The sequence below is a fragment of the Phreatobacter sp. AB_2022a genome (assembly GCF_026847585.1).
In the GTDB taxonomy this organism is placed as follows: Bacteria; Pseudomonadota; Alphaproteobacteria; order Rhizobiales; family Phreatobacteraceae; genus Phreatobacter.
The window spans coordinates 1-112,272 of sequence record NZ_JAPSET010000013.1; the positions used below are offsets into that span (position 1 = coordinate 1).

The following is a 112,272-nucleotide window of genomic DNA, read 5'->3' on the forward strand; positions in this document are numbered from 1 at the left end:
CGCGCAGGGCCGCCTGCTCGGCACGTTCGCGTTCGCGGGCCCGGCGGTCGTCGGCGACGCGTGCGCGTTCGCTCGCCTGGCTGCTTTCCCGGGCGCGGCGCTCCATGTCCTGCTGCATGGCGGCGAGCTGCTGCTGCAACTGCTCGAGACGGGCGTTCTGCGCCGCGAGCGCCGCCCGCGCGGCGGCTTCGGCCTCGCCCCGCGCCTGCCGTTCGGCCGGGTCCGCAGGAGGTCGATCCATCATGTCGAGACGAAGCCTGGCGTCCGCCGCATGGACGCTGAGCGGATGGTCGCGCAGGAAGGCGGTGATCTGCTCGCGCGAGCCGTCGCGCACACGCTGCCAGATCTGGCTGTCGGTCTCACGCTGGTTGAGCACGAACTGGCCGCCGCCGGAAGCGGTGAATTCCGGCACCTGGCGCCCGGATGTCGCGCGCGAAACGGAATCCGCGACCCGGGTCAGCATGTCCGCGACCTTCAGTCCGGGCTCGCGGGCCTGGCTGATGAAGGCCTCGGTGAACGGGCTGTTCCGGCCTGCGCCGTCGGCCGCGACATTGTTCGGCTGCGTTGCGTAGACGACGACCATGCCGCGGATCTGCTCGTTGGCGAGGCCGAGATTGAACATGGCGCCGCGTGTCGCCGCGCGGCTCTGCAGCCGCTCGGCGACCGGATTGTTGCGGCAGGCATCGAGGATCATGATCTTCAAGCCGGAAACACCGGCGAGCGCATCCCGCGCGACGTCGAGCCCGACCATCTCGAAACGGATCGAGATGTCGTCCTCGACCTTGGCATCGACGGGCATGAGGAAATTGCGGCCCTCGCGCTGGATGCCATGGCCGGCATAGTAGAACAGCGCGGCGTCGGCATCCTGTGCCGCCCGGGCAAAGCGCGCGAAAGCCATGTCCATGCCGCGCTTGTCGATGTCGAGCTCGAGCTGCACCTCGAAGCCGAGCTCGCGCAGGAGACCGGCAATGTCCTCGGCGTCGTTGCGCGGATTGGCGAGGGCCGGCGTGCTCGCATAGTTGGCATTGCCGATGACGAGCGCGACGCGCCGCTCGGCCAGGGCCGGGCTTGCCGTCCAGCCGATCGCCGCGGCCAGAACGAAAAGGCGAAGGGCAAAGCCAACGATCCGCAACATCTCTCGACCACTCCCGCACGCGGACGATGAGCGAGGCTAGATAACGGCAAAGAATAGCCTAGCATTATCGCCAAGGCAACGTAAGGGAAGCTCGAACATCGCGCTGCGCGCCGGCGCACAGCGCGTTCAGCGCGCGCGTGCGGGGGCTTGGGCCGGCGATCGGACAGGTGGCGCGCCGGCTGGCCCCCCGGTCCCGCCGTGCAGCCAATTCGTCTCAGTGCAGGAATGGGCCATTCAGGAACGGCTCGTCATCGTCGACGAGATCGCCCAGGATTTCCAGGAGGACCGGGGCAATGCGCGCCTCGCGCTCGCGGTGGCTGAACGATGCCGCGTCGAGCAGCAGGCAACCCGCATAGAAGGTGATGGCCCGTGTCAGCTCTTCCGGAATGCCGTCGACGCCAGTCCCGGTCCGTGGCCAGCTATGGGCCTGCCGCGGGTCCTGCTTGCGGCCGCGGAAGCGGAAGGTCCGGTCAATGAAGGCGGTTGCGAGCCGCAATGCATCGTCCTGTTGCCGACGCGTTGCTCGCGCGAATGCTGAGGCAACATTCGTGTGGAAGTCGGACGAAGAAGGATGATCGAAAGACATGCGCGAATCCCGTAGGTAAGGGCAGTGGTACCGTTAGGGAATGCGGGTGTCCAGACACCACAGGCTGCGGAGTTTACCTGATACGGAAGGTAGGACTAATGCGGGTGACCTTTCAGGGCAGGCAGCAGGTGCAGCGCGTCCCGCGACAATTTTGCGCGGCACGTCCGGGGCGCGCACCACAGCGCTTTGGTCATCCGCGCGCCGTTCCTAGCCGGTCGTCGACCGGCGGCCTCCGATGCACCTGTTCGAGCAGGAGCGTCGTGCTCGCAGCGCTCGCCGCCGCGGTCAGGAGATCCACGTCCCGCTCGCCGCCGTCAAAGGCGAAGAAGACCGCCTTGGCGACGATTCCGCGGCCCTCCGCATCGTCGGCGGCGACGGCGAGCGTGTCGCATATCGTGCGATAGATCGCCTCGAGCGAGGCGAGGTCCTCGGGATCGTATACGCCGCGGACGACGAGGCTTCGAAGGGAATTGGGCATAGAAAAGCCCTTTGCGCGCTGATCCTGGTGCTGCTCGGTTCTCAGCGCGCAGTCGTTTTCGCTCGTGCCGGTGCGCCATCGCGCAGCAGCCTGTGCGCACGCGCGGGGGAGCCCGCGCGGTCGACGACAACTGGGCCGTTCCTTGTGGAAGGGGGCGGTAGCAGTGCAGCTGGGAAGACAGGCGCGAAAAGCAATCGAAGCAAGGACTGCGCCTGGGATGAAGACTGAACGCTATGCCGATGTTGCGGTCGGCGCAAGGTCGGAATGCGCCTGTTCAGCCGGTCCGGCTTTTGTCCGCGGCCGAGCCTTGCGGCCCGGCCTCGTTGCGCTCGACAGACAGCTGGAGCGCCCGTTCCTGCAGCGGCGTCTTGCTTGCAATGATCGCTTCCGCCTTGATCTGATCGACATCGCGGATGCCGCGATCGAACACGAACAGGACGGCTTTCGCGACGATCTGCCGGGCTCCGGTATCGTCGGCCGCGACATCGAGCATGTCGCAGACCGTCAGGTAGATGCTCTCCAGAGAGACGAGATCGCGTTGTTCATAAACGCCACGCTCTACCAGATTTCGCAGTATTTCCGGCATGGCCCCCTCGCACACCGTCTGTCGTTCCGCCCGCGCAAATCTCCCGGCATGTCGCGCGCAGAGGCGTCGGCGGGGCGAGCGCACGGCATGGCGCGGCCGGCACCTGCTCGTCCGGTCCCTTCGGAAAAGTGCCGCAACAGTGCGATTGCCACGACAGTCGCCACCCCAACCGTATGCATGAAAACGGTATGCCGCCCCGCCGCGCCGCGCAAGCCGAGGAAGCGCGTTCGGCGTAAAGGCCTGCGGCCCGGCCAGGCCTGCCACGGGCATGCCCGCAAAGATCCGGCATCGGTCGCGATGGGAAATGATATCAATAGCTTGGCGTGAAATCGAATGGTGCCGGCAGCGGGACTCGAACTCGCGACCTACCGCTTACAAGGCGGTTGCTCTACCAACTGAGCTATGCCGGCCCATGACCCGCATGGCCCTAGCAATGCGCGGCCTCGGACGCAAGGGAGCCGCTGCGTCTTTCTGCCGGGCGAAGGCGGGAATGGCCCGGAAAAAACGCATGAAAAAACGCCGGGGTGGAGGCGCCCCGGCGTTCTTTCCGGTCGGGCTGGCGGCGGCGCCGGCCCATCCGGTTGCATGCGATAAGACGACGATCAGTTCGTCGGGAAAGCCGACGACGGAACAGCTTCGCGCTGGATCAGGCTACGCTCGGCATTGCTGACGCCGACCGGCTGCGTGCCGGCGCGATGCGCGCTGAACTCGCGCAGCTGGTTCGGCGCATAGGTGGTGACGGCCGGGGTCTCGATGAAACCGGCGGCGTCCTGCTGGGCCAGGGCCGGGGCAGCGACGGCGAACGGGGCGACGAGGGTCGCGGCGAGGATGAGCTTCTTCATGACGGGAATTCTCCAAAAAAACAGCCGGCCGCCGCATTGCGCGGGCGCGATACGTCGAGGCAGGCCAAGAGGCGGCGGAAGGGCGCCGCGGGATCAGTTGCTGGTCGAGAAGGCCGACGAGGGGACCGCGTCGCGGTTGATCAGAACCTGGCCGGCCACCGGGGCGCGCTCGGCGCGTGCGGTGAACTCGCGGGCCTGGTTCGGCGCGTAGGTCGTGACGGCGGGGGTCTCGATGAAACCGGCGGCGTCCTGCTGGGCAAGGGCCGGGGCAGCGACGGCGAGAGGGGCGACGAGGGTCGCAGCGAGGATCAGCTTCTTCATGACAGTCTCCATTAGAAAACCCGGTGGTGGGAGGGACACGCCAGATCCGGGATGTTTGGCCTGCTGCCGACGGGAGGTGTCCGCCGCCGACAGCGGTGAGATAGGTGCTGCACTGCAAAATTGCCAATCACGAAATTGGGAAAATGCATGTTACAAAACATTGCAGCCATTGTTGGATTGCATTGTCGCAATTTTGACAATTGCATGAAACGCGAGCCAAATCGCGCACTTACCGGAAATCGGCGGTCGGCGAGAGGCGATCGCCAGCGATCTGCGATGCGAAAAGAGACCATTTTATGCGCGAATTTGCCGCAGTTGAGCAAATCGCTCCCGATCGAATGTCCCGCGCCGCTGCGGGAGCGGGCGTCTCGCTGTGCGTCCGCGCAACAGATTCGCGCCATGTTGCGCCGCAGCATGCGCGTTCTTGCGCGAGGCCAAAAAGAAACGCCGGGGTGGAGGCATCCCCGGCGTCGCCAGAACCGGCCGGCGGCGGCTGGCCATCATGTTCTGGGCGGAGTGATCAGGCCGTTGCGGCCGCAGGTTCAATTGTTGGTCGGGAAGGCCGACGACGGCACCGCCTCGCGCAGGATCTGGTTGCGCTCGTCGCGGGTCACGCTGACCCCGTCCTGAACCGGTGCGCGACGGAGCGTGAACTCGCGCAGCTGCAGCTGGTTCGGCGCATAGGTGGTCACGGCCGGGGTCTCGATGAAGCCGGCCGCATCACCAGCGCCCTGGGCCAGGGCGGGAGCGGCGGCGAGGGGAGCCATAAGGGCGGCGGCGAGGATGAGCTTCTTCACTGTCAATCTCCATGGTTGGCCGCGGCAAAGGCCGGCGGCGTTGAGTCGAGGCGGTCGGGAGTCGTGCGGCCGCCGTCAGTTGCTGGTCGAGAACGCCGAGGACGGCACCGCGTCGCGGCTGATCAGGACCTGGCCGGAGGCCGGCACATGGTTCGCGCGAGCGCTGAATTCACGCAGCTGGTTCGGCGCGTAGGTCGTCACCGCCGGCGTTTCGACGAAACCCGCGGCATCCTGTTGGGCGAAGGCCGGGGCGGCGCTCAGCGGGGCCACCAGGGCGACGGCAAAAAACAGCTTCTTCATGGTGGTCTCCTTTCCAGGTCCGCCATCGGCAACTGGTCCCGAGGGGGCAGCGCCAGCGTCGAAACCTTGGTTTCGCGCCGCCGGGGAAGATCCCCGCCGGCCACTGACAGATAGGCGGCGGCCCGAGGAATTGCCAATCACAAAACTGAGAAAATGCATGTAACAGAATGTTGCAGGACTTTGATAATTGCATTTATGCATTTTTCCGCATTGAGCGGATCAAGCGAGGATCGACAGCCAGGCAGCGCCGCGTGAACGCTTCCGAGCGCCCGGCGGATGGGTGTGCGGTCACTCGAAGAGCGCTGGAAACGACAGAAAGCCGTCCCGGCACAAACGCTTGGCAGGAAGGCGCGGGATCGGGTCAGGACGCGCCGAGGACAATGCCACCGGCGGGCCGGTCACGCGCCGATCACGGAAATGAGAATTTGCAATCGGTTACAGGAAACGAACTATTTATGAATGCGCCGATGCAGCGTCCCGTTCAGAGCCGGCTTCTTGCCCGGCTGCAAACAAAAAAATGCCGGGGCAGGGCCCCGGCATCGTCTGGGTTGGGTCCGGCGGGCGAGCCGCCGGCGGTGCCGCGTTTCGGCGCGCTCACTTCTCCTCGTAGGTGAAGATGTCGCGGTCCTTGGTTTCCGGCACGAAGAAGAGGCCGATCACGAAGGTCATCATGGCGAAGATGATCGGGTACCAGAGGCCGGAATAGATGTCGCCGGTGGCCGCCACGATGGCGAAGGCGGTGGGCGGCAGGAAGCCGCCGAACCAGCCGTTGCCGATGTGATAGGGCAGCGACATGCCGGTGTAGCGGATGCGGGTCGGGAACAGCTCGACAAGCATGGCGGCGATCGGGCCGTAGACCATGGTCACATAGAGGACCAGGATGAACAGCAGGCCGGTCAGCGCCCACATCTGGCCGTTCATGCCGGTGCGGGCGATGTTGGCGACATTGGCGTCGTCGGCCTTGGGATAGCCGGCCGCCTGAGCCGCCGCGATGATGCCGCGCGTGAAGTTTGCATCGACCGGAACCTCGGTGCCGCCGATCGTCACCTTGACGGGCGACCCGGCCGGAGCCGTTACCAGATCATATTTGATGGTGGCGCGGGCGAGGGCCTGGCGGGCGACGTCGCAGGGCTGGGTGAAGGTGCGCACGTTCACCGGATCGAACAGCGAGCCGCAGGAGGCGGGATCGGCCGAGACGGTGGCATGGACGTTCTGCACGGCGGCGGCGAGAGTCGGATTGCCGACCTTGGCGATCTGCCCGAACAGCGGGAAGTAGGTCACCGCGGCAATCAGGCAGCCCGCGAGGATGATCGGCTTGCGGCCGATCTTGTCCGATAGCGAGCCGAAGAAGATGAAGAACGGCGTGCCGATGAGCAGCGCCAGGGCGATCAGCACATTGGCGGTGGTGCCGTCGATCTTCAGCGTCTGGGTGAGGAAGAACAGGGCGTAGAACTGGCCGCAATACCAGACGACGGCCTGGCCGGCAGTGCCGCCGAGCAGCGCGAAGATGGCGATCTTGGCGTTCTTCCAGTTGCCGAAGGCTTCCGACAGCGGCGCCTTCGAGCCCGTACCCTCTTCCTTCATCTTCTTGAAGGCCGGCGATTCGTTGAGCTGCAGCCGGATCCAGATCGACACGCCGAGGAGCAGGATCGAGACCAGGAACGGAATGCGCCAGCCCCAGGCGTTGAACGCTTCCGTCGTCATCGACAGGCGCAGGCCGAGAATGACGAGGAGCGACAGGAACAGGCCGACCGTGGCCGTCGTCTGGATCCAGCTCGTATAATAACCGCGCCGGCCCTGCGGCGCGTGCTCGGCGACATAGGTCGCGGCGCCGCCATATTCACCGCCGAGCGCAAGACCCTGCAGCAGGCGGCAGATGATGAAGCCGATCGGGGCGAGAATGCCGATCGAGGCATAGCCGGGCAGGATGCCGACCACGAAGGTCGCGATGCCCATGATCGTCATGGTGACGAGGAAAGTATATTTGCGGCCGATGAGGTCGCCGAGGCGGCCGAAGAACAGGGCGCCGAACGGCCGGACCGCGAAGCCGGCGGCAAAGGCCAGAAGCGTGAAGATGAAGCCGGCGGTCGGGTTCACGCCGGAGAAGAAATTGGCGTTGATGTTGGCGGCCAGCGATCCGGCGAGGTAGAAATCATACCATTCGAAGATCGTGCCGGTCGACGACGCGAGGATGACCTTCTTTTCCTCTTTCGTCATGGGGCGTGGCGCGGTCTGCGCGCCCGCGGCGGAGCTCATCGTCATTGTGGTTTTCATCCCCTGGGCTGGGCCGCCGGGCAAAACCCGGCCGTTGCCGCAAGCGATGCGCTTGCGGAGCCGGGGATGCGCCCTGACGGCAGATGTGAACTTATGGGCGAGCCTCTGGGCGCCGGGTCGCTTCGGCGAGACGTCGGGGGGCGCCTGTCCCATTTCCTCCACGACCCGTCCGCCCCGCGAGGACGGGTTCGAGCGTGCCGGGTTTGCCGGCCTCGTCCGGCCGTCCCGATCCTATTGATCGCTCGCATTCACCCTGTCGGTCGAAGGTTTGGGAATGGTGGCCCGATTCCCTTCACCCACCCCGAGAGTCACGCTAAGACTAACGCCGTTGCGGCATTCAAGTCACGGGGATGGGCCATGAGACCTTGGTCTATAATCCTTTCGGCGATTGCTGTGTCGGCCGGCGCAGCCTGGTTCGCACGGCCGGCCAATGCTGAATTCTACCGGCGCGTGACGATCACCGATGGGCGAACGGGCGACACCGCCGTGGTCCGCCATCGCTACGAATGCAGCCATTGCCGGGGCGTGCGCAGCTACCGGGCCGGCACCTTCCGCTATGCCGTGCCGGTGCCGGTCGTCGTCGACTACGGCATGGTGCTGCCGATCTATCAGCCGCCGCTCTACACGGTGCCGCGCACGGCCTATCCCGTCTATCCCGTCTATCCGCGGTCCGGGCCCTACATCGTCAGCTCGCCGCGCCAGCAGCAGGCGCTGCTGCCGGTCCGGCCCTGGTATCCGACCGGCGGGGAAGCGCGGGTCATCGGTCTCGACGAGATGCCATCGGCAACGCCGCCGCGCGAGCAGCGGCCACGCCGTCGGCGCTGAGCTCAGCCGCGCAGTCCGAGCCGCGTGGTGGCCGCATAGAGCGCGAGCGCCGCGGCATTGGAGACGTTGAGGCTCTTGATCGCGCCGGGCATGTCGATGCGGGCGAGCGCGTCGCAGGTCTCGCGCGTCAGCTGGCGCAGGCCCTTGCCTTCGGCGCCCAGCACCAGCGCGAGCGGCGTGCGCAGCCCGATCTTGTCGAGGTCGGCTTCGCCCTCGCTGTCGAGCCCGACGATCAGGAAGCCGCTCTCACGCAGTTCCAGCATCGCCCGCGCGAGGTTCTGCACGGTCACGAAGGGCACGTGCTCGAGCCCGCCGGACGCGCTTTTCGCCAGCACGCCGGTCGCCTCGGGCGAGTGGCGGTTGGTGGTGACGATCGCCTTGACGCCGAAGGCCGCGGCCGAGCGCACGATGGCGCCGACATTGTGCGGGTCGGTGATCTGGTCGAGCAGCAGCAGAACACCATCGGCCGGCATGCGCTTGAGATCGGGCGCATCCAGCGGTTCGGCTTCCGCGAACAATCCCTGATGCACGGCGTCGGGCGTCGCCGCCAGCCGCTTGTCGATCTCCCGCACCGGCACGATCTGAGCCTTGTGCGGAATGCCTTCCTCATCGAGTCGCTTGGCGGCGTTTTCGGTCGCCAGCAGCAGGCGGATGCGACGCTTGCCGTTGCGCAGCGCCTCCGAGACCGTATGCCAGCCGTAGAGCAGCACAGTGCCGGTCTCGAATTCCGGGGCGGCCTCGCGCAGCACGCGGCCGCCGCGGCCCTTGAACGGCCGGCCGGGTTTCGAAAACGGGCGGAAGGGCTTCTTGTCGCCCCGTGGCGGTGTCGTCGTCATCGCGTCCTCTTCCCACGGCGCGCGGCGCGGCGCAATCGCCGCGACGACTGCGCAGCCGCGCTCTCGGCATGCCGGGCCGCGGCCCGTCAACAGGTCATGTCGGGCGCATGACGTTTCCAGGTTGACAGGGCAGGGAGGCGTCCCTATCAAGCGCGCCACGCCCGGCGGCCATGGCCCTCGGGACCTGGGACGGGGGAATGTCCCGAGCGGCAAAGGGGGCGGACTGTAAATCCGCTGGCTACGCCTTCGTAGGTTCGAGTCCTACTTCCCCCACCACCCACCTTTCCTTTTCAGATCAGCGCTTCGCCGTATCGGCCCGATGGCCGGGCGCGTTCAGGCGCGCCGCGTGAGCGTCGCACGGCGAAGGTTTTCAGCCGCGCGCGGAACCAAGGGAACCGCGTGCGGCACCGGAACGTTCTGGATAGCGCAAGATCATTGAAGGAGAGCCCCATGAACGAAGTTCAAATCGGCTGGCTTGCGGCCATCGTGATTGGCGGATTGGCCGGTTGGATCGCGTCGAGCGTCATGCGCAGCGATACCGGAATCTTCGCCAATATCATTCTCGGCATCATCGGCGCGGCCGTTGCAAGCTTCCTGCTGGGCCTCGTCGGCGTCAGCTTCGGCGGTTGGATCGGCTATCTCGTCGCCGGTGTCGTCGGCGCCTGCATCCTGATCGGCGGCGCACGGGCGATCAGGACGTAACGCGCCGCATTGCGAAAGGGGCGCCGCGCCTGCGGCGTCCCCGGCGAGGTGGCGTTCAGGCGAGGACATTGCCGCGCTCGCGCGGCATCCGCCACAAATACCAGGACGCGACCGTGCGATGCGGCGCCCAGGCCTTGCCGATCTCGCGCAGCAGCCGCGGACTTGGCTGGTGCGGCAGCGACTTCAGGGCGCGGTAGCCTTCGCGGACGCCGAAATCGTCGACCGGCAGCACATCCATCCGTTCCAGCGAATACATCAGCAGCATCTCGACGGTCCATCGGCCGATGCCCTTGATGGTGATCAGGCGATCGACCAGCGCCTCATCGCCGAGACCGTCGGCGGTCTCGCGCGAGGGAACCAGCCCCGAGAGCGCCCCGTCCGCGATGGCCTTGATCGTCGCGATCTTGGCAGCCGAGAAGCCGCACGCCCTCAACGTCTCGACATCGGCGGCAAGCAACGCCTCCGGCCGCGGAAAGCCGTCGTCGGTCGCGATGGCCTTCAGCCGGCCGATGATCGCGTCGCCCGCCTTGGCGGTCAGCTGCTGATAGGCGATGGCGCGCACCAGCGCCTCATAGGGTTCGCGGGCGGCCTTGGGATCGTGCCGGCATGGCCCGACATGATCGATGAGGCGCGCCCAGTCGGCATCGACGGCGCGCAGGAAGGCGGTGGAGGCTTCATAGCGGCTGGTGGTGTTCATGACCGGGAGCGCTTGCCGGCGACACGGGCGAATCGCACTCCATATCTTGCGCTCAAATCGGCGGACCTCGCCATCGCGCCTTCCGGGCCGCGCGGCGGCCCGGCCCGGAAGGTTTCGGCGTCAGGCGGCCTTCAGGAGGCCGAGCTGGGTGAGGGCGGTGACGCCGTCATCGAGGCCGATCTCCTCGGCTATGCGTCCGTCCTGCAGGCGCAGCACGGTCATGCCCGTGAAATGCATCGTCCGGCCGCTGGCGGCCGGTAGCGCACCGGCCAGGAAATCGCTGAAAGCCGGCCCCGAATGGGTCCCGCCGCCCTCCCATTGGCCGACCACGTAATCGCCTTCGGCGATCAGCTCGGCCGTGCCCCGGAAATGGAGATCCGGAAAGGCCGCGCGGAAGTCGGTCATGAACGCCTTGATGTCGTCGCGGCCGCGACGCGGTTCATGCAGCGAATAGCGCAGCAGCATGTCCGGCGCGGCCAGGGCGTCGACCACGGCAAGGTCGACCTTCTCGCCCCAGAATTCCGTGAACCAGCGACCGACGACCGCCTTGTTGTCCTCTTCGAGCTTTCCCATCGTCTTGTTCCTCATCGGCTGAAACGTCTCGGACGGCGCTCATGGCGATCGAATGGCGATCCATGAGCGCCGATGCGAGGGATAGGCCGACGAGGCCGCGGGCGAACTCCGCTTCTTGCCGCGCAATCGCGGCGGTCGATCAGCCGTGAGCGTCGCGCAGTTCGCGCTTCAACACCTTGCCGGCGGTGTTGCGCGGCAGGTCGGCGCGGAAGATGACCCGCTTCGGCACCTTGAACGGGGCGAGCCGCTCGCGGCAATGCGCGATCAAGGCTTCGGCCTCCGCGCTTTCGCCCTGGCGCAGCACGACGACGGCCGTCACCGCCTCGATCCATTTCGGATCCGGCGTCGCGATCACCGCGACCTCCGAAACCGCCGGATGGGTGAACAGCGCTTCCTCCACTTCGCGGCTCGCGACGATCACCCCGCCGGTCTTGATCACGTCCTTCACCCGGTCGACGACATAGAGGTAACCCTCCTCGTCGAGCACGCCGACATCGCCGGAATGGAACCAGCCCCCGGCGAAAGCCTCGGCGGTTTCGTCAGGCTTGTCCCAATAGCCGACCATGAGCTGGGGCGAGCGATGGACGATCTCGCCTTGGGTACCCGGCGGTACGTCGCGCATGTCCGCATCGACGACGCGCGTTTCGACCTGCAGCACCGGCCGGCCGGCGGAGGCGGGCCGCGCATCGTGTTCCTCCGGCCGCAGGACGGTGGCGAGCGGTGCGATTTCGCTCTGGCCGTAGCAGTTGAACGGCGCAGCCGCGGGCAGGCGCCGGCGCAGTTCCTCCAGCACCGGCACCGGCATGATCGAGGCGCCGTAGAAGACGTGACGCAGCGAGGCGAGATTGCGGCGGTCGAAATCGGCATGGCGCAGCAGGCTGATCCAGACCGTCGGCGGCGCGAAGAACGAGGTGATGCCATGCTCCTCGATCAACTTCAGGCAGAGGTCGGGGGCAGGCGCTTCGATCAGCACGGTGGAGGCGCCGACCAGCAGTTGCGGCATGGTGAAGACATGCATCTGGGCGGAATGATAGAGCGGCAGCGCGGCCAGCGCCTTGTCGGCGCCGCTGAGTCCGAGCTCGACCATGCAGCTGACATATTCGGCCATCAGCGCGCGATGCGTCATCATCGCGCCCTTGGGCGCGGCCGTGGTGCCCGACGTGTAGAGAAGCTGGGCGAGATCGGTATCGGCGACCGAGGCGTCGGCGACGGCATCGGTGCCGTTCAGGGCAATATCGAGGACGTCGAACGCGCCGCCGCCGACGAAAGTGCCGGTCAGCATGACGGCATCCGTCGCAGCCGCCACCTTGTCGGCCGTCGCGGCCAGGCCGCCGTCGCGGATCAGCGCGCGGGCGCCCGACTGGCCGATAATGTAGCCGAGCTCGGCTTCGGTCAGCGCATAGTTGATCGGGACATGGACGAGACCCGCCCGTGCGCAGGCGAGCCACAGGATCAGATAGCCGTCGGAATTGCGTCCATAGGCGCCGACGCGGTCGCCCACCGCAAGGCCTGACGCTGCAAGACCGGCAGCGACCCGGTCGACCGCGCGATCGAGATCGCCATAGCTCCAGCTGCGATCGCCGAAGACGAGGGCCGTCTTGGCACCGTGACGTTGGGCCGAGCGCCGGAACGCATCCGATATGGTGTTGCGGCGGGCACGTTCGCCGAGCGGCTGCGCGTCGGTGGCTGAAGCGACCATGGGGGCCTCCGGTTTTCCTTGCCAATTACTGGTCAGTAGCTCTATTACTCATGAGTAACATGGCCCGGACCTAACGGGCGCTCGAAACGCCGTCAAGGCAGGCTGGATGACCGAGCCTCTGGTTTCGCCGTGGAAGGCGCAAGGCGCGCGCGAGGCCGAAAGGCAGGACAAGCGGCGCGCCGTCCTGATGACGGCGGCGCGGATCTTCTGCGAGAAGGGGGTCCGCAACACCTCGCTCGACGAGATCGCCGAACAGCTCAATGTCACCAAGCCGACCCTCTACTATTATGTGCGCAGCAAGGACGAGATCCTGGCCGAATGCGTGCGCATCGGCCTCGACCTGATCGAAGAGGCGATCGCCGCGGCCGACCGCGCCCATCTCAACGCGCTCGAGCGGCTGGAAGCGGCGCTGCGGCGCTATGCCGAGATCATGACCATGGATTTCGCCATGTGTGTGACCCGCATCGGCGAAACCGAACTGCCGCCGGAGAGCCGCAGGGCCTTGCGCAGCCACAAGCGGAAGATCGACGCGCGCATTCGCGCCTTGATCGCCGAAGGGGTCGGCGAAGGCTCTATCCACGCACGCGATCCGAAGATCGCAGCGTTCATCGTCGCCGGTGCGCTCAACTGGATCGCCCATTGGTACGATCCACGCGGGCCGCTGACGGCAGCGCAGATCGCCGATCGTGCCGTCGAGGCGCTCATCTCGGGCCTCGCCCCGCGTGCCGACATGTGAGGAGACCGCCATGCTGCATGTTCCGCCCGACCGCCTGCCGGAACCGGGGCCCGCCTATCGCGAACCGACCCGCTTCTTCGACAGTGACGATCCGGCCGTGCTGCGCGTCGCCGAGGAGGCGGTGGCCGGCGCCAGCGACGAGATCGAACGCGGGGTCAGGCTGTTCTACCGCGTGCGCGACGGCTGGCGTTACGACCCGTTCGACCTGCGCCTGACGCCGCACGATCACACGGCGAGCACCGTCTTGGCGGCAAGCTCCGGCTATTGCGTCACCAAGGCCGTGCTGCTCGCGGCCCTCGCGCGATCGGTCGGGATCGCGTCGGCCATCGGGCTCTCGGACGTCACCAACCACCTGTCGTCGGAACGGCTGACGCGCGAAATGGGCGGCAGCACGCTGTTCGTCAACCACGGCTATACGCTGCTTCATCTGGGCGGCCGCTGGGTGAAGGCGGCGCCGGCCTTCAATATCGAGCTCTGCGAGCGCTTCGGCGTCCGGCCGACCGAGTTCGACGGCCGCTCCGACGCGATCCTCCAGGAATTCGACGCGGCCGGCCGCAAGCACATGGACTATGTCAGGCACCACGGTTCGTGGTCGGACCTGCCTTACGAGCGGATCGAGCGGGACATGATCGCCGCCTATCCGGACAGCCCGCTGATCCGCAACGCCACCGGCAAGGCGCGGCGGCCGGCAAGCACGGAACGCGACGCGTTCAGCGCCTGAGGCCCCGGGCCATCCGGCGAAGGGCCGTATTGCGGCAACTAAAGCGCCGTATTAGTTGCGATGGATCGAAGCGACAGGGAGGATCTCATGGGTGAAGCCTATATCGTGGCCGCGGCGCGCACCGCCGGCGGCCGCCGCAACGGCCGGGTGGCCGGCTGGCATCCGGCGGATCTTGCCGGCGTCGTGCTCGACGCGCTGATCGAACGTTCCGGCGCCGATCCGGCGCTGGTCGAGGACGTCATCATGGGCTGCGTCTCGCAGGCCGGCGAGCAATCGACCAACATCGCGCGGGGCGCTGTCCTGGCCTCGAAGCTGCCGGAGAGCGTGCCCGGTGTTTCGGTCGATCGGCAGTGCGGCTCCTCGCAGCAGGCGCTGCATTTCGCCGCCTCCACCGTCATGTCCGGCGTGATGGATGTGGTCATCGCCGCCGGCGTCGAAAGCATGAGCCGCGTGCCGATGGGTCTGCCTTCGGCGGTGCTGAGCAAGGCAGGCTACGGCGACTACAAGAGCCCGCGCCAGGAAGAGCGCTATCCCGGCATCGTGTTCAGCCAGTTCCCGGGCGCCGAGATGCTGGCGGTCAAGCACGGCTTCTCCAAGGACGATCTCGACCGCTTCGGCTTCGACAGCCAGAGGAAGGCGATCGCCGCGACCAGGGCGGGCAAGTTCGAGCGCGAGATCGTGCCGATCGAGGTGACCCAGGCCGACGGCAGCAAGGCGCTGCATGCGATCGACGAGGGCATCCGCTTCGACGTGACGCTGGAGGGCATCCAGGGCGTCAGGCTGATCCAGGAGGGCGGCCGCGTGACCGCGGCCACCGCGAGCCAGATCTGCGACGGCGCCTCCGGCGTCATGCTGGTCAACGAACGCGGCCTCAAGGCGCTCGGCGCGACGCCGCTTGCCCGCATCCACTCCATGACGGTGAGCGCCGGCGATCCGGTGATCATGCTGGAGGAGCCGCTCTTCGCCACCGACAAGGCGCTGAAGCGCGCGGGACTGTCGATCGGCGACATCGATCTCTACGAGGTCAATGAAGCCTTCGCTCCCGTGCCGATGGCCTGGCTGAAGCATACCGGCGCCGATCCGGAGCGCCTCAACGTCCATGGCGGCGCGATCGCGCTCGGCCATCCGCTCGGCGGCTCCGGCACCAAGCTGATGACGACCCTCGTCCATGCCCTGCACGATCGCGGCAAGCGCTATGGCCTGCAGACCATGTGCGAGGGTGGCGGCCTTGCCAATGTGACGATCGTCGAGCGGCTCTGATCCGCCTTCGGCCTCGGCGGGAGAGGGCGGCCAGGGCCGCCGCCCGATCACGGCGGCGCGCGCCGGACGCCGGCATTACAGAGCGACATGGCCGGTAATGCAGGTCGTCACGGCGCCGCCGACCCACACCGTGTCGCCGACCTTCTCGACATGGACGCGTCCGGCCCTGCCGAGCACCGTGCCCTGGCTCGCGACATAGGCCGGCGGCGCCATGCCGCTGCCGATCAGCCATTGGGCGATACCGGCGTTCAGGCTGCCGGTCACCGGATCCTCGAAACCCGCGGCGGTAAAGCCACGCACCTCGAAATCCGCGTCCCGGGCGGTCTTCGACCGATCAGCGGGCGCGACGACCCCGACGCGCAGTCCCGACAGGACCGCAAAATCCGGGCGCAGCGTCAGGACATCGTCCGCCGACCGCAGCAGGACGGCGAGCCAGCCCGGGCCGTTGTCGACCCAATGGGCATCGACAATGTCGGCCGCGGACAGCTGCAGGCCCGCAAGGACCCTCGCCATGGTCTCCGCCTCCACCGGCCCCGTGCGCCGGAGCGGCGGCGCCGCGAAGGACAGCCGGTCGTTGTCGCGGCGGATCTGGATCAGTCCCGCCGCGCATTGCTGGATGATTTCGCCCGCCTTTGGCTGGCCGCCGGCAGCCAGCCAGACGTGGCAGCTCCCCAAAGTGGGATGACCGGCGAAGGGCAGTTCGCCCTTGGGAGTGAAGATCCGGACGCGATAATCGGCCTCCGGCGCGGTCGGCCGCAGCAGAAATGTCGTCTCGCTGAGGTTGGTCCAATGGGCGAAAGCCGCCATCTGCGCATCCGGCAAGGTGTCGGCGCCGATGACGACGGCGAGCGGATTGCCGCGCAGCGGCGTCGCCGTGAAAACATCGACCTGCTGGAACGAAAACATCATGTGCTCCGCGCGTCGCCTCCTGCCCTGGACGTTATCCGCGCCGCGCCGGTTTCAGCCCTTGCCGCGGCGGGGCCGGGCTGCCGCTTTCTGCAGTTTTGGGGCGGACGAGGCAAGCGCCGCGAGCGTCGCTGGCGAGGGCGGCGCGCCCAGCAGTCCCTCCATCGCGTCGAGCAGGTTCTCGTGGGCCGCCGGATGGCCCCACAGGTTGCGCCAGGCGTCCGGCTGTTCGCGCGCCGCCTCGCGCGAGGAGCCGACCGCGAAGAGATAGAGCATGGCGAGCATCAGGCGCTGCTGCACCAGCGGCGCGGGATAGTCGGGCAGGAGCTGCCGCAAATGCTCGAAACAGCGGCGGATGCCGCGGTCGACGCCGCCCTGGACGACCTCGAACAGCAGGTCGCGGTGGTTGATCATCACCATGGCGAGGAACCGCAGGGCATGGTCGTCGCCGCCGTCCTCGGCCATGCTGTCGGGCGGTGCCGTCAGGATGGCGAGGATCCCACGCACGGTGATCGGATCGCCGCTTGCCTCCAGCGCGTTCAGCCGCCGCTGGTGGTGCGCGTCGAGAAGGCGCGCGACATCTTCGATCAGCTCGCGGATCAGCGCGTCCTTGGAGCGGAAATAGTAGTTGATCGAGCCGGCATTCTTCTGCCCCGCAGCCGTGACGATGGCGCGGATCGACACCGCCTCGAGGCTCTGGGTGGCGAAGAGGCGGAGTGCGACGAGCTTGATGTGCCGGCGCGTTGCCTCGCCGCGCGAAAGATCGGCGGTCGGAGCCGAGGCCGGCACCATGGCCGCCCGGTCAGGCACCGGTGAACCGGGCCGGCCGCTTGTCGCGGAAGGCGGCCACCCCCTCGCGGAAGTCCGCAGTGCGGCCGGCCGCGGCCTGGCCCGTCCGCTCGGCCTGCAGGACCGCTTCGAAATCGCCGCTGGTCGCGAGCCAGGCGTTCTTCCGGATCAGCGCAAGGGCGCGGGTCGGGCCATCGGCAAGCTCGGCCGCCAGCGCCTGTGCGGCGTCCTCGACCGCCTCGTCGGCCACGAGCCGGTTGATCATGCCCCATTCGAGCGCCTTGGCGGCAGGGATCTTTTCGCCGAGCAGCATCATTTCCATGGCGCGGACGCGGCCGACCGCCTTGGTGAGCAGATAGGTCGAGCCGCCGTCCGGCACGAGGCCGATGCGGCGGAAGGCCTGCAGGAAATAGGCGCTGTCGCCGGCAACGATGAGATCGGCGGCGAGCGCCAGCGAACAGCCGACACCGGCGGCCGCGCCGCGCACCGCCGAGACCCAGGGAATGGTGAGGTCGCGCAAGGCCACCATCAACGGATTGATGTGGCTTTCCAGGACCGTGCCCGCGTCGCGGTCGGCCGACGGCTGGTCGAGGCCCATGCCGGTGCCGAGATTGGCGCCCGAGGAAAAGGCGCGCGGCGAACCGGCGAGCACCAGGGCGCGGGCGTTTTTCTGCGCCACGCCGAGCGCGTTCTGGAGGCCGACGATCATGTCGAGCGAAAGGGCGTTCATCGACGCCGGATCGTTCAGCCGGATCGTGGCGACGGGGCCGGCCTGGGTGAACTGGATGGTCGGCGGCAGGTCGAGCGACTGGGACATGGAAAGCTCCGGTTCAGAGGGCGTTGTCGGCGCGGTCATTGCGCCCGGCCACGGGATTGGACGGCTGCCCGGCGCGCGCCGAGCTCCTCGGTCGAAATGGCCTGGTTGTAGCGGCGGTAGCGCTCCTGCTCGAGCGCCATGGCCGGGCCGAAGGGCAGGGCGAAGCCGTCGTCGATCAGCCGCTTGTATTCGGCAAGATAGCCGGCCGAGACCTGGGCCATGTCGGCGGCAAGCTTCAGCGCAGTGGGCATCAGCTCGGCGGGAGCGACGACATGATTGACCAGCCCCCAGTCGCATGCGGTACGGGCATCGATGAAGTTGCCGGTGAACGACATTTCCTTGGCGCGGTAGACGCCGACGAGACGCGGCAGTTTCTGCGACAGGCCCCAGCCGGGAATGACGCCGACCCGGCCGTGGGTATCGGCAAAGCGTGCCGCCGTCGAGGCCACGAGCACGTCGCAGGCGAGCGCCAGCTCGAAGCCGCCGGTGATGGCAACGCCGTTGATCGCCGCGATCACCGGTTTCGGGCAGAGCTCGATCGCCTTGACCGGATTGTCCTCGACGGACGCGGAATCGACCGAGCCGAGCATGCCCGCATCCGCGCCGAGCTCCTTCAGGTCGAGGCCCGCCGAGAAGGCGCGGTCGCCGGCGCCGGTCAGCACGATCGCCCTGACGCCGTCGTCCTGCCCCAGCCCGTGGATCGTCCGGGCGAGCGCCCCCATCAGCGACCGCGACAGGGCGTTCATCGCCTGCGGGCGGTTGAGGGTGACGATGGCGACGGGGCCGTCGCGGCTGATCTCGACTTCGTTCATGGGATGGTTCCTCCTCGGCCGGCCCGTTGGGCCGGCAGGGTGCCGTGACGGGTTCGTTGCCGCACTCTCGCCCGCCATCTTGCCGGACCCGGGGAACGGCCGCGCCTCTGGCTTTCGGCCAAGGCTAGGAGCCATGGACAGGCAATTCAAGCAGTGTTTTAATTTTTGACTTTCACGCGACGAAAGCCGGCCGGAGGCAAGCCCATCATGTCCAGCCTGTTCGATCTCAAGGGCCGTGTCGCCGTGGTGACCGGCGGCAATGGCGGCATCGGTCTCGGCATGGCCGAGGCGCTGGCGGAGGCGGGCTGTGCCGTCTCGGTCTGGGGCCGCAATGCCGAAAAGAACGCGGCGGCGGTGGCGCGGCTCTCCGCCCTCGGCGCTGCCGCCGGTTCCGAGGTGCTCGACGTCACCGACCGGGCGGCGGTCGAGGCGGCGTTCACGCGTACGCTCGCGCGCTTCGGACGGGTCGACGGCGTGTTCGCCAATGCCGGCGTGTCCGGCGCGCAACCCGGCTCCTTCGTCGACCGCGACGACGCGGACTGGCGGCGCGTCATGGGCGCCAATGTCGACGGCGTCGTCCATGTCTTCCAGGCCGCCGCCCGCCACATGGTCGCCCGCGCCAAGGCGGGCGACCCCTTCGGCCGGCTGGTCGCGACCTCGAGCGTCGCATCGATCGACGGCGCCGCGTTCAACGAGCATTATGGGGCGTCGAAAGGTGCGGTGAATTCGTTCGTGCGCGCCATTGCCGTCGAGCTGGCGCGCCATGGCATCACGGTCAACAGCATCCTGCCCGGCTGGATCGAGACCGACATGACCACGGATATGATGCAGAACGACAAGTTCGTACGCAATGTCAGCCCGCGCATCCCGGTGCGGCGCTTCGGCCGGCCCGCCGATTTCGCCGGCATCGCCGTCTATCTGATGAGCCCGGCATCGGCCTATCAGACGGGCCAGACGCTGGTGATCGACGGCGGCTATACGATTTTCTGAAGACTAGAAACGGTGGCCGCGAACGGCCGCGGAACCACATTCCGGAGGACATCATGTTCAAGGACGGCATCTTCAAGGGCAAGCGCATCCTGGTCACCGGCGGCGGCACAGGCCTTGGCCGCGGCATGGCCGAGCGGTTCCTCTCGCTCGGCGCGGAGGTCATCATCTGCGGCCGGCGCAAGTCGGTCTGCGACGAGGCCGCGGCCGAGATGATGGCGGCTCACGGCGGCAAGGTGACGGCCTATGGCGTCGACATCAGGGATGCGGCGGCCGTCGACGCTATGGTTGAGGACATTTTCAAGGGCGGGCCGCTGACCGATCTCGTCAACAATGCGGCCGGCAACTTCATCTCGCGCACCGAGGACCTCTCGCCGCGCGGCTTCGATGCGGTCGCCAATATCGTCATGCATGGCACGTTCTACGTGACCCATGCGGTCGGCAAGCGCTGGATCGCGTCGGGCAAGCCAGGCAGCGTCATCTCCATCGTCGTCACCTGGGTGCACAATGGCGGACCCTATGTGGTGCCTTCGGCCATGAGCAAGTCGGCCGTCCACACCATGACCAAGTCGCTCGCCATCGAATGGGGCCGCTACGGCATCCGGCTCAATGCCATCGCGCCGGGCGAGATTCCGACCGAAGGCATGAACAAGCGCCTGACGCCGACGGAGCAGCCGGGCGCACGCACCGCCAAGCGCAATCCCATGGGCCGCACCGGCCGCATGGAGGAGTTGCAGAACCTTGCGACGTTCCTGCTCTCGGACGGCTGCCCCTGGCTGAGCGGCGAGACGATCGCCATGGACGGCGCGCAGGCGCTGGCGACCGGCGGCAATTATTACGAGCTGCGCGAATGGACGGACGAGCAGTGGACCGCCGCGCGCGATGCCATCAAGGCCCAAAACGAGCGCGACAGGGCCCAGCGCGGCTGAGGGCCGTCAGAACAGGACGATCCGCGGTTTGTTGAGCATCGGCCAGAAAATGGCGACGACCGAAAAGAAGGCGGGAAAGCCGCAGAGGAACCAGATGGCGTAGAGCCGGTCGAAGGCCGGCGGCAGCACCGTGCCGTCGGCGGCGGCACGGCGTGCCATGTCCCTGAGACGGATCTGGATCCAGACCACCGGCAGCCAGAACAGGCCGGTGACGACGTAGAGCGCAAGCGGCAGCACGAGCCAGCCTTCGGTCATCGGCCAGCCGACGATGCGGGCGAGCGCATAGCCCGTCAGCGGCTGCAGCACCACAGCGCTGGCCGTGAAGATCGTGTCGGCGATCACCACGACGCCGGCGACATGGGCGATGACGGCGGCATCGCGGCTCCGCTGCGCCATGACCATGAAGAAGGCGATGCCGGCGCCGGTCCCGAACAGCACGGTCGCGCCGAGGACATGGACGAGCCGGAGGATCTCCTCGACCGGCATCAGCGTTCGTCCAGGATGGCGAGGGCGACGAGAGCGAGCAGCATCGCGGGAATGACCTTGACGAGCGGTCCCAGCGGATCGAGCCAGAGCCCGGGCGTGGCGAGGGTTGCCGCAGCGAGATAGCCAAGGCTCAGAAGGAGCATGCCGACAAGCGCGCTTTTCGCCCACGGCCTGACCAGCACCGCGAGCCCCACCGCCATGTCCGCGAGGCAGGCGGCGACCGTCGCGGCCCCGGCAAGCGACGGCGGCAGGGCCGCCTCCATATGGGCGCGTGCCGCGCCGAACGAGAGGAACGGGATGAGGCCCGAGGCCAGCCACAACAGGGCCAGCGCGACGATGATGATCGGCTTCAGGAGATAGAGGCGGGCGAACCAGAGGTCCTGCACACCCGAGGGATTGGCGGCGAGCGTCTCCCGGGCGGCCGGTTGGCGCGCGGCGATCGCTCCGCCGGCAAGCCCGCCGGCCATGAGCGTCATGGCGGTCGAGCGCAGCGGCGAGCGCCAGCCGAGCCTGCCGGCGAAATCCGCGAGCCAGATGACCGGCTTCGCGAGCGCCGGCGGCAGGCCGACCACGCGCGCCGCGGGCAGACCGAGCCAGGAGCGGTGCAGGGCGACGAGCTCGCCGAGGGTCGCCTGGTCCCGCGGCGGCAAAGGCGATGTCCGCACCTGCCGGAATGGCTCCGGCAACCGCACCGACGACCGCCGCGGCCAGGGCATCGAGATCGGAGGTTGCCACCAGCCGCCGCGCGTGGATCAACGGCAGGATGCCGGGCAGGGCCGCGAGCGCGCGCAGCAGCGCCGAGCCGCCATGGCCATTGCGCCCGATCACCACGGACGGACGGAGAATGACGAAGGGCACGCCGCTCGCGGCGAGGGCTTCGTCCGCCGCCCGTTTGGTCGCAAGGAAGGCGACGTCGCGGCCGGGGCCTTCGGTTTCCGCGGAGATCTGGATGATGCGCCTGATGCCCGCCTCGCGCGCGGCGGCATAGAGCGCCAGCATGGCCCGTTTCTGGGTCGCCGCGACATCGTCGCGCAGCCGGTCCTGCGGGGCTCCGGCGGCAGTGATCACGATGTCCTGGCCGTCGAGGAGTTCGCGCCAGTCGGTGCCGGCGCCGAGCTTGGCGATATCGGCGGCCTGCCAGGACAGGCCCGGCATCTTCCGCGCCATCCGGGAGGGATGCCGGCCGACCCCGGTCACCACATGTCCGGCCTCCAGCAGCTTTGCGGCGATGGCCGAGCCGATGAAGCCGGTCGCCCCGAGCAGCAGTATCTTCATTCGGCGTCCCGGCTCATGAACCGCTCGTACCCGGCGCCGCGCCGCGGCGAGGCTGCCAGCCATAACCGAGCAAATGCCGCCGCGCCATTCTCCATGGTCCCTTATCGGGAGGCGTGCGCCCGGCGCGCCGCGAACCACGGCCGCCGTGATGCCGTGCCTCGCCATCGGCCGTCCACGATGCAGCGCCCGGTCATCAGCAGTTGTACATGGTGACCTGCATCAAGCGCAGTCCTGGCTCGAAGGCTGCGTCATTGCGCGACGGGGACGATCCCGCCGTCGCGCGCCTGACATGTGTCGGTGTTCATCAGCGCCGCAGCAGGGCGCATTCGCTTTCCTGCGGGGGAATGAAGGCCTGCTCGCCGGGGACGCGCGAGACGATCCGCAGGAGGTCGTCGGCATTGCGCATCTCGCCGGCGGGCTTGGCCTCGGCATAGATCAGCTCGCGCATCAGGCGGCCATCGGCGCGGATCCGCGCGCCGCGGGTGAAGACGTCCTCGACCGGCGTCGCCCGCATGCGTTGCAGCACGGCGGCCGTATCGCGCGTGCCGGCGGCCTGCACCGATTTCAGATAGTGCAGCACGGCGCTGTAGACATTGGCCTGCGGATCGGTCGGCAGGCGGCCGGTCGCCTGGCGGAAGCGTTCGGCCCAGCGCTGGGTCGCTTCGTTCTCGCCCCAGTAATACGACAGGACCACCGGCATGCCGGCCGCGACCTGGTTGCCGACCGCCGCAATGTCGACCGTCGTCATCGAGAACGGCACGTAGCGCTGGCCGGCGGCGCGGATGCCGAATTCGTCGGCCTGTTTCACCGAGTTGATCAGGTCGGTGCCGCCGCCGATGAAGCCGATATTCTTGGCGCCCGAGGCCTGCGCGCGCAGCAGGAACGAGGAGAAGTCGGGCGTGCCGATCGGAAAGCGCACGGCGCCGGCGACCGTGCCGCCGGCGGCGCGGATCATCCGGCTGGCATCGGCTTCGATGGAATGGCCCGCCGTATAGTCGACGGTGATGAAGAACCAGGAATTGGGTGTCGCCCCGGACGATCCGCGCACCGTCAGGTTGGACACGGCATAGCCGTCATTGGCCCATTGCATGCCGTTCGGCGAGCACTGCTTGCCGCCGATCAGGCCGCTGCTCGCCATCGAGACGACGACGATCTTGTTCTTGTCTTCGGCAATGCGCTGGACCGCCAGCGAGACGCCGGAGGAGTAGATGTCGAAGATCGCGTCGACGCCTTGCACGTCGTACCACTCGCGAGCGATCGTCGCGCCGAGATCCGGCTTGTGCTGGTGATCGGCGAAGACCAGCTCGACAGGGCGGCCGAGAATGGTGCCGCCGGCATCCTCGATGGCGAGCCGCGCGGCAGCGACCGAACCCTGGCCGGTAATGCTCGAATAGACGCCGCCCTGGTCGTTGAGGATGCCGATCTTGATCGGCGCCGCGCTTTGCGCGTGGCCGGCCGCCGGTGCCGCGACGAGGGCGGCGGCGGCGATCCAGCGGGCGAGCCGCAGCAGCGGGCGAGGGGTGCCGGCACGCGGCAGGGTGATGGTTTCGGGCATGTCGGTTTCCTCCGCAGCTTTTGCGCTGTCGTTCATGTCGTTCGGGGGGATGGGGGAGATGGGGACCAATGAAACAATCAGAGGAGCTCTCGGAGCGGCTCCTTCTTGACCTTGCCTGTCTCGGTCATCGGCAGGGCATCGACGAAGCGAAGCTCCGGCTGCTTGTAGGAGGCGAGATTCCTGCCGCACCAGGCGCGGAAATCGGCCTCGCCCTGAGCATTGCGCAAGGGCTCGGCGAGCCAGACGAAGGCCACCGGCACCTCGCCCTTGGCTTCGTCCGGGCGACCGATGACGCCGCTGCCGAGCAGGCCCGGATATTGGCCGAGGATCGCCTCGATCTCGCCGGGAAAGACGCTCATGCCGTTGACCTTCAGCATTTCCTTGCGCCGGCCGAGGAAGTGCAGGATGCCGTCGGTGTCGTAGACGCCGATGTCGCCGGTGTGGAACCAGCCGTCGCGGAAACAGCGCGCGCTTTCCTCCGGCTTGTTCCAGTAGCCCTTGAGGATCGACGGCGTGCGGATGCAGATCTCGCCTTCCTCGCCGAGCGGCTTCAGCGCGCCGGTCTCGAAATCGCAGATCTTGAAATCCGTGCCGGGCACGGGAAAGCCGACGAAGACCGGCTGCGACTTCAGGTCGAAATCGTCCTCGTCCAGGCCGTAGTTCATGGTGTCGCAGGTATGGGTCTCGGTCATGCCCCAGGCGACTTCGCGAATCGTCGTGCCGGTCAGTTCGCGCCAGCGCCGGCGCAGGTCCGGATTGAGCTTCTTGACGAAGGAGATGCCGCCGGTGCGTCGAAGGCTCTTCAGGTCGAAGGCGTCGCGCTCGGGATGTTCGAGGATCTCGACCGCGCCGTCGACCAGGAAGCTCGCATGGGTCACCTTGTAGCGGTCGATCGCCGCCATGGTGGCGAGCGGATCCCAGCGGGTCATCAGCACCAGGGTCGCGCCGGCGAAGAAGGGAAAGATCAGTCCGAAGACCTCGCCGGCCACCCAGAACACCGGCAGCATGCACAGATAGGTGCTGTCCTTGTCGATGCCGAGCGAGAACGGCACGGTGGTCGCGGCCGTATAGACCATGTCGCCCTGGGTGTGGATGCAGCCCTTGGGCATGCCGGTCGTGCCGCCGGTATAGTTGAGCGCGGCGACGTCATCGAGGCCGACATCGTCGCGCCGGGGCAGGGGCGCGACGTCGTTCAAGGCCGGCAGGAGATCGATCGCGCCCTCGATCGCCAGTTTCGTCGCGAGCAGGGCCGGCGGCGCCGCGATGTCCGGGCTTGCCGGCGCCATCTCGCCGAGCGAGGTGACCACGACCTGTTCGAGGCTCGTCTCGGCGCGCACCTCCTCGACGGTCGGATGCAACTGGTCGAGCGTCACGATCAGCCGTGCGCCGGTATCGTTCAGCTCGTAGCGCAGCTCCGGCGCCTTGAACATCGGATTGACCGGCACGTGGATCGCGCCGAGCTTGAGGATGCCGTAGAAGGCGATGACGAATTGCGGGCAATTGGGCATGTAGACCGCGACCCGGTCGCCTCTGCCGATGCCCTTGCTCTGCAGGAAGGCGGCAAAACGGTCGCTCAGGGCGTCTAGCTCGCCATAGCTCAGCCGCGCGCCGTAGAAGACGATGGCGGTCTTGTCCGGCTGCGCGGCGGCCCAGCGCCTGAGATAGTCGGTCAGCAGCACCTTGCCGAACGGATATTGCGGCTCGACCGGCCAGCCCTTCGGCCAGCGCTTGGCGCGCAGCGCCGCGAGCGCGGCAAGGTATTCGGCTTCCTCCAACGGATCCCCCTCGGCATCTTGTCGTTGCCAGGAGGCTGACGGCTGCGCCGGAGAAAATCAATAGCCTAATTAATTGTTCCCGGCGCTGCGCTGCGCAGGGGTCTTGCCGGCCGCCGCTGGGCGCGCCAGGAGCCCGTCGAACAGGATCCTGACGACGCTGTCGCTGAACGAGCTGATCCGTTCCGGATCGGTCATGTCGATGGCATAGAGCTCGTCGATCAGGCCGCCGAGGCTGAGCGTCAGCGACGCCGCCGAGGTGATCGCATTGGTCACGTCGTGCACGGGCATGTCGGGAATGGCGCCGGCGGCGATCGCCTCGCGCACGGTCTGGTCGAATACCTCGAAACCGGGCGCGATATAGGTTTTCGTCAGCCATTTGAGCCGTGGGCTGCGCACCATGCCTTCGTGGATGGCGATGCGGACATAGTCCGGGTTGGACGCATTGGCCTCGATCAGCCTGCGGATCAGCAGCTTGAGCTTGTCGACGGGGTCGAGGCCGGCGAGATCGCGCGCGGTGTTGCGGAACATCTGCCCGCGCCGGCGCATCATCCGGTCGACTGCAGCTTTCCACAGATTCGATTTCGAGCCGAAATGGTAGTGCACCATCGGCTGGGTGAGGCCGGCCGCCTTGGCCACGGCCCCGGTCGTCACCGGGTCGTAGCCGTAGCGGGCGAAGAGATCGATCGCCGCGTCCATCAGCTTGTCGCGGGTGGTCTCGGCCGAGGCGTCGGCCGAGCGGCGCGGCCGGCCGGGCTGGCGCTTGACGGGCATGGTCTGGCGCGGCGCCTTGGCTGGCGCGGCGAGCGACGGGCGGCTGGTGGGTCGGCGCGAAGGCGGCATCGGGGCATCTCGTCCAGGCTCGGCGGCAAACCAAACAGAGACTGGACCGCCATCCGTCAAGTGTCGACTTGAAATTAATTGGTCTATTGATTTTGCTGAGACGACGGTTAGCGTCTCATCGCAACGACAAGCCGGCGCCGGGCCCACGGGTCCGCAACGGGCCGCGCGGGACCATGAGGGAGAACAAGGCAATGCACGGCCATCACGGCGTTCCGGCACGCGCCGACTGCGTCCTGCGCGATCTCGTCGACCGGCATGCCGCGGCCCGGCCCGATGCCCCCTACGCCGTTCTGCCCGACGGCACGACGCTGAGCTATGGCGCGCTGCGCGTGCGTGTCCGCGCCACGGCCCGCGCGCTGCAGGATCTCGGCGTCCGCCAAGGCGACCACGTGCTGGTCTGGCTGCCGAACGGCATTGACGGCCTCTGCCTCTGGTTCGCGATCAACTATGCCGGCGCAGTCTATGTGCCGATCAACACCGCCTATCGGGGCGGCATCCTCGAACATGTCGTCAGGAACTCCGGCGCGCGGCTGATGATCGCCCACGCCGAACTGGTCGAGCGGCTCGCCGGCATCGACCGGGCGGCGCTCGGGACAGTGGTGGCGCTCGGCGGCAAGCCCGCCGCCATCGACGGCATCGATCTTCGCGGGGCCGACGCGCTGGACGGGCAGGACGACGTTCTGCCGCTGGCGCGGCCGATCGAGCCCTGGGACACCCAGAGCATCATCTATACGTCGGGCACGACCGGACCCTCCAAGGGCGTCCTCTCGTCCTATGCGCACCTTCAGGCCATGGGCAACGCGCTGATCGCCGATGGCGAAGGCACGCCCTATCTCGGCGCCGACGACCGGTTCATGGTCAATCTGCCGATGTTCCATGTCGGCGGCACGGCACCGTCCTATGCGATGCTGGTCAAGGGCGGGGCGATCGTTCTCGTCGATGCCTTCGACACGGCGAGCTTCTGGCGGACGGTGGCGGTGACCGGCACCACGGCGGTGATCCTGCTCGGCGTCATGGCGACCTTCCTGATGAAGGAACCGGCCGCCGCAGGCGAGCGCGCCACGCCGCTGCGCCACGCCATCATCATTCCGCTCGCGCCGGAAGGCGTCGCGTTTCACGCGCGTTTCGGCGTCACGACGCACACCCTGTTCAACATGAGCGAGGTGTCCTGTCCGCTGATCGCCGAAGCCAACCCGACGGTGGCGGCGACCTGCGGCAAGCCGCGGCGCGGCCTGGAAGTGCGTCTCGTCGACGCCCACGACTGCGCCGTACCGCCGGGCGAGATCGGCGAGCTGATCATCCGCACCGACAGTCCGTGGGCGCTGAACCACGGCTATAACGGCGATGCCGAGGCGACCGCGCGCGCCTGGCGCAACGGCTGGTTCCACACCGGCGACGCCTTTCGCACGGACGAGCAGGGCAACTATTTCTTCGTCGACCGGTTCAAGGATTCGATCCGCCGGCGCGGCGAGAACATCTCCTCCTTCGAGGTCGAGCTCGAGGTCTGCGCCCATCCGGCCGTGCGCGAGGCGGCGGCCGTCGCGGTGCCGAGCCCGCATGGCGAGGACGATATCCTCGTCGCGGTCTCGCTGATCGAAGGGGCCGCGCTCGACCCGGCCGAGCTGCTCGCCTTCCTGATGCCGCGCATGGCCCATTTCATGGTGCCGCGCTATGTCAGGATCGTCGACGACCTGCCCAAGACGCCCACCCGCAAGGTGGAGAAATACCTGATCCGGCGCGACGGCGTCACGGCCGATTGCTGGGATCGCGAAGCGGCCGGCATCGTCGTCAAGCGGCAGAGGCTGACGACGTGAGCCGGCGGCCGTTCCGCGCAATGGTTTCCTCATTCCCCTCGCAGTCCCTCATCCAAGGCCCGACAGACATGTTCAGGAAAGTGCTGATCGCCAATCGCGGCGAGATCGCCGTGCGCATCGCGCGGGCGGCGAACGAGCTCGGCATCGCGACGGTCGCAGTGTTCGCGCCGGAAGACGCGTTGTCCCTGCACGTGACGCGGGCGGACAGTGCGGTGGCACTGCCGGGGGCAGGGGCCGCGGCCTATCTCGATATCCGCGCGATCGTCGATGCCGCCGTGTCGGCCGGCTGCGACGCGGTTCATCCCGGCTATGGCTTCCTTGCCGAGAATGCCGGCTTCGCCCGGGCGGTCGCCGCGGCCGGCCTGACCTTTGTCGGGCCGGGCCCCGAGACGCTCGAGCGTTTCGGCGACAAGGGCGCGGCACGCCGCCTCGCCCGCGAAACCGGCGTGCCGCTCGCCGCCGGCACGGAAGGCGCGACCAGCCTTGCGGAGGCGGAGGCCTTCATGGCGTCGCTCGGCGGCCGGCCGATCATGGTCAAGGCGGTGGCCGGTGGCGGCGGCCGCGGCATGCGCGTGGTGGAACGCGCGGCCGATCTCGCTGAAGCCTATCGGCGGGCGGCGTCCGAAGCGCAGGCCGCCTTCGGCTCGGATGCTCTCTATGTCGAAGAGCTGATCCGGCCGGCGCGCCATGTCGAGATCCAGGTGCTGGGCGACGTCGCGGGCGCGGTCATGCACCTGTTCGAGCGCGAATGCAGCCTGCAGCGTCGGCACCAGAAGCTCGTCGAGATCGCCCCGGCGCCCGGCCTCGATCCGGTCCTGCGCGAGGCGGTCGCCGAGGCCGCGGTCCGGCTCGCCCGGGCCGCCGGCACCCGCACGCTGTGCACGGTCGAGTTCCTGGTCGATGCCGACGCCGGCCGCTTCGTGTTCATGGAGGCCAATCCGCGCCTGCAGGTGGAGCACACCGTCACCGAGGAGGTGATGGGCGTCGACCTCGTCCAGGCGCAGTTCGGCCTTGCCGCCGGCCGCTCGCTCGCCGAGCTCGGGCTGACGCAGGAGGCGGTCGGCAAACCGCGCGGCCTTGCCGTCCAGCTGCGCGTCAACATGGAGCGCATCGGCCCCGACGGCGCGGCGACGCCGACGGGGGGGACGCTGACCGCCTTCGATCCGCCGGGCGGCGCCGGCATCCGCGTCGAGAGCTTCGGTTATGCCGGCTACCGCACCAGCGCGAGCTTCGATTCGCTGATCGCCAAGGTCATCGCCTTCACGCCGACCGGCCGGCTCGAGGATGCCCTGGTCCGCGCCGACCGGGCGCTGGCCGAGTTCCGCATCGGCGGGGTCGGTACCAACAAGGCGTTCCTGCGCGGCCTGATCCAGCGGCCCGACATTCGCGCCGGCGCCTTCGACACGGGATTCGTCGAACGCCATGCGGCCGAGCTGGTGGCGGCAGCGGCGGCCCAGTCGGACCGGTCGCTGCCGGCGGATGCCGGAGCGAGCGCGACGCCTGCCGGCCGGGCGGTCGCGGCACCGGCCGGCACGGTCGGCGTCCCCGCGCCGATGGGCGGCCGCGTGGTCAGCTTCGAGGTCGCGGAAGGCGATGCGGTCAAGGCCGGCGCCGCCGTGGCGGTGATCGAGGCGATGAAGATGGAACATCTGGTCATGGCCGAGACATCGGGCATTGTGCGCCTGATTGCCGGCGCGCCGGGCGACAATGTCGCGGCCGACCAGCCGCTGGTCTTCATCGAGCCTGGCGATGTCGCGGTCTGCGACGGGGGCGCGGATGCGGCGCATGGGCCCGGTCACGTCCGTGCCGACCTTGCCGAGGCGCTCGCCCGCAACGAGGCGCTGCTCGACCATCAGCGTCCCGACGCGGTGGCGCGCCGGCGCAGGACCGGCCAGCGCACCGCGCGTGAGAACATTGCCGACCTCTGCGACGACGACAGCTTCGTCGAATATGGCGGACTGGCGCTCGCCGCCCAGCGTCGCCGCCGCACACTGGACGAGCTGATGGCGATGAGCCCGGCCGACGGTCTGGTTGCCGGCATCGGCGCGGTCAATGGCGCGCTGTTCGACGAGACGAAGGCCCGCTGCCTGATCATGTCCTACGACTATACCGTCTTCGCCGGTACGCAGGGCTTCATGAACCACAAGAAGATGGACCGGATGCTGCGCCTTGCCGGCGAGTGGCGGTTGCCGGTCGTCGTCTTTGCCGAGGGCGGCGGAGGCCGGCCGGGCGAGACCGATTTCATGGGTGTGGCCGGCCTCGACGTGCCCACCTTCCGGATGCTGGCAACCTTGAGCGGCACGGCCCCGACGATCGCCATCGTGTCCGGTCGCTGCTTCGCCGGCAATGCGGCGATCGCCGGCTGCTGCGACCTGATCATCGCGACCGAGAACGCCAATCTCGGCATGGGCGGCCCCGCCATGATCGAGGGCGGCGGCCTCGGCGTGTTCCGGCCGGAAGAGGTCGGGCCGATGAGCGTCCAGGCGCCGAACGGCGTTGTCGACCTGCTGGTCAAGGACGAAGCCGCGGCGGTCGCGGCGGCCAAGCAGTATCTCGCCTATTTCCAGGGACCGGTGGCGGACTGGCGGTGCGCCGACCAGGATCTGCTGCGCCAGGCCATCCCGGAAAACCGCCTGCGCGCCTACGACATCCGGACCGTCGTCGAGCTGATCGCCGATACCGGCTCGGTGATGGAGCTCAGACCGGCGCATGGCGTCGGCATGATCACCGCGCTGATCCGGGTCGAGGGCCGGCCGCTGGGGCTGATCGCCAACAATCCCCGCCATCTCGGCGGCGCGATCGATGCCGAGGGCGCCGAGAAGGGCGCCCGTTTCATCGAGCTGTGCGAGACCTACGGGCTGCCGGTGCTTTCGCTCTGCGATACGCCAGGCTTCATGGTCGGGCCCGAGGCCGAGACGACCGGCCTCGTGCGGCGTGTCGCGCGGCTGTTCCTCTCCGGCGCCAATGCCACCGTGCCCATGCTGACCATTGTCCTGCGCAAGGGCTACGGCCTCGGCGCCCAGGGCATGGCGGCCGGCAGCTTCCAGGCCCCGCTGTTCATCGTCTCCTGGCCGACGGGCGAGTTCGGCGGCATGGGCCTCGAAGGCGCGGTCCGGCTCGGCTATCGCAACGAGCTCGCGGCCATCGCCGACGCGGACGAGCGGCAGGCCGTCTACGAGCGGCATGTGGCCGAGCTCTACGAGCGCGGCAAGGCGGTGAGCATGGCCTCGTTCCTGGAGATCGACGGGGTGATCGATCCGGCCCAGTCGCGCCATTGGATCATGCGCGCGCTGAAATCCGTGCCGAAACAGGAGCATGTCGGCAAGCGCCGGGCTTTCGTCGCACCGCGCTGAAGCGGGAACGGCACCCAGCCGGCCGGGTTGTCTTGTCAGGAACAACGGGACGACAACCATGACCGAGAGACAGCCGCGGCGGAAGCCGCAGGGTCGGCGCTGGTCGGCCGAGGTGACACGGCACAGCGACGCGCTCGACCTCAAGGATCACGTCTTCGCCGAGCGCGATCCGAAGGCGCTTGCCCGATCGCTGAAACGCTCCGCCGAGACGAGCAGCCGGCGCAAGGCGGCGCCGTTCCGCTCGGCCATGTCGATGCTGACCTTCTACATCAACCGGGCCGGCGCCAAGCTCGACGCCCGCCAGCGGGACGTTCTGGAGGCGGCGAAGAACGAGTTGCGCGCCGCTTTCGGCAAGAAGCGGAAATAGCGGCCGGCAAGGAGCGCCCAGCGTCGCGCCGATGGAACGCGGGGGCCCGGCACGACGTTTCCGGTCTGTCGAAGCGGCAGCACCATTCAGGGACGAGCAATGCCCAGGTCGGATCCTCCCCAATCCTTGTTCCTCGAGCGCCGGCACTGGGTGCCGAACAATCCGGTTCTGCCGGTCCTCATCTACCGCCGGGCGATCGTCGCGCCGCCCGGCGACGACACGGCCGAGGCGATGGAACGGTGCTTCGAGGCGAATGGCTGGCCGCCGCGCTGGCGCAACGGCATCTATTCCTACCACCACTATCATGCGACGGCCCATGAGGTGCTGGGCTTTGCGGCGGGATCGGCGCGGGTCGCGCTGGGCGGGCCGGGTGGGCCGGAGCTCGATTTCGCGACGGGCGACGTCCTCGTCCTGCCGGCCGGGACCGGCCACTGCAAGATCAGCGCGAGCGACGATCTCCTGGTGATCGGCGCCTATCCGCCCGGCCAGGACGGCGATATCGCGAGGGATGCGCCCGATGCGGCGACGGTGGACCGGATGCTCGTCCTCGCCTTCCCGCAGAGCGATCCGCTCGCGGGCGCCGGCGGGCCGCTGCCTGACCTGTGGCGCAGCGCAACCTGACGGGCCGGCCCGCCACTGCAGCAAAGCTTAATCATACCGGCGAAACCACGCGGTTTGCGCGATCGCCTTAAGCCGTTCTTCATCGCGCACCCGGCTCTTATCCCAGCATAGACAGGACTGCCGGGCCGACGGCCCCTAAACGGCGACGGCCTTGCCACGGGCCGGTCGGCGGGCAGGCAAGGGGGCGGCGCCGGTTCCTGGCACCGAACCTGCTGGCGATGACCGTCAAACGGTGTCGGAGAGCAGGCATGTATCACGATGTGACAGGAGCTGTGCCTGAACAGGACGTCACGTCCCGTGCCAACCGGGCGTCCGTGTCCGAGCCTGACGCCACGCGCCCGCTCGTGCTCGATCTCGACGGCACGCTGCTGCGCACCGATACGCTGCTTGAAAGCGCGGTCGCGGCCCTGCGTGACAATCCCTTCGTCATCTTCTCGATGCTGCTCTGGCTGGTGCAGGGGCGCGCGGTGCTGAAGCAGCGGCTCGCGGCTATTGCCATGCCTGATATCGCCACGCTGCCGGCGGAGCCGCGCGTGGTGAGCCTTGGCCGCGCGGCGGCCGCCGCCGGCCGCCCGGTGGTGCTGGCGACGGCCGCGACCATCGAGATCGCGGCGGCCGTCGCCGAGCGCTTTCCGTTCATTTCCCGCGTCATGGCCTCCAACGGCCGGACCAATCTGAAGGGCGGCGCCAAGGCCGAGGCACTGGCCGCCGCCTTCCCACAGGGCTTCGACTATGCCGGCGACAGCGCGGCCGATCTCAAGGTCTTCGCCGCGGCCGAGCGTATCGTCGCGGTGCGCGCCCCGGCCGGGGTCATCAGGCGCGCCCGCGCACTTGGCAAGCCGGTCGAGGTGATCGGCGCGGAACGGTCCGCCGCCGCGGTCTGGGCGCGTGCGCTCCGGCTCAAGCAATGGGCCAAGAATGCGCTGGTCTTCGCGCCCATTCCGCTGGCCGGCGCCCTGTTCGCGCCGGCCGCCTGGGAGTCCGCCGCGCTCGCCTTCCTCGGCCTCGGGCTCGTCGCGTCGGCGACCTACCTGATCAACGATCTCTTCGACCTGCCGAACGACCGGCAGCACTGGTCGAAGCGCGAGCGGCCGCTGGCGAGCGGCGCGCTCGGCATCGGCCAGGCGGTGGCCGGGCTGCCGGTTCTGTTCGGGCTGGGCTTTGCCGCGGCTGCGCTCGCCGGTCCGGGGGCGCTCTTCGTGACCGCTCTCTACGTGGTGGCGACGCTCGCCTATTCGCTGAAGCTGAAGCAGGTGCCGATCGTCGACATCTCCATGCTCGCCGGCCTCTTCACGCTGCGCCTGCTGCTCGGCGTCGTCGCGATCGGCGCGGTCATCTCGCCCTGGCTCTTCGTCTTCTCCTTCGCGCTGTTCCTGTCGCTGTCGAGCGCCAAGCGCCATACCGAGCTGACCCGCGCCAAGGTCCATGGCGTGGCGCTGCGCGGGCGCGGCTACCAGGCGGCCGACGAGCCGCTGCTGCTCGGCCTCGGGCTTGCGGCGGTCGCGAGCTCGGTGCTCATCCTGATCCTCTACCTGATGGCCGAGGGCTTCCGGGCCGGCCACTACACCGCCCCGGCCTTCCTGTGGTGCGCGCCGGTCATCATCTTCCTCTGGCAGATGCGCATCTGGCTCCTGTCGCAGCGCGGCAGCCTCGACGACGACCCCGTGACCTTCGCGATCAGGGACAAGCCGAGCCTGATGCTGGGCGCGGCACTGGTCGCAGCCTTCCTCGCGGCCCATCTCGGCGGAACACTGAAATGGCTGCTCTGACCGGAGAAGCCGCCCGCTTCCTCGTCTGCGGCGGCTTTGCGGCTTTCGTGAACTGGGCCGCCCGCATCGGCCTGTCCACGCTCATGCCCTTCGAGCCGGCCGTGGCGCTCGCCTATGGCATCGGCATGGTCGTCGGTTTCGTGCTCTATCGCACGGTCGTCTGGCGCGACCGCAAGACGCCCTTCGTCGACCAGGTCATCGGCTTCATTTCCGTCAACGCGGCGAGCGCGCTCGTGGTCTTCGCCGTGTCCGTCGGCACGCGCTGGGGCCTCGAACGTCTCGTCGGCCCGGGCTGGATGGTCGATGCCGCGGCCCACGGCTTCGCGATCGCGGTTGGCGCGGTGGCAAATTTCATCGGCCACCGCACGGTGACGTTCCGTGTGCGCGCGGGGAGCGCGGGCTGAACAGGCGTCAGTTCGGCCCGATGCAGACGACGACCGAGCGCCGCTCGCCCGCCGCCATCGAACACGCTTCGCTGCCGACGGCGCGGCTGAGCTCCGGCCCGCCGCCATTGGGGGCGATGAAGATCACCACTTTGGGGGCGCCCCTGTGAGCGGCGCGGAAGGCGGCCAGCGCCGGCAGGTCGGGCTGCGCTTCCCATTCGGGCAGAGCGAAGACGAAATCTGCCGACGGCACGTAGCGCAGCGGATAGTAGCCGTAATAGCGCATCGAGGGCAGGGACGAGCCCATGCCGACGCCGCGGGCGCGGATCGCGGCGATCTGGTGGATGTGCACGCCCGGCTGGACGCGCCACGAGAAGCGGGCACTTGCCATGCCGCTCACATCGGCCCCGGCGAAGCTCTGTTCGGGGTGGCGCGCCCCGGTTTCCAGCACGGTGCGCGTCGTCTCCGCCCAGCCGAGATAGGCAAGCGAACGCACGGCGCTCTGGGCGGCGAGCGCGAGCGCCGAGGCAAGGCAGAGAACCCGGGTGAGCGCCGCATTGGGCTGGCGCGAGGCGATGGCGAGCGCCGCGCCCATCCAGCTATAGGGCGCCAGCCGCTCGGCCAGCGGCACGCCCTGGTTGGTGCGCAGGTCGAGCGCGGAGACGGCGAGCACCAGCACCACGAAGACCGGCCAGACGAGATCACCTTCGCGCCAGTTCCTGACGCCCGCCCTGAGCGCCAGCAGCGCCGCGAGGACCATGGCGGCGATGACCGGCGCCAGGGCCACCAGCTCCCACCATGTGTAGCTGAACAGATAGGTCATGCCGACGAGGCGCTGGACCACCTGGAAGATCGAATATTTCAGGCTCGCCGGCGAAGTGGTCGCAGCCGGATAGGCGATGAGGAAGGCGACGATCAGGCCGAGCGCCGGCAGGGCCGCGCCGGCCGACCAGGCGCCGTCGCCGACAAGCCGCAGCGCTGTGCGTCCGCGCGGCTCGGTGCCGACCGCCTTCAGCGCACGGGCAAGGCCTCCTGCCGCCAGCAGCAGGCAGGCCGCGACCACGGTTGCGAGATGGGTGAGGCCAAGCGCGAACAGGGCAAGCGCGAGGGCGAGGAAGCTGAGCACGCCCCGCTTGCGCTCGATGGCCCGCCACAGGGCCGCGAAGGCCAGGAAGGCCGGCAGGCCGAGGGCGTAGTTGAAGAAGCCGAAATGAATGAAGAGGCCGAAAATGACCGGCAGCAGCAGCAGGAAGGGCAGCAGTGGCCGGTCGGTTTCCGCGCGCGCAGCCCAGTAGGCGGCGAGTACGGCGAAGAGGCCGTAGAGGGTCAGATAGACCGACTGGGCGCGGAACGCGTCGCCCGTCATCCGGATCAGTGCCGCCAGCACGGCATAGACGCTGTAGTTGGGTTCGATCCGTGCGTTCCATTCATAGAACGTGCGGGTCGGCTCGCTCAGCACGCCGCCCCAGCCGAAGCGCGCGATCATGTCGGCCTGAGCCAGATGGATCGGGCCGTCCTGCGTGGGCACGACGTCGACCAGCCAGATCGGCGCGACCAGCACCAGCGCCACGGCGCATGCGATCAGCATGAACGCCCTGGGAGCGAGGGAGGGATCGGCGGCAGCTCTGGGGCTCATGGCATGTCCTTGGCAGGCGGCGAGGCGCGCCGCATCCGGGCAAGATCCCGCCGGCACGGCACGCATCGGAAGGACAGCATGCCCGGCCGAACTTTATTTTCGGTGTCGAGATGGGCGGCTTGCACGCGGAGGTTTCAAGAGGCCCGCTGCGTCGGCGCCGCGGGCGTGGCAACACGGAACCGGGACATCATCCGCAGGCCGAACACCGCGACCAGAAGCGTGAACCACATCTGGTTGGCACGGATGAACAGAAAGCTCTCCATGCAGGAGAGATAGATGCAGAACAGCCAGAGCTGGAAGAACAGTGTGGTCAGAGCCGGGTCCGAACCCTGGCGCCGGGCTTTGGCGTGATTGAGGAAGGGCTTGATCACGAGCACGATCACGGTCAGCACGAGACCGATCAACCCGATATTGAGCGCGGTATCGAGAAAGCCGTTATGGGCGTTGGAGGCGGTCCCCGCCCAGCTCTCGTTGCTGTCGACTTCGAGGCGCGTGTTCTCCAGCGCCCAGAAGGCCATGAAGCCGTGGCCGGTGAGCGGCCGCTGGGCCAGATGTTCGAGCGCGAAGGTCCAGATGTCGGTGCGGCCGGTGAACGAGGTGTCGAAGGGCAGGGACTGCACCGCCGCCCCAATCGCCGGGACCAGCACGGAGCCGACACCGATCGCCAGCAGGAAGGCGAGCGGCAGGGCGATGATTACGGCACGGCCGAGCGCCGATCGGACATGGGCGCAGACACCGGAAACGATCAGGGTCAGCGGCAGAATGATCAGCGAGCTCTTCGCACCCGACAGGAGCACGAACAGCGCCGCGGCCGCCGAGAGGCCGAGGCCGGCACCGACGCGCCCGGTGCGCGCCGCGAAGATGCCGATGAAGACCATGGTGGCGAAGACACCGCCGGCCAGGTTCTTGTGCGGAAAGATCCCGCGCCAATCGCCCGCGAGCCGGGCCTCGATCGCATCGGTAGCCTGATGGATGGCGAGATCCGGCAGAAGCACGACGCCGAGATAGGACAGGCCGACGACCACCCAGGCGACGGCAAGAATGAGGCGGGTGAACTCATCCCGGTTCTTCGGCAGCACACCGACGAGCGCGGCGATCACCGCCACGATCAGGAAGAGCAGGTAGCGCTTCATCGATGAGCTCGGGTCGGCCGAGGCGACGACCGTGTAGCTGGCATAGACGGCAAGCGCCAGGAACATCCAGTCCGACACGGCCGCCTGGAACTGGCGCCGCCGGCCGATCGTGGCGCAGACGACCATGGCCGCGAGCAGGCCGAAGCTCACATAGCTCCAGACATCGTTGCCGGAGGTCGCGGTTGGCTGATCGTCGGCGCCGAGGCTGCCGAAGGGGTCGAGCGTGATCCAGACCAGCGACCAGACCACGACGAACAGCACGGCACGCGCAAGGTGCGTCCATGCCTCTGTCCGAGCATCAAGATGGAATGCGGTGGTCTGTGACATGGATCCGGTCTGCCCCCGCGGACGCACCCATAGGTCGAGTCGCGCTCAAAGTCGACAGCGCAGCGCGCTTTATGATGCGGTTCGAGCCCCTCGACAAGACGAAGCTTGCCGATTGGTGAAGCTCCTGTCCCTCCGCGCGGCCCGAACTTTGCTCCACTCACCCCGACGCCGGGCAACACGACGGCTGGGGGATGCCACAATGACACAGGTTCTTGCGACCACGCGTTATTACAGTACCGCTCGCAAATCTGACGAGGTTTTGTCGATCCAATATTTGCGCGGCCTTGCCGCTTTCAGCGTGCTCGCCACGCATACGCTGCAATGGCCGCTGCTCGCTCCCAATATGGGGCTTCTGAAAACGGGACGTTTCGGTGTCGAGATCTTCTTCGTGGTTAGCGGATTCATCATCACCCTGGTCGCGGGCGATGGCCGGTTCGACCCGAAGGACTTTCTTCTGCGCCGCATCTTCCGGATCGTTCCGGCCTACTGGATCGCGACCTTCCTGGTGCTCGCACTCGCGCTGATCATGCCGCAGCAGTTCCGCAATACCGTTCCCACGCTGGAGGGATTGTTCAAGTCGCTCCTGTTCATCCCCTCCATCGATCCGAAGGCGCCGCTCCTGCTGCTCGGCTGGACGCTCGACTACGAGGCCTTCTTCTACGTGGCCTTCGCCGCGCTGTTCTTCCTGTCTTCGGGAATACGGACGCTCGTGCTCTGTCTCGCCTTCGCAGCGCTGGTCGGCATCGGCCAGTTCGCGCAGGAGCCGGGCTTCCTCCAGTCCTTCTATACGAGCGCGAGTCTCGTCGGCTTCTGCGCCGGCATGCTCGTCGCGCAGGCCTATCGCCATGGTCTGATCGACTGGCTCGCCGCCCGCGCCAACGCCGCTCTGCTGGCCGTGGCCGCCATGCTCGTGACCCTGTTCTACGTGGTGCCCTGGCCGCATGCGGGTGTCATGAGCCTCTGGCTTCATCTCCTCATGGCAGCGGCGGCCGTGAGCATCGTGCTCGTCGGCCTGAGCGTCGAACGCGCCGGTCTGCTGCCGCGCATCGGCCTGCTGCGCTATTTCGGCGACGCCTCCTATTCGGTCTACCTGTTCCACTTGTTCCCGATCGGCGCGATCTGGGCGCTGGCGCGCGGCTTCGTGCCGATCGACCAGACCCTTTATTACCTCCTCGCGTCCTTCGTCGCGATCGTCGCCTGCACGGTGTTCAGCCTGATCAGCTACCACCTGATCGAGCGTCCCTTCCTGATCCGCAGCCGCGCCTGGCACCGCACGCCCGTGCCGGCATGATCGACCGGCGGACCCTGCTGGCCGCTGCCGGCATCCTCGCCGGCGGCACTGCCGCCCTCGCGGCGCCGGTCCTGGCACCGGACATGTTTGCCCGCTCGGAAGTGGCCCTCGGCGATCCGGCGCGGCTCCACCGCGTCTTCGCCAAGGCGCGGCGCGGCGAGCCGGTGACGCTCGGCGTCATTGGCGGATCGATCACCGTCGGCGCCCTGGCGAGCCGGCCGGACCTGTCCTATGCGGGGCGCGTCGAGACCTGGTGGCGGCGGCGGTTCCCGGCAACCCCGATCCGGCTGGTCAATGCCGGTATCGGCGGGACCGGCTCCGCCTATGGCGCGCTCAGGGCCGGCGAAGACCTGCTCGCGAGCCGGCCGGATCTCGTCATCGTCGAATTCGCCGTCAATGACGGCTGGAACGAAGGGGCTTCCTACGAGGGCCTGCTGCGCCAGATCCTGGCACTGCCCGGCATGACCGCCGTCGTCTGCCTGTTCATGATGTGGCAGGGCGGCGGCAACAGCCAGGAGAGCCAGGCGCGGATCGGCGCGCATTACCGCCTGCCCATGGTCAGCTTTCGCGACGCCGTCTGGCCGGCCATGGCCGGCGGCCGGCTCGCCGAGGCCGAGCTTCTGGTCGACGGCGTGCATCCGAACGATGCCGGCCACGAGGCCGCCGCGCTGTTCCTGGCGCGCCTGTTCGAGCGGATCGACCAGCTGCCGGTCCGCTCCCCGGTCCCGGCTGGCGTCCTGCCCAGCGCGTTGATCTCCGATGCCTTCCAGTTCGTCGAATGGCGGCGGGCCGCCGGGCTGACGCCGGACAACGCTGGCGGCTGGGCCAGGCGCGCAGGCGAGGGCGGCCGCCCCGCCTGGTTCGGCTCCGCCGCGAGCGGGCCCCTGGTCCTGTCCGGCAACGGCACCGGCCTCGTCGTGGTGCTGCAGCGGGACCCCGCCGATCCCGGGCGCCTGCGCCTGCGGCTCGATGGCGCCGACCTGCCGGATCCGGACCGCGAAGGCGGGGCGGCGCGCCGCGTCATCGTCGTCGCGCAGGGGCTGGAGCGCCGCCGGCACAGCCTGGAGATCACGCGGGTCGACGGCCCGGGCGGATCCGGCGGCAGCACCGAGGTCGGGCTGATCGGCTTCGGCGGCATCGGCCTGCGCTGAGCTTCCGCCACGGTCCGGTCATGAACCGGATTATGATCGGTCTTGCGGGGCAGGATGCGCCACAGGAGGCCGCCAATGACCATCAGCACACGAGCAGCCGTTCTGGTCCTCGGGTTTGGGCTCGTGCCGGTGGCGGCGCTGGCCCAGGCGACGCCCGCCGCGCCGTCGGCTCCATCCGCGCCGCGCGAGGCGGACAACAGCCGCTTCACCTTGCGCGAGACGCCGGATGGCTGGCTGCGGATGGACGGCAAGACCGGCCAGATGACCTTCTGCAGCCGCCAGAACGCCACGGTCACCTGCCGGCTGGCGGCCGACGACCGGGCCGAGCTGCAGGCCGAGATCGACCGGCTGAAGGCGGAAAACGACACGCTCCGGCGCGGCGGCGCGACGGCGCAGAACCGGCCGGGAGGCAGCGACCAGAACCTCAATCTGCCGAGCGACCAGGAGGTCGACCGCGCGCTGAGCCTTGCCGAGCGCATCATCCGTCGTTTCATGGCGATCGTGCGCGAAAGCGACGGCGATCAGGGCCGGCGTCTCTAGGCCGTAGATTCGTAGTTGCGGAGCCACAGACGCATTGAGGCGAGTTGGACCATAGCGAGGAAGTTCGCGGCCAACTTGTCGTAGCGTGTCGCGACACGGCGAAAGTGCTTCAGCTTGGAGAAGAAGCGCTCGATCAGGTTTCGCTCGCGGCAGAGCCGCTTACTGAAGCAGGGCTTCCAGCGTCGATCGCTCTTTGGAGGGATGTTGGGCGCGGCGCCCCGTTCTTGGATCAGTTTGTCAGCGTCATAAGCCTTGTCAGCAAGCACGATGGCGCGTGGGCCGACATGATCGAGGAGCGCATCGGTGATCTTCCCGTCATGCGCCTGTCCAGCAGTGAGACCGAACCGGATCGGAAGCCCTTGCGCATCAACTACAACATGAATCTTGGTTGTGAGGCCGCCCCGAGATCGGCCAAGACAGTGATCTCGATCCTCCTTTTTTGCCGTCGCAGCCTGCTGATGCGCAGGGATGGAAGTGCTGTCGATCATCTGGATGTTGCCTTGGCGCGGTGCTGTGATGGCTTGCATCAACGAGGCTCACACACCGGCCTTTCGCCACCGCACGACGCGGTTGTAGCAGGTGGTGCGAGGCCCACAATGCTTCGGCAGGTCGCGCCACGGTGCGCCAGATCGCAGCACCCAAAAGATGCCGTTGAGTACACGGCGGTCGTCGACCCTTGGCACGCCTCGCGGCTTGTTCGGTAGAAGTGGCTCTATTGCACGCCACTCGAAGTCGGTCAGATCATATCGGCTCATGCTGATGTTGAATCAGATCATGACGCATTCAGAAAACCGCGTGTCTGCTATCGACCCGTCGCGGACATGCTCGATGTCTCGCAGCCTCGATCAGCGATCGCAAACACATCGGTGCTGAGATAGCGCAGCCCCGAGTCGACAATGAGTGTGGCAACGGTCGCACCTGAACCGAGTTGTTCGGCGACCCTGAGCGCCGCAACGACGTTTGCTGCTGAAGACGTGCCTGCAAAGATTCCTTCCTCGCGCGCAAGTCGACGGGCCATAGCCTTGGCTTCATCGGTGCTGACGGTGTGAATTTCATTGACGAGAGACGGCTGCCACAGAGGCGGAATGAAACCGATACCAATGCCCTCGATCTTGTGAGATCCGGTGGGTTTACCGGAGAGCACCGCAGATTCGGCAGGCTCGACTGCGAATGTGCGGATATGGTTGGCGTGCTTGCGCAGCGCCTTCGTAACGCCATGGATGGAATGAGCGGTGCTGACCGAGTGGACGAAGGCGTCCAGCTTACCGCCAGTCTGGCTCCAAAGCTCGTCGCCGAGGGGGATATATCCATCGACGATGCTGCGATTGTTCAACTGATCGCAATACCAATGGTTCGGGCGAGCGCTGATCTCTCCCGCAGCCCTGATCATGGACCTGACGAGATCGCTAGTGATCTTCTTTCCGTCGCTTTGGACGTCCGTTAGGCGCGCACCGAAGGCCTGCATGGTTCGGCGCTTTTCCTCGCTAAACGCATCGGAATAGACGATCTCCAGATCATACCCCCGCGCGGCGCAGACGAACGCCAACGAAACCCCTGTCGTTCCGGCGGTATATTCGACGACCGTGCCACCTTGAACCAGCCGCCCATCCGCCTCGGCAAATTCGATCGCAGCTTTAGCCATGCGATCTTTCATGCTGCCAGTCGGGTTGGCTGATTCCATCTTGGCCACCACCCGTGCCGAGCCGGCCGGCACGACGCGCTGCAGCTCGACCAGAGGCGTGCCGCCAATAGCGTCAAGAATGGTCTTCGAGGAGGTGTCCATGGCGCACTCGCATCTTGGTGACGGACGATCGCTCAAGCGCTGCTAGCCGGCATGGGCGAGGATGGAAGCGGCGAAAACGAGAGTCGCCCCCGCTCCGGCCACGAAGGCAAGCGTCCGGACAACGGGAATGCCAGCCACATAGACTCCGTAGTGAACCAGTCGCGCGGCGAGATAGATTTTGGATGCGAGCACCGTGGCCGGCGAACTCGCTCCAATCAAAGCCGCCACCAGCACCAACGGTGCGAAGACAACGAGATTCTCGACCGCGTTGGCATGGGCGCGTTTCGCCCGCTGTGCCCAATCAAGGCTCTCGACGGGCCTTGGTAACGGATTGGCCAAGGCTCGCGCCAACCCGAGTCGCGATATCCCGGCGATCGTGTACGGGATCCACATCAGAGCGGTGGCCAGGGCCGTCAGTGTCAGAAGGTAAAGCTCTGCCGTGAAGGTCATCGATCGAAATCCTGCCGGAACGAAGCCCGCGGCAAACCCGCCTGAACTCCTCGCGGCGAGGGTAGATTTGATATCGCTCAAGAGATATCGTCGGAAATGACATTATTGTGGTTGATTACGACATGAAGCTGTCAGTTCTTGCGCTTGATGGGGCATTCGATACGGGCCTGGCAGTGCTGCTGGATACGTTTTCGATGGCAAACGAGCTTGCGATTGCTCAAGGCCGAGAGAGACTTCCATTCGAGGTCAAGTTGATTGGCGTCAGGCCGCAAATCCGGACAGCCCTTGGCTTAACCGCGTCAGTCGAATCGGCCGGTCTTGTGCGCAACTCCGATTGGATTGTCGTACCCGCGCTCAACGCCAAGACGCCCCCCTTGCTGCTCGAAGCTTTGGCCCGTCCGGACGTACTGGAAGCAATCGACTTTCTGCGGGCGTGGCGTAACCGCGATATTGGTATTGCGGGGGCCTGCGTCGGCACGTTTCTGTTGGCGGAAGCAGGCATTCTCGACGGTGTCGAAGCAACAACGACGTGGTCGCTCTCCCCACTCTTTCGGCAACGATTTCCGGCCGTTCGACTGGACGAAACCCAACTTATAGCAGGCTCGGACCGCGTCGTTACCGCCGGCTCGATGATGGGGCATCTCGATCTCGCTCTGTGGCTGGTACGGCAAGCGAGCCCCGAGATGGCCGCCCTCGTCGCACGCTTCATGCTGATCGATACGCGGCAATCCCAAGCCCGCTACATCATCCCGGACCATCTCGCTCACGCAGATCCGCTGATTGAGCGGTTCGACCGCTGGGCACGCGACAATCTGCATCGCGGTTTCTCGCTTCAAGAGGCGGCCAGTTCCCTCTCTGTGAGCGCACGAACATTGCAGCGCCGCTCAGAAGCTATTCTGGGAAAATCGCCGCTCGCATTTGTTCAGGACATCCGCGTCGAAGAAGCCCAGCGCCTGATGTCGATGGGTAGGAATGTCGAAAGCATTGCCGCCCAAGTCGGCTATGCCGATACCGCAACCCTTCGCACGCTCTTGAGACGGCGGCTCGGGCGAGGCGTGAGGGAACTCAAAGCGGAAATCCGCAGATAGTTCTGGCGCGACGCATGTCCGCTATCGAGCCATCTCGGACATTTCGGTTTATGGGTTTACGACCTAGCCTTTCCCCTGGTTTGCGCTCAGGCGGCCTCGCTCGCATCGCCCCGGGCGGGCATCTCGAAGAGGTCGCGGCCGATGGCGCGCGCGGCTTCGAAATGCGCGCGCGGACCGTCCACATCCGGCGGCACCAGGAGTTCCGACGTCACGACCCGAGCGCCGCAATAGTCGAAAATGCCGTGATCGATCTGCGTCCGCATGGCGCCGAAATAGCCGTGGCGGGCATAGGTGCGCATGTCGGCCGCGCCGATCGCGACCAGATGAACCGCCAGACGCCGGAGCTTCTTCACCGTCTTGGTGCCCGGTTTGTCCTCGTACGCCCAGCCATTGGCGAAGACACGATCGATCCAGCCCTTCAGGAGGCCGGGAAACGACCACCAGTAGACCGGATAGACCAGAACCAGCGCGTCGGCGCGGTCGATCCGCGCCTGCTCGGCGGCGACATCGGCTGGCGCCGGGGACTGCAGGCGGAAATAGGCGAGATCGGCGGCGCTGAACGACGGATCGAAGCCCTCCGCCGCAAGGTCGGCGATTTCCGTCGCATGGCCGGCCCCCGCGACGCCCTCGGCAAGGGCGTTTGCGACACGGTGGGTGAGCGATTTCGGATCGGGATGCGCGACAACGACGAGGGCGTGCATGGAAAAGCTCCGGCCGGCGATTGCAGGTGAGGCGGTCTGTTTATATACTTTAAGTAAGTTACTTTTGGTATATAACGATGTCAAGCACCGCCCCTCCAGCCTCGGCGCCGAAGCCGCCACGCCGCCGCCTGCTGCGCGAGGAGCGTCATCGGCAGCTGCTGGCGGTCGCCTGGCGGCTGGTCGGTGCGGAGGGCGCCGACGCCCTGACCCTGCCGCGGCTTGCGGAGGCCGCGGGGATCACCAAGCCGGTGGTCTACGATCATTTCGGCACACGCTTCGGGCTGCTGGTGGCGCTCTACGAGGATTTCGACGCGCGCCAGACGGGGGTGATGGATGCCGCGCTCGCGGCGAGCGAACCGACGCTGATCGACCGCGCGGCGGTCATCGCCTCGTCCTATGTCGACTGCGTGCTGGCCCAGGGGCGTGAGATCCCCGGCGTCATCGCAGCACTGGCGGGCGCCCCCGATCTTGAAAAGATCAAGCGCGACTACCGCATGGCCTTCGTCGAGAAGTGCCGCTCGTTGCTGGCCCCCTTTGCCGAGCCCCATGCGATCACCGCCGCGAGCCTCTGGGCCATGCTCGGTGCCGCCGATGCGCTGTCCCACGCCGCCGCATCCGGCGACATCACGGCCCGGGAGGCGAAGGAGGAGCTGTTCGCGACGATCGTCGCAATGGTCGACCGGCACGCGCAGGGCACCGTGAGCCTCGCCCCCGACGGGCAAACCGGCTTATCGTAGGTGGGGGCCGCCATCGCGCGCGGGCCTTTGCGCCGCAACGCGCCTTCAGCGCTGCGATGGAGGAAGCAGGATGTCCATTCATCTCGCAGTGCGCACCTATCCCGGCCGCGACCGTCACGTTCACGATTTCAGCCAGATCCTGGTTCCGCTCCAAGGCGCGATGCGTCTCGACATCGAGGGCCGCACCGACGTCGTCGCGGGCGGCAGCATCGCGGTCATTCCGCAGCACCACGCCCACGATTTCGCCCCGAGCGCGGATTGCAGCATGCTGGTGCTGGATGTCGAGACGGCGGCATTGCCGCGGGGCGGAACTCCGGCCCTGCTGTGCGGCGAGGCTCTGTCGGTGACGCGCGTCGAGCCCTGGCTCTGGCGCATGTTTCGCCTGCTCGGCGCCGAGGTCGAGGCGGACGCGAGCAGGGCCAGCGACGCGGCGCGGCTTGCCATGACCGGCCTTCATCTGATCGATCCCGGTTCCGCCCCGGCGCCTCGGCCGCGCTCGCGCGTCGAGCGCCGCATTCTCGAGGCCGCCGACGAAACCGCCACGGCGGTGGCCGACATGGCGCGCCGGGCAGGGTTCGGCCAGAGCCGCTTTCATGCCCTGTTCAAGCTGACGCACGGCCACTCGCCGAAACAGCTGCACCTGCTGAAGCTGTTCGACCGGGCGGTCGACCGGCTGATCGCCTCGTCCGATCCCGTTTCCGAGATCGCCTACGGGCTCGGCTATCAGAACGTCTCCTCGTTCAACCGCCAGTTCAAACGGCGCTTCGGGGTCACGCCGTCGGAGTTCCGGGCCGCAGGCCGCGCCGAACACCGCGGCTGAAGCGGCGGTCGCAGCTTCGGCCAAGACTATCGGAGCTTTGCCTCATCCGGTGCGCGCGCGGCGGCGCTAGCTTGGCCGCAAGGAGGGCCCGGCGATGCGGCTGACGGATTTCAAGGTTCTCACCTTCGACTGCTACGGCACCCTGATCGACTGGGAAACCGGGCTCTGGAACGCATTGCAGCCGCTGCTCGCCGCGGGGCGGCTCGACATGCCGCGCGAGACGGCGCTGGCGCTCTACGGCCGGCACGAGGCCGAACAGGAACGGCAAACGCCGTCGCTGCGCTATTCCACGCTGCTTTCGGTGATTCACGCGCGCCTGGCCCGGGAGCTCGGCCTTCGCGTCCACGCCGATCTGCACGACGGGTTCGGCGCGTCCGTGCCGGACTGGCCGGCCTTTCCGGACAGCGCCGAAGCGCTCGCCTATCTGAAGCGGCACTACAGGCTGGTCATTCTCTCGAACATCGACCGACAGAGCTTCACCGCCAGCAACCGCAAGCTCGGCGTCACCTTCGATGCGATCTACACGGCCGAGGATATCGGGGCGTACAAACCCGATCCGGCCAATTTCGCCTATCTCGTCGACCATCTCGACACCGATCTCGGCCTCCGGCCCCAGGAGATCCTGCATACGGCGCAGAGCCTCTATCATGACCATGTCCCTGCGGCACGGGCGGGACTGGCGCGAGCCTGGATCGACCGGCGCTTCGGCCGCGCCGGCAGCGGCGCGACCCCGGTTCCCGAGACGCGGCCGGAGGTCGATTTCCACTTCAGGAGCCTTGGCGCGCTCGCCGAGGCTCACCGCGCCGAGATCGAGGGGCGGTGAACGGCGCGGGCCGGTCGGCGGCGGGCCCGGCCCAGCGCCGTGCGCAGCCTCAGCCGGCGCGCTTGTAGGGCGGCTTGTCGAGGCCCTTCGGCGACAGCGTGAAGATCTCCACGCCGGTTTCCGTCACCGCCACGGTGTGCTCGAACTGAGCGGACAGCGAACGGTCGCGCGTGACGGCGGTCCAGCCGTCGGACAGCACCTTCACATGCGGCCGGCCGAGATTGATCATCGGTTCGATCGTGAAGAACATGCCCGGCTTCAGCATGCTGCCTTCGCCGGGCCGGCCGAGATGCACGATGTTCGGTTCGTCGTGGAACATGCGGCCGAGACCATGGCCGCAGAAGTCGCGGACCACGCTCATGTGCTGAGGCTCGACGAACGACTGGATGGCGTGGCCGATATCGCCCACCGTATTGCCCGGCTTGACCGCGGCAATGCCCAGCATCAGCGATTCATAGGTGACCTCGATCAGCCGCTCGGCGCGGCGCGGGATCTCGCCGACGGCATACATGCGCGAACTGTCGCCATGCCAGCCGTCCAGCACGAAGGTGACGTCGACATTGACGATGTCGCCGTCGCGCAGCGGCTTGTCGTTTGGAATGCCGTGGCAGACCACATGGTTGATCGACGTGCAGGTCGAGCGCTCGTAGCCGCGATACATCAGCGTCGCCGGATAGGCGCCGTGGTCCATGGCGAACTCGAAGACGAGCCGATCGATCCGGTCCGTCGGCACTCCGACATCGACCTCGCCGACGAGCATGTCGAGGCATTCGGCGACGAGCCGCCCCGCCGCGCGCATGCCCTCGAAGGCTTCCGGTCCGTAGAGCTTGATCTGGCCGTTCTTGCGCATCGGCGCAGTCCCGGCATCAACGTATGTCACCACTGGCAAATTCCTGATCCGACGGGAAAATAGGCAATTCGCCCGGGCGCGCAAGCCTCCGCGGCGGGCATCAGTCCGGCGCGGGCTCGACGGCCGCCTCGGCCGCGCCGGGCAATGCAGGCGACATGCGCCGCCATTCGTGTGTCTGGCGCCGCCGGCTGGCGAGCCGTCCCCGAGAAGGGCCGGGGAGAGATGAAACGTAGCGGCCAGGCGTCACAAATCGGCAATTCATTATCTGCAAGTAATTTGACAGGCCCACTCATATTTGATTGCATCAACGCAAAATACGCCAGGGGAGTACCGTCGCCAATGACCCCGCCGCTCGTTTCATGGGACGATTACCGGACCGTCCTGGCGGTCTCGATCGCCCGCTCCCTGGCTGGCGCGGCCGACGTGCTCGGCGTCAACCAGTCGACCGTCTTCCGCCGCCTCGGCGCGATGGAGGAGCGGCTTGGCGCGCGCCTGTTCGAACGCAGCCGCACGGGCTACACCCTGACCGCCGCCGGCGAGGAAATGGTCAAGCTCGCCAATAGGATGGCCGACGATATCGTCGATTTCGAGCGCCGCCTCACCGGCCAGGACCTCCGGCCCCAGGGTGATCTCCGGGTGACCACCAACGATACGCTGCTCGTCCACCTCCTGACGCCCATCTTCGCTTCCTTCCGCAAGCTCAATCCCGGCATCACCCTGGATGTGGTCGTCGGCAATGAACATCTGAACCTGTCGAAACGCGACGCCGATGTCGCCGTGCGCGCCACCGTCGAGCCGCCGGAGACGCTGGTCGGCCGGCGCCTCGCCAATATTCCCTGGGGCATCTTCGCCGCCAGGAGCCTCGGCATCACCACGCTCGATCCCTCCGACTACCGCGCCTACAACTGGATCGGCCTCGGCGACAACCTGCACAACCTGAAGCCGGCCAAATGGCTGGCACAGAATGTCGGTGAAGACAGAATCGGCTGGCGAATCAATACAGTACTGGGTCTTGCTGAAGCGATCGCTGAGGGCGCCGGGATCGGCATCATTCCCTGGTTCATTGCCCAGCGCTTTCCCAACCTGGTCGCGCTGAGCGAGCCGCGCTCGGAATATTCGGGAGCGCTGTGGGTGCTGACCCATCCCGACCTGCGCAACACTGCGCGGGTGCGCACCTTCATGGATCACGTCGCGAGCGAAGTGAGCAAGCAGCGGGCGGTGATCGAGGGGACACGGCCGCTGCAGCCGGCGCTCTGAGGCCGGTTCCTCAACGGCTGGCGGTAGCCGGGCCCTGGCGCCGCTTGCGGCGCTGCAAAGGCGCCGAAACCAGTCGAAACAGGAACCAGCCGGCGAAAACCCCGCCGATCGCGCTGACCAGGCCTTCGCCGGTCACCGGCACGGCCGGCTCGAAATGAGCCAGGGCGCGCCGGGCGATATCGGGCTCGAATTCCCTTGCGAACAGGCCGAGGCGCCGGAACGGCCCGGCCTCGGCATAGGCCTGCAACTGCCGTTCGAAGCGGTCGGCCCGGGCGATGTCGCTTTCGACGTGTTCGCCGCGGCTGCGGATCAGCGGATCGGCATTGGCCTTCAGGCGCGCGATGCCCTGGTCGCGGCTCAGGCCGAGCCGCGCCGCATCGGCATCGAAATCGCCGATCATGCGCCGGATCTCGTCGATCGCGCCGCCCAGGCGCTGCCGATATTGCTGGGCGAATTCCGGCAGTTGCGACGTGAAGATGCCGCCCAGCAGGGCAAAGAACAGGGCGATCCGCTTGAGGATCATGAAACAGGCTCCAGGCTTCGGGCGGCGAGCCTAGCGCGAGTCGGCGGCAGCGTCGTGTCAGCGCCGGTTGGGCGGCACGAGGCCGGCCTTGTTCATCCGCCGGTGGATCGTCGAGCGGTCGACGTCGAGTGCCCGCGCCACGACCGAGACGTTCCAGTGATGCTCGGTCAGCAGCTTCAGCAGGGCATCGGTCTCGGCATCGTGCCCGGTCTGCGGTGCCGGCGGGATCGATACGGCCGGAGCCGGCCTTGCGGCCATCGTGGGGGACGGGCGCAGGGTATCGGGCAGATCGGACGCTTCGATCGTCCCCGCCGCGGCGAAGGCCTTGGCGAATTCGAGCACATTGACGAGCTCGCGGATGTTGCCCGGCCAGACATGGCTGCGCAACAGGGCGCGCGCCGCCTGGCTCAGCCGGAGCAGTCGTCCGCTCGGATCCTGATGGCCGTTGAGCAGCGTCGCCACCAGCCAGTCGAAATCCTCCCGCGCGCGCAGCGGCGGCAGGTTCAGCACCGCGCCGTTGAGCCGGTAATAGAGATCTTCGCGGAAACGGCCGTTCCTGACCTCCTCGGCAAGGTCGCGATGAGTCGCCGCCAGCACCCGGACGTCGACCTTGGTCGGCTTGACCGAGCCGACCCGCAGCACCTCGCGTTCCGACAGGACGCGCAGCAGGCGGGCCTGCAGCGACAGCGGCATGTCGCCGATCTCGTCGAGGAACAGGGTGCCGCCGTCGGCCTGCTCGATGAGGCCCTTCTTGCCCTTGGCCTGGGCGCCGGTGAACGAGCCCGCCTCATAGCCGAACAGCTCGCTCTCGATCAGCGCTTCGGGCACCGCGGCGCAGTTGATCGCGACGAATTTGCCGGCGCTGCGCAGCTCGTGGATGGCGCGGGCGAGGAACTCCTTGCCGGTGCCCGTCTCGCCGGTCAGCAGAATGCTGATCGGGGCGTGGGCGAGCCGTGCGGCCTTCTGGGCGATCTCCATCATGGCGGGATCGCCGCCATGCAGCTTGGCGAGCGGGTTGGGCAATTGCGTGCTCACCCGGCGTGCGCGCGGCGGCGCCTGGGGCTCCATCGCATTGGCGAACAGGATCCTGCCGTCGCGCATGCCGATGGCGCGTTCCTCCGTCGGGCAGGCCCGGGTCAGATAGGGCAGGTTGTTGACGTCGTAGTCGAAGAAGCTTTCGAACCGCTCGCCGATCAGCTTGTCGGGGCTGCGCCAGTCGAGGCCGACGCTCGCCGCAAGCAGGCGCTGCGCCCCATGAGTCATGCCGACGACACGGCCCTCGGCCGACAGCGCGACGGCGCAATCGGGATCGACGTCGAGAAATTCCGGCGAGGCGCTGAACCGGATGATCCAGTTGCCGCGGAAGGCCGCCATCAGGCTCGCCATCTCGATATGGCGCGAATAGGACTTCACCAGATGGAAGGCGATCGCCTGGCTCTCCTTCGGCTCGGGCGAATGCAGCGCGGAAATGTCGAGCACCGCGGCGAGCTTGCCGTTGACGTCGTAGATCGGCGCGGCGGTGCAGGTCAGCGGCGTATGCGTGCCGTCGAAATGGTCGGACTGGTGCACCGTCAGGGCTTCGCCGGTATAGATGCAGCAGCCGACCCCGTTGGTGCCGGCGCGCTGCTCCTTCCACTCGGAGCCGAGGATGAGCCCGGCCTTCTGCAGCTCGTCCTTCATCACGGCATCGCCGATATAGTCGACGGTCACGCCGCGGGCGTCGGTCAGCAGCATGACATAGCGCTGGTCGGCGATCTGCCGGTAGAGCGACTCGAGCCCGAAGCGGGCCGTGCGGATGAGCTGATCGAGGCGCTCACGATGCTCCTTCAGCTCGCGGTTCGTGACGATATGGGCATGTTTCAGCGCAGTCGGATCGAGGCCGTATTCGACGACGCAGCGCTTCCAGGACTCGCGGATCACCTGATCCCGCGCGCTGCCGCCTCCGTCCGCCACGATTTGGACTTCGCGCATGTGATCGCGCAATTGCTGAGCGACCATGGCTTCCTCCCCGGTCTCTCTTTTGGCCGCGAGCAAATCATGAAGGCCCGGGCGCTGTCCAGCAAGGCTATCGCATCCAGCCGCGACAGATGATCCGGCCGCCGTGCAACAAGTGTTGCAGCGCCGTTGCGTCGTGCCACGCCTGTGGTCGGCCGCTTTTTGAAAATATCCGGTCTTTTCAAGGGTCTGTAGTTGGCACGGCCCTTGCGCAAGCTGGTTTCGGCAAAACCATATCTGGAGGAAACAATGCCGAACAGCGTGAAGGGCCGTTCGATCATCGTCACTGGCGCCGGTCGCGGCATCGGCGAGGCCATCGCCAGGGGGCTCGCCGCCTCGGGCGCGAACCTCGTCATTGCCGATATCGACGAGGCCAGCGCGGCCAAGGTCGCCGGCGCCATCGGCGCGGAAGGCGGCAAGGCCATTGCGGTCAAGGTCGATGTCGTCGACCGCGCGAGCGTCAGGCGGATGATCGCCGCGACCGTCGAAGCCTATGGCCGCCTCGACGTGATCTTCAACAATGCCGGCATCGCCCAGGTGCGCAAGTTCCTCGACATCACCGAGGAGGACTGGCGCCGCGTGCTGGACGTCAACGGTCTCGGCGTCCTGATCGGCATGCAGGAGGCGGTGAAACAGTTCATCGCCCAGGGCGGCGGCGGCAAGATCGTCAACACCGCCTCGATCGCCGGCAAGCAGGGCTATGAGCCGCTCGCTCACTACAGCGCCAGCAAGTTCGCCGTGGTCGCGCTGACGCAGGCCGCGGCACGCGCCTTCGGCAGCCACAAGATCAATGTCAACGCCATCTGCCCGGGCGTGGTCGCCACCGACATGTGGAAGCTGATCGACAAGGGCTTCAAGGACGAGGGCCTGACGAGCCGGGAGAACGAGGCCTTCGAGAGCTTCTCGGCGGGCATCCTGCTCGGCCGGCCTTCGGCGTCGGATGATCTCGTCGGCGTCTCCGAATTCCTGGCCTCCTCCGGCTCCGACTACGTCACCGGTCAGTCCTTCGTCGTCGACGGCGGCATGGTGCTCGTCTGATCCCGGCCGGTCCGCGCGACCGTCCGAACCTCCCGCTCAGATGTCGCCGGGAGCGCCGATCGCCGGCGCCCGCGACCCTTATCGAGGAAAGCACGCCATGAAAGCGCTCCGCTTCCACGCGGCCAAGGACCTGCGCATCGAAGAGGTCGCCAAGCCTGGCGCCCCGGGCCCGGGTCAGGTCCTGATCCGCAATCGTTTCGTCGGCATTTGCGGTACCGACCTGCACGAATATTCCTATGGGCCGATCTTCATTCCCACCGCGCCGCACCCTTTCACCGGGGCGAGCGGGCCGCAGGTCCTCGGCCATGAATTCGGCGGGGTGGTCGAGGCGGTGGGCGAGGGGGTCGTCGGCCTGCGGCCCGGCGACCGGGTTTCCGTGCAGCCGCTGATCATGCCGCGGTCCGGCGACTATTTCGCCGATCGCGGTCTCTTCCACCTGAGCCCGCAGCTCGCGCTGGCCGGCCTCAGCTGGCAGGGCGGCGGCATGGCCGACTATTGCCTGCTCCACGACTACAATCTCGTGAAGATCCCGGATGCGATGACCGATTCCGAGGCGGCGCTGGTCGAGCCGACGGCGGTCGCGGTCTATGCCTGCGACCGCGGCGGTGTGCGGGCCGGCAGCAGCGTCCTGATCACCGGCGCCGGACCGATCGGCATTCTCACCCTGCTCGCCGCGCGGGCGGCCGGCGCGGCGCGGCTTTTCCTGTCCGACATCAACGATGCGCGCCTTGCTTTCGCGAGGGATGTCGTTGACGACATCGTCACCATCAATCCGCGTCGCGACGATCCCGGCCGGGTCGTGCGCGCGCGGACCGAGGGCGAGGTCGGCTGCGACGTCGCCATCGAATGCGTCGGCAACGAGCACGCGCTCAAGGCCTGCCTCGATGCCGTGCGCAAGCAGGGGGTGGTCGTCCAGACCGGATTGCACCCGCACGAGAACCCGCTCGACTGGTTCCAGGTCACCTTCAAGGATGTCGATATCAGGGGCTCCTGGGCCTATCCGACGCAGTACTGGCCCCGCGTCATCGGGCTGATTAGCTCCGGTCTGCTGCCGGCGAAAAAGGTCGTCACGCGGACCATCACGCTCGACCGGGCCGTCGCCGACGGTTTCGACGCGCTGCTCGATCCAGCCGGCGAACAGCTGAAGATCCTGATCGATCTCGGCGCCTGACACGTGCCGCGCCTGTTGCGCGACCGCCTGCAACAGCTGGCGCACGGGGCGCCCGTGCGACGCCCCGCATGCCGTCCAAGCCATTGATATGACGCGACAAGGCCAGGAGGTTTCGACTTGGCGCGCGGCTTGCTGACGGGATCACGAGGAGCCACGAGGTGACAAGCATGACCGGTCCGGTCGTCGGCATCATCGCCAATCCTGTTTCGGCGCGCGACATCCGCCGGATCGTCGCGCATGCCGGCAGCATGCAGGCGACCGACCGCGCCAATATCGTGCTGCGCATCCTCGCAGGCCTCGCCGCGGCCGGTATCGGGCAGGTGGTGATGATGCCGGAACATGCCGGCATCCGCGCCCATGTCCAGCGCGCCATCGTTCGTGCGGACAATCTCGGCGAGGCCCGCTTTCCCGCGCTCGCCGTCCTCGACATGCCGGTCAGCGGCACGGCGCGCGACAGCGCCACGGCCGCGCGCATGATGCGCGAGCAGGGCGTTGCCGCCATCGTCGTCCTGGGCGGTGACGGAACGCACCGGGTGGTCGTCGGCGGCTGCGGCGCGATCCCGATCGCCGGCGTCTCGACCGGCACCAACAACGCCTTTCCGGAAAGCCGCGAGCCGACCGTGACAGGCCTTGCCGTGGGCCTGGCGGCGACCGGGGCCGTGCCCGCGCGCCAGGCCTTCATGGCCAACAAGCGCCTCGATGTCACGGTCAACGGACGCACCGAGATCGCTCTCGTCGACGTCGCCGTGGTGGCCGAGCAGTTCGTCGGCTCGCGCGCGATCTGGAAGGCGGAGGGCTTTCGCGAACTTTTCGTGACCTTCGGCGAACCGCATGGCATCGGCATGTCGGCCATTGCCGGCCTGCTGGCGCCGGTCGGACGCGGCGAGCCGCACGGCCGCCACATCGTGTTCGACCGGCCGGAAACCGCGCCATTCCGCCTCGCCGCGCCGATCGCGCCCGGCCTCGTCGCGCCGATCGGCATCGAGCGGGTCGCGCAGCTCGCATTGGACGAGCCGACCCGGCTGACCGTTCCGGCCGGTGCCATCGCCCTCGATGGCGAGCGCGAGATCGTCTTCGGCGGCGGCGACGAAGTCGCCGTCACCCTGCGTGGCGCCGCCTTCCTGACCGTCGATATCGAGGCGTGCATGGCGCACGCCGCGGCATCCGGCCGTTTTCTCGACATGGCCGGCAAACGATCGTTTCCAAACATGCAACTGGGAGGATGCTGATGACCAACAACCCGTTCCCTCTGAGCAAGGACAAGCTGATCGAGGCCTATCGGACGATGCGGACCATCCGCGAATTCGAGGAGCGGCTGCATGTCGACTTCGCGCGCGGCGACATACCGGGCTTCGTCCATCTCTACGCGGGGGAAGAGGCCTGCGCGACCGGCATCATGATGCATCTCAACGACAATGACCGGATCGCCTCGACCCACCGCGGCCATGGCCACTGCATCGCCAAGGGCGTCGACGTGAAGGAGATGATGGCCGAGATCTACGGCAAGGTCACCGGCTCCTGCCGGGGCAAGGGCGGGTCGATGCACATTGCCGACCTGTCCAAGGGCATGATGGGCGCCAACGGCATTCTCGGCGCCGGCGCGCCGCTCGTCTGCGGCGCAGCGCTCGCCGCACAGAAGCTCGGCCACAAGGGCGTCGGCATTTCCTTCGTCGGCGACGGGGCGTCCAATCAGGGCACGTTCCTGGAAAGCCTCAACCTCGCGGCGGTCTGGAACCTGCCGGCCATCTTCGTGGTCGAGAACAACGGTTATGCCGAATCGACCTCGGTCGAATGGGCGGTCGCCGCCGACAGCTATGTCGATCGCGCCACCGGGTTCGGCCTGCCCGGCATCACCGTCGACGGCACGGATTTCTTCGCGGTCTATGAGGCCGCCGGCGAGGTGATCCGGCGCGCCCGCGAAGGCGGCGGCCCCTCGCTGCTCGAGTGCAAGCTCGTGCGCTTCCATGGCCATTTCGAGGGCGACGCGCAGACCTACCGCGCCAAGGGCGAGATCGAGGATATCCGCGCCAACCGGGACTGCATCACGGCGTTCCAGGCGCGGCTGCGCGAGGCCGGCGTGATGACCTCGGCCGAGTTCGAGGCGATCGACGCCGAGGTGGCAAGGCTCATCGAGGAGGCGGTGGCCGAGGCCAAGGCCGCCGCCCTGCCGACGCCGCGCGACCTCTTGACCGACGTCTACGTCGCCTACTGACAGCGGCGATTTCCGCTACAGCCAATCCAGCAAACAGATGTCCGGCAAGGGAGGACACGATGGCCCGCAAACTGAGCATGAAAGACGCGATCAACGAAGCGATCGACCAGGAAATGCGCCGAGACCCGACCGTCATCATGATGGGCGAGGACATTGTCGGCGGCACGGGCTCGCCGGGCGAGGCCGATGCCTGGGGCGGCGTCCTCGGCGTCACCAAGGGGCTCTACGCCAAGCACGGCGACCGGCTGATGGATACGCCGCTGTCGGAGAGCGCCTATGTCGGCGCGGCCATCGGCGCCGCGACCTGCGGGCTCAGGCCGATCGCCGAGCTGATGTTCGTCGACTTCATGGGCGTCTGCCTCGACCAGATCTACAACCAGGCGGCGAAGTTCCGCTACATGTTCGGCGGCAAGGCCGAGACACCGGTGGTGATCCGCGCCATGTGCGGGGCGGGCTTTCGGGCCGCCGCCCAGCACAGCCAGATGCTGACGCCGATCTTCACCCACATTCCCGGGCTGAAGGTCGTCTGTCCGTCCAATGCCTATGACTGCAAGGGTCTGCTGATCCAGTCGATCCGGGACAACGACCCGGTGATCTTCCTCGAGCACAAGAATCTCTACGGCCTGGAGGCGGACGTGCCGGAGGAGTCGTATGCCATTCCGTTCGGCGAGGCGAATGTCGTCCGTGAGGGACGGGATGCGACGATCGTCACCTACGGGCTGACGGTGCACCGTTCGCGGGACGCGGCCGCCGAGCTCGCCCGGCAGGGCGTCGAATGCGAGGTGATCGACCTGCGCACGCTGTCGCCCATCGACATGGACACGGTGCTGGAAAGCGTCGAGGCGACCGGCCGCCTGATCTGCGTGGACGAGGCCAACCCACGCTGCTCGATCGCCGCCGACATCGCCGCGACCGTCGCGCAGGAGGCCTTCGGCGCCCTGAAGGCGCCGATCCGGATGGTCACCGCGCCGCATACGCCGGTGCCGTTCTCGCCGGCGCTCGAAGACATCTACGTGCCGACCGCGGCGGCCATTGCCGATGCGGTGCGCAAGACCATGGACCACCAGCGGAAGGCGGCCTGACGTGACCCATCCCAACATCACGCCCATCGTCATGCCGAAATGGGGGCTCTCCATGAAGGAGGGCACCCTTGCGGCCTGGCATGTCGAGGAAGGGCAGACGATCGTCCCTGGCCAGGAGATCATGGACGTTGAAACGGACAAGATCGCCAATGCCGTGGAAGCACCCGACGGCGGGCTGCTGCGCCGGCGCATCGGCGAGGTCGGCCTGGTCTATCCGGTCAAGGCGCTGCTCGGCGTCATGGCGCCGGCGGAGACGAGCGATGCCGAGATCGACGCCTTCGTCTCGGATTTCGCCGTGCCGACGGCGGGCGGCGGAGATGAGGACGACGGTCCGGTCCATCATTTCGTGCATACGCCCTCGGGACGCCTGCGCTATGCCATGCGCCCCGGGGAGGGCACCCCGACCGTGTTCGTCCACGGTTTCGGCGGCGACCTCGACAACTGGCTGTTCAACATCGATGCCGCTGCGGCGGCAGGTCCGGCCTATGCGCTGGACCTGCCGGGCCACGGCGGCTCCGACAAGGCGATCGCCCGGCCGGGCCTTGCCGCGCTCGCCGAGGCGGTCGCCGCCTTCATGCACGCGACCGGTCTCAGCGACGCGCATCTCGTCGGCCATTCCATGGGCGGGGCGGTCGCATCTCTCGTCGCGCTGCGTGGCGACGGCCTGGTCCGGGCCCTGACCCTGATCAGCCCGGCCGGCCTCGGCGCAGAGATCAATGCCGGCTATATCGACGGCTTCGTAGCGGCCGAGTCCCGGCGCGAGCTCAAGCCGGTGCTGAAGGACCTGTTCGCCGACGAGAACCTGGTCAGCCGGCAGATGATCGACGACCTCCTGAAATACAAGCGGCTCGACGGCGTGCCGTCGGCGCTCAGAGGCCTGGCATCCGCAATGTTCGCGGGCGGCCGCCAGACGACCGTGCTGACCGACCGGCTGGCCGCGCTCTCCATCCCCATCCAGGTGATCTGGGGCGCCCGCGACGCGGTCATTCCCGCGACGCATGCCAAGGCTTTGCCCCATGCCAAGGTCGAGATCGTCGAGACGGCCGGGCATATGGCGATGATGGAGGCGGCGGGGCGGGTCAACGACCTGATCCGCATGCAGACGCAGGGCGCGGCCTGAACGGCCGCGCTCGTTTCACCCGATCCTGTCGAAGACCAATGGGGTTCGCCATGGCCGAGGCCAAAGCCGCGCTCGATCAGATCAATGCCAGGCTCGCCGGCCTGTTCAAGGCCGAGCGGCAGACGATGACCGCCTTCAAGGGGCTGACGGACGCCGCGATCCGCCGGGGCGTCGTCGATCCCGCGATCAAGGAAATGACCGCCATGGCGATCGCCGTCGCCAAGGGCTGCGACGACTGCATCGTCTACCACACCGCCGCCGCGCTGAAACATGGCGCAGGCCGCGAGGCTTTCGCCGAAATGCTCGCCGTCGCGGTGGAAATGGCGGGAGGACCGGGCGCCGTCTACGCCGCCAAGGCCCTCCAGGCCTATGATCAGCTCGCCGGATAGGCCGGTTCAGAACCGGATATTGGCGTCGCGGACGATGGGCGCCCACTTCTCGATCTCGGCGCGGATGAAGGCCGCGGCATCGCCGGGAGAGCCGCCGGCCGGCTCGGCGCCGAGCTTTGCGAACATCTCGCGGGCCTCGTCGGTGGCGAGATAGGCGTTGGCCTCGGCATTGAGCCTGGCGAGGATGTCGGCCGGCGTGCCCGCCGGCGCCATCAGCGCATACCAGACGGAGGCCTCGAAGCCGGGCAGGCCGGCTTCCGAGACGGTCGGCACGTTGGGCAGGCCCGGCCAGCGCCGCGCCGAGGCGATGGCGAGCGCCGAGAGCTGGCCGCCCTGGACATTGGTCACATAGGCCGCCATCGAATCCATGCCGAGATCGATATGGCCGCCGAGCAGGTCGCCGATGATCTGCGAGCTGCCGCGATATTGCACGGCGTTGAAGTCGAGGCCGCCGGAGCGCGCCAGCATCAGGCCGGTAATGTGGCCGAGCGTGCCATTGCCCGGAAAGCCGATCGACAGCCTGCCCGGGTTGGCCTTGGCATAGGCAATGAGCGCGCCGAGATCGGTGATCGGCGCGCCCGCGCGCGCGACGATGATGACGGGCAGCTTGGCGACCAGCGCGACCGGCGCGAAATCGCGCTCCGGATCGAACGCCATGGCGGCGTACATCAGCTTGTTGGTGGCGGCCGGACCGGTGGTCGCGAACAGGAACGTGTAGCCGTCGGGCGCCGCCTTGGCGACGGCAGCACCGCCGATATTGCCGCCGGCGCCGCCGCGATTGTCGATGACGACCGGCTGGCCGAGCCGCTTCTGCAGATATTCGGCGAAGGAACGGGCGAGGACGTCTGAGGCGGTGCCGGCCGTGAACGGCACGACCAGCGTGATCGGCCTCGCCGGCCAGCTTTGCGCCTGGGCGACGCCGGTCGCCGGCGCGGCCATGGCAAGCAGGACGAGGACGGCGAGCGCGCGCATGAGGCGCGTTGCGAGGAAGGGCATGGACGTCAGCTCCCCGAAAGCGGCGGGGACAGCCTCCGCCCGTTGCTATTGGCGCCGTCTTAGCCGCGCCGCCCGCGCCGTGGGCAGCCGCTTCAGGCCGTTCCGCATCGCGAAACGGCGGCGCGTCAACCTGACCGGCAGGGCCGGTCGGGGGCATGGTGCCGCCGTCGAAGCCCAGCAGAGAGATCAATTCGGCATGAGCGCGCCTCGCCCGGACCCGGCCACCTTCCGCGATCGCTTCCGGCGCGGCGAGACCCTCGTCGGCAGCTTCATCAAGACGCCGACGAGCCACGGCATCGAGATCCTCGGCGGTCTCGGCTTCGATTTCGTCGTGATCGACGAGGAGCACGCGCCTTTCGACCGGGCCGCCACCGATATCGGCCTGCTCGCGGCGCGCGCAGCCGGCACGGCCGGCATCGTCCGCGTTCCCTCGGCCTCGCCCGCCGCGATCCTCTCGGTGCTCGACTGCGGCGCGCTCGGCATCCTCGTGCCGCATGTCGCAAGCCCGGAAAAGGCGCGCGAGATCGTGGCCGCGAGCCGCTACAAGGGCGGTGCCCGTGGCTTCTCGGCGTCGCCCCGCGCCGGCGGCTACGGCGCCGTGAAGATGTGGGACCATGTCGCCGGCGCCGACGCCGCGACGACGGTCATCGCCATGATCGAGGATCCGGCCGCGCTCGACGTCATCGACGAGATCGTCGCGGTCGAGGGGCTCGACGGCGTGTTCATCGGCCGCGGCGACCTGACGGTCGCGCTCGGCGCGCCGACACGCGACGCGCCGGTGGTGAAGGACGCGGTGGCGCGCATCATCGCCGCCGCACGCAAGGCCGGCAAGCCGGTCTGCATGATGGTCGACGGGATCGCCGAGGCTTCGGGCTTCGTGGCCGAGGGCGCGAGTGCCTTCATCGTCTCGTCCGACCAGGGCTTCCTGAAAAAGGCCGCCGCCCAGACGCTCGGCGACTTCGCCGCTCTCAAAGGCTGATCCAGGCCATTCGCGGGCGCACGCCCGGCATTTCCATAGCGGAGATTTCGAGATGTTCCATGCTTCCGATCCGCGCGCGAGCCTTGGCACCGCCGCCGGCGCCAAACCCGCCGCCAAGACCCCGGTGAGCTTCGCCGGTGCGGAATATGCACGCTTCTATGCCGGCCCGCCGCAGGAGCAGGGCGATTTCGGCAAGACCTGGTACGCCCGCGCGCAGAATTTCATCCTGGGCCACTCCGAGACCAATGCCGGCGCGGTGCTGGAGCGGCGCGGCCAGATCGATGAATACTGCCTGATCATTCCCGACGCGGCGACCAGGGTCCAGGTGAGGACGCCGGCCGAAACGGTGGATATTCCCGGCTATTCCATCGTCTTCGTGCCGCCTGGCGACTCGACCGTGACCGTCGTCACCGGCGGCCGCCTCTGCCGCCTGTTCTCGAGCCGGTCGGCGGATCTCGCCGCCCGGGCCGTGAATGCCGCTTCCTATGCCGAACCGCATCCGAACATTCCGCCGTTCCAGCCTTGGCCGGAGCCGCGCGGAGGCTTCCGGGTGCGCCATTACAGCCTCGAAGTGAAGGGCAGCGAAGGCCGCTTCGGACGGATCTTCCGCTGCACCACGCTGATGGTGAACTTCCTCGACCCGCGCATCGGCCTGCGCGACATCACCAAGCTGTCGCCACACCATCATGACGATTTCGAGCAGGGCTCCTACGTCATCGACGGCGCCTTCGTGCACGATATCCGCTGGCCCTGGACGCCCGACATGACGATCTGGCGCGAGGACGAGCACGAGTTGCTTGCGGCGCCCTCGCTGACGGTCATCCCGCCGCCGGCAGTGCACACCTCCCGCTCGGTCCTGCCGGGCTTCAACCAGATGATCGACATCTTCTCGCCGCCGCGCGTCGACTTCTCGCAGAAGCCGGGCTGGGTGTTGAACGCGGACGATTATCCGATGCCCGGCGAAACCGCCTGACGCTCCGGACAGGAAGGACACAGTCATGTCGGATGCATCCCTTCAGCCCGCGCGGGCGTCCCATCCGCGCGCTGCCGAGATCGAGGAACTGCTGGTCGGCGCGGTCGACCTGCATTGCCATAGCGGCCCCGCCGCCATGCCGCGCATTCTCGACCACCACGAGGCGCTGATGGACTGCGCCGCGGCGAAGTTCCGCGCGCTGGTCTACAAGGACCATTTCTATCTCGGCACCGCCCATGCCGTGATCCTGGAAAAGCTGGTGCCGGATACCGGCGTGCGGCTGTTCTCGGGCCTTGCCCTGAACAACGCCTCCGGCGGCTTCAACCCGCATGCGGTCGACCACGCGGTGAAGCTCGGCGCGAAGATCATCTGGATGCCGACCCTGTCGGCCGCCAATCACATCGCGGTGCAGGCCTCCGGCCAGGCCAAGACCTTCCCGAAGACGGCGCAGAAGATGCTGGACCCGATCCCGCTGACCGCGCTCGACGCCAACGGCCGGGTCGCCGATCCGGTCAAGCAGATCCTCGACCTCATCGCCGAGGCCGACGTGATCCTCGCCGGCGGGCATCTCTCGGTCCAGGAACTGTTCCTGGTCTTCGAGGAGGCCCGGTCGCGCGGCGTCAGGAAGATGCTGGTCAACCACCCGACCTATATCGTCGGCTGCACCGAGGAGGACATCCGCGGGCTGGTGGCGCTCGGCGCCTATATGGAGCACTCCATCTGCATGTTCGTCGAAGGCCGCTCGAAGAAGTTCAGCCCGGAGCAGCTTGCCCGGCTGATCGAGGTCGCCGGCGTCGAGCGCACGGTGCTCTGCTCCGATCTCGGCCTCGTCGGCTCGCCGCGGCCGGTCGAGGGCTATCGCGAGGTGGTGGGCACGCTGCTCGACCTGCAGATCGCGAAGGACGACATTCGCGCCATGATCGGCGGCCACGGCGCGGCGCTGCTCAATCTCTGACGGCCCCCATCGACGCGATGGAGAAAAAGCCGGCGCGAGCGATCGGGCCGGCTTCTTCTCGTCCTTCATGGCGGCGAGCGGGCTTCGCCCGCATCGAGCATTGCCGTGGTTCAAGGCCCGCCGCGCGCACCGCAGCCGACCTCCATGCATGGCAACGCTGCCGGCGATGACGCCGGCCTATTCCAGCGTGATGCCGGCACCGCGGATGATCGGCTCCCACCGGACGATCTCGCCGGCCTGGGCCTTGCGCAGGTCGTCGGGCGTGCCGCCGATCGGCCGGACGCCGATCTGGTCGAGCTTTGCGGCGACTTCGGCCGATTTCACATAGGCACCGACAATATCGGAGAGGCGCTTCACGACGTCCTGCGGCATGCCCTTTGGACCGGCGAGGCCGTACCAGGCCGAGACGTTCATGCCGGCAAGGCCGGATTCGGCCAGTGTCGGCACATCGGGCACCTGCGTCGCACGCTTGTCGGCCGACACCGCCAGGCCGCGGATCGAGCCCGTCTGGATGTGCGGAATATAGGGCGGCAGGAAGTCGACGGCGACATTGACATTGCCGGCGAGCAGGTCGTTGGCCAGCGGCGCCGAGCCGCGATAGGGCACGTGCGTCATCTGGAAGCCGGCCGTGCGCTGCAGGAGCTCGCCGACGATATGGCCCATCAGGCCGTAGCCGGGGCTGCCGAAGGTCAGCTTGCCCGGATTGGCCTTGCCGTAGGCGACGAGCTCGGCAAAGGTCCTGGCCGGCACCGAGGGATGGCTGGCGACCACGCACTGGACGTCGCCGACGAGCGAGATCGGCTCGAAATCGCTGAGCGGGTCATAGGTCAGGGTCTTGTAGAGCAGCTTGTTGCTCGACAGCGGCCCCGACGAGGAGAGGAACAGCGTATAACCGTCGGGCGCGGCGCGAACCACCCCGCCGGCGGCGATATTGCCGCCCGCGCCGACCTTGTTTTCGACGACGAAACCCTGGCCGAGATCCTGCCTGAGCTTTTCCGCGACGAGACGGGCCAGCACGTCCGTCGAGGCGCCGGCCGGAAAAGGCACGATGATGGTCACCGGCCGGCTCGGCCAGCTTTGGGCGAGCGCCCGGCCTGCCAGAGCAGGCGCGGCGAGAAGGGCGGCGAGCGTCGCGGAGACGGTGCGGCGCGAAGGGGTCGGCATCGCTGAGGTTTCCTTGGGGTCCCGGTGGATCGGTCTTGCGATCTTCGTGACCCGGGAGCCTGCCAGCGCATCGGATGCCCCATGGGAAATTTCTTCCGTGTTTCTCCTGATGAAACGGCGCCCGCCTGTGGCTTCGTGGATGACCGGCGGATCCGTCGGCACGGCGCGGCCGTCGTTCGGCCTGTGCGAGAGCCGCGCCGGCCCGATCTGTCAGCGCGCCGGCCCGGCAGCCTGGCGCGCCCGCAGCTCCGCCTCGATCGCCGCCGCGGCCTCCTTCAGCGGATAGACGAGCTTCGCCCGGGCTTCCGGCGTCGTCACCGCCGAGCGGAAATAGGTGACGCCAAAGGTCGCCAGCACGCGCTCGCCGAGCATGAGCGGCACGGCGACCGTGGCCGAGCTGCGCGGCTCGACGGCATCGTCGCGCTCGGCGAAGCCGCGGCGTCGCGCGGTCGCCACCTGCCGCTCGATTTCCTCCTCGGACAGGAGGCGGTTTTCCGGATCGGCAGAGACCTTCATGAACTCGATGAGGATGCGCCGCTCCTCTTCCGGACAGAAGGCGAGATAGGCGCGGCCGAGAGCCCGGCCGCCGAGGCTCAGGCGGTAGCCGATCGTCGCATGGAAGGGCGAGATCGGACTGTCGGGAATGGTCGAGAAGCGCACCACGACGGCGTCATGGTCGAGCAGGCAGACGGCGGTCGGCCATTTGATCCGCCGCGTCAGCGCCGCCGCGAAGGGCCGGGCCGCCTCGATCACCATGGGCGCGCCATGGAAGCCGGCGCTGAGCTCGGCGACCTGCGAGGTCACCTGGTAGCCGCGCAGGCGCTCGTCTCGATAGACGTAGCCGGCCGCCACCAGCGTTTCCAGAAGACGCACGATCGTCGGTTTCGGCAGGCGGGTGCGGCGATGCAGATCGCCGACCGTGGTGAGCCCGGCGCGATTGACCTCGACGAGCAGGCCAAGCGCGCGCACCACGGACTGGACAGGCGGAAACGATGACGACAAGCGCTTCGAGCCTCCGGGAGCCTTGCGCGGAACGCCGGCAAACTAGCCGGCGGCGGGGCGGGGGGCCAGAGCGCTTCGCGTCGGGCGGCCTCATGCCGGGAGAGGTCAGCCGTCCAGCGACAGCACGACCTTGCCGACCTGTTCGCCCGCATCCATCAGCGCGTGCGCCTTTGCTACGTCCTCGAAGGCGAAGACCGCGCAGACATGGTTGCGGATCCGTCCGGTCTCGATCAGCGGCCAGACCTCGGCGGCAAGCTCGCGCGCGATCCGGCCCTTGTAGGTGGCATCGCGCGGGCGGAGCGTCGAGCCGGTCAGGGTCAGCCGGCGGCGGACGATGTTGCGGACATTGACCTCCGCCATTTCGCCGAGATGGCTGGCGATCAGCACGACGCGGCCGTCGGAGGCAAGCAGGTCGAGCTGCTTTTCGGTATAGGGGCCGGCCTGGGCGTCGAGCACGACGTCGACGGCGCGCTCGCCGACGGCGGCGCGCACGGCCGCCGGCCAGTCGCCACGGTAGTCGATCGCGAAATCCGCGCCGATCTCCCGGCTGACGGCGCGCTTTTCCTCGGTGCCGGCGGTCGCGATGACACGAGCGCCGCGCAGCAGCTTGGCGATCTGGATCGCCGCCATGCCGACGCCGCTCGTGCCGCCCTGGACCAGCAGGGTCTCGCCGGCCGCGAGCCGACCGAGCCAGATGACATTGTTCCAGGCCGTGAAATAGACTTCCGGCAGGGCCGCCGCCTCGATGAAGCTCGAGCCCTTCGGCAAGGGCAGGCATTGCGGCGCCGGGACGACGCAGAATTCGGCATAGCCGCCGCCATTGGCAAGCGCGCAGACCGGTTCGCCCACCGCCGGCCAGACGACGCCTTCGCCCGCCGCCTCGACGATGCCCGCTATATCGAGGCCGGGGAGATCGGTCGCGCCCGGCGGCGGCGGATAGAGGCCGCGCCGCTGCTGAATGTCGGGGCGGTTGACGCCGGCAGCCTTGACCCGCACCAGCACTTCGCCTGGCCCCGGCCGCGGTTTCGGCCGCTCGGCGATCGCCAGGACCTCCGGGCCGCCCGGACGCGTGATCTCGATCACCCTCATCGCCACATCTCTCCTTGGAGCTTCAGTCCTGTCGGCGCACGGCGTCGAGAATGGCCGGCATGCGCGCCTCCGCGGAGGCCTGCAGGCTCTCGTAGAGGCTGTTGCCATGGGCATCGATCGCCACCGTCACCGGGCCGAAGCCGCTGACCCGGATGCGGGTCAGGCGGAACTGCATGATGAGGTCGTCCCAGCCGGTCTCGGCAATCGTCTCGACCGCCGTGGACAGCAGCGCCGAGGCACCGCCGACGATGGAAAAATAGACGCAGCCGACCTCGCACATGGCCTCGACCGAGGCCGCGGACAGGCCGCCCTTGCCGCCGATGGCGCTGAGGCGGAAATGCCTGATGATGTCGGGCATCAGCGCGTTGAACCGGGTCGAGGTGGTCGGATTGACGTAGAGCGGCTCCAGCCGGTCGCCATCCTCGCGGCAGCAGATGCCCATATGGACGAAGGCCGCCCCGGCGAGATCGAGCGGCGGCTTCTCGGCGCGGCCGATGCCGGCGACCAGCCGCTGGTGCGTCGGAAAGCCGGCGGTGATGACCATTTCGCCATCGAGCAGAACGAGATCGCCAAGCACGAGTGTGCGGGCGCGGGCCCGGTCGAGCGGCAGGCTGAGGCGCGGCAGTCCGTCGGACGGCGTCATTCGACCCGCTCCACCCGGCCGGAATTGTAGACGAGCGCGCGCGTGCGCCGGTTGATCCAGCAGTTGAAGCTCACCGCGACCGGCGTGAAGCCGTGGCCGGAGGCATATTCGATATGGACGCCGAAGGCGGTGGTGGCGCCGCCGACGCCCATCGGCCCGAAACCGGTGGCGTTGACCGCCTTCAGCAGCCGCTCCTCCATCGCCGCGACGACCGGCTCGGGATTGCGCTCGCCGAAGGGCCTGAGCGATGCATCCTTGGCGAGCTTCGCCGCGTGATCGAAGCTGCCGCCGATGCCGACCCCGACCACGACGGGCGGGCAGTGCTGCCCGCCGGCCTTCAGCACGCAGTCCATGACGTAGTTTTCGATCTGTTCGAGCGTCGGATAGCTGAACACTTCGAGCGCGGCCCAGCGGCCGGAGCCGAGCGCCTTCGGCGAGCAGGTGATGTCGAGATAGTCGGCGCCGTCGATGAGGTCGTAGGACACGATCGGCATGTCCTTGCCGTGATAGCTGCGCGCATTGGTCAGCGGATTGGTGACGAATTTGAGGATCGGCGGATCGATCGTCTTCACCAGGTGATCGAACCCGTCGACGATGGCGCGCTTGATATCGCCTTCGAGCCGTGCCGCCGTGCCGATCCTGATCGTGTAGGTCGGCACGCCGGCATCCGAACAGACGAAGCGCCCGGTCTTTTCGGCGACCTCGGCACTGTCGAGCATGAAGGCGAGCGTCTTGCGCGCATGGGCCGCGGTTTCGGTCGCTTGGGCGCGCCGAAGCGCGGCCTTCGAATTGTCGGGGATGCGCTTCAGCGACCAGGCATAGAGGTCGGCGGTCACTTGCCTGACCAGATCATAGGTGATCGCCACGCCAGCCCTCCTTCGGCAATGGCGCGAACGATAGCCGGGCGGCGCGAAGGCACCGGCCGAAAGCCCATCCATTTCGACAGGCGAAACGAACCGGCGGGCGCCGTACCGGCCGCCGTCGTGGCCTCTAAGTCTGGTCGCGCGGGGGGCGCGAGGACTGGAACGATGACGGAAGCACGACGGCCGGAACCGGCGGCCGGCAAGGTCAGGGTCGCGGTGGCCACGCTGGTGGACGAGGTGACGCGCCTGTTCGTGGCGGCAGGGCTCGGCGATGTAGCCGGCAGGACGATGTCGCTCGCGCTGATCGAGGCCGAACAGCAGGGGCTTGCCTCGCACGGCCTCATGCATCTGCCGCTCTATCTCGACCGGCTTCGGGCGGGCTCCGTGACGGCCGCTGAACGGGCGAGCCTCGTCAGCGATCTCGGTGCGCTCGCCGTGCTCGATGCCGGCCACATGTTCGGCCATCTCGCCGCCGACCAGGCCATGGCGCTGGCGATCGACAAGGCTGTCGCCTTCGGCATTGGCGCGGTGGCGGTACGCCGCGGCTTTCATTTCGGCGCCGCCGGCCGCTACGCGCTGCAGGCGGCAGCACGCGGCTGCATCGGCATGGCCATGTCCAACACCCGGCCGATGATGCCGGCGCCCGGCGGCGCCGAGCCGCTGGTCGGCAACAATCCCTTGAGCATTGCCGTGCCGACGGCCGACGCACCCGCCATCGTCGTCGACATGGCGACCAGCGAAGGCGCGCTCGGCAAGATCCGGATGGCGGCACGCGCGGGCAAGCCGATCCCCGCGAACTGGGCGGTGACATCGGAGGGCGAGGCGACCACCGATCCGGAAGCCGCGATCAAGGGCATGCTGCTGCCGACGGGCGGACCCAAGGGCTTTGCCCTGTCTCTCGCCATCGACCTTATCTGCGGGCTCGTTTCCGGCGGGGCGATGAGCGCCGAGGTGCAGCCGCTCTATGGCGATATCGCCAAGCCCAACGATTGCTCGTTCCTGTTCCTCGCCCTGCGCGTGCCCGAGGCCGCGGCAGGCCGCGCCGACGCGGTGAGCGAGCGCATCCGCCTTTCACGCCGCGCCGCCGGCCAGGGGCCGGCGCAGGTACCCGGCATGCGCAAGATCGAAGCAGGGCGGATCCAGCGGGACTGGGTCGACATCGATGCCGCCGTGCACGCGGCGATCGCGGCGCGCGGCTGAAGCGCGCGCCACCGGCACAGGCGATCCCGCTTCCGGGCCGGCCGGCCGGCCCGATGCCGAGCCTCGTCCGTCAGTGCGCGCCACCGCCGCCGGCCGGCTGCGGCCGCGGCTTGCGCATGATCGGCACCAGCACGATGGTTGCGACGAACAGAACCGAAAGCACGAAGAACACGTCGCCGAGCGCCATCACATAGGCCTCGCGCCGCACCATGGCGGCAAGCTGCTTGAGGGCTGCCTGGTCGGCATCCGAGCCGAGGCTCTGGAAGGCCTGGCCGAGCTGCGTCAGCGTTTCCTCGGCCCGGAACCGGCCCCAGGCCACCTGGTCGCGCAGGCGCTGCAGATGCAGGTCCGTGCGGTCGTTGAGCAGGGTGTTGATCATCGCCAGCCCAACGGCGCCGCCGAGATTGCGGGTGAGGTTGTAGAGGCCCGAGGCGTTCTTCATGTGCTGCGGCGCCATGGTGCCGAGCGACAGGTTGTTGATCGGCACCATGCACATCATGAGCGCCGCGCCGCGCAGCACCTGCGGCACGAACAACTCCCAGAAGGTCCAGTCCTTGGTGATGAAGGAGGCCTGGAAGGTGCCGAGCGCGAACAGCAGCAGGCCGCAGATCAGCATGAGGCGGAGGTCGACCTTGGTCGACAGGCGGCCGACGATGGGCGCCGCGACGAACATGACGATGCCGGTGACGAACATGGTCTCGCCGATCATCAGCGCCGAGAAGCCGCGCACCTGGCCGAGATAGACCGGGTAGAGATAGGTCAGGCCGTAGAGGCCGATGCCGAGCACGAAGGAATTCAGGCAGCCGGCCCAGAAGTTGCGGTTCGAGAAGGCGGTGAGATCGACGATCGGGTCCGGATTGGTGAAGGCGCGCCAGAAGAACAGGATGCAGGCGGCCGACATGAACAGGAAGACGATGAAGACGTGATGGTCCTGGAACCAGTCCTTGGTCGGGCCTTCCTCCAGCACATATTCGAGGCCGCCGAGGAACACCGCCATGGCGGCGAAGCCGATCCAGTCGAAACGCTTCAGCAGCGAGAAGTCCGGCTTGTCGAAATCGACGAGGCGCCAGACCGTGACGGTGACGATGATGCCGGGCGGCACGTTGACCAGGAACAGCCAGTGCCAGGAGAAGAGATCGGTGAGATAGCCGCCGATCGTCGGGCCGATGGTGGGCGCAAGCGTCGCCACCATGCCGATGAGCGGCGAGACCATGGCGCGCTTCGACGGCGGAAAGACGGTGAAGGCGGTGGCGAAAACGGTCGGGATCATCGCGCCGCCGATGAAACCCTGCAGGGCGCGCCAGATGATCATCTCGCCGATCGTGGTCGAGAAGGCGCACATCACGCTCATCGCGGTGAAGCCGGCGGCCGAGATCGTGAAGATGACGCGGGTCGACAGCGCCCGGGACAGGAGCCCCGACAGCGGGATCATGATCACTTCGGCGATCAGATAGGAGGTCTGGACCCAGGGGATCTCGTCGGCGCTCGCCGACAGGCCGGCCTGGATGTCGCGCAGCGAGGCCGAGACGATCTGGATGTCCAGGATCGCCATGAACATGCCGAACACCATGGCCATGAAGGCGATCAGCCGGCCGGCACTGACCTTGTCACCGGCGGGAGCGTCAGTCGGCGCCGGCCGGCCGGGCAGGGCGGTCGCGGCGGCGGCGCCGCTCATGGCCGGGCGCTCCCGGCCTGTTCGTTGGCGCTGAGGCGCGCCGGCAGCGGTGCGCCCTGGTGGACCGTGCCGACACGCGCCGGCTCGGCGTCGGCGCCGACCCGGATGGTGGCGACGACCGACATGCCCGGGCGGAGCTGCCCGTTGGCGACCGCCTGCGGATCGAGCTTGATGCGCACGGGAATGCGCTGGACGATCTTGGTGAAGTTGCCCGTGGCGTTTTCCGGCGGCAGCAGCGAGAAGATCGCGCCCGAGGCGGGCGAAATGCTTTCGACCCGGCCGTGAATCGGCCGGGCGGAAAAGGCGTCGACCGCGACATTGACGGCGTCGCCGAGCGCGATGCGGGCGAGCTGGGTTTCCTTCAGATTGGCCTCGACATAGATGGAGGCGGTCGCGACCAGCGCCAGCATGCGGGTGCCCGGCTGGACGAACTGGCCGATCTGCACGACGCGGTTGCCGACGACGCCGTCGACCGGCGCGCGCACCACGGTGAATTCGAGATCGCGCTGCGCCCGATCGAGCGCATTCTGCAGTTCGGCCTTCTGCCGTTCGGCTTCGGCGCGCTGGGCGGTCAGCACGGCGAGCTGCGCCTCGGCGCCGGCGACCGATGCCTTCGCCTGCGCCACCTGCGCGACATTGCGGTCGCGGTCGGCGCGGGCGGTATCGAGCGCGGCCTGGCTCGCAAATTCCTGGGTGTTCAGCCGCTGGGCGCGGGTGAGGGCGGAAACCGTGCGCTGGGTGTCGGCCTCGGCCACGGCGAGCTGCGCGCGGGCCTGGGCGACCGCGGCCTCCTGGGCGGTGCGCTGGGCCTCGATGCGCTGGATGGTCGAATCCTGGGTCGCGACCTTCGCCGCGGCGGCCTCGACGGCCAGGCGATAGTCGCCGTCGTCGATCCGGGCCAGGACGTCGCCGGCACGCACCGCGGCATTGTCGCGCGCCGTCACTTCCGTGACGTAGCCGGAAATCTTGGCGGCGAGAATGGTTGTGTCCGCCTTCACATAGGCATCGTCGGTCGACACCTGGAAGCGGCCGTTGACGTACCAGTCGTAACCGAACCAGCCGCCGCCGCCGATGACGGCCGCGGCGACGAGCGCGAGGACGATGCGCTTGCGCCCGCTCTTCGCCGGCGGCACGGCAGGCGGCGAGGGGGGCGCGGCGGCACCTGCCGCTGGAGCGGGCATGGCGCGCGGGGCATCGGTCCTGCGATCCAGAACCGGCGAGCCCGCGGCCATATCATCGCGCGCATCGGCCATGACCATCTCCATCCATGCGTCATCGTGACCGAACCGTTCGGTTCGATCGGCCTTGACATACACACGGCGCTTGCGCTTTACAAGATCAAACTGAACCGTTCGGTTCGATCTGAGGAAGAAAGATTTTGAACGACGCCCTGACCGATCCGCCAGCCGAGGCCATCGGCGAAACCGACGTCCTGGACACGGCCAAGCGCCGGCAGATCCTCGAGGGCGCGCGGCGGGTTTTCCTCGAGCGGGGTTTCGAGGCTGCCAGCATGAACGACATCACGCGGGCGGCCGGCGTTTCCAAGGGCACGATCTACGCCTATTTCTCGGGCAAGGACGAGCTGTTCGAATGCCTGATCGGCCAGGAGAAGCGCGAGCAGGCTGAACGCATGTTCGACCTCGACCGCAATGCGCCTTCGATCGCGGCGGAGCTCGAAGAGCTCGGCGTGCGCCTGGTGACCGCGATCACCCAGCCGGAATCGGTCGCACGCATGCGCATGGTGGTGGGCGTGACGCAGCGGCTGCCCGAGATGGGCCGGGCGCTCTACGAGGCCGGCCCGAAGGTCGGCAATATCAGGCTTGCCGCCTATTTCGCCGACCTCGACGCCGCCGGCCGGATCCGGTTCGACGATCCGATGCAGGCCGCCCGCCAGTTCCTGGACCTGACGGTGAGCGATCCGGTCCGCCGGGTCATGTTCGGCCTGGAGCCGGTGAGCCAGGATGAACTGCGCCGCACCGTGCGGGCGGCGACCGCCATGTTCCTCAGGGCCTATCCGCTGCGCGGCTGACGCGGCCGCGGAAGCGGCCCGGCTAGCGCAGGACGATCCGGTTGATGGTGCCCGTCTCGAACGACGAGCGGAACACCAGGCGGCCGCTGCCGTAGGAATTCAGCACGAACGTTTCGTTGATGCCGCGATCGCCCGATGTGGCGCCGCCGACCTTGCGGTTGATCGACCTGAGGCTGTCGCCGAGTGCGACGTCGACCACCGTGCCGGAGAATGGCGGGTCGAGGACGATCCGCATCACCTTGCCGTCGGGGCCGAAGAACACCGTGATGCCGCGATCGGCCGCGGCCAGCGCGGGTTCGCGCCATTCGGGATCCACCTGCGGGGCGTTCGACAGGCCGAGCGCAGCCTGGGCCTCGGCGACGGTCTGGCCGATCCGGACCGGCAGTCCCTGCGTCGTGATCTCCTCGGCGCGGACAATCGGCGCCGTGGTGGGCGGCTGCGCGCCGAACCGCTCGCTATAGGCGCGCGCCTGCAGGGCCAGGATGGCCCGGTCACGGTGGATGCTGTCGATGACCGGCCCGCTCATCGCCTCGCGGATGCGGGGGTCGCATCGCATGTTGCGCCAGCGCTGGGCCGTGCTCTCCTCGGCCTGGACGATGTAGCGCCGGTCGTCCTCGGTGAGGAAGGACGGAAGCGCCGCGGCCCCGAAGCGGCGATAGCCGTCCGCGCAGGCGGTCGAAAACAGATTGTACTGGACGATTCCCGCACCGAGCCGCGCGGCAACCGTCACCACGTCGTCGCGCAGCCGGCCTTCGTCTGCTTCGCGGGCCCGTCCGGCGAGGCCATCGCGCCGCGCGACGTCGAGGCCCGCATAGGCCACCGCGGCGGGCTCGGGATGGCCGAGGAAGCGGACGCGCAGGTCTCTCGCATGCTCCGACGGATCGAACCGGTAGAGACCGAGAGACTGGCCGGCCTGAAACAGGCAGACGAGGCCGGCAAGGACGGCAAGAACGGTGCGCGGCAGCCAGCGTGGCGGGTGGCCGTAGGACCCGTCGTCGCGCAGCATCCTGAACACCATGACGATGCCGGCGACGGCGAATACGAGGCCGAGAATGTTGAGGCCGGAATCCTGAACGACCCGGCCGTTGACCGTCGCCCTCTGATGGAAGCCGAAGAACAGCCAGAATGGCAGAATGCCGAGGAGCAGAGCAATCGCCGGAGCGCTCAGGCGGGACCAGCGGGAAGGCGGCGCAGATTGGATCGCTGGAGCCCGGCTCGGTTCGGTCTGGCGCGGCAGCTCTGCACTCACGATGCTCATGCTCCTGTCATGTCGCGCCCGTCGGCGCCGACGCGGCTATTCGCGTCCCCGCCCGGCATCAAACGCAGAAAGGGAGTGTAGAATGAAAACGCCACATGCGATCAATTGGTCTTCGTTGCTACAAGGCCGGCATTGGACGGCGCACCGATCCGACGATCGAAATCGGACGATCGGTGACTTCGGCGCCGGACGTTGCGGCGTCTTGCCGTGCGGATGGAGAATGGTGCAGGCCTGGGCCGTCACGGTGCCTGCAGGATGATCCGGTCGATCATATCCGTGTCGATCGACGAGCGGAACACGAGCTGACCGTCGCCGTAGGAATTCAGCCCGATCCCTTCGCCGAGGCCCCGCGGTCCGGCCGCGGCGTCGCCGACCTGGCGGTCGAGCGACCGGAGGCTGTCGCCGATCGAGACCTTGGCGACCGAGCCGGCGAACGGCGCGTCGAGCACGATCCGCTTGGCCTTGCCGTCCGGACCGAACATCACGCGCACGCCGCGATCCGGAAAGGCCAGGGCAGGCTCGCTCCATTCGGCGTCGGTCGCCGGCGCCGCCGACGTCGCGAAGGCCGCCTGGACCTCGGCGACCGTCGCGCCGAGGGCGGCCGGCAGGCCCTCGGTCGACACCTCCTCGGCGCGCGGCGGCTCTGCGGCAGCCGGCGGGCGCGTGCCGAAACGTGCCTGATAGGACGCCACCTGCAAGGCCAGCACATCGCGGTCGCGGTGAACGGCATCGACCAGCGGACCGGGAATGAACTGTCGCTCACGCGCCGTGCAGGGCGCCGCCCGCCAGCGCTCCAGGGTCGCGTTTTCCGCCTGATCGACATAGGCGCGATCCGCGGCCGTCAGGAAGGACGGCAGGTCGACCCGCCGGAAGCGCCGATAGCTGTCCTCACAGCGGATCGCATACTGGTCGTATTGGACGATGGCTGCGGCAAGCCGCGCGGCGGTCGTCACCACGTCGTCGCGAAGGCGGCCCTCGTCCGCCTCGCGCGCCCGCCTGGCAAGAGTGTCCCGGCGCGCGGCATCGAGGCCGGCATAGGCCACGGAATGCGGCTCGCGACTGCCGAGCAGCACGACGCGCAGGTCCCTCATGTAGTCCTCGGGATCCACGCGATAGATGCCGAGCGACTGCGCGACCTGGAACAGGCAGGCGCAGCCGGCGAGGAGGCTTAAGGCCGTGCGCGGCCACCAGCGCGGCGGGCGGCCATAGGAGCCGTCGCGGCGCAGCATCCTGAACACCATGACGATGCCGGCGATCGCGAGAACCAGGCCGAGAATGTTCAGACTGTAATCCTCGACGACCCGGTCGTTCGCGGTCACCTGGTGGTGGAAGCCGAGGAACAGCCAGAAGGGCGCGATGCCCAGAACGAGCGCGATCGCAGGGTCCTTCAGATCGGGCCAGCGCTTGCGCGGCGGAGCGGGCCAACGCCTGGCGCGGGCCGGCGGCGGGTCTTGCGGGGCTGGATGTGCGGCGGTCTCATGCGGCGGCTCTGCATTCACTGCGGCGGACACTCCTGACATGTCGACGCCGCCAGTCTTGGGGCCCGCGGTTGCCGCTGCGTGCCGCAATGCGCGAAAGTTTGTTGCCCTGCGCTGCCCGGACCAGCGCGGCTTGTGCCGTTACGGCATTCCGGCCTGCCAGCGCGAGATCGCCTCGAACGGATGGATCAGCATGACGATGTTGAGCGTCAGGTTGTCCCGGATCATCCAGGCAAGGCCGACCTCGAAGACGATGGCGATGACGATGGTCAGCGCGACGGGCAGCCGCCTTGCGAGCATGAAACCGACGATCATGGCCAGCATGTCGCCGAAGGAATTGACGATGCTGTCGCCATAGTAGTTGAGCGAAACCGCCGTCGCGCGATAGCGGTCGATCACCATGTTGGTGTTCTCGACGATTTCCCAGCCGGCCTCGACGGCGACCGCAAGCGCGAGGCGCTGGCCGAGCGAGCTGCGCGGAAAGACGAGCCAGATCAGCAGGTAGAACAGGAAGCCGTGCAGGACGTGGCTGAACGTGTACCAGTCGGTGAGATGCTGCGAGTTCTCCGAGCTTTGCACGACGCCGTGCCAGAGCTTGACGGTGCCGCAGGCGCAGATCGGATTGCGCCCCATCAGGTAGAGCGTCACGACCTGGCCGATGACGAGGCCGACAATGATCAGGAGAGAGGTGCGGCTCACGCCCGCGCGCGCGTCCGGAATGAGGATCGGCGCTGCCGCCGGCACGGTCTCAGCCGTCGTTTTCTGCATTGAGGTCTTCGAGCTCCAGCGCGGCGGGCGAGCTGTCGGCCGGGATGAGATCGCGGCTGACGGCCCATTCCCGGAAGATCGCCCTCAGGACTTCCGGCCGGCTCGCTCCCGGCCGCTCGCGGGCGATGTAGGCATCGAGCACGGCGAGCAGATCGGCCGGAAAGCGCAAGCCGATCGGCGTCGCGCCGGCGCGTGGCCCGCCGCGGCTCTTCCGTTCCCGAGGTTTGATTCCCGAGGTCACGGCCCATTTCTACGGGAAAGGGCCGATCCCGCAAAGCACGGCAAGGTTGCGCGGCCTCGGCGACCGGCCGATCAGGACGGAATCCGGACCGGCAGCGTCTCGTAGCCCTTGATGAAGCAGGAATAGACGCGGCGCGGCTCGCCGACCACTTCGATCCTGTCGAACCGCTTGAGGATCTCCTCCCAGACGATCTTCAGCTGCAATTCCGCCAGCCTCAGGCCGACGCAGCGGTGAATGCCGAAGCCGAAGGACAGGTGCTGGCGCGGCCGGGCACGATCGACGATGAAACTGTCGGGGTTTTCGATGACGTCGCCGTCGCGATTGCCCGAGACATACCACATCACCACCTTGTCGCCCTTGCGGATGAGCTGGCCGCCGAATTCGACATCCTCGAGCGCGGTTCGGCGCATATGGGCGAGTGGCGTCTGCCAGCGGATCACCTCGGGCACGAAACTGTCGATCAGCCTGGGGTTGTCGCGCAGCTTTCGGTCCTCGCCGGGGTTTTCGTGCAGAGCCAGCACCGAGCCGGTCATGGTGTTGCGCGTGGTGTCGTTGCCGCCGACGATCAGGAGGATGAGGTTGCCGAGCAGGGTGCGCGGATCCATGTCGCGGGTGGCCTGCGAATGCGCCATCATCGAGAGCAGATCGTTGCCGGGCGGATTGCCGAGCCGTTCGTTCCAGAGCCTCGCGAAATAGGCGCCGCACTCCTCCAGCTCCGCCTGGCGGCGCTCTTCGCTTTCCCGGTCGCCGACGAACATCGTCGCGACATCGGACCAGTGCGTCAGCTTCCGCCGTTCCTCCCAGGGAAAATCGAACAGCACCGCCAGCATCTGCGTCGTCAGCTCGATCGAGACCCGGTCGACCCAGTCGAAGGTTTCGTCGCGCGGCAGGCTGTCGAGACATTCTTCGGTACGCTGGCGGATGGACGCGGCGAGCTCGTCCATGTGCGTCGGCGTAAACATCGGCGCCACGGTCTTGCGCTGGGCGCCGTGCAAAGGCGGATCCATCGCGATGAACATAGGGCGGCGAAACTGCGGCGGCGGATCGGTGATGGTGATGCCGCCGAGGCTGACATCCGACGAGAACACCGCGTGGCTCGTCTCCACCTTCATGATGTCGTCGTAGCGGCTCACCGACCAGAACGGGCCATAGAGGCTGTCGCGGCAATAGTGAACCGGCGCCTCGCGGCGCAGCCGCTCGAAATAGGGCCAGAGCGTATTGGTGCGGAAGAGCTCGGGATCACCGACATTGATATCGGCGAGCGGCGTCGCATAAGCCTTGTCGCGGGCCGCTTGAAGGGTGGCCGCCGAGCCGGCCGAAGGCACGAGATCCACCTGCGCGAGGTCCATCGCCATTCTCCGATCTGTCCTTGTCCGGCACCGGCACGCGCTCCTTTCCTGGCGACCCGTGATGACAGCTGTGCGCGTCGCGATGGCGGACCGCGGGGATTGTCGGCTTCAATGACCGAACCGGCAAGCCGCCGGTTCGGGGGGCGCAGAGCAGATCGCGGCGGCGGAACGAAAGACCGGTGCCTTGGATCGCGGGCGGCAGACGCTACTGACTGCGCTTGCCGCTGGCGTCGAACTGTCTGAGATAGGCGACGAGATTGGTGATCTGCGCATCCTGCCTGAGGCCGGCGAAAACCATGCGCGTGCCCGGCGTCACCTGTCGGGGATCGCGGATATAGGTGGTGAAATTGTCCTCCGACCAGACCTTGGACGCGACCTCCGGGCGCTTGAATGCATCGGAATAGGCGTAGCCCGGCGCAGTGCCGGCGGTCCGTCCGAACAGCCCGTTCAGCTGGGGGCCGACGCCGTTGCGGGCGGTTTCACCGACCTGGTGGCAGGCGCGGCATTGCGCGAAGACCCGTTCGCCCGCCGCGGCATCCTGCGCGGTGGCGGTGGAGGAGGGGCCGGCCAATAGGAGACCGGCGCAGAGAAGGAGCATGGAGGGCGACGCGCTGCGCATGATGGGTCCGGAATGAGGAGGGGATGGGACCGCCGGCTGCCGGGGAAGCGCCGGCCGTCGGCGGGCGGTCAGGAGAACATGTCGGCGGTGATGGCACCGTACCAGGCCATGTTTTCACCCTGGGTCTGCTTGCGCAGGTCGGCGCTCTCGCCGGTCTGCGAGATGAAGGTCTCGATCGCGCCGATCTTGCCGTCCTTCGCCTCGTAGCGGCCGCCGACCTTCACCGCGTCGTCGGTCTCGATCAGGCTCCAGCAGGTATTGGTGTAGCGGGCCGGGAAGGTGCGGGCGTTGCTGAGCTCGCCGCGCACCATGAGCGCGGCGACCTTGGCCTGACTGTTGGCGGAGAAGGCCGATTTCGGCATGTCGCCGGCGATTGCGGCATCGCCGACCACGTGGATGTTCGGATCGACGGCCGACTTCATGTTGGCCGGATCGATCGGGCAGAAGCCCGACCCATTGGCCAGGCCGGCCTCGCGGGCGATGGCGCCGGCCATCTGGGCCGGAATGACATTGACCAGCGCAGCGTTACGATAGGTCTCGAACCCCGTGGTCACCGTGTTGGTCGCCGGATCGACCGACTTGATGCCGTCATGGATGCGCGGCCCGAGCCACTCGATCATGCCGGGATAGTGCCTTTCCCAGCCTTCCTGGAACAGGCCCTGCTTGGAGAAGGAGTCCTTCGGATCGAGCACGAAGATCTTGGCATCGCCCCGGCCGGTGCTTTTCAGCACATGCGCCATCATCGACACCCGCTCATAGGGCCCGGGCGGGCAGCGATATGGGTTGGGAGGGGCAATGACCACGATGACGCCTTTGTCCGGCACGGCATCGAGCCGGCGCTTCAGGAGCATCGTCTGCGGCCCAGCCCGCCAGGCATGCGGCATGGTCTCCTCGTGCTCGCGGCCCCAGCCGGGCACCGAGTCGTATTTCAGGTCGATGCCGGGGGAGAGCACGAGCCGGTCGTAGGCGAGGCGCGAGCCGTCGGCGAGCAGCACCTCGCGCTTGTCGCGATCGATCCGGCTCGCGGCCTGCGCATTCACCTTGAAGCCGTGGGCGGCCGCGACCTTGTCGTAGCCGTGGGTGATTGAGGCGAGGTCGCGATAGCCGCCGAGAAACAGGTTGGAGTGGAAGCAGGTGACGAACTGGCGTTGCGGCTCGACCAGCACGACCTCGATGGCGCCCTGGCTGTCCTTGGCGATATATTTCGCCGCCGTCACGCCGCCCGGACCGCCGCCCACCACCACGGCGCGTGGCTTCGTCTGGCCGAGCACGACCGGCGCAGCAAGCGCCGCCAGGCCGTAGGCGCCGGCGGAGGCGAAGAAGGACCTGCGATCGATCGTCATGCTGTTTCCCCCGTTTCTCTGCTGCGCCGGTTGATCCGGCATCGCCTGCCGGGCGCGAGACCCGCGCCTCATCCCACTTTCAGATAGGCGAAACCCTTGGCCTGCAAGGCCCCGACGGCGGCAACGCCCGAGGGCACGAAGGCCATGAAATCGGCCTGGCGCACCTTGGCGCGATCGAGGTTCAGCCGCTGGAAGGTGATGTCACAGAGGAGCACCTTCAGCCCGTTCTTCGCCTGGGCGGCAACCCGTTCGAAGGCTGGCAGCACGGCCGTCTCCTCGCGCCAGGGCGTGCCCTCGAGCGTCTCCAGGAAAAACTTCACGCCTGCGCCATGCGCCACCACCGCCAGCTGGATGTCGAAAGGGTTGGCGCCATAGGCGGAGAAATGATTGCCGATATTGGTGATCATCTGGACGAACCGCGGCGGCTCGCCGAAGTCGCAATGATAGAGGCAGGCGACGTCGGCCTCCTTCTTCAGGTCCGCGAGCTGCAGCATGGGGGTTGCCGCGCCCGCCGGTCGCGCCGTGGCCAGAACCCCGGCCACCGCGGCCCCGCCCAGCAGCATGCGCCGATCGACATCTGACATGACCGTCTCCTCCCTGCTGGCGCTCAGCGCGCCGCCTCGGCCGCGACGCCGCCGAAATAGGCGGCGAGCGCTTCCATCTCCTCGTCCGAGAGCCGTGCCGCCACCGTCTGCATGATCGGATTGTCGCGTTCCTTCAGCCGATAGGACTTCAGCACCGCGACGAATTGGGCATCGGGCCAGCCGGCGATCGCCGGAATGCCGTCCCGCGCGGGCGCCGAAAGCCGATGGCAGGTGACGCATTCCCCCGCGAGATATTCGCCGAGCGCCCGGTCGCCGGCCCGCGCCATCCCGCTCGGGCCCACCGTGCAGGCCGCCATCAGCCCGGCGAAGGCGGCGCGCGCGATCATTCCACCCTCGGCCCCGAACGGCTGTCGGGCGTGACGTCGATGACGCGCGCGCGCGCCGTCACGCGCGGCTCGGGCCGGCAGTTGTTCATGCACGGATCTGCCTGCCAGAACGCGCGTTCGGTCGTCTCGCGGTCGTCGTCGTAGAAACCGTCGGCATTGGGCAGCCGGACGCCGGCGAAATTCTCCCGGCTCAGCTCGAAATCCTCTTTGACGACGTCGTTGAGGAACAGCAGATAGGCGGTGAGGGCGTAGGTCTCGTCGTCGCTCAGCGAACGGGCATTGCCATAGGGCATCGCGCGGCGGACATAGTCGAAGGTGGTGGAGAGGTAGGGCCAGAACGAGCCGATCGTCTTTTCCGGATTGTCGGCGGCGAGCGAGCCGCGCCCGCCGGCCAGCACGGGCCAGCGCCCCGCGCCCTCGCCGAACTCGCCATGGCAGGCGGCGCATTGCGCCTGGTAGATCTCCTCGCCCTGCTTCACGGTGCCGCGGCCGGCCGGCAGGCCCTGGCCGTCGGGACGGATGTCGGTATCCCATGCCGCGACCTCGGCGGGCAGCGCCACGCGGCCGAGCCCGACCTTGGCCGGGGCGGGGGCTGCGGCCGGACGGGCGGCAGGAGCCGGCGACGCGGTCGGCGGGCGCTGCTGGGCATAAACGACCCCGGCAAGGCCGACCGCGATGAGCGCGCCGAGCGCGGCCTTAACCGATCTCGACATTTTCGGTCTCCCCGTTGGCGCGCACCAGCCAGGTCTGGATGCCGTTGTTGTGGTAGATGGAATTGAGCCCGCGCACCTTGCGCAGTTCGTCTTTCGTGGGCTGGACGTAGCCGGTCTCGTCGATGGCCCGCGACTGGATCATCATTTCCCGGCCGTCCCAGTCGAAATCGACATAGAAGCGGGTCAGCGACATCGGCAGGACCGGCCCGTCGATGCGGGCGGTCCGCCAGTTGCGACCGCCGTCGATGCTGACATCGACCCGCTTGATGGTGCCGCGCCCGGACCAGGCAAGCCCGCTCAACACGTTCGGCCCCTTGTGTTTCAAGGGCGCCTGGGGCGAGGGATTCGTCACCACGGACTTGGCGTCCATGATGAAGGTGAAGCGCCGCGACCGGCCGTCGGCCAGCAGGTCGGTATATTTCGAGGTCTCCTCGCGGTGGTGCCAGGGCTGGTCGCCGACCTCGATCCGGCGCAGCCACTTGATCCACATATTGCCTTCCCAGCCTGGCACGACCAGACGCAGGGGGTAGCCCTGTTCCGGTCTCAGCATCTCGCCGTTCATGCCCCAGACGACCAGGCAGTCCTTCAGGCCCTTGTCGAGCGGGATCGAGCGGGTCATGCCTGCAGAATCGGCGCCTTCGCCGAGCAGCCAGCGGGCATTGGGCTTGAGACCGGCTTCGTCGAGCAGGGTCTTCAGGGGGATGCCCGAATACCAGACATTGTGGACCATGCCGTGGGTGAACTGGCAGCCATTGAGCTGGGCGCCGCGCCATTCCATGCCGGAATTGGCGGCGCATTCCAGGAAATAGGCCCGGGTGACCCGGCCTGGGAAACGCTTGAGGTCCTCGAGCGTGAACACCATGGGCTTGTCGACAAGGCCGTTGATCATCAGCCGATGCTTCGCCGGATCGATTTCGGCGACGCCGCCGTGATGGCGCTCGAAACAGAGCCCGGACGGTGTGATGATGCCGTCGAGGGCGTGAAGCGGCGTGAAATTGACCGAGGATTCCCGGCTCGCGGTCAGCCATTCGACGTCGCGGCGGATGACGTCCTTCTCGAAGCTCGACGGCTTGCCGTAGGGCCTGGCCTGGACGCCGTCGCCGAGCATCCGGTTCCAGTCCTGCACCTCGGTGATGGCGGGATCCGGTGTGGGCGCGGGGGCAGAGGCGGGGGCCTGGGCGCGGGCCGCGCCGCCGGCGGCAAGGCCTGCCGCGCCGGCGCCGGCGGCGGTCAGGAAGCCGCGGCGGTCGATGCGGGAAACGGTCGGCGCTCGGTTCATGCCTGATCTCCTGAAAGTCCGGCTGGCCGGCTCATGCCCCGGTCACCTTGACTGCGCTGTTGGGTTCGAGCCGGACGTTGCGCACGCGCGCGACATATTTTTCGACGAGTTCCCAGACCGGCGGGCCTTCGGTGCCCTGGTTGACGCTGGCCCAGCCGGCGACAGTATAGCGGCGCGCCGGATCGAGCGGCTGGCCGGTCTTCAGGAGGGTGAGGTCGGATATGCGTTGGCCGGCCGGCTTGCCGATATCGATGGCATAGCCGGCGCCGCCGACCCGCACCATGTCGCCGCCGCCCTGAAAATAGGGATCGGGATGGAAGATGTTGTCGGCGACATCCTCCAGGATCTCCTTGATCTGGCGGCCGGTCATCTCGGTCCGGTAGCAGGCCGGATAGGTCATTGCCGTGGCATTGGTGATCGCCTCGAAGGTGATCGGATCGCCCGGTAGCAGCGTGCCGCCCCACCGGAAGCCCGGCGAGAGGGCGATCTCCGCGTCGCGCTCGGCCAGGATCGCCTGCGCGATCAGGTCGTCGAACGTGCCGTTGAAATTGCCGCGCCGGAACAGGAGGCTGTCGGCGCGGCCGATCTCGCGCGCCAGTTCCGCGGCATAGGGCTTGCGGATCGCCTCGATCATCGCCGCCGTCTCGGCATCGGGCGTGATCGCGTCGGCGAAGACCGGCATCAGCTTGTAGCGCAGCCCGGCCATCCGGCGGTCCTTGACCTCGATGTCGAGACGCGAGACGAACTTGCCGTGCGAGCCGGTCGCGACCAGCGCGGTATCGCCGACCTTGACGATGCCGGGCATGGCATCGTGGGTGTGGGCGGTCAGCACCACATCGAGGCCCTTGACGCGCGCGGCGAGCTTGGCATCGACGTCGAAGCCGTTGTGGGACAGCAGCACCACGATGTCGGCGCCCTCGGCGCGGGCCTCGTCGACCTGCTTGGCAAGGTCGTCTTCGCGCAGGCCGAACTCCCATTTCGGCATCATCCAGCGCGGATTGGCGATCGGCGTGCGCGGGAAGGCCTGGCCGATGACGGCGATCTTGGCGCCGCCCTTCTCGAACAGGCGGCGCGGCGGGAAGACCGGCTCCTGCCATTCGCTGTCGCGGATGTTCTGCGCGAGAAACGCGATCTTCGACCTTTCGACGATCTCCTTGACCCGCTCCTCGCCATAGGTGAACTCCCAGTGGGAGGTCATGGCCTCGACGCCGAGCGCCTCCATGACCCCGACCATGTCCTGGCCCTGGGTCTTCAGCGAGGTCCACGATCCCTGCCAGGTATCGCCGCCGTCGAGCAGCAGCACCTTGTCGGCGCCGCGTTCCGCCCTGACCGCCTTGATCAGCCGCGCGACGCGGTCCATGCCGCCCATCCGGCCATAGTTGCGGGCAAGCGCGGTGAAGTCCTCGCTGGTCAGCGCATACGCATCGGCCGAGCCGGCTGCGATCTTGAAATGGGCGCGGAAAGCGGCATCGGTCAGGTGCGGCGGCACGCCCTTGGCTTCGCCGACACCGAGATTGACCGAGGGCTCGCGGAAATAGAGCGGTACGAGCTGGGCATGGATGTCGGTGACATGCAGAATGGTCACCGTGCCGAGCGGATCGAAGCGGAGAATGTCGGCCTCGGTCAGCCGCTGCTGGGCCGCGACCTTGCCGAGCGGCCCGAGCCCCGAGCCGATGGCGAGCGCCTGCGCAGCCGCCGTCGCCTGCAGGAATTGCCTGCGCGAAATCATCTGTGCGGTCCTCTCGGGGCGCGCCGTCGAAGGCTGCCCGCTGTCGCTTCACCGGGCCCCGGCGCCGGATCCGGCCGGGTTGCCAGAGGCGATAGTTAGGCGATGCCCGGGATTTACGAGGGTTTTCTCACCTCGAATCGCCGCTCAGGAAACGGTGATCTTGTTGGTCGAGGCATATTCCGAGCCGTCGTCGTCCTTCCAGACGAACTTGAACTCGCCGCTCTCCTTCACCTTGTAGAAGAACGACTGGTAGGGATTGGCCGAAATCGCCGGGTGCCAGTCGGCCTGGAACACGGTCTTGCCGTTGAAGGTCGCCGTGAAGCTGTTGATGATCTTGCGCGGGATCGGCTTGCCCGCGCCGTCGCGGCGCTGGCCGCTTTCCATCTCGTGCGAGATCAGCGTCTTGATCTCGATCATGTCGCCGGCCTTTGCCTGGCCGGGAACGCGAACGCGCGGGGTGGGTCTCGTGGACATGGCGTTTCCTCGACTTTTCCGGTTACTCAGCCGCCGCAGCCGCCGATGGTGACCTTCACCTCGGCCTTGGTGGTGAACAGCGAGCCGTCGGACATCTCGGCGACGCAGACGATGTTCTGGGTCTGGGCGAGGCGCATGCGGGTCGAAGCCGCTGCCCGGCCGCATTCCGGCGAGAAGCGGAAGGTGAAGACACCGGGCTGCGGATTGCCGTCGGCGAAGACGTGCACCGCCTTGACGTAGTCGGCTTCCGTCATCGGGCTCTCGACCTCGACGGTGACTGGCACGACGAGCCCGTTCTCGGCGATCTGCGGTACGTCCAGCTTGACCCGGCCCTCTGCCATGGTCTTGCCGCCATAGAGCTTCTTCAGTTCGTCCTCGACCGCCTTGGCATCGGCGGCGGCAAGCTTCGGCGCCAGCGCCGCCGCGACGAAAGCCAGGGCCGCACCGCGCAGGGCGGCGCGCCGGGTCGGGGAGGCGAAGGATCCCGCCGATGATCTCGCCAATGGTCGTGCCATCCCTTGCTCCTCAACGTTCCTCGATGGCCCGGTTGATCGGGCTTGACGGCGCAGCTTTCGAGCCGCACGCTTAAACATATCGTGATATTGTTTTTTTTGAATGTAAAGACCATTCTAGCTTGCCGATCACGAAGCGGACCGCCCCGGACAAGAGGGCGCCCAAGAGGTCCGCGGCAGGGGAAGGAACGAAGGAGGAGGGAACATGACCCGGAGCGGGTGGATGCTGGCCGGCCTCGCGTCGGCCGCGCTCGGCGTGCTGTCGACATTGGGTTTGGCGACGCTGGGTTTCGCGCAGGCGCCGCAGGACGACAGCGAGCGCGAAATCGAGCGCTATCGCGCGATGATCAACGATCCCATGGCCAATCCCGGTTATCTCGCTGTCGACCGCGGCGAGGCGCTCTGGGCCGAGCGGCGCGGCAGCCGCAACGTCTCGCTGGAGACCTGCGATCTCGGCGAGGGCCCGGGCAAGCTCGAAGGCGCCTATGCCCGGCTGCCGCGCTATTTCGCCGATTCGGACAGGGTCATGGATCTCGAGCAGCGCCTGCTCTGGTGCATGGACAAGATCCAGGGGCTCGACACCGCCGACGTCGTGCGGCGGCGCTTTTCCGCCCCTGGCCAGGCCTCCGACATGGAGGACCTCGTCGCCTTCATCGCCAACAAGTCGAACGGCATGACGATCCAGCCGCAACTCGGCCATCCGCGCGAGCGCGAAATGGCGGCGATCGGCGAGGCCATGTTCTACCGCCGTGCCGGCGTCATGGATTTCTCCTGCGCAACCTGCCACGGCGAGCCCGGCAAGCGCATCCGCCTGCAGGGCCTGCCCGACTTCTCCCGGCCGGGAGCCGCGCCGCGCGAGGCCATCGGATCCTGGCCGACCTATCGCGTGTCGCAAAGCGCGCTGCGCACCATGCAGCACCGGATGTGGGACTGCCTGCGCCAGCAGCGCTGGCCGGAACCCGACTACGCCTCCGACGGCATCACCGCGCTGCTCGTCTATCTCAACATCCAGGCGGCGGGGGGCGAGATCAACGTTCCCTCCATCAAGCGCTGAGCGAGGCTGCCATGACCAGATCATCCAAGGGAATGCTCCCGGGCCGGTCGCTCGCATCGGCCTTCGCACTGACGCTCGTCCTGGCCGCGCCGGCGCTGGCACAGAGCCAGCCGGCGGCACCGGCCGCGGCCGAGCCCTTGCCGCAGGTCGGTGCGCAGCGGGTCGAGGAGGTGATCCGCAGCACCTTCACCCGCGCTCCGGCCGAATGGCGCGCGCGCGTCGAGCTCGACGAGACGCAACGCATGTGCACGGAGCGGCGCAACCAGGTGTCGGGCGCCGAGGCCGACGCGATCCAGGCCCGCGAGCGGGCGCGGGTCGTGCTGCCGCCCGACGGCCGTTTCCTGGGCGATTGGCGCCGGGGCCTTGCGGTGGCCAATAGCGGCCGCGGCGGACAGTTCTCCGACGCCGCCAATACGGTGAGCGGCGGCAATTGTTATGCCTGCCACCAGATGGACCCGAAGGAGCTGAGCTTCGGCACGCTCGGCCCGAGCCTTGCGGGTTATGGCCGCGACCGCAACTACGATCCCGAGCTGATCCGCGAGGCCTATATCAAGATCTACAATTCCCAGGCGGTCGTCGCGTGCTCCAACATGCCGCGTTTCGGCGCGACCCACTTCCTCAGCATGGACCAGATCCGCGACGTTCTGGCCTATCTCTTCGACAAGGATTCGCCGGTCAACAAATAGCCTCGGGGGTCTTCGGCCGGATCAGCCGATCCGGCCGAAGACCGGCATCGTCTCCAGCATGAAGCCGCCGATCCGTGCCATCTGGCCGGAGGCGATCAGGAGCCCGGTCGCGGCCAGGACCAGGCCGGCCGCAAGCTGAAGCCGGCCGAGATGGCGCCGGAAGCGGGCCATCCAGCGCAGGAACGGGCCGGCAAAGGCGGCGGCGATGATGAAGGGCAGGCCCATGCCGGCGGCATAGGCACCGAGCAGCAGCATGCCCCGCGCGATCGTCTCCGACGTCGCCGAGACCATCAGGATGGCCGCGAGCACCGGTCCGACGCAGGGCGTCCAGCCGAAACCGAAGGCAAGTCCGGTCCCATAGGCCCCGGCAAGCCCGGCCGGGCGGCGCCTCACCTCATGGCGCATTTCGCCCATCAGGAAGCCGAGCCGGAGGATGCCGGCCATGGCAAGGCCCATGACGACCAGGGCAAGCCCGGCAACGACCGCAAGAATATCGAACCAGCGGCTGAGCGCCTGGCCGAGCGCCGAGGCGGTCGCGCCGAGCAGGACGAAGATGGTGGCGAAGCCGAGGACGAAGGCGAGAGCCCGGCCGATGAGCCGCCCGCGCCCGGCGGCGCCGGTGGCCGTGCCGCCTTCGAGCTCGCTGAACGACAGGTCGGCGAGAAAGCACAGATAGGCCGGCACCAGGGGCAGCACGCAGGGCGAGGCGAAGGACAGAAGGCCGCCGAGGAACGCGCCGGCGAACGAGACATCGAGCGCCATCCGCGCCTCCATTGGCAAATATATTCGAATGCGTCTATATTTTAGGAATGAAGCGCGGCTGGCGGCAATTCCTTCTCGGGTCCTTCCTCGGTCTTTTTGCCGTGCTGGGCGCGCATGGCTCGGCGGGGTCGGCCGAGCTCGTCATGTTCGAGCGATCGGGCTGTGCCTGGTGCATGCGCTGGGATCTCGAGGTGGCGCCGGGCTACGAGCGCTCGGACGAAGGGCGCATCGCGCCGCTGCGCCGGGTCAGCCTGGACAATGGCCAGCCGCGCGACCTGCCGCTCGCAGCTCCCGTGCGCTTCACGCCGACCTTCGTCCTGATCGATCGCGGCCGTGAAGTCGGCCGCATCACCGGCTACATGGACGAGGCGACCTTCTGGGGCCTGCTCGGCAAGATGATCGAGCGCCTCGGCAACAATCCTGGACACGCGACGGCCGGCGCGGCCTCGCCTGGAAGGCCTTGAGAATGACGGCAATCGTATCGAAAGAGATCGAGGACGAACTGCGCTCCGGCGCGGAATATTCGGCCGAGCTCGAACAGCTCATGCGCAATGCGCGCGAGGCCAGCGACTTCCTCAAGGCGCTGTCGCATGAGAGCCGGCTGCTGCTGCTCTGCCTGCTGGCGGAGAAGGAGCGCTCGGTCGGCGAATTGGAGAACATCCTGTCGCTGCGCCAGCCGACCGTCTCCCAGCAACTCGCCCGGCTGCGGTTCGACGACATGGTCACCACCCGCCGCGACGGCAAGACGGTCTACTACAGCATCGCCAACGAAAATGTCCGTCGCGTCATCAGCGTAATCTACGATATCTTCTGCGAGCGCGGCACCAAGACCACAAAGTGAAGAAGACCGCGACGTGAGGAAGGCGGGCCCGACCGGGCCCGAACAGGGGCGGACGGCCGCTCTGGGAGGACGCATGACCGGGCTGCCGGCCACTGCCGTCGGCGCAATGGGGTTCCTCGTCGGCATGGCCGCGGGCGCCGCCGTGCAGCGCGCGCGTCTGTGTTCGTTCGGCGCGGTGGAGGACGCCCTGGTCGGCCATGACTGGCGGCGCATGAAGGTGTTCGGCCTGGCGCTTGCCGTCGCGCTCGCCGGCACCCAGCTTCTGGTGATCGCCGGCCTCTTCGAGCCGACCGAGACGACCTATGTGCCGACCCAGGTCGCTTTTGCCGGCGCCTTCGCCGGCGCGCTGATCTTCGGCATCGGCATGGCGCTGGTCGGCACCTGCGCCTTCGGGTCGCTGGTGCGGCTCGGCAGCGGCGACCTGCGCAGCCTGTTCGCGCTGATGATCTTCGGCGCGGTGGCCTATGCGACGCTGCGTGGCGTGCTGGCACGGCCGCGCATCGACTGGGTCGAGCAGGTGGCGGTGCCGATGCCGGGCGGCAGTCCCAGCGCTCTGCCCGACATTCTCGGCGGCTTTGCCGGGCTCGACCTGCGCCTCGTCCTGACCCTGCTCGTCGCGGCCCTCCTGATCGGCATTGCGGCGCGTGACCGCCGCCTGTGGCGCGCGCCGCGCCTCGTCACCGCGGGCCTCGTGCTCGGGCTCGGCGTCATTGCCGGCTGGGTGGCGACCGGCATCGCCGTCGACCTGTTCGACCGGGTCGTGCGGATCCAGAGCCTCACCTTCGTCTCGCCCGTGGCGCGCGGCTTCTATGCGCTGATGACCGGCGAAGGCACGCTGGCCGATTTCGGCGTGATGAGCGTGCCCGGCGTCGTCGTCGGAGCGGCCCTGGCGGCGCTCATGGGCCACGAATTCCGCTGGGAAGCCTTCGATGACCAGCGCGAGATGCGCCGCCACCTGGCCGGCGCCGCGCTGATGGGTTTCGGCGGCGTATTGGCCGGCGGCTGCACGATCGGGCAGGGGCTGACCGCGGGCTCCCTGATGGCGCTGACCTGGCCGCTGACTGTCGGCGGCATGATCGTCGGCGCCCGCCTCGGCATCGCCATCCTCGTCGAGGGCTCGGCCATCGACTGGGCGCGCGCCAGCCTCGGCGGCTTTTTCGCCGAGCGCCACGGGCGCAGGCCGCCGGCCGAATAGGCCGGCCGGCGCTATTGCCGAGGCCGCGATCCAGCGTCAAAATCATGTAAAATTGGACTTCCGAGACCGAGGGCGTGATGGACGCGTTCTTCAGCACCAGCGACACGCCCGCGCCGGAGCGCAGCCGGCGCTGGCAGGACATGGTGTCGGCGACCTATTTCCCGCTCGACCTGCGCTTTCGCCGGCCCGACACCTTCAGTGGCCAGCTGGTGCGCTGGAAGCTCGGCCAGGTCTCGCTGTCGCGCCTGACCGCCGATGCGCTGCTCTACCGCCGCACGGCGCAGCATCTGGCCTGCGAGCGGGAGGAGCAATATCTCGTCACCGTGCCGGGTCTCTCCGATGTCGGCTTCCTGCAGGGCGGTCGCGACATCCGCTGCCCGCCGGGCGGGTTCCTGATCGAGCGTGGCCACGAGCCCTATGAATTCAGCCATGGCGAAGCCAATGACCTCTGGGTGCTGAAGGTGCCCGGCGACGCGCTGCTCGGCCGGCTGCGCATGCCCGAACGCTATTGCAGCCTGACCTTCGGCGCCGACAGCGGCGCCGGCGGCCTGTTCGCCGATCTCCTGCGTCTCCTTCCGGGCCGCCTGCCGTCCATGACGGCGGACGAACGCAGCCAGGTCGGCCGCCACCTCGTCGACCTCCTGATCATGGCGGTGGCCGGTGACGAGCGCGCGCTGACGAGCGGCGGCACCACGGTGCGCGCCGCCCATCTCGCCCGCGTCGAGGCCTATATCCGCGCACATCTCGGCACGCGCGACCTGAGGCCCGACGACATCGCGGCCGCCTGCGGCATCTCGCTGCGCTATCTGCACGACCTTTTCCGCGGCACGGGCGAGACCTTGAGCGAGTGGATCCGCAGCCAGCGGCTCTTCGCCTGCCGCGACGCACTCGGCAACCCGGCCGACCGGCGCAGCATCGCCGAAATCGCCTATGACTGGGGTTTTGGCGACCAGGCCCAGCTGTCGCGGCATTTCCGCGCCCGGTTCGGCGAGACGCCGAGCGATTATCGCAGCCGCCGGTCGATGGCCGCGCGCTGAAGCGGCACTGCACGGATCGCCAAGAGATCGTTCCCGGGCAGACAAGACCGCGTCCCGCACAGCCTTAAGCTCGGGTCTCAAGCATCCCCAACAGATGCGACGGCGGAACCCATCCGCCGGGAGACAAACGCCAGAGGGTTTTCGGGACGTCGGTGCGACGGCAGGGCTGAGGCCGGCCGCGGCGCGCGTCCGCCTGCGCGGCAGGCGGCGCCGGCACATCCCGCCGACCTGATGGCGCCGATCAGCGAGGCCATCATGACCCCCGAAGCCGTCGATCCGATCACCCTGTCCGTGGTGCGCGGCGTCCTGGAGACCACCCAGCGCGAAATGACCCTGGCGCTGGAGAAGACCGCGCGCTCCAGCGTGTTCAACCTTGCCCACGACTATTCGACGGCGCTGTTCGACGCCAAGCCGGAAATGATCCTGCAGGGCCAGGACATTCCGATCCATCTCGGCTCGCTGATCCCCGCCATGAAGGCCGTCGCCGGCTTCTTCGGCGACGACATCAACGAGGGCGACCTGATCCTGCACAACGACCCGGCCTATGCCGGCAGCCACATCATCGACACCTGCATGTACAAGCCGGTGTTCTATCGCGGCGAGCTGGTGTTCTGGACCGTCTGCAAGGGCCATCTGACCGATATCGGCGGCCCGGTGCCCGCCGGCTACAATCCGGCCGCGACCGAGATCTATGCCGAGGGCCTGCGCATTCCGCCGGTCAAGATCTGGGACCGCGGCAAGCCGCGCCACGACGTGCTGAACCTGCTGCTCACCAACATGCGGGCGCGCCGCGACCAGGAGGGCGATTTCAACGCGCTGATCGGTGCCTGCCAGGTGGGCGAGCGCAATCTCCTCGCCCTCATCGAGAAATACGGCATCGAGGCGGTGAAGGCCTGCATCGGCGAACTTCTGGACATGGCCGACCGGCAGATGCGGACGCTGATCCGCGCGGTGCCCGACGGCCGCTACCAGGGCACGGCGATCCTGGAGGATGCCGGCCACGGCTTCGGCGACTTCGAGATTTCCGCCACCGTGACGATCAAGGACGACACCTGCCACATCGCCATATCGAGCCCGCCGCAGGTGCCCTATTTCATCAATTCCTACGAGGGCAATTCCTATTCGGGCGTCTATCTCGGCCTGATGATGTTCGCCCAGCTGCCGCCGCCCTACAATGAAGGGCTCTACCGCTGCGTCAGCGTCGACATGGGCCCGAAGGGCACGCTGTGCAATGCACGCGAGCCGGCGCCGCACATGAACTGCACGACGACGCCGATGGAAACCCTGACCGATGCCGTCCGGCTCGCCTTCGAACAGGCCGCGCCGGCCAAGGTCAGCGCCTCCTGGGGCCATGCCAATGGCTGCAACATTGCCGGCTGGGACACGCGCCACGACGAGGAATATGTCACCATGGTCCTGGCCTCGATCATATCGGGCGCCGGCGCGACGCCGCAGCAGGACGGCTGGCACGCCTGCGGGCCGGAATGCTGCTTCGGTGCGCTGACCTCGGGCGACATCGAGCTCCTGGAATATTCCTATCCCGTGATCATCCATCGCTACGGCCTGATCACCGATTCCGGCGGCGCCGGCGCCTATCGCGGCGGCTCGGGCACCTGTTGGGAGGTCGAGCCGCTCGACAAGCCGATGACCTTCATCTCGTTCGGAGAGGGCCGTCGCATTCCCGCCATGGGCGCGGCCGGCGCCCGCTCGGCGCTCGTCGAGCCGAAGGTGGGCCGCATCGAGATCCGGCGAGGCGACGCGGTCGAGGTGATCCGCAAAAACGTCATCGAGACCATCCGGCCCGGCGAACGCGCCGCCAACTTCAATCCGGGCGGCGGCGGCTATGGCGATCCCTTCACCCGGCCGGTCGAGAAGGTCGTCGACGACCTGAAGAACGGCCTCGTCTCGGTGGAGGGCGCGCGCGCCGACTACGGCGTCGTCGTCACCGATGCCGCGGCGCTGACTGTCGACCACGAGGCGACACGCCGGCTGCGCGCCCGCTGAACGCCGTCCGCTTTTCCCAGATCCGTCTTCAAAGGCACTGCCATGACCACCACCTTTCGCCTCGGCGTCGATGCCGGCGGCACCTTCACCGACTTCGTGCTGGCCGACGACAGCGGCAAGACCCGTCTCTACAAGGCGTTGTCGACCCCCGACGACCCGACCCGGGCCATCGAGAATGGCCTGAAGCTGATCGCCGAGGATCTTCGGATGTCGCCGAAGGAGATCGTGTCGCAATGCGATCTCTGCATCAACGGCACGACGGTCGGCCTCAATGCGCTGATCCAGCTCAAAGGTGCGAAGACCGGGCTCATTTGCACGGCCGGACACGAGGATTCGATCGAGATCCGCCTCGGCCACAAGGAGGACGGCTATCGCTACGACCCGAACTATCCGCCGGCGCCCATGCTCGCGCCGCGCCATCTGCGCCGCGGCGTGCGGGAGCGGGTGATTTCGTCGGGCGAGGTGCGCACCGCGCTGCACGAGGCGGACGTGCGGGCGGCTTGCGAACTGTTCGCCCGCGAAGGCGTCGAGAGCGTCGCCATCTCGTTCGTCTGGTCCGTGCTGAACCCGGCACACGAGCGGCGCGCGGCGGAGATCGTCCGCGAGATGCTGCCCGACGTCGTCCTGACGGTGGGCAGCGAGCTCTACCCCCAGGCCCGCGAATATACCCGCACCTCCACGGCCGTGACGAACGCCTATCTCGCGCCGATCATGAAGCGCTACGTCGATGCGGTGGACGCCTATTTCCGGTCGCTCGGCGCCACCCAGCCGGTCCGCTATTTCCAGTCGAACGGCGGGCTCGCGGTCGGCGAGATCGTCAGCGGCCGGGCCGTCTACGCGATCAATTCCGGACCGGCCTCGGCGCCGCAGGCCGGCACATTCGTGGCCGAGCCCTTCGGCCGGCACAATGTCATCACCGTCGACATGGGCGGCACCTCCTTCGACATCACGTTGACCAAGGACGGCCGCACCAATCTGAACAAGAACACCGATTTCCTGCGCTATCGCATCGGCGTGCCGATGATCCAGGTCGAGACGCTCGGCGCCGGCGGGGGCTCGATCGGCTGGATCGACGGCATGGGCCTGTTGCAGATGGGCCCACAGAGCGCCGGCGCCAAGCCGGGGCCGGCCTGTTACGGCCGTGGCGGCACCGAGCCGACCGTCTCGGATGCCAATCTGGTGCTCGGCTATCTCAATCCGGGCGGCCTGCTGGACGGCCGCATGCCGCTCGACAAGCAGGCCGCGCGCGAGGCGATCCGGGTCCGGATCGCCGAGCCGCTCGGCATTTCGGTCGAGCGGGCCGCCTATGGCATGTTCACGATCGTCAACAACAACATGGTCAACGGTATCCGGCGCGTCTCGGTCGAGCGCGGCTACGATCCGCGCGATTTCGTCCTGGTCGGGGCAGGGGGCGCGACCGCCGCGCATATCACGGCGCTCGCGCGCGAGATGGACATCGACACCATCATCCTGCCCAAGCTCGCCTCCGGCCTCTGCGCCTTCGGCCAGATCATTTCCGATGTCAAATACAACTACATGGCGACCTGTCCGGTCAGGCTCGACAGCGCCGCCGCCTATGCCCGGATCGACAGCCTGTTCCGCGAGCTGGAAGCCAAGGGCACGGCCGACCTCACGGCCGACGGCTTCGCGCGCGACCGCATTTCCGCCCGCCGCAGCCTCGACATGCGCTATGTCGGGCAGGTGCACGAATGCACCGTCGACATCGAGAGCTTCACGATCGATGAGACCACGATCGAGCGGGTGAAGGACGCGTTCCACGCCCGGCATGCCGAGCTCTACACCTATAACGAGCGGCACAATCCGGTCGAGGTGGTCAACATCGAAAGCACCCTGTTCGGCCATATCGACAGGCCGAAGCCGCCGCGGCTCGGCGTCGGCGCCGCCGCCGAAGCGGCCGTCAAGGAGCGCCGGCCGCTGATCTTTTCCGCCGATGGCGAGGCCCGGGAGGCACCGGTCTACGACGGCGCGCGGCTGGGAGCGGGCGCGAGCCTCACCGGCCCGGCGGTCATCGAGGAGCCGACCACGACCATCGTGGTCGAGCCGGGGTGGACTGCGCGCGTCGACGTCAGCGGCAGCTACATCCTGACGCGCCAGCGCTGACCGGCCGGCGGCCCGGAACCACGGCCATCTCGTGACGGTGCGGCCTGCCGCGCCCGATGGCGCGCGTCCCTGACGCCCGCCCGATGCCGGCGAAGCGCGATCCGCTCCGCCGGACCTGCCCCGCGGGCGCCGGTTTGGCACGCGTCCCGCGGGGGCCCCGATCGCCCGATGCTCCGGCGCCCGCCGCCGGCTCGGCGCAACAACAAAGACAATCACGTCAAGGGAGACCCAAGGCCATGGCCGGAACCATCACGCGCGCCGACGCGCCAGCCGAGACGTCGGATTTCTCGGCAATTGCCGTACCCGCCAATGCCCGCATGCGGCGCTGGCCGCTCACCATGGCCTGGTGGGCGGTATGCAGCGCCATGTTCTACATCGTGGTCGCGGCGACGCTGGCCTTGAATTTCGGCACCCGCAACGCGCTCATCGGCATGGTCCTGTCGGTGATCGTCTACGGCGCCGTCAACGCCGTGCTCAGCCGCTACGCCATCCGCACCGGCCTGTCGGTGGCGCTGTTCTCGCGCATCCTGTTCGGCAATGTCGGCGCCGCCATCGCGACGCTGATCTTCTTTGCCACCGCCATCTATTACGCCGTCTTCGAGGGTTCGGTCATCGCCGTCGCGATCTCCACCGTCTTCCCGTCGATCTCCTATCCCATCGCCGCGCTGATCGTGGTCGCCTACAGCGTGCCGCTGATCTTCGGCAGCATCCAGACCTGGCTCGACAAATTCAACGGCGTGCTGCTGCCCTTCTACATCGCCGGCCTCATCGCCGCCGTCGCCTTCGCCATCGGCTCCTACGGCTACAGCAATGCCTGGCTCAGTTTCGGACCGGCCGGCGGGTCGCCCGCGAACGGCTGGTGGGACTGCTTCGTCTACTATATGGGCGTGTGGATCCTGATGATGTTCACCTTCGACTATGCCCGGTTCGGTCGCGAGGAGGACGCCGACTATCACGCGCGCGTCAATTTCGGCACGCCGTTCTATCTCGTCACCTTCCTGATCAACGGCGTGGTCGGCATCTTTCTCGCCGCGACCATCCCGGTCGACGGCGCGGTGAGCGAAGTGTCCGTGGTTCTCGCGCTGCTCAAGCTGATGGGTCTTGCCGGTCTCGTCTTCGTCTGGGTGTCGCAGACGCGCATCAACACCGCCAACTACTACCTCGCCGCGACCAACATGGAGGCCTTCGTCGCCCAGCTCACCGGCCTCAATGTCGGCAAGCTCGTCTTCGCCTTCGTGGTCGGCGCCATCGTCTACGTCCTGATGCTCGCCAATGTCTTCCACTACATCCTGCAGGCGCTCGCCTATCAGGGCATCTTCGTCGTCGCCTGGGTCGGCATCGCGCTCGCGCACATCCTGACCGGCACCTATGACCGGCTGTTCGGCGCGACGATCGAATATCGCGCCGAGCACATTCCCGCCTTCAACCCCTGCGGCCTCGTCGCCTGGTTCGGCGCGACCGCGATCGGCGTCGTCCTGCTCAATGCCGGGGCGGGCTATGCGAGCTTCTCGGCGCCGGTGACGGCACTCGCCGCGGCCGGCCTCTATGCAGGGCTGCTGACCTTCGCGCGGCCGGGCTGGTTCGTCTCGCGGCCCACCTGAGCCGCGCCGCGCTGAGCCGGCCCTCTGACGGCGTCAGGCCGCCGGCACGAACCGATAGGCCGTGCCGGCGCGCTCGACACGGCCGAGCCCGCCGCCCGGCAGGTGATAGGTCGCGACCAGCGTCCGCTCCTGGGCGAGCCGGTCGGCGAGCTGGCGGCGTGTCGCGGAGGCACGTTCCGGGTCCTGGTCGAAGGCGGTCGCCCATTCCGGGTGCCGGAACGACAGGTGCCGGTGGGTGAAGACATCGCCGAGGATCATGAGATTGTCCGATGCGGCGGCGACCGCATAGGACACGTGGCCCGGCGAATGGCCCGCCGTGTCGATCGCGGTGATGCCGGGCACGATCTCGGCCCCCGGCCGGAACCGGTTGAGTTGCGGCTCCAGCGCCTTCAGCACCCGCTGGGCACCGGCGGCGAAGGCGTGGCGCTCCTCGGGCAGGCGGGCGAAGACGTCGGCCGCGGTCCAGAACGCCCATTCGGCCTCGGCGATATGATAGGTCGCGTTCGGATAGGCCGGCGTGTCGAAATCGTCGAGCGCGCCCCAGAGATGGTCCGGATGGGCGTGGGTGAACAGGACCTGCGTCACGGCGGCCGGATCGAGCCCGGCGCCTTCCGCGGCCTGCGGCAGGCGCCCGGTGCTCGGCAGGAAATTGCGCCCCGCGCCGCAATCGAACATGACCACCTCGCGGCCGAGCGCCAGGACCGGCACGTTGAGCGCATTCTGGTTGGCCGCGACCACCGGACCGGCCTCCGCGAGCGCCGCCCGCAGCACGTCGGGCTGCACGTCGCGCACGAGCTGCGTGATCGGCGTGCTGATCGAGCCGTCGGAGAGGATCTGCAGCGCGGCATCGCCAACCCTGGCCGTAGCGATCGCCTGGGCGCGCGCCGTGCCGGGCAGGGCCAGCGACAGGGCTGCGCCGACGAACAGGCGCCGATCGAGCTTCGACATTTCGGCCTGGCTGGTCATCTCGGCTCCACGGGCGGCTGGGATATGAGGCAGCCTATCGGGTCGCGCCGGCCTGTCCATGGCAAAACTGGCGGTCAAGCCATGTCAGCCACGTGACTTTTAATCACGTCCGCCAGTATCGGGAGAGCTTGGATGGTGAGCGGGGAGGGGATCGAACCCTCGACCACATGATTAAAAGTCACGTGCTCTACCGCTGAGCTACCCGCCCATCCGGGCGCGGGTTTGGCGGATCGCGCCCGGGAAGTCAACGGCGAAGGCTCAAGCCCTTGCAATTCTTGCGTTGATAAGCCCTGGCGCGTCAGAGCGCGAAGCCGCCGTCGGCGAGGTGAATCTGGCCGGTCGTGTAGCTCGATTCATCGGATGCCAGGTACAGCGCGAGAAAGGCGATCTCCTCGGCCGTGCCGAGCCGGCCGATCGGCTGGCGGTCGATGAAGGCCTTGCGGGTCGCGTCCAGCGACTGGCCGGTGGCGGCGGCGAGCGCCTTGATCCGCTCGTCGAGCGAGGGCGACTGGATCGTGCCGGGGCAGATCGCATTGGCGCGGATGCCCCTGCGGATGAAATCGATCGCCACCGCCTTGGTCAGGCCGATCACCGCCGCCTTGGTGGCGCCGTAGGCATAGCGGTTCGGCACGCCACGCACCGAGGAGGCGCCCGAGGCGATGTTGACGATCGAGCCGCCGCCCTTCTCCAGCATGCCGGGCAGGAAGGCCTTGATGGTGCGGTGCATCGACTTGACGTTCAGGTCGAAGGAGAAGTCCCAGTCCGCCTCGCTCGTATCGAGTACCGTGCCGTGATGCACGAAGCCGGCGGCATTGACCAGGATGTCGATGGGGCCGGTCTTGGCCGCCAGCGCCTCCACCGCCCGCGTCGAACGCACGTCCAGCTTCAGCTTCTTCGCTCTGGCGATGCCGTCGAGCTTCGCTCTGTCGATATCGGTCGCATAGACGGTCGCGCCCTCGGCCGCGAACAGTTCCGCGATGGCGCGGCCGATGCCGTGCCCCGCCGCCGTCACGACGGCAATCTTGCCCGTCAGCCGCTTCGCCATGTCGTCTCGCTCCCGTCCCGCGCCTGTTTTCGCCGTCTTTGCGGCGCCGCGCCCCAAGACGTGGCATGGGCCGGACGAACCTGTCCAGACCGGCAGCTACCCGCCGAAGCGCTGGGAGAGTTGCGTGTCGAAGGTCTTGAGATCGCCGAGAATGCGGTCGAGCAGGGCGGCGTCGCGCAGCCGCACCGCTGTTGCCACCACGTCGAGGCCGGCGACGATCGGATCGGCCAGGCGGCGATATTCCGCATCGGTGGAGACTTCGGTGGCGGCATAGGCGTCGCAGCGTTTCAGCGCCCAGCGATAGACCGCTGCCTTGGCGACGACATCGCTGCGCGCCTCGCCGCGCGTCATGTCGGGCGGTGTGCGTTTCAGGGCCATGAAGGCATCGAGCGCATCGGTCGCCTCGTCCAGGCATTCGACCAGCCCGTAGAGGCCGGCGGCCTTGCGCAGCATGATCCATTCGCGCCGGAGCGGGGCAAGCTCGTCGAGCGCCGCCTCCACGCGGTTGTCGCCGAGCGCCTCGCCGGCCCGCTTCAGCCGCGCGCCGGTGCCGTCGAGCGCTTCCGGGAACATGTTGACGCGGGCGAACATGGCCGGCGGATCGTTGCGATAGGCTTCCGCCGCCTCGGCCCACAGTGCGATCAGGCGCTTGAGGCTGGCATTGGCCTCGTCGGCCTGGCCCGCCCTGAGGCTCGCTGTGGTCGCGCGATAGAGCGCCTGCGCCTCGCCGAGCTTGGCGACGAAGCTGCCCGCGCCGGCGCGTGCGAGCCCGCCCGCCGGTGTCCAGAGGGCCATGGCGGCGACGGAGATGAGGAAAATAATCCGACAGAGTGCTTTCACGGCGCGCACCATAACCGAAGCCTCCCGCCGATGCATCCCGGCGGCGATGCCAGCGCTGCGGCTACCGGAAGGCCGGCAGGACGAAGATCGCGATGTTGACGACAAGGCCGGCCAGATAGGCGAACGAGCGCGCGGTCGCGACGTCGCCGATATAGAGCGCAGCGTGGAGGACGCGCAGCAGGACATAGGCCGCGGCGAGCGCATTCAGCGCCGGTTGCGATGCGCCCGAGGTCACCGCGATGATCACCGCCGCCGCGAAGAAGGGGAAGTTCTCGTAGCCGTTCTGATGCGCCGCATAGGCCCGCTGGCGCGCCGGCGGCAGCCGGTCGAGGCCGGCGCGGGGGTGATGATTGTCCCCCTCCGGACCGGCCTTGGCATAGGCAACCACCGCGAGCGGCAGGAGCGCCGCAACGAGCACGCACCAGTAAGCGAAGGGCATGGCAATGGCCTTTCGGGCGACGGGACGGCCGCGAGTCGGCCCACAATGTGAGCGCCACGACAGCGATGTTGGGACACGGAACGGTTGTCAACATGGTGCCGTGCCTTATCGCCCCGGCGTCACGCCGCCATGTCAGGCGCCGCGCAGGAACGCCTCCAGCCGATCGCGCTCCGGCATGCCCTTGCGGCCGCCGAAGACCGTGCATTTGAGCGCCGCCGCGCCGTTGGCGAAACGCACGGCCGACGCCAGCGGCTGGCCCTCGGCGAGCGCCACCGTCAGCGCGCCATGCCAGGTGTCGCCGGCGCCGAGCGTATCGACGGCGGCCACCGCGAAGGCCGGGGCGTGCCGGGCCTTGCCGTCCTCCATGTACCAGGCGCCGCGCGGCCCGTCGGTGACGAGCAGGACATTGGCCGCCTCGCGCGCGGCGTGGGCGAGGGCTGTGGGCAGGTCGTCGATCCCGGTCAGGTCGCGCAGGGCGGTCTCGGAAAAGCCGACATGGCTCGCCAGGCTAACGACCTCGGGCCGGGTCGGCCGGCGGTCGGCGTCGAGCACCGAGGGAATGCCGGCGGTGCGCGCCTGCGGCAGGACCGTGAAGGCCGCCTCGATCCAGCGCGTCTCGGCATAGATGGCATCGGCGCGCCGGCCGAGATCGTCGGGGATCCAGTCGGTGCCCGCGGGCATGTCCGGATCGGAATAGCTCACCACCATGCGCTCGCCGGCGGGATCGACCATGACGGCCGAAACCGGTGAACGGTGGCCGGGGCAGGTTCGGACCAGCGCGCAGTCGATGCCGTCGGCGACGAGCTCGTCGCGCATGGCGGCGGCCGGCGCGTCGTCGCCGAGCCGCGAGATCAGGCTGACGCGCGCACCGAGCCGTGCGCAGGCCGTGGCGGCGTTGCCGGCCAGCCCGCCGCCCGACATGGTCATGTGGCGCGACCGATATTTGACCGGCGCGGTCGGGATGGCGTCGAGCTGATAGATGTAGTCGAGCGTGGTGATGCCGGCGCAGACGATGCGGGTCATGAATGCGGCCTCGTGCCGACATAGAGCGCGGAGGCCGCGAGGCAAAGCCCGGAGACGGCGACGGCGACCGGCGGCGCTGTCAGAATGACGATGAGCCACGACAGGGCCATGGAACCGATGGCGATGGCCTTGATCCGCGGCGCGATAGCCCCGGTGGCGCGCCAGCGCCGGACCTGCGGCCCGAGCTTCGGATGATGGATCAGCCATGCTTCGAAACGCGGCGAGGACCGCGCGAACAGGCCGGCGGCGATGATCAGGAAGATCGTGCCGGGCAGGCCGGGCAGCACCAGGCCGACCGCGCCGACGGCGACGCAGAGCCAGCCGGCGGCCAAGAGGAGCAGGCGCCAGGGCTGCCGCATGACCGTCAGCCCGCCTTGATGAGGCGGATCGCCTCGTCGCGCCCGAAGAGATAAAGCAGGTCGCGCAGCGCTTCGCCGCGCGCCCCTGTCAGCTTCGGATCGGTCTCGATCACCAGCCTGGCATCGTTGCGGGCGGTTTCGAGCAGCCCCGAATGATGCTCGAGCTGGGCGAGACGGAAGCCCGGCATGCCCGACTGCTTGGTGCCGAGCACATCGCCTTCGCCGCGCAGCTTCAGGTCTTCCTCGGCGATGCGGAAGCCGTCCTCGGTCTCACGCATGATGTCGAGCCGCTTGCGCGCGACTTCGCCGAGCGGGCCCTTGTAGAGCAGGATGCAGGTGGAGGCTGTCTCGCCGCGCCCGATCCGGCCGCGCAGCTGATGGAGCTGGGCGAGGCCGAACCGTTCGGCATGGTCGATGACCATGACGGAGGCGGCCGGAACGTCGACGCCGACCTCGATGACGGTGGTCGCGACCAGGAGCTGGCTGTCGCCGCGCTGGAAGCGCAGCATGGCGGCATCCTTGTCCGCGCCCTTCATCTGGCCGTGGATGAGGTCGACGCGCGCACCGAAGCGCTGGCCGAGCGTTGCGTAGCGCTCCTCGGCCGCCGCCATGTCGATCTCCTCGCTCTCCGCCACCAGGGGGCAGACCCAATAGACCTGCCGGCCGGCCTCGATGGCGCGGCCGATGGCGTCGATCACCTCGCCGAGCCGCTCGAGCGCGATGATGCGCGTGTCCACCGGCTTGCGGCCTGCCGGCTTTTCGGTGAGCTGGGAGGAATCCATGTCGCCAAAATAGGTCAGCACCAGCGTACGCGGAATGGGCGTCGCGGTCATGACCAGGAGATCGACGGCCTCGCCCTTGGCGGCCAGCGCCAGGCGCTGATGCACGCCGAAGCGGTGCTGCTCGTCGATCACGGCAAGGCCGAGATCGTGGAAACGCACCGTCTCCTGGAACAGGGCGTGGGTGCCGACCACGATCGAGGTCTCGCCGGTTTCGAGCCGGGCGAGGATCCGCTGGCGCTCCTGGCCCTTTTCGCGGCCGGTGAGCACAGCGATCTCCAGCCCGGATCCGCTGGCGAGCGCCGTCAGCGTCTTGGCGTGCTGGCGCGCCAGGATCTCGGTCGGCGCCATCAGGGCCGACTGCCGGCCGGCTTCGGCCGCCGCGGCACAGGCCATCAGCGCGACCACCGTCTTGCCCGAGCCGACGTCCCCCTGGATCAGCCTGAGCATGCGGGTATCCGCGGCCATGTCGGCGGCGATATCGGCGATCGCCCGCTGCTGCGAGCCGGTGAGCCTGAACGGCAGGCCGGCCTCGACCCGCGCCCTGACCGAGCCGTCGCCGACATTGCGCCGCCCGGCCGGCCGGCGGAGATTGGCCCGGACGAGGCCGAGCGCCAGCTGGTTGGCCAGCAGTTCGTCATAGGCAAGGCGCGACCAGGCGGGCCCGTCGGCGGCGAAATCCTCGGGAGCGGCCGGCATGTGCACCGTCCGCAGCGCCGTCGCGAAATCAGGCCAGGCCCGCCGGTCCAGATGGTGCCGGTCCTGCCATTCGATCAGTTTCGGCAGCCTGGCGAGCGCGGTCTCGCAGGTGCGCCGGATCAGCGCGCCGCCGAGCCCCTCGGTCATCGGGTAGACCGGCTCGATCAGCGGCATGCCGGCCGCCTGTTCCAGGGTGACGACCCGATCCGGATGGACCATCTGGCGCATGCCGTCGAACAGCTCGATCGTGCCGGAGACGATGCGCGTCTCGCCGACCGGCGCCATCTGCTCGATACGCGCCCGATGCGCATGGAACCAGACGAGCGCCAGATCGCCGGTCTCGTCCGATGAGAGCACCCGATAGGGCGCGCGCGATTTGCCGGGCGGTGGCGGCCGGTGGCGATCGATCGTCACCTCGACCGTGACGATTTCGCCGGCCCGCGCCTCGGCGAGCGTCGGCCGGGCCCGCCGGTCGATCAGGCCGCTCGGCAGGTGAAACAGCAGATCGACAACCCGCGGCGGGCCGTCGGTGCCGAGCAGGCGCTTGAACAGGGCGTCGAGCTTCGGGCCGACGCCTTTCAGCGTGCCGACGGGGGCAAAGAGGGGATCGAGTCGCGTGGGACGCATGGCGGCAATGTTATAGCCGCTTTCCGCCAGCTGCAGCGGTTCCAAGCCGCGCCAAGCTTTGCTAGGACAGCGCGCGAACCGGGCGGCGCCTTTCAAGGGGTGTCCCCGGCTTTTGCCGTTTGGCCCGAGAAGACGAACCCGAAGAGCCCGTCCATGACCGGAACCACCCGTTCCAGCGCCGATCTCGACCCGCGCCGCCGCAAGATCCTGTTCCGGTCGTGGCATCGCGGCACGCGCGAAATGGACCTGATCATGGGCCGTTTCGCCGATGTCCATATCGGCGCCATGAGCGAGGCCGAGCTCGACGATTATGAGCGCCTGATCGAGGTGCCCGACCGGGATCTTTTCGCCTGGGTCACCGGCAAGGCCGAGACACCCGGCAATTACGACACCGCGGTGTTCCGGACGCTGAAAACCTTCCACGCGGAAGGCAAGGGAGCCTGGCTCGGCTGATGGCGAAGAGATCTCCCGCCGATATCGTTGCCTCGCGCGGCCGCCTGACGCTTGCCGGCGTACCGCAGGGCTTCGACGCGCTCGTCATCGCCGATCTCGCCCGCCAGCTGCACGGCAAGGGCGACCAGGCCTCGCCCGAACTGATCGTCATCTGTCGCGACGGCCCGCGCATGCAGGCGCTCGAACAGGCGCTCGGCTTCTTCGCACCGGGCATCGAGGTGCTGACCGTGCCGGCCTGGGACTGCCAGCCCTATGACCGGGCCTCGCCCAATGCCGCGGTCATGGCGCGGCGCATGCTCACCCTGTCGCGGCTCGCCCGCATCACCCGCCGCGCAACGCCTGCCGTGGTGCTCACGACCATCAACGCCGCGCTGCAGCGCGTGCCGGCCAAGGCGCTGCTCGCGGCGCAGTCGCTGTCGGCGGCGCCAGGCAATGTCCTGTCCATGGCCAATCTTTCGGCCTGGCTGGAGAACAACGGCTATCTGCGCACCTCGACCGTGCGCGAGGTCGGCGAATATGCGGTCCGCGGCGGCATTCTCGACCTCTATCCGCCGGGCCTCGACGCGCCGATCCGGCTCGATTTCTTCGGCGACACGCTGGAATCGATCCGCGCCTTCGATCCGGAGACCCAGCGCACCACCGGCCAGCTCAAGCGGCTCGACCTGGTGCCGACCTCGGAGGTGCAGATCACCACCGAGACCATGGTGAAGTTCCGCCTGTCCTATGTCCGGGCCTTCGGCGGCTCGACCAAGGGCGACGCTCTCTACGAGGCGGTGTCCGAAGGCCGCCGCCATCCCGGCGTCGAGCATTGGCTGCCGCTGTTCCACGACCGGCTCGACACGCTGTTCGACTATCTGCCCGACAGCGGCGTCGTCCTCGACGGCCTCGTCGAGGAGGCCGCCAGGGAGCGGTTGACCCTGATCGCCGACTACTACGACGCGCGCCGCACAGCGCTCGACCAGGAGGGCGCGGGCTACAAGCCGCTGCCGCCCGAGCAGCTCTATCTGACGGCGGAGGAATGGGACCGCAGGCGCGGCGGCGAAGCGGTGGTCAAGCTCTCTGCCTTTGCCCTGGCGGGTGCCAGCGACGGCGCGCTCATCGACCTCGGCGGCCGGCGCGGCCATTCCTTCGCGGCCGAACGGGCCGACGAGACGGCCAATGTCTTCGACGCGGTGGTGGCGCATATCGCCGCGCTGCGGGCCGACAAGAAGCGCGTGGTGCTCGCCGCCTGGTCCGAAGGCTCTCGCGACCGGCTCCAGCAGATCCTCGGCGATCACGGGCTGAAGGCGGGGCGGCCCGTCGCCAGCTGGGCCGCGGCGCAGGCGCTGCGCGGCGACGAGATCGCGCTCGCCGTGCTCGGCATCGAGGAAGGGTTCGAGACGCCTGACATCGCCATCATCGGCGAGCAGGACATTCTCGGCGACCGCCTGGTCCGCGCCCAGAAGCGGCGCAAGCGCGCCCAGGACTTCATTGCCGAGGCGACCAGCCTGTCGGCCGGTGATCTCGTCGTCCATGTCGACCACGGCATCGGCCGCTTCGTCGGCCTGAAGACCGTGACCGCCGCCGGCGCGCCGCACGACTGCGTCGAGATCCATTATGCCGGCGGCGACAAGCTGTTCCTGCCGGTCGAGAACATCGAACTGCTGTCGCGCTACGGCTCGGAGGATGCCGAGGCCCAGCTCGACAAGCTCGGCGGCGGCGCCTGGCAGGCCCGCAAGGCGCGGCTCAAGAAGCGCATTCTCGAAATGGCCGGCGAGCTGATCAAGATCGCCGCCGCCCGGGCGCTGCGCGAGGCGCCGAAACTGGTGGCGCCCGACGGTGCCTACGACGAATTCGCCGCCCGCTTCCCTTACGAGGAAACCGAGGACCAGGCCGGCGCGATCGATGCCGTGCTCGAAGATCTCGGCTCGGGGCGGCCGATGGACCGCCTCGTTTGCGGCGATGTCGGCTTCGGCAAGACCGAGGTCGCGCTGCGCGCTGCCTTCGCCGCGGTGATGAACGGCCGGCAGGTGGCGGTGGTGGTGCCCACCACCTTGCTCGCCCGTCAGCATTTCAAGACCTTCGCCGAGCGTTTCAAGGGCCTGCCGGTCAATGTCGCCCAGGCGTCCCGCATGGTTGGCTCGGCCGATCTCGCCGCCGCCAAGAAGGGCCTTGCCGACGGCACGGTCGACATCGTGGTCGGCACCCATGCGCTGCTCGGCAAGGCGATCGCCTTCAAGGATCTCGGCCTCGTCATCGTCGACGAGGAGCAGCATTTCGGCGTCGCCCACAAGGAGCGGCTGAAGCAGCTCAGGGCCGAGGTGCACGTGCTGACCCTGACCGCGACGCCGATTCCGCGCACCCTGCAGCTCGCCATGACCGGCGTGCGCGACCTCTCGATCATCGCGACCCCGCCGGTCGACCGCCTGGCCGTCCGCTCCTTCGTGACGCCGTTCGATCCGCTGATCGTGCGCGAAGCGCTGCTGCGCGAACGCTATCGCGGCGGCCAGGCCTTCTTCGTCTGCCCGCGCATCGAGGATCTCGGCGAGGTCGAGGCGTTCCTGCGCGAGCATGTGCCGGAGGCGAAATTCATCGTCGCCCACGGCCAGATGGCGGCGACCGACCTCGAGGACCGGATCGGCGCCTTCTACGAGGGCAAGGTCGACATCCTCCTGTCGACGACGATCGTCGAATCCGGCCTCGACATTCCCGCGGCCAATACGCTGATCATCTGGCGCGCCGACATGTTCGGCCTTGCCCAGCTCTATCAGCTGCGCGGCCGTGTCGGCCGCTCGAAGACGCGTGCCTATGCGCTGTTCACGCTGCCGGAAAACAAGCCGGTCACGCCGCAGGCCGAACGCCGCCTGAAGGTGCTGCAGTCGCTCGACACGCTCGGCGCGGGCTTCCAGCTCGCCTCGCACGATCTCGACATCCGCGGCGCCGGCAACCTGCTCGGCGACGACCAGTCCGGCCATATCAAGGAGGTCGGCTACGAGCTCTACCAGCAGATGCTGGAGGAGACGGTCGCCATGATGAAGACCGGCCTCGTCGAGGACGCGGTCGAGGACAAGTGGTCGCCGCAGATCACGGTGGGCACGCCCATTCTGATCCCGGAGCTCTATGTCGAGGATCTCAACCTGCGCCTGTCGCTCTACCGGCGCCTCGGCGACCTGGAGACCGACCAGGAGATCGACGCCTTCGCCGCGGAAATGATCGACCGTTTCGGCCCGCTGCCCGAGGAGGTCCAGCACCTCGTCAAGGTGGCCGTGGTCAAGGCGCTGTGCCGGCGCGCCAATGTCGACAAGGTCGATGCCGGCCCGCGCGGCATCGTCCTGTCGTTCCGCGACCAGAAATTCGCCAATCCGCAGGGGCTCGTGCGTTACATCGGCGAGCAGGGATCGCTCGCCAAGGTCAGGCCCGATCAAAAGATCGTCTTCATCCGGGACTGGCCGAAGCCGGACGACCGGCTGCGCGGAACGACGACAATCCTGCGCAACCTCGTCAAGATCGCCGAGGCCAGGCCCGCCAAGGCCTCGTGAGCGCCGGGCCATCCTCGCCACCGGAGCCGCGTCGCCAGGCGCGGCGGGCCGCCCGCGCATCGATGCGGTGTCGGCAACGACCGCCGACCACGGGCCGCCCGCTCAGGCGTTCGGCTTCAGATTGACGATCACCACGCCCGCGAGCGCCATCACGCCGCCGACGATGCCGAGCGTGCCGGGCACCTCGCCGAGCCAGATGAAGCTGATCGCCATGGCCATCGGCGGCACGCAATACTGGAAATTGGCGGCCCGGGCCGCTGGCAGCCGCGACAGGGTGACGGCCCAGGTGCCGTAGGCGACGACGCTGGAGACCAGGGCGAGCCAGGCGACGGCCCACAGCGCCTGCGCCGGCGCGGCCGGGATCTCGGCCAGTGCGCCCGGCAGGAAGGGCGACAGGGCAAGGCCGCCGATGGCCATGTTCCAGGCCGCGACGACCAGCGGCTTGTGGCGCGCGAACAGCGGCTTCTGCACCACCGTCGTGATCGCGTTGCAGAAGGCGGCGCCGAGGATCAGCAGCACGCTGGCGCCGACGTCGAGGTCCAGCCCGTTGCCGAGCGCGATGACGCCGATGCCGGCGAAGGCGAGGGCCGTACCGGCCCAGGCGCGCAGGCTGAAGCGCTCGCCGAGAATCGCCATCGCGAGCGCTGCGGTCATGATCGGATTGGTATTGATGATGAAGCTCGCGGCCCCCGCGGGAACGACCCGCTGGCCGAGATTGAGCAGGATCGCATAGAGCGCGATGAAGACGATGCCGCCGACAAGGAAGCGCCAGATATCGGCGCGATCCGGCAGGCCGGCGCGGGTGGCCACGAGAAAGAGCGCGGCGGGGAGTCCGGCGAGCGCGAACCGCAGCGCCGCGAGCTCCAGCGCGCCGAAGCCCGCGAGCCCGGCGCGGATCGCCGGAAAGGACGCCGCCCAGGCGATGATCGTGAAGGGAATGGTGAAGGCGAGCACGGGATCGAGCCCGGAGCCGGAGCGGCTGGGCGAGGCGGGCGAGGCGGAGGTCATGGCGGGCCCTGTCGGCTGTCGGTCTTGTCGCCTTCGATAGACGCCGCGTTGAGCTGATTGACAAACGAGTAATTCGATGACGAGCTGTGACCATGGATCACAGCTTGAACTTGCCGCCGCTCGATACCTTGCGCGCTTTCGAGGCGGCCGCCCGTGGCGGCAGCTTCTCGGCGGCGGCCGAGGCGCTCAACCTGACCCATGGCGCGGTCAGCCGCCAGGTGGCGAAGCTCGAGCACTGGCTGGGCCTGCGCGTTTTCGAGCGCAAGGCGCGCGGCGTCGCGCTGACGCCCGAGGGACAGCGCCTGTTCCAGCGCACCCAGCAGGCCTTTTCGCTGTTCGCCGACAGCGCCGATCGCTGGACCGAGCCGCGCGGCGCCGCGGTCGTGCGCTTCAGCGCCACGCCCTCGGTCTGCTCGCTCTGGCTGATGCCGCGCTGGCAGCGGCTCGAGAGCGGTGATCCCTTGCTGCGCATCGTGCTGCAGGTCGACCACCGTCGCGTCGATCTCAGCGACGAGGGCATCGACCTCGCCATCCGCTGCGGACGCGGTGGCGCGCCGGGCCGCGTCTCCGAGCAGCTCTTCGAGGAATGGTGCTATCCGGTCGCTTCGCCGGCGCTCGGCGCGAGGATCGGGCCGGGCCGCCCGGAGCGCCTTCTGGATCAGCCGTTGATCCATGATTCGGACGCCGCAGGCTGGCGCGCCTGGTTCAACGCCCACGGCCTCGACTACCGTCCGCGCCCGCAGGACCGCCGGTTCGAGGACTACAACCTGGTGCTCGACGCCGCGGCATGCGGGCTCGGCGTCGCGCTGGCGCGTCCGCCACTTGCGCAGGCCCAGCTCGATGCCGGCCGCATCGTGATGGTCGATCCGCGAACTGCGCTGAACCCGGTCTCCTACTGGCTCGACCGGCCGGTCGGCCAGCCGCGGCCGGCGGCGGTTGCGCTCGCCGGGCGGATCGCGGATGAAGCGGGTCTGCCCGCGGCACGCCTCGCGGCGTTCCTGAAAACCGAACTTCGCGCAGCCTGATCCCCGATGCCCGACCGATCCCCGTCAGTCCGCCCCGCGCCGCCGGAACCGGCGCGCCCGACGGGCATCGTGGTCGAAGGTCACGCCATCGTTTCGGTCGAGGGCATGATCGCCGCCCGGGACGGCAGCATGCCGCAGGCCCTGATGAACGATGCCGACTGGCGCATCTTCCAGGCGGCCCTCGATCGTGCTGCGCTGGTGGTGCTTGGCCGGCTCGGCCATGTCAGGCATGCCAATCCCGGCCGGCGCCGGCTGGTGCTGACCACTTCCGTTGCCGGGCTTGCCGCCGACCCCGCGGACGCCAGGGCGCATTTGTGGAACCCGGCGCATGCGACATTTTACCATGTGCTGGAAAGGCTGGGGATCGATGCCGGCACCGTGGCGGTGACCGGCGGCACCGGCGTCTTCGATCACTTCCTCGGGATCGGCTACGACCGTTTCCTTCTCTCGCGGGCTCCCGCGGCCCATATTCCGGAGGGGCGTCCGTGCTTTAGCGGCGGCCCGCCGGAGGCGGTGCTGGCCGGTCACGGCCTTGCGCCGGTCGGAACCCGCCTGATCGATGCCTCGGCCGGGGTGACGCTCACCACCTGGCGGCGCGCCGCGGTTGCGGCGGGTCGCCGACAGATGCCCTAGCGGGCAGCCGGAGCCGTGCCTATTATTAGCCTCAAGCTTCGGCTTGAATGGGGTCGGCCTCTTTGCATGATTCTGGCATCCGTTCCGTCGACAGGCTCATTTCGGGCACCTCGGGCCACCGGGGCGCGAGCACACAATGACTGACAACGCAGTGCTGATTCAGACTGGCTTTCTACTGTCGCCACGGGCCGCAGGCTCTGCTGTCATGATGGCGGGCAAACGCGACGAGCGGGACCAGGACCCCGGAGGGCCGGGGACATCGGTCATCACGAAGACGCGTCCGCAGACCAAGCGGCCGAACCTCTACAGGGTGCTGCTGCTGAACGACGACTACACGCCGATGGAGTTCGTGGTGCACGTGCTGCAGAAGTTCTTCAACAAGAACGGCGACGACGCCACCCGCATCATGCTGCACGTTCACCAGCACGGCGTCGGCGAGTGCGGCGTCTTCACCTACGAGGTTGCCGAGACCAAGGTGACCCAGGTGATGGATTTCGCGCGCAAGCATCAGCATCCGCTGCAATGCGTGATGGAGAAGAAGTAGCCTTCAGGTTTCGTGTCCCCGTCGACGCATTGATATTTCAAGAGGTTCCCTTGCCCTCATTTTCTCGCAGTCTGGAACAATCGCTTCATCGGGCACTGGCGCTCGCCAACGAGCGCCGGCACGAATATGCGACGCTCGAGCACCTGCTTCTGGCGCTGGTCGAGGACCAGGACGCCGCGGCCGTCATGAAGGCCTGCAGCGTCGACCTCGAAAAGCTGCGCAAGAGCCTCGTCGGATACATCGACGCCGAGCTCGAAAATCTCATCACCGACGGCTCGGAGGATTCCAAGCCGACCGCCGGCTTCCAGCGCGTCATCCAGCGCGCGGTCATTCATGTCCAGTCGTCGGGCCGCGAGGAGGTGACGGGCGCCAATGTCCTCGTCGCGATCTTCGCCGAGCGAGAGAGCCACGCCGCCTATTTCCTGCAGGAACAGGACATGACGCGCTACGACGCGGTCAACTACATCTCGCACGGCATCGCCAAGCGCGCCGGCCTGTCTGAGCCGCGCCTGCCCAAGGGCGCCGACGAGCCCGAAGAGGCCAAGGACAAGACGACCGAGGAAAAGAAGAAGGGCGACGCGCTCGACACCTATTGCGTCAACCTGAACAAGAAGGCGCGCGAAGGCCGGATCGACCCGCTGATCGGCCGCGACACGGAGATCAGCCGCACCATCCAGGTCCTGTGCCGCCGGCAGAAGAACAACCCGCTGTTCGTCGGTGACCCGGGCGTCGGCAAGACCGCCATCGCCGAGGGCCTCGCCAAGCGTATCGTCGAGAACGACGTGCCCGAAGTGCTGCGCGATGCCACCGTGTTCTCGCTCGACATGGGCACGCTGCTCGCTGGAACCCGCTACCGCGGCGACTTCGAGGAGCGGCTGAAGCAGGTCATCAAGGAGGTGGAAGCCCACCCCAAGGCGATCATGTTCATCGACGAGATCCACACCGTGATCGGCGCGGGTGCCACCTCCGGCGGCGCCATGGATGCCTCCAACCTCCTGAAGCCGGCGCTCGCCCAGGGCACGCTGCGCTGCATGGGCTCCACAACCTACAAGGAATACCGCCAGTATTTCGAGAAGGACCGGGCGCTGGTGCGCAGGTTCCAGAAGATCGACGTCAACGAGCCCTCGGTGCCCGATACGATCGAGATCCTCAAGGGCCTGAAGACCACCTTCGAGACCTATCACCGCCTGCGCTACACCAACGAGGCGATCAAGGCCGCGGTGGAGCTGTCGGCGCGCTACATCCATGACCGCAAGCTGCCGGACAAGGCGATCGACGTGATCGACGAGTCGGGCGCGGCCCAGATGCTGGTGCCGGAAGCCAAGCGCAAGAAGGTGATCGGGCTGAAGGAGATCGAGGCGACGATCGCCACCATGGCGCGCATCCCGCCCAAGACCGTCTCCAAGGACGATGCCGAGATCCTGCGTAACATCGAGACCACGCTGAAGCGGGTCGTCTACGGTCAGGACAAGGCGATCGAGGCGCTGTCCGCATCGATCAAGCTCGCCCGCGCAGGCCTCAGGGAGCCGGAAAAGCCGATCGGCAACTACCTGTTCTCCGGCCCGACCGGCGTCGGCAAGACCGAGGTCGCCAAGCAGCTCGCCTCCGTTCTCGGCGTGCAGCTGCTGCGCTTCGACATGTCGGAATATATGGAGCGCCACACCGTCTCCCGGCTGATCGGCGCGCCTCCCGGCTATGTCGGCTTCGACCAGGGCGGCCTGTTGACCGACGGCGTCGACCAGAACCCCTATTGCGTGCTGCTGCTCGACGAGATCGAAAAGGCCCATC

At 68.0% G+C, this 112,272-nt stretch carries 108 protein-coding genes, 3 tRNA genes and 2 pseudogenes (1 of these 113 only partly in view); 49 read left to right on the forward strand and 64 right to left on the reverse strand.

Translation table 11 applies throughout. The features are described from left to right. The 10 genes from OZ671_RS11345 to OZ671_RS11390 form a co-directional block, all read right to left on the reverse strand. Positions 1 to 1,135: caspase family protein (locus OZ671_RS11345; RefSeq protein ID WP_268860853.1), on the reverse strand; the 1,135-nt coding region annotated here is incomplete at its 3' end. 214 nt (positions 1,136 to 1,349) lie between these two features. Continuing rightward, positions 1,350 to 1,721: a DnaT-like ssDNA-binding protein gene (locus OZ671_RS11350; protein WP_268860854.1), complete on the reverse strand. Its 372-nt coding sequence runs from the start codon at positions 1,719 to 1,721 to the stop codon at positions 1,350 to 1,352. 190 nt (positions 1,722 to 1,911) lie between these two features. Further along, positions 1,912 to 2,199, reverse strand: a complete 288-nt coding sequence (locus OZ671_RS11355; protein WP_268860855.1) for a hypothetical protein — start codon at positions 2,197 to 2,199, stop codon at positions 1,912 to 1,914. 274 nt (positions 2,200 to 2,473) lie between these two features. Further along, the gene (locus OZ671_RS11360; RefSeq protein WP_268860856.1) at positions 2,474 to 2,785 is read right to left on the reverse strand and encodes a hypothetical protein; all 312 of its coding nucleotides are present in this window, start codon (positions 2,783 to 2,785) and stop codon (positions 2,474 to 2,476) included. A 334-nt stretch (positions 2,786 to 3,119) separates the two neighbouring features. Next, positions 3,120 to 3,195, reverse strand: a tRNA-Thr gene (locus OZ671_RS11365). 192 nt (positions 3,196 to 3,387) lie between these two features. Beyond that, complete coding sequence (locus tag OZ671_RS11370; RefSeq protein WP_268860857.1) at positions 3,388 to 3,627, reverse strand: hypothetical protein; 240 nt, start codon at positions 3,625 to 3,627, stop codon at positions 3,388 to 3,390. Between the two features lie 93 nt (positions 3,628 to 3,720). Next, the gene (locus OZ671_RS11375) at positions 3,721 to 3,948 is read right to left on the reverse strand and encodes a hypothetical protein (RefSeq protein WP_038313759.1); all 228 of its coding nucleotides are present in this window, start codon (positions 3,946 to 3,948) and stop codon (positions 3,721 to 3,723) included. Between the two features lie 542 nt (positions 3,949 to 4,490). Next, positions 4,491 to 4,745 (reverse strand): hypothetical protein, encoded by a 255-nt coding sequence (locus tag OZ671_RS11380; RefSeq protein ID WP_268860858.1) that lies wholly within the window; start codon positions 4,743 to 4,745, stop codon positions 4,491 to 4,493. 75 nt (positions 4,746 to 4,820) lie between these two features. Further along, positions 4,821 to 5,045, reverse strand: coding sequence for a hypothetical protein (locus OZ671_RS11385; protein WP_268860859.1), 225 nt, complete (start codon positions 5,043 to 5,045; stop codon positions 4,821 to 4,823). Positions 5,046 to 5,639: 594 nt separating this feature from the next. Then, positions 5,640 to 7,307: an MFS transporter gene (locus OZ671_RS11390; RefSeq protein WP_268860860.1), complete on the reverse strand. Its 1,668-nt coding sequence runs from the start codon at positions 7,305 to 7,307 to the stop codon at positions 5,640 to 5,642. A 405-nt stretch (positions 7,308 to 7,712) separates the two neighbouring features. Here OZ671_RS11390 and OZ671_RS11395 point away from each other — a divergent pair, with 405 nt between their 5' ends. Continuing rightward, a complete protein-coding gene (locus OZ671_RS11395; RefSeq protein ID WP_268860861.1) occupies positions 7,713 to 8,144 on the forward strand; it encodes a hypothetical protein in 432 nt (143 codons plus the stop codon). Positions 8,145 to 8,146: 2 nt separating this feature from the next. Here OZ671_RS11395 and rlmB read toward each other — a convergent pair whose 3' ends face one another. Further along, positions 8,147 to 8,980, reverse strand: a complete 834-nt coding sequence (rlmB, locus tag OZ671_RS11400; RefSeq protein ID WP_268860862.1) for a 23S rRNA (guanosine(2251)-2'-O)-methyltransferase RlmB — start codon at positions 8,978 to 8,980, stop codon at positions 8,147 to 8,149. Positions 8,981 to 9,171: 191 nt separating this feature from the next. On the opposite strand from rlmB, the gene OZ671_RS11405 reads away from it, so the two are divergent. Further along, a tRNA-Tyr gene (locus OZ671_RS11405) sits at positions 9,172 to 9,256 on the forward strand. A 174-nt stretch (positions 9,257 to 9,430) separates the two neighbouring features. Continuing rightward, on the forward strand, positions 9,431 to 9,682 hold the full coding sequence (locus OZ671_RS11410; protein WP_038313746.1) for a GlsB/YeaQ/YmgE family stress response membrane protein: 252 nt from the start codon (positions 9,431 to 9,433) through the stop codon (positions 9,680 to 9,682). Between the two features lie 55 nt (positions 9,683 to 9,737). On the opposite strand, the gene OZ671_RS11415 is transcribed toward OZ671_RS11410, so the two are convergent. From OZ671_RS11415 to OZ671_RS11425, 3 genes are all read right to left on the reverse strand, one after another. Further along, positions 9,738 to 10,379 (reverse strand): DNA-3-methyladenine glycosylase family protein, encoded by a 642-nt coding sequence (locus OZ671_RS11415; protein WP_268860863.1) that lies wholly within the window; start codon positions 10,377 to 10,379, stop codon positions 9,738 to 9,740. A gap of 120 nt (positions 10,380 to 10,499) precedes the next feature. Continuing rightward, complete coding sequence (locus OZ671_RS11420) at positions 10,500 to 10,952, reverse strand: ester cyclase (RefSeq protein WP_268860864.1); 453 nt, start codon at positions 10,950 to 10,952, stop codon at positions 10,500 to 10,502. Between the two features lie 139 nt (positions 10,953 to 11,091). Beyond that, positions 11,092 to 12,651 (reverse strand): acyl-CoA synthetase, encoded by a 1,560-nt coding sequence (locus tag OZ671_RS11425; RefSeq protein WP_103168417.1) that lies wholly within the window; start codon positions 12,649 to 12,651, stop codon positions 11,092 to 11,094. 106 nt (positions 12,652 to 12,757) lie between these two features. Here OZ671_RS11425 and OZ671_RS11430 point away from each other — a divergent pair, with 106 nt between their 5' ends. The 3 genes from OZ671_RS11430 to OZ671_RS11440 all read left to right on the forward strand — a co-directional run bounded on the left by OZ671_RS11430 (position 12,758) and on the right by OZ671_RS11440 (position 15,368). Continuing rightward, positions 12,758 to 13,387: a TetR/AcrR family transcriptional regulator gene (locus OZ671_RS11430; RefSeq protein WP_038313743.1), complete on the forward strand. Its 630-nt coding sequence runs from the start codon at positions 12,758 to 12,760 to the stop codon at positions 13,385 to 13,387. 10 nt (positions 13,388 to 13,397) lie between these two features. Next, entirely contained in the window at positions 13,398 to 14,108 is a 711-nt protein-coding gene (locus OZ671_RS11435) for a transglutaminase-like domain-containing protein (protein ID WP_268860865.1), read from the forward strand. 87 nt (positions 14,109 to 14,195) lie between these two features. Beyond that, a complete protein-coding gene (locus OZ671_RS11440) occupies positions 14,196 to 15,368 on the forward strand; it encodes an acetyl-CoA C-acetyltransferase (protein ID WP_268860866.1) in 1,173 nt (390 codons plus the stop codon). 75 nt (positions 15,369 to 15,443) lie between these two features. Here the strand turns inward: OZ671_RS11440 and OZ671_RS11445 are convergent, their stop codons facing one another. From OZ671_RS11445 to OZ671_RS11460, 4 genes are read right to left on the reverse strand one after another with little or no spacing between them, the layout of a single operon-like run. Further along, positions 15,444 to 16,277, reverse strand: a complete 834-nt coding sequence (locus OZ671_RS11445; RefSeq protein WP_268860867.1) for a PhzF family phenazine biosynthesis protein — start codon at positions 16,275 to 16,277, stop codon at positions 15,444 to 15,446. 51 nt (positions 16,278 to 16,328) lie between these two features. Further along, positions 16,329 to 17,066, reverse strand: a complete 738-nt coding sequence (locus OZ671_RS11450) for a TetR/AcrR family transcriptional regulator (RefSeq protein ID WP_038313736.1) — start codon at positions 17,064 to 17,066, stop codon at positions 16,329 to 16,331. A 10-nt stretch (positions 17,067 to 17,076) separates the two neighbouring features. Then, complete coding sequence (locus tag OZ671_RS11455; protein ID WP_103168419.1) at positions 17,077 to 17,880, reverse strand: enoyl-CoA hydratase-related protein; 804 nt, start codon at positions 17,878 to 17,880, stop codon at positions 17,077 to 17,079. Positions 17,881 to 17,915: 35 nt separating this feature from the next. Continuing rightward, entirely contained in the window at positions 17,916 to 18,692 is a 777-nt protein-coding gene (locus OZ671_RS11460) for an enoyl-CoA hydratase (protein ID WP_268860868.1), read from the reverse strand. 207 nt (positions 18,693 to 18,899) lie between these two features. Between OZ671_RS11460 and OZ671_RS11465 the strand changes: the two genes are divergently transcribed. Both OZ671_RS11465 and OZ671_RS11470 read left to right on the forward strand, forming a co-directional pair. Continuing rightward, positions 18,900 to 19,682: an SDR family NAD(P)-dependent oxidoreductase gene (locus OZ671_RS11465; protein ID WP_268860869.1), complete on the forward strand. Its 783-nt coding sequence runs from the start codon at positions 18,900 to 18,902 to the stop codon at positions 19,680 to 19,682. Between the two features lie 53 nt (positions 19,683 to 19,735). Then, complete coding sequence (locus OZ671_RS11470) at positions 19,736 to 20,608, forward strand: SDR family oxidoreductase (RefSeq protein WP_268860870.1); 873 nt, start codon at positions 19,736 to 19,738, stop codon at positions 20,606 to 20,608. Between the two features lie 6 nt (positions 20,609 to 20,614). Here the strand turns inward: OZ671_RS11470 and OZ671_RS11475 are convergent, their stop codons facing one another. The 5 genes and pseudogenes from OZ671_RS11475 to OZ671_RS11495 form a co-directional block, all read right to left on the reverse strand. After that, positions 20,615 to 21,094: a DUF2269 family protein gene (locus tag OZ671_RS11475; RefSeq protein WP_268860871.1), complete on the reverse strand. Its 480-nt coding sequence runs from the start codon at positions 21,092 to 21,094 to the stop codon at positions 20,615 to 20,617. Continuing rightward, positions 21,094 to 22,369: pseudogene (locus OZ671_RS11480) on the reverse strand (SDR family oxidoreductase). The gene OZ671_RS11475 and the pseudogene OZ671_RS11480 overlap by 1 nt, the downstream one beginning before the upstream one ends. Before the next feature lie 304 nt (positions 22,370 to 22,673). Beyond that, entirely contained in the window at positions 22,674 to 23,924 is a 1,251-nt protein-coding gene (locus OZ671_RS11485; RefSeq protein ID WP_268860872.1) for an ABC transporter substrate-binding protein, read from the reverse strand. A 77-nt stretch (positions 23,925 to 24,001) separates the two neighbouring features. Further along, entirely contained in the window at positions 24,002 to 25,699 is a 1,698-nt protein-coding gene (locus tag OZ671_RS11490) for an AMP-binding protein (protein ID WP_268860873.1), read from the reverse strand. Positions 25,700 to 25,768: 69 nt separating this feature from the next. Next, the gene (locus OZ671_RS11495) at positions 25,769 to 26,539 is read right to left on the reverse strand and encodes a TetR/AcrR family transcriptional regulator (protein WP_268860874.1); all 771 of its coding nucleotides are present in this window, start codon (positions 26,537 to 26,539) and stop codon (positions 25,769 to 25,771) included. A 191-nt stretch (positions 26,540 to 26,730) separates the two neighbouring features. Here OZ671_RS11495 and OZ671_RS11500 point away from each other — a divergent pair, with 191 nt between their 5' ends. The 6 genes from OZ671_RS11500 to OZ671_RS11525 all read left to right on the forward strand — a co-directional run bounded on the left by OZ671_RS11500 (position 26,731) and on the right by OZ671_RS11525 (position 34,867). Continuing rightward, on the forward strand, positions 26,731 to 28,353 hold the full coding sequence (locus tag OZ671_RS11500; protein ID WP_268860875.1) for an AMP-binding protein: 1,623 nt from the start codon (positions 26,731 to 26,733) through the stop codon (positions 28,351 to 28,353). A gap of 68 nt (positions 28,354 to 28,421) precedes the next feature. After that, complete coding sequence (locus OZ671_RS11505) at positions 28,422 to 31,706, forward strand: acetyl-CoA carboxylase family protein (RefSeq protein ID WP_268860876.1); 3,285 nt, start codon at positions 28,422 to 28,424, stop codon at positions 31,704 to 31,706. A 58-nt stretch (positions 31,707 to 31,764) separates the two neighbouring features. Continuing rightward, positions 31,765 to 32,073 (forward strand): DUF3175 domain-containing protein, encoded by a 309-nt coding sequence (locus OZ671_RS11510; protein WP_268860877.1) that lies wholly within the window; start codon positions 31,765 to 31,767, stop codon positions 32,071 to 32,073. A gap of 126 nt (positions 32,074 to 32,199) precedes the next feature. Then, complete coding sequence (locus OZ671_RS11515; RefSeq protein WP_268860878.1) at positions 32,200 to 32,694, forward strand: cupin; 495 nt, start codon at positions 32,200 to 32,202, stop codon at positions 32,692 to 32,694. Positions 32,695 to 32,942: 248 nt separating this feature from the next. Next, entirely contained in the window at positions 32,943 to 34,463 is a 1,521-nt protein-coding gene (locus OZ671_RS11520; protein ID WP_268860879.1) for a UbiA family prenyltransferase, read from the forward strand. Then, positions 34,451 to 34,867, forward strand: a complete 417-nt coding sequence (locus OZ671_RS11525) for a GtrA family protein (protein WP_268860880.1) — start codon at positions 34,451 to 34,453, stop codon at positions 34,865 to 34,867. The genes OZ671_RS11520 and OZ671_RS11525 overlap by 13 nt, the downstream gene beginning before the upstream one ends. Positions 34,868 to 34,874: 7 nt before the next feature. On the opposite strand, the gene OZ671_RS11530 is transcribed toward OZ671_RS11525, so the two are convergent. Together OZ671_RS11530 and OZ671_RS11535 are read right to left on the reverse strand one after the other, a co-directional pair. Next, complete coding sequence (locus OZ671_RS11530) at positions 34,875 to 36,482, reverse strand: hypothetical protein (protein WP_268860881.1); 1,608 nt, start codon at positions 36,480 to 36,482, stop codon at positions 34,875 to 34,877. A 134-nt stretch (positions 36,483 to 36,616) separates the two neighbouring features. Continuing rightward, the gene (locus OZ671_RS11535; RefSeq protein WP_268860882.1) at positions 36,617 to 37,876 is read right to left on the reverse strand and encodes an O-antigen ligase family protein; all 1,260 of its coding nucleotides are present in this window, start codon (positions 37,874 to 37,876) and stop codon (positions 36,617 to 36,619) included. A gap of 265 nt (positions 37,877 to 38,141) precedes the next feature. Here OZ671_RS11535 and OZ671_RS11540 point away from each other — a divergent pair, with 265 nt between their 5' ends. The 3 genes from OZ671_RS11540 to OZ671_RS11550 all read left to right on the forward strand — a co-directional run bounded on the left by OZ671_RS11540 (position 38,142) and on the right by OZ671_RS11550 (position 40,924). Next, positions 38,142 to 39,233, forward strand: a complete 1,092-nt coding sequence (locus OZ671_RS11540; protein WP_268860883.1) for an acyltransferase family protein — start codon at positions 38,142 to 38,144, stop codon at positions 39,231 to 39,233. Then, positions 39,230 to 40,384 carry an SGNH/GDSL hydrolase family protein gene (locus tag OZ671_RS11545; RefSeq protein ID WP_268860884.1) on the forward strand — a complete coding sequence of 385 codons (1,155 nt, stop codon included), beginning with the start codon at positions 39,230 to 39,232 and terminating at the stop codon, positions 40,382 to 40,384. The genes OZ671_RS11540 and OZ671_RS11545 overlap by 4 nt, the downstream gene beginning before the upstream one ends. A 75-nt stretch (positions 40,385 to 40,459) precedes the next feature. Continuing rightward, on the forward strand, positions 40,460 to 40,924 hold the full coding sequence (locus tag OZ671_RS11550; RefSeq protein WP_268860885.1) for a hypothetical protein: 465 nt from the start codon (positions 40,460 to 40,462) through the stop codon (positions 40,922 to 40,924). Here OZ671_RS11550 and OZ671_RS11555 read toward each other — a convergent pair. The 3 genes and pseudogenes from OZ671_RS11555 to OZ671_RS11565 form a co-directional block, all read right to left on the reverse strand. Then, positions 40,921 to 41,679, reverse strand: a pseudogene (locus OZ671_RS11555) (IS5 family transposase). The gene OZ671_RS11550 and the pseudogene OZ671_RS11555 overlap by 4 nt on opposite strands. A gap of 47 nt (positions 41,680 to 41,726) precedes the next feature. Next, positions 41,727 to 42,707: a PLP-dependent cysteine synthase family protein gene (locus tag OZ671_RS11560; protein ID WP_268860886.1), complete on the reverse strand. Its 981-nt coding sequence runs from the start codon at positions 42,705 to 42,707 to the stop codon at positions 41,727 to 41,729. Positions 42,708 to 42,749: 42 nt separating this feature from the next. Then, positions 42,750 to 43,238, reverse strand: coding sequence for an MAPEG family protein (locus OZ671_RS11565; RefSeq protein ID WP_268860887.1), 489 nt, complete (start codon positions 43,236 to 43,238; stop codon positions 42,750 to 42,752). 26 nt (positions 43,239 to 43,264) lie between these two features. On the opposite strand from OZ671_RS11565, the gene OZ671_RS11570 reads away from it, so the two are divergent. Further along, entirely contained in the window at positions 43,265 to 44,245 is a 981-nt protein-coding gene (locus OZ671_RS11570; RefSeq protein ID WP_268860888.1) for a GlxA family transcriptional regulator, read from the forward strand. Positions 44,246 to 44,331: 86 nt separating this feature from the next. Here the strand turns inward: OZ671_RS11570 and OZ671_RS11575 are convergent, their stop codons facing one another. Further along, positions 44,332 to 44,946 carry an NAD(P)H-dependent oxidoreductase gene (locus tag OZ671_RS11575; RefSeq protein ID WP_268860889.1) on the reverse strand — a complete coding sequence of 205 codons (615 nt, stop codon included), beginning with the start codon at positions 44,944 to 44,946 and terminating at the stop codon, positions 44,332 to 44,334. A gap of 77 nt (positions 44,947 to 45,023) precedes the next feature. On the opposite strand from OZ671_RS11575, the gene OZ671_RS11580 reads away from it, so the two are divergent. From OZ671_RS11580 to OZ671_RS11590, 3 genes are all read left to right on the forward strand, one after another. Further along, entirely contained in the window at positions 45,024 to 45,683 is a 660-nt protein-coding gene (locus OZ671_RS11580) for a TetR/AcrR family transcriptional regulator (RefSeq protein WP_268860890.1), read from the forward strand. Positions 45,684 to 45,753: 70 nt separating this feature from the next. Then, positions 45,754 to 46,503 carry a helix-turn-helix domain-containing protein gene (locus OZ671_RS11585; RefSeq protein WP_268860891.1) on the forward strand — a complete coding sequence of 250 codons (750 nt, stop codon included), beginning with the start codon at positions 45,754 to 45,756 and terminating at the stop codon, positions 46,501 to 46,503. A 94-nt stretch (positions 46,504 to 46,597) separates the two neighbouring features. Further along, positions 46,598 to 47,326, forward strand: coding sequence for a haloacid dehalogenase type II (locus tag OZ671_RS11590; protein ID WP_268860892.1), 729 nt, complete (start codon positions 46,598 to 46,600; stop codon positions 47,324 to 47,326). Positions 47,327 to 47,375: 49 nt separating this feature from the next. On the opposite strand, the gene map is transcribed toward OZ671_RS11590, so the two are convergent. Continuing rightward, on the reverse strand, positions 47,376 to 48,176 hold the full coding sequence (gene map / locus OZ671_RS11595; RefSeq protein WP_442957074.1) for a type I methionyl aminopeptidase: 801 nt from the start codon (positions 48,174 to 48,176) through the stop codon (positions 47,376 to 47,378). Between the two features lie 339 nt (positions 48,177 to 48,515). Between map and OZ671_RS11600 the strand changes: the two genes are divergently transcribed. Further along, a complete protein-coding gene (locus OZ671_RS11600) occupies positions 48,516 to 49,433 on the forward strand; it encodes a LysR family transcriptional regulator (protein ID WP_268860893.1) in 918 nt (305 codons plus the stop codon). Positions 49,434 to 49,443: 10 nt separating this feature from the next. Here the strand turns inward: OZ671_RS11600 and OZ671_RS11605 are convergent, their stop codons facing one another. Further along, positions 49,444 to 49,956, reverse strand: a complete 513-nt coding sequence (locus OZ671_RS11605; RefSeq protein ID WP_268860894.1) for a DUF2937 family protein — start codon at positions 49,954 to 49,956, stop codon at positions 49,444 to 49,446. Positions 49,957 to 50,013: 57 nt separating this feature from the next. Beyond that, positions 50,014 to 51,954, reverse strand: coding sequence for a sigma-54-dependent Fis family transcriptional regulator (locus OZ671_RS11610; protein ID WP_268860895.1), 1,941 nt, complete (start codon positions 51,952 to 51,954; stop codon positions 50,014 to 50,016). 246 nt (positions 51,955 to 52,200) lie between these two features. On the opposite strand from OZ671_RS11610, the gene OZ671_RS11615 reads away from it, so the two are divergent. The 7 genes from OZ671_RS11615 (at position 52,201) to OZ671_RS11645 (ending at position 58,963) form a co-directional block, all read left to right on the forward strand. Further along, on the forward strand, positions 52,201 to 52,989 hold the full coding sequence (locus tag OZ671_RS11615) for an SDR family NAD(P)-dependent oxidoreductase (RefSeq protein WP_268860896.1): 789 nt from the start codon (positions 52,201 to 52,203) through the stop codon (positions 52,987 to 52,989). 97 nt (positions 52,990 to 53,086) lie between these two features. Further along, entirely contained in the window at positions 53,087 to 54,160 is a 1,074-nt protein-coding gene (locus tag OZ671_RS11620; protein WP_268860897.1) for a zinc-binding dehydrogenase, read from the forward strand. A 167-nt stretch (positions 54,161 to 54,327) separates the two neighbouring features. Beyond that, positions 54,328 to 55,389, forward strand: coding sequence for an ATP-NAD kinase family protein (locus OZ671_RS11625; protein ID WP_268860898.1), 1,062 nt, complete (start codon positions 54,328 to 54,330; stop codon positions 55,387 to 55,389). Further along, complete coding sequence (locus tag OZ671_RS11630; protein ID WP_268860899.1) at positions 55,389 to 56,372, forward strand: thiamine pyrophosphate-dependent dehydrogenase E1 component subunit alpha; 984 nt, start codon at positions 55,389 to 55,391, stop codon at positions 56,370 to 56,372. The genes OZ671_RS11625 and OZ671_RS11630 overlap by 1 nt, the downstream gene beginning before the upstream one ends. A 59-nt stretch (positions 56,373 to 56,431) precedes the next feature. Beyond that, positions 56,432 to 57,454: an alpha-ketoacid dehydrogenase subunit beta gene (locus tag OZ671_RS11635; protein WP_268860900.1), complete on the forward strand. Its 1,023-nt coding sequence runs from the start codon at positions 56,432 to 56,434 to the stop codon at positions 57,452 to 57,454. Position 57,455: 1 nt separating this feature from the next. Then, positions 57,456 to 58,574, forward strand: a complete 1,119-nt coding sequence (locus OZ671_RS11640) for an acetoin dehydrogenase dihydrolipoyllysine-residue acetyltransferase subunit (RefSeq protein ID WP_268860901.1) — start codon at positions 57,456 to 57,458, stop codon at positions 58,572 to 58,574. A 50-nt stretch (positions 58,575 to 58,624) separates the two neighbouring features. After that, the gene (locus tag OZ671_RS11645) at positions 58,625 to 58,963 is read left to right on the forward strand and encodes a carboxymuconolactone decarboxylase family protein (protein WP_038313783.1); all 339 of its coding nucleotides are present in this window, start codon (positions 58,625 to 58,627) and stop codon (positions 58,961 to 58,963) included. Between the two features lie 6 nt (positions 58,964 to 58,969). On the opposite strand, the gene OZ671_RS11650 is transcribed toward OZ671_RS11645, so the two are convergent. Next, entirely contained in the window at positions 58,970 to 59,959 is a 990-nt protein-coding gene (locus OZ671_RS11650; RefSeq protein WP_268860902.1) for a Bug family tripartite tricarboxylate transporter substrate binding protein, read from the reverse strand. A gap of 196 nt (positions 59,960 to 60,155) precedes the next feature. On the opposite strand from OZ671_RS11650, the gene OZ671_RS11655 reads away from it, so the two are divergent. Genes OZ671_RS11655 through OZ671_RS11665 form a run of 3 tightly spaced genes read left to right on the forward strand, consistent with a single transcriptional unit; the run spans position 60,156 to position 62,866 of the window. Continuing rightward, complete coding sequence (locus OZ671_RS11655; protein WP_268860903.1) at positions 60,156 to 60,938, forward strand: HpcH/HpaI aldolase family protein; 783 nt, start codon at positions 60,156 to 60,158, stop codon at positions 60,936 to 60,938. A gap of 52 nt (positions 60,939 to 60,990) precedes the next feature. After that, positions 60,991 to 61,911 carry a hypothetical protein gene (locus OZ671_RS11660; RefSeq protein WP_268860904.1) on the forward strand — a complete coding sequence of 307 codons (921 nt, stop codon included), beginning with the start codon at positions 60,991 to 60,993 and terminating at the stop codon, positions 61,909 to 61,911. A gap of 25 nt (positions 61,912 to 61,936) precedes the next feature. Continuing rightward, entirely contained in the window at positions 61,937 to 62,866 is a 930-nt protein-coding gene (locus OZ671_RS11665) for a DUF6282 family protein (RefSeq protein WP_268860905.1), read from the forward strand. 177 nt (positions 62,867 to 63,043) lie between these two features. On the opposite strand, the gene OZ671_RS11670 is transcribed toward OZ671_RS11665, so the two are convergent. The 5 genes from OZ671_RS11670 to OZ671_RS11690 all read right to left on the reverse strand — a co-directional run bounded on the left by OZ671_RS11670 (position 63,044) and on the right by OZ671_RS11690 (position 67,630). After that, on the reverse strand, positions 63,044 to 64,030 hold the full coding sequence (locus OZ671_RS11670) for a Bug family tripartite tricarboxylate transporter substrate binding protein (protein ID WP_268860906.1): 987 nt from the start codon (positions 64,028 to 64,030) through the stop codon (positions 63,044 to 63,046). Positions 64,031 to 64,240: 210 nt separating this feature from the next. Beyond that, positions 64,241 to 65,032, reverse strand: coding sequence for a DNA-binding transcriptional regulator (locus tag OZ671_RS11675; protein ID WP_268860907.1), 792 nt, complete (start codon positions 65,030 to 65,032; stop codon positions 64,241 to 64,243). A gap of 105 nt (positions 65,033 to 65,137) precedes the next feature. After that, positions 65,138 to 66,121 (reverse strand): NAD(P)H-quinone oxidoreductase, encoded by a 984-nt coding sequence (locus OZ671_RS11680; RefSeq protein ID WP_268860908.1) that lies wholly within the window; start codon positions 66,119 to 66,121, stop codon positions 65,138 to 65,140. Positions 66,122 to 66,143: 22 nt separating this feature from the next. Then, positions 66,144 to 66,764: a fumarate hydratase C-terminal domain-containing protein gene (locus OZ671_RS11685; RefSeq protein WP_268860909.1), complete on the reverse strand. Its 621-nt coding sequence runs from the start codon at positions 66,762 to 66,764 to the stop codon at positions 66,144 to 66,146. Further along, entirely contained in the window at positions 66,761 to 67,630 is an 870-nt protein-coding gene (locus OZ671_RS11690) for a fumarate hydratase (protein ID WP_268860910.1), read from the reverse strand. Before OZ671_RS11690 ends, OZ671_RS11685 begins: the two co-directional genes overlap by 4 nt. Before the next feature lie 162 nt (positions 67,631 to 67,792). On the opposite strand from OZ671_RS11690, the gene OZ671_RS11695 reads away from it, so the two are divergent. Further along, positions 67,793 to 68,827: an Ldh family oxidoreductase gene (locus tag OZ671_RS11695; RefSeq protein ID WP_268860911.1), complete on the forward strand. Its 1,035-nt coding sequence runs from the start codon at positions 67,793 to 67,795 to the stop codon at positions 68,825 to 68,827. Between the two features lie 70 nt (positions 68,828 to 68,897). Here OZ671_RS11695 and OZ671_RS11700 read toward each other — a convergent pair whose 3' ends face one another. Both OZ671_RS11700 and OZ671_RS11705 read right to left on the reverse strand, forming a co-directional pair. After that, positions 68,898 to 70,502 carry a DHA2 family efflux MFS transporter permease subunit gene (locus OZ671_RS11700; protein ID WP_442957073.1) on the reverse strand — a complete coding sequence of 535 codons (1,605 nt, stop codon included), beginning with the start codon at positions 70,500 to 70,502 and terminating at the stop codon, positions 68,898 to 68,900. Continuing rightward, entirely contained in the window at positions 70,499 to 71,755 is a 1,257-nt protein-coding gene (locus OZ671_RS11705; RefSeq protein ID WP_268860912.1) for an HlyD family secretion protein, read from the reverse strand. Before OZ671_RS11705 ends, OZ671_RS11700 begins: the two co-directional genes overlap by 4 nt. A 125-nt stretch (positions 71,756 to 71,880) precedes the next feature. On the opposite strand from OZ671_RS11705, the gene OZ671_RS11710 reads away from it, so the two are divergent. Further along, positions 71,881 to 72,531, forward strand: a complete 651-nt coding sequence (locus OZ671_RS11710; RefSeq protein WP_268860913.1) for a TetR/AcrR family transcriptional regulator — start codon at positions 71,881 to 71,883, stop codon at positions 72,529 to 72,531. A 22-nt stretch (positions 72,532 to 72,553) separates the two neighbouring features. Here OZ671_RS11710 and OZ671_RS11715 read toward each other — a convergent pair whose 3' ends face one another. The 14 genes from OZ671_RS11715 to soxY all read right to left on the reverse strand — a co-directional run bounded on the left by OZ671_RS11715 (position 72,554) and on the right by soxY (position 85,228). Beyond that, on the reverse strand, positions 72,554 to 73,789 hold the full coding sequence (locus tag OZ671_RS11715; protein WP_268860914.1) for a hypothetical protein: 1,236 nt from the start codon (positions 73,787 to 73,789) through the stop codon (positions 72,554 to 72,556). A gap of 239 nt (positions 73,790 to 74,028) precedes the next feature. Beyond that, positions 74,029 to 75,288, reverse strand: coding sequence for a hypothetical protein (locus OZ671_RS11720; protein ID WP_268860915.1), 1,260 nt, complete (start codon positions 75,286 to 75,288; stop codon positions 74,029 to 74,031). Positions 75,289 to 75,408: 120 nt separating this feature from the next. After that, positions 75,409 to 76,035, reverse strand: coding sequence for a DUF2585 domain-containing protein (locus OZ671_RS11725; protein ID WP_268860916.1), 627 nt, complete (start codon positions 76,033 to 76,035; stop codon positions 75,409 to 75,411). Next, positions 76,016 to 76,276: a hypothetical protein gene (locus OZ671_RS11730; RefSeq protein WP_268860917.1), complete on the reverse strand. Its 261-nt coding sequence runs from the start codon at positions 76,274 to 76,276 to the stop codon at positions 76,016 to 76,018. Before OZ671_RS11730 ends, OZ671_RS11725 begins: the two co-directional genes overlap by 20 nt. 71 nt (positions 76,277 to 76,347) lie before the next feature. Continuing rightward, positions 76,348 to 77,625: a cytochrome P450 gene (locus OZ671_RS11735; protein WP_268860977.1), complete on the reverse strand. Its 1,278-nt coding sequence runs from the start codon at positions 77,623 to 77,625 to the stop codon at positions 76,348 to 76,350. 205 nt (positions 77,626 to 77,830) lie between these two features. Then, entirely contained in the window at positions 77,831 to 78,244 is a 414-nt protein-coding gene (locus tag OZ671_RS11740) for a c-type cytochrome (RefSeq protein ID WP_268860918.1), read from the reverse strand. 68 nt (positions 78,245 to 78,312) lie between these two features. After that, a complete protein-coding gene (locus OZ671_RS11745) occupies positions 78,313 to 79,587 on the reverse strand; it encodes an NAD(P)/FAD-dependent oxidoreductase (RefSeq protein ID WP_268860919.1) in 1,275 nt (424 codons plus the stop codon). A gap of 68 nt (positions 79,588 to 79,655) precedes the next feature. Then, positions 79,656 to 80,171 carry a DsrE family protein gene (locus OZ671_RS11750; protein ID WP_268860920.1) on the reverse strand — a complete coding sequence of 172 codons (516 nt, stop codon included), beginning with the start codon at positions 80,169 to 80,171 and terminating at the stop codon, positions 79,656 to 79,658. A gap of 23 nt (positions 80,172 to 80,194) precedes the next feature. Then, complete coding sequence (locus OZ671_RS11755) at positions 80,195 to 80,518, reverse strand: c-type cytochrome (protein ID WP_268860921.1); 324 nt, start codon at positions 80,516 to 80,518, stop codon at positions 80,195 to 80,197. Then, positions 80,515 to 81,231: a c-type cytochrome gene (locus tag OZ671_RS11760; RefSeq protein WP_268860922.1), complete on the reverse strand. Its 717-nt coding sequence runs from the start codon at positions 81,229 to 81,231 to the stop codon at positions 80,515 to 80,517. Before OZ671_RS11760 ends, OZ671_RS11755 begins: the two co-directional genes overlap by 4 nt. Next, positions 81,215 to 82,510, reverse strand: coding sequence for a sulfite dehydrogenase (gene soxC / locus OZ671_RS11765; RefSeq protein WP_268860923.1), 1,296 nt, complete (start codon positions 82,508 to 82,510; stop codon positions 81,215 to 81,217). Before soxC ends, OZ671_RS11760 begins: the two co-directional genes overlap by 17 nt. A gap of 31 nt (positions 82,511 to 82,541) precedes the next feature. Then, a complete protein-coding gene (gene soxB / locus OZ671_RS11770) occupies positions 82,542 to 84,239 on the reverse strand; it encodes a thiosulfohydrolase SoxB (RefSeq protein WP_268860924.1) in 1,698 nt (565 codons plus the stop codon). A 144-nt stretch (positions 84,240 to 84,383) separates the two neighbouring features. Further along, on the reverse strand, positions 84,384 to 84,713 hold the full coding sequence (gene soxZ / locus OZ671_RS11775) for a thiosulfate oxidation carrier complex protein SoxZ (RefSeq protein ID WP_268860925.1): 330 nt from the start codon (positions 84,711 to 84,713) through the stop codon (positions 84,384 to 84,386). A 26-nt stretch (positions 84,714 to 84,739) separates the two neighbouring features. Then, positions 84,740 to 85,228: a thiosulfate oxidation carrier protein SoxY gene (gene soxY, locus OZ671_RS11780; protein WP_268860926.1), complete on the reverse strand. Its 489-nt coding sequence runs from the start codon at positions 85,226 to 85,228 to the stop codon at positions 84,740 to 84,742. A 202-nt stretch (positions 85,229 to 85,430) separates the two neighbouring features. Here soxY and soxA point away from each other — a divergent pair, with 202 nt between their 5' ends. Together soxA and soxX are read left to right on the forward strand one after the other, a co-directional pair. Then, on the forward strand, positions 85,431 to 86,279 hold the full coding sequence (gene soxA, locus OZ671_RS11785; protein ID WP_268860927.1) for a sulfur oxidation c-type cytochrome SoxA: 849 nt from the start codon (positions 85,431 to 85,433) through the stop codon (positions 86,277 to 86,279). Between the two features lie 11 nt (positions 86,280 to 86,290). After that, on the forward strand, positions 86,291 to 86,965 hold the full coding sequence (gene soxX, locus OZ671_RS11790) for a sulfur oxidation c-type cytochrome SoxX (protein WP_268860928.1): 675 nt from the start codon (positions 86,291 to 86,293) through the stop codon (positions 86,963 to 86,965). Positions 86,966 to 86,986: 21 nt separating this feature from the next. On the opposite strand, the gene OZ671_RS11795 is transcribed toward soxX, so the two are convergent. Then, positions 86,987 to 87,727, reverse strand: a complete 741-nt coding sequence (locus tag OZ671_RS11795; protein WP_268860929.1) for a cytochrome c biogenesis CcdA family protein — start codon at positions 87,725 to 87,727, stop codon at positions 86,987 to 86,989. A gap of 143 nt (positions 87,728 to 87,870) precedes the next feature. Between OZ671_RS11795 and OZ671_RS11800 the strand changes: the two genes are divergently transcribed. The 7 genes from OZ671_RS11800 (at position 87,871) to OZ671_RS11830 (ending at position 96,526) form a co-directional block, all read left to right on the forward strand. After that, positions 87,871 to 88,191 carry a hypothetical protein gene (locus tag OZ671_RS11800; RefSeq protein ID WP_268860930.1) on the forward strand — a complete coding sequence of 107 codons (321 nt, stop codon included), beginning with the start codon at positions 87,871 to 87,873 and terminating at the stop codon, positions 88,189 to 88,191. Positions 88,192 to 88,193: 2 nt separating this feature from the next. Next, positions 88,194 to 88,568, forward strand: coding sequence for an ArsR/SmtB family transcription factor (locus OZ671_RS11805; protein WP_268860931.1), 375 nt, complete (start codon positions 88,194 to 88,196; stop codon positions 88,566 to 88,568). 73 nt (positions 88,569 to 88,641) lie between these two features. Beyond that, positions 88,642 to 89,763, forward strand: a complete 1,122-nt coding sequence (locus OZ671_RS11810; RefSeq protein WP_268860932.1) for a YeeE/YedE family protein — start codon at positions 88,642 to 88,644, stop codon at positions 89,761 to 89,763. Between the two features lie 77 nt (positions 89,764 to 89,840). Then, a complete protein-coding gene (locus OZ671_RS11815; RefSeq protein ID WP_268860933.1) occupies positions 89,841 to 90,800 on the forward strand; it encodes a helix-turn-helix domain-containing protein in 960 nt (319 codons plus the stop codon). 255 nt (positions 90,801 to 91,055) lie between these two features. Next, entirely contained in the window at positions 91,056 to 92,804 is a 1,749-nt protein-coding gene (gene capB, locus OZ671_RS11820; protein WP_268860934.1) for a caprolactamase subunit beta, read from the forward strand. Positions 92,805 to 92,846: 42 nt separating this feature from the next. After that, complete coding sequence (capA, locus tag OZ671_RS11825) at positions 92,847 to 94,925, forward strand: caprolactamase subunit alpha (RefSeq protein ID WP_268860935.1); 2,079 nt, start codon at positions 92,847 to 92,849, stop codon at positions 94,923 to 94,925. 236 nt (positions 94,926 to 95,161) lie between these two features. Next, positions 95,162 to 96,526, forward strand: a complete 1,365-nt coding sequence (locus tag OZ671_RS11830) for a purine-cytosine permease family protein (RefSeq protein ID WP_268860936.1) — start codon at positions 95,162 to 95,164, stop codon at positions 96,524 to 96,526. A 33-nt stretch (positions 96,527 to 96,559) separates the two neighbouring features. Here the strand turns inward: OZ671_RS11830 and OZ671_RS11835 are convergent, their stop codons facing one another. From OZ671_RS11835 to recG, 8 genes are all read right to left on the reverse strand, one after another. Then, positions 96,560 to 97,492 (reverse strand): MBL fold metallo-hydrolase, encoded by a 933-nt coding sequence (locus tag OZ671_RS11835; protein ID WP_268860937.1) that lies wholly within the window; start codon positions 97,490 to 97,492, stop codon positions 96,560 to 96,562. 133 nt (positions 97,493 to 97,625) lie between these two features. Next, a tRNA-Lys gene (locus OZ671_RS11840) sits at positions 97,626 to 97,700 on the reverse strand. Between the two features lie 90 nt (positions 97,701 to 97,790). Continuing rightward, entirely contained in the window at positions 97,791 to 98,537 is a 747-nt protein-coding gene (locus tag OZ671_RS11845) for an SDR family oxidoreductase (protein ID WP_268860938.1), read from the reverse strand. 96 nt (positions 98,538 to 98,633) lie between these two features. Next, the gene (locus OZ671_RS11850; RefSeq protein WP_268860939.1) at positions 98,634 to 99,377 is read right to left on the reverse strand and encodes a hypothetical protein; all 744 of its coding nucleotides are present in this window, start codon (positions 99,375 to 99,377) and stop codon (positions 98,634 to 98,636) included. Positions 99,378 to 99,438: 61 nt separating this feature from the next. Next, on the reverse strand, positions 99,439 to 99,816 hold the full coding sequence (locus tag OZ671_RS11855) for an MAPEG family protein (protein ID WP_268860940.1): 378 nt from the start codon (positions 99,814 to 99,816) through the stop codon (positions 99,439 to 99,441). 132 nt (positions 99,817 to 99,948) lie between these two features. Beyond that, the gene (locus OZ671_RS11860; RefSeq protein WP_268860941.1) at positions 99,949 to 100,839 is read right to left on the reverse strand and encodes a PfkB family carbohydrate kinase; all 891 of its coding nucleotides are present in this window, start codon (positions 100,837 to 100,839) and stop codon (positions 99,949 to 99,951) included. Beyond that, a complete protein-coding gene (locus OZ671_RS11865; protein ID WP_268860942.1) occupies positions 100,836 to 101,198 on the reverse strand; it encodes a YbaN family protein in 363 nt (120 codons plus the stop codon). The genes OZ671_RS11860 and OZ671_RS11865 overlap by 4 nt, the downstream gene beginning before the upstream one ends. A gap of 5 nt (positions 101,199 to 101,203) precedes the next feature. Continuing rightward, positions 101,204 to 103,303 carry an ATP-dependent DNA helicase RecG gene (gene recG / locus OZ671_RS11870; protein WP_268860943.1) on the reverse strand — a complete coding sequence of 700 codons (2,100 nt, stop codon included), beginning with the start codon at positions 103,301 to 103,303 and terminating at the stop codon, positions 101,204 to 101,206. 153 nt (positions 103,304 to 103,456) lie between these two features. On the opposite strand from recG, the gene OZ671_RS11875 reads away from it, so the two are divergent. Continuing rightward, positions 103,457 to 103,756 (forward strand): FAD assembly factor SdhE, encoded by a 300-nt coding sequence (locus OZ671_RS11875; RefSeq protein WP_268860944.1) that lies wholly within the window; start codon positions 103,457 to 103,459, stop codon positions 103,754 to 103,756. Next, positions 103,756 to 107,274, forward strand: coding sequence for a transcription-repair coupling factor (mfd, locus tag OZ671_RS11880; RefSeq protein WP_268860945.1), 3,519 nt, complete (start codon positions 103,756 to 103,758; stop codon positions 107,272 to 107,274). The genes OZ671_RS11875 and mfd overlap by 1 nt, the downstream gene beginning before the upstream one ends. 102 nt (positions 107,275 to 107,376) lie before the next feature. Here mfd and OZ671_RS11885 read toward each other — a convergent pair whose 3' ends face one another. After that, positions 107,377 to 108,282, reverse strand: a complete 906-nt coding sequence (locus OZ671_RS11885; RefSeq protein ID WP_268860946.1) for a DMT family transporter — start codon at positions 108,280 to 108,282, stop codon at positions 107,377 to 107,379. A 92-nt stretch (positions 108,283 to 108,374) separates the two neighbouring features. Here OZ671_RS11885 and OZ671_RS11890 point away from each other — a divergent pair, with 92 nt between their 5' ends. The 4 genes from OZ671_RS11890 to clpA all read left to right on the forward strand — a co-directional run. Then, on the forward strand, positions 108,375 to 109,307 hold the full coding sequence (locus OZ671_RS11890; RefSeq protein WP_268860947.1) for a LysR substrate-binding domain-containing protein: 933 nt from the start codon (positions 108,375 to 108,377) through the stop codon (positions 109,305 to 109,307). A 69-nt stretch (positions 109,308 to 109,376) separates the two neighbouring features. Further along, on the forward strand, positions 109,377 to 109,940 hold the full coding sequence (locus OZ671_RS11895) for a dihydrofolate reductase (protein WP_268860948.1): 564 nt from the start codon (positions 109,377 to 109,379) through the stop codon (positions 109,938 to 109,940). A gap of 205 nt (positions 109,941 to 110,145) precedes the next feature. After that, a complete protein-coding gene (gene clpS / locus OZ671_RS11900) occupies positions 110,146 to 110,484 on the forward strand; it encodes an ATP-dependent Clp protease adapter ClpS (protein WP_268860949.1) in 339 nt (112 codons plus the stop codon). Positions 110,485 to 110,534: 50 nt separating this feature from the next. Then, on the forward strand, positions 110,535 to 112,272 hold the 5' portion of the coding sequence (clpA, locus tag OZ671_RS11905) for an ATP-dependent Clp protease ATP-binding subunit ClpA (protein WP_038313529.1). 752 nt of this gene lie beyond the right edge of the window; the window shows 1,738 of its 2,490 coding nt (coding positions 1-1,738); it begins with the start codon at positions 110,535 to 110,537; its stop codon lies beyond the right edge, outside the window.

Coding starts and splice junctions, on each gene's coding strand:
- OZ671_RS11350 (WP_268860854.1), bottom strand. CDS start 1,721: ATGTCTTTCGATCATCCTTCTTCGTCCGACTTCCACACGAATGTTGCC.
- OZ671_RS11410 (WP_038313746.1), top strand. CDS start 9,431: ATGAACGAAGTTCAAATCGGCTGGCTTGCGGCCATCGTGATTGGCGGA.
- OZ671_RS11860 (WP_268860941.1), bottom strand. CDS start 100,839: ATGACCCGCATCGTCTGCGCCGGCATCACCACGCTCGACTACATCTAT.
- soxA (WP_268860927.1), top strand. CDS start 85,431: ATGACCCGGAGCGGGTGGATGCTGGCCGGCCTCGCGTCGGCCGCGCTC.
- recG (WP_268860943.1), bottom strand. CDS start 103,303: ATGCGTCCCACGCGACTCGATCCCCTCTTTGCCCCCGTCGGCACGCTG.
- OZ671_RS11440 (WP_268860866.1), top strand. CDS start 14,196: ATGGGTGAAGCCTATATCGTGGCCGCGGCGCGCACCGCCGGCGGCCGC.
- soxB (WP_268860924.1), bottom strand. CDS start 84,239: ATGATTTCGCGCAGGCAATTCCTGCAGGCGACGGCGGCTGCGCAGGCG.
- OZ671_RS11650 (WP_268860902.1), bottom strand. CDS start 59,959: ATGCCCTTCCTCGCAACGCGCCTCATGCGCGCGCTCGCCGTCCTCGTC.
- OZ671_RS11705 (WP_268860912.1), bottom strand. CDS start 71,755: ATGGCCGATGCGCGCGATGATATGGCCGCGGGCTCGCCGGTTCTGGAT.
- OZ671_RS11605 (WP_268860894.1), bottom strand. CDS start 49,956: ATGATCCTCAAGCGGATCGCCCTGTTCTTTGCCCTGCTGGGCGGCATC.
- OZ671_RS11670 (WP_268860906.1), bottom strand. CDS start 64,030: ATGCCGACCCCTTCGCGCCGCACCGTCTCCGCGACGCTCGCCGCCCTT.
- OZ671_RS11755 (WP_268860921.1), bottom strand. CDS start 80,518: ATGATCGCGCGCGCCGCCTTCGCCGGGCTGATGGCGGCCTGCACGGTG.
- OZ671_RS11805 (WP_268860931.1), top strand. CDS start 88,194: ATGACGGCAATCGTATCGAAAGAGATCGAGGACGAACTGCGCTCCGGC.
- OZ671_RS11560 (WP_268860886.1), bottom strand. CDS start 42,707: ATGGACACCTCCTCGAAGACCATTCTTGACGCTATTGGCGGCACGCCT.
- OZ671_RS11455 (WP_103168419.1), bottom strand. CDS start 17,880: ATGTCCCAGTCGCTCGACCTGCCGCCGACCATCCAGTTCACCCAGGCC.
- OZ671_RS11725 (WP_268860916.1), bottom strand. CDS start 76,035: ATGCAGAAAACGACGGCTGAGACCGTGCCGGCGGCAGCGCCGATCCTC.
- OZ671_RS11465 (WP_268860869.1), top strand. CDS start 18,900: ATGTCCAGCCTGTTCGATCTCAAGGGCCGTGTCGCCGTGGTGACCGGC.
- OZ671_RS11685 (WP_268860909.1), bottom strand. CDS start 66,764: ATGACGCCGTCCGACGGACTGCCGCGCCTCAGCCTGCCGCTCGACCGG.
- OZ671_RS11740 (WP_268860918.1), bottom strand. CDS start 78,244: ATGCGCAGCGCGTCGCCCTCCATGCTCCTTCTCTGCGCCGGTCTCCTA.
- OZ671_RS11810 (WP_268860932.1), top strand. CDS start 88,642: ATGACCGGGCTGCCGGCCACTGCCGTCGGCGCAATGGGGTTCCTCGTC.
- OZ671_RS11525 (WP_268860880.1), top strand. CDS start 34,451: ATGGCTGCTCTGACCGGAGAAGCCGCCCGCTTCCTCGTCTGCGGCGGC.
- OZ671_RS11415 (WP_268860863.1), bottom strand. CDS start 10,379: ATGAACACCACCAGCCGCTATGAAGCCTCCACCGCCTTCCTGCGCGCC.
- OZ671_RS11360 (WP_268860856.1), bottom strand. CDS start 2,785: ATGCCGGAAATACTGCGAAATCTGGTAGAGCGTGGCGTTTATGAACAA.
- OZ671_RS11600 (WP_268860893.1), top strand. CDS start 48,516: ATGACCCCGCCGCTCGTTTCATGGGACGATTACCGGACCGTCCTGGCG.
- OZ671_RS11795 (WP_268860929.1), bottom strand. CDS start 87,727: ATGGCGCTCGATGTCTCGTTCGCCGGCGCGTTCCTCGGCGGCCTTCTG.
- OZ671_RS11435 (WP_268860865.1), top strand. CDS start 13,398: ATGCTGCATGTTCCGCCCGACCGCCTGCCGGAACCGGGGCCCGCCTAT.
- OZ671_RS11700 (WP_442957073.1), bottom strand. CDS start 70,502: ATGAGCGGCGCCGCCGCCGCGACCGCCCTGCCCGGCCGGCCGGCGCCG.
- OZ671_RS11485 (WP_268860872.1), bottom strand. CDS start 23,924: ATGCCCGAAACCATCACCCTGCCGCGTGCCGGCACCCCTCGCCCGCTG.
- OZ671_RS11430 (WP_038313743.1), top strand. CDS start 12,758: ATGACCGAGCCTCTGGTTTCGCCGTGGAAGGCGCAAGGCGCGCGCGAG.
- OZ671_RS11355 (WP_268860855.1), bottom strand. CDS start 2,199: ATGCCCAATTCCCTTCGAAGCCTCGTCGTCCGCGGCGTATACGATCCC.
- OZ671_RS11375 (WP_038313759.1), bottom strand. CDS start 3,948: ATGAAGAAGCTGATCCTCGCTGCGACCCTCGTCGCCCCTCTCGCCGTC.
- OZ671_RS11505 (WP_268860876.1), top strand. CDS start 28,422: ATGTTCAGGAAAGTGCTGATCGCCAATCGCGGCGAGATCGCCGTGCGC.
- OZ671_RS11460 (WP_268860868.1), bottom strand. CDS start 18,692: ATGAACGAAGTCGAGATCAGCCGCGACGGCCCCGTCGCCATCGTCACC.
- OZ671_RS11815 (WP_268860933.1), top strand. CDS start 89,841: ATGGACGCGTTCTTCAGCACCAGCGACACGCCCGCGCCGGAGCGCAGC.
- OZ671_RS11665 (WP_268860905.1), top strand. CDS start 61,937: ATGTCGGATGCATCCCTTCAGCCCGCGCGGGCGTCCCATCCGCGCGCT.
- capB (WP_268860934.1), top strand. CDS start 91,056: ATGACCCCCGAAGCCGTCGATCCGATCACCCTGTCCGTGGTGCGCGGC.
- OZ671_RS11625 (WP_268860898.1), top strand. CDS start 54,328: ATGACCGGTCCGGTCGTCGGCATCATCGCCAATCCTGTTTCGGCGCGC.
- OZ671_RS11865 (WP_268860942.1), bottom strand. CDS start 101,198: ATGCGGCAGCCCTGGCGCCTGCTCCTCTTGGCCGCCGGCTGGCTCTGC.
- OZ671_RS11885 (WP_268860946.1), bottom strand. CDS start 108,282: ATGACCTCCGCCTCGCCCGCCTCGCCCAGCCGCTCCGGCTCCGGGCTC.
- OZ671_RS11745 (WP_268860919.1), bottom strand. CDS start 79,587: ATGACGATCGATCGCAGGTCCTTCTTCGCCTCCGCCGGCGCCTACGGC.
- OZ671_RS11420 (WP_268860864.1), bottom strand. CDS start 10,952: ATGGGAAAGCTCGAAGAGGACAACAAGGCGGTCGTCGGTCGCTGGTTC.
- OZ671_RS11610 (WP_268860895.1), bottom strand. CDS start 51,954: ATGGTCGCTCAGCAATTGCGCGATCACATGCGCGAAGTCCAAATCGTG.
- OZ671_RS11450 (WP_038313736.1), bottom strand. CDS start 17,066: ATGGTGCCGGCCTCGGCTCCGACCGCCGATCTTTCGCGCGGCGAGGCA.
- OZ671_RS11645 (WP_038313783.1), top strand. CDS start 58,625: ATGGCCGAGGCCAAAGCCGCGCTCGATCAGATCAATGCCAGGCTCGCC.
- soxX (WP_268860928.1), top strand. CDS start 86,291: ATGACCAGATCATCCAAGGGAATGCTCCCGGGCCGGTCGCTCGCATCG.
- map (WP_442957074.1), bottom strand. CDS start 48,176: ATGCGCAAGAACGGCCAGATCAAGCTCTACGGACCGGAAGCCTTCGAG.
- OZ671_RS11445 (WP_268860867.1), bottom strand. CDS start 16,277: ATGATGTTTTCGTTCCAGCAGGTCGATGTTTTCACGGCGACGCCGCTG.
- OZ671_RS11500 (WP_268860875.1), top strand. CDS start 26,731: ATGCACGGCCATCACGGCGTTCCGGCACGCGCCGACTGCGTCCTGCGC.
- OZ671_RS11385 (WP_268860859.1), bottom strand. CDS start 5,045: ATGAAGAAGCTGTTTTTTGCCGTCGCCCTGGTGGCCCCGCTGAGCGCC.
- OZ671_RS11760 (WP_268860922.1), bottom strand. CDS start 81,231: ATGTCGAGATCGGTTAAGGCCGCGCTCGGCGCGCTCATCGCGGTCGGC.
- OZ671_RS11855 (WP_268860940.1), bottom strand. CDS start 99,816: ATGCCCTTCGCTTACTGGTGCGTGCTCGTTGCGGCGCTCCTGCCGCTC.
- OZ671_RS11615 (WP_268860896.1), top strand. CDS start 52,201: ATGCCGAACAGCGTGAAGGGCCGTTCGATCATCGTCACTGGCGCCGGT.
- OZ671_RS11830 (WP_268860936.1), top strand. CDS start 95,162: ATGGCCGGAACCATCACGCGCGCCGACGCGCCAGCCGAGACGTCGGAT.
- OZ671_RS11845 (WP_268860938.1), bottom strand. CDS start 98,537: ATGGCGAAGCGGCTGACGGGCAAGATTGCCGTCGTGACGGCGGCGGGG.
- OZ671_RS11635 (WP_268860900.1), top strand. CDS start 56,432: ATGGCCCGCAAACTGAGCATGAAAGACGCGATCAACGAAGCGATCGAC.
- OZ671_RS11425 (WP_103168417.1), bottom strand. CDS start 12,651: ATGGTCGCTTCAGCCACCGACGCGCAGCCGCTCGGCGAACGTGCCCGC.
- OZ671_RS11630 (WP_268860899.1), top strand. CDS start 55,389: ATGACCAACAACCCGTTCCCTCTGAGCAAGGACAAGCTGATCGAGGCC.
- clpS (WP_268860949.1), top strand. CDS start 110,146: ATGATGGCGGGCAAACGCGACGAGCGGGACCAGGACCCCGGAGGGCCG.
- OZ671_RS11545 (WP_268860884.1), top strand. CDS start 39,230: ATGATCGACCGGCGGACCCTGCTGGCCGCTGCCGGCATCCTCGCCGGC.
- mfd (WP_268860945.1), top strand. CDS start 103,756: ATGGCGAAGAGATCTCCCGCCGATATCGTTGCCTCGCGCGGCCGCCTG.
- OZ671_RS11370 (WP_268860857.1), bottom strand. CDS start 3,627: ATGAAGAAGCTCATCCTCGCCGCGACCCTCGTCGCCCCGTTCGCCGTC.
- OZ671_RS11655 (WP_268860903.1), top strand. CDS start 60,156: ATGAGCGCGCCTCGCCCGGACCCGGCCACCTTCCGCGATCGCTTCCGG.
- OZ671_RS11735 (WP_268860977.1), bottom strand. CDS start 77,625: ATGGACCTCGCGCAGGTGGATCTCGTGCCTTCGGCCGGCTCGGCGGCC.
- OZ671_RS11715 (WP_268860914.1), bottom strand. CDS start 73,789: ATGAGCATCGTGAGTGCAGAGCTGCCGCGCCAGACCGAACCGAGCCGG.
- OZ671_RS11495 (WP_268860874.1), bottom strand. CDS start 26,539: ATGCCGCCTTCGCGCCGACCCACCAGCCGCCCGTCGCTCGCCGCGCCA.
- OZ671_RS11835 (WP_268860937.1), bottom strand. CDS start 97,492: ATGACCAGCCAGGCCGAAATGTCGAAGCTCGATCGGCGCCTGTTCGTC.
- OZ671_RS11585 (WP_268860891.1), top strand. CDS start 45,754: ATGTCCATTCATCTCGCAGTGCGCACCTATCCCGGCCGCGACCGTCAC.
- OZ671_RS11390 (WP_268860860.1), bottom strand. CDS start 7,307: ATGACGATGAGCTCCGCCGCGGGCGCGCAGACCGCGCCACGCCCCATG.
- OZ671_RS11695 (WP_268860911.1), top strand. CDS start 67,793: ATGACGGAAGCACGACGGCCGGAACCGGCGGCCGGCAAGGTCAGGGTC.
- capA (WP_268860935.1), top strand. CDS start 92,847: ATGACCACCACCTTTCGCCTCGGCGTCGATGCCGGCGGCACCTTCACC.
- OZ671_RS11540 (WP_268860883.1), top strand. CDS start 38,142: ATGACACAGGTTCTTGCGACCACGCGTTATTACAGTACCGCTCGCAAA.
- OZ671_RS11590 (WP_268860892.1), top strand. CDS start 46,598: ATGCGGCTGACGGATTTCAAGGTTCTCACCTTCGACTGCTACGGCACC.
- OZ671_RS11575 (WP_268860889.1), bottom strand. CDS start 44,946: ATGCACGCCCTCGTCGTTGTCGCGCATCCCGATCCGAAATCGCTCACC.
- OZ671_RS11580 (WP_268860890.1), top strand. CDS start 45,024: ATGTCAAGCACCGCCCCTCCAGCCTCGGCGCCGAAGCCGCCACGCCGC.
- OZ671_RS11520 (WP_268860879.1), top strand. CDS start 32,943: ATGTATCACGATGTGACAGGAGCTGTGCCTGAACAGGACGTCACGTCC.
- OZ671_RS11800 (WP_268860930.1), top strand. CDS start 87,871: ATGTTCGAGCGATCGGGCTGTGCCTGGTGCATGCGCTGGGATCTCGAG.
- OZ671_RS11475 (WP_268860871.1), bottom strand. CDS start 21,094: ATGCCGGTCGAGGAGATCCTCCGGCTCGTCCATGTCCTCGGCGCGACC.
- soxY (WP_268860926.1), bottom strand. CDS start 85,228: ATGGCACGACCATTGGCGAGATCATCGGCGGGATCCTTCGCCTCCCCG.
- OZ671_RS11875 (WP_268860944.1), top strand. CDS start 103,457: ATGACCGGAACCACCCGTTCCAGCGCCGATCTCGACCCGCGCCGCCGC.
- OZ671_RS11680 (WP_268860908.1), bottom strand. CDS start 66,121: ATGAGGGTGATCGAGATCACGCGTCCGGGCGGCCCGGAGGTCCTGGCG.
- OZ671_RS11510 (WP_268860877.1), top strand. CDS start 31,765: ATGACCGAGAGACAGCCGCGGCGGAAGCCGCAGGGTCGGCGCTGGTCG.
- OZ671_RS11750 (WP_268860920.1), bottom strand. CDS start 80,171: ATGTCAGATGTCGATCGGCGCATGCTGCTGGGCGGGGCCGCGGTGGCC.
- rlmB (WP_268860862.1), bottom strand. CDS start 8,980: ATGACGACGACACCGCCACGGGGCGACAAGAAGCCCTTCCGCCCGTTT.
- soxZ (WP_268860925.1), bottom strand. CDS start 84,713: ATGTCCACGAGACCCACCCCGCGCGTTCGCGTTCCCGGCCAGGCAAAG.
- OZ671_RS11620 (WP_268860897.1), top strand. CDS start 53,087: ATGAAAGCGCTCCGCTTCCACGCGGCCAAGGACCTGCGCATCGAAGAG.
- OZ671_RS11470 (WP_268860870.1), top strand. CDS start 19,736: ATGTTCAAGGACGGCATCTTCAAGGGCAAGCGCATCCTGGTCACCGGC.
- OZ671_RS11660 (WP_268860904.1), top strand. CDS start 60,991: ATGTTCCATGCTTCCGATCCGCGCGCGAGCCTTGGCACCGCCGCCGGC.
- OZ671_RS11550 (WP_268860885.1), top strand. CDS start 40,460: ATGACCATCAGCACACGAGCAGCCGTTCTGGTCCTCGGGTTTGGGCTC.
- OZ671_RS11530 (WP_268860881.1), bottom strand. CDS start 36,482: ATGAGCCCCAGAGCTGCCGCCGATCCCTCCCTCGCTCCCAGGGCGTTC.
- soxC (WP_268860923.1), bottom strand. CDS start 82,510: ATGAACCGAGCGCCGACCGTTTCCCGCATCGACCGCCGCGGCTTCCTG.
- OZ671_RS11890 (WP_268860947.1), top strand. CDS start 108,375: ATGGATCACAGCTTGAACTTGCCGCCGCTCGATACCTTGCGCGCTTTC.